Here is a 115,343-nt window from a genome sequence, read left to right as displayed (position 1 = left end):
TAGAACAGGACGAAAACCAGAAAATACAGGGCAAAGACCGTGACGGCATAGGTGAGGCTCAGCATCGATTCCTTCCTTTTGGGGCCTGGCGACAACGAGTCGTTGATCATTGTTTCTCCCACACTTTGGCCCCGACTTCAAGGCGCGGCGAGGCAAGGCGGCCGGGACGTGCCCCGGCCGCCCCCATGGGATGTGTCCTTCGGCTTGCGACACGGCGCGCGCCGCCGCTCTTGCTCGCGCGCCCGCCCGGGTGTAGCCTGCCGCGACCATTTCGGGAGGGACCCTCATGTTTGCACATAACGACCGTTTGGCCCTGCTCGTGTCGGGCCTTGGCCCCCTGGGCCGGATGCCCTATGCCCAGGGCACCTGGGGTTCGGCGGCGGCGGTGCTGATCGCGCCGCTGGTGTTTTTTCCGCTGCCCCTCTGGGCGCGCATCGTGCTCCTCGTGGCGGTCTTTGTCGTCGGAGCCAAGGCGGCCGACCGCACCGAGAAGATTCTTGGCCGCAAGGACCCGGGACATGTGGTCATCGACGAACTGGTCGGCCAGTGGATCACGCTGTTGCCCTTTGCCGCGCCCGGACCCTTTGAACTCATCGCCGGCTTTTTCCTGTTTAGGGCCTTCGACATCTTAAAGCCGCCGCCGGTGCGGGCTTCCGAACATTGGCTGCCGGGCGGCTACGGCGTCATGATCGACGACGTGCTGGCCGGAATCTACGCCGGCCTGTGCTTGGTCATTTTGGCCTGGCTGCGCGGCGCGTAATGCCTAGTATAAAACATCACGACAGTGGTGTTTTATAAATAGACAATCATAGCAGCATGTCATTGGCCATGGAGTTTCGCTTTAACAAGGGAATTGCAATAAGGCCGGGAGGCGGCCTGGGAGTCGCCTCCCGACGCGGCCGGCCCGGGAGAGGGCGCGGTGCTCCGACCGCCCCGGCGTCGGGCGTGTGCCTTTGTCACAAAGTGGATGAAAAAGGGTCGCCCCGGTCCAAGCTTTGACGGCTTGGCCGGGGCGATGACGTTTTTTGCGCGGCGACTTGGCGCGAAGGGAAAAAAACGTACTTGAGGGTTGGCTTGGGCGCGGCCTGAGGTTCGCGCCGTTGTTTTTCGACGAAGTCAATGATTGCGGGAGTCTGGCCTGCGGCAAGCGGAAGGCCGCCCAAAGTCGCCACCCGGTTTCGCGACCGGGTGGCGACTAATGAAACAACAGCCCCCGGTAGATGAAGCGTTCGTACACGGAGCACAGCCGTCTGGCGTTGCGGCGAGCCAGCCCGAAATCCATGAGCCGGCAGTACATGTGCATGGGATTGAGTCGGTGTTGCAGGTAGTTGCGGATGATGTTCATGGCGTTGCCTCGCTTGGGGGCAGTCCTTGACCCCCGTGGAACACAGCGAGTAAGTAGCAATATCCGTTCCAGGGGCGTCCTTGCCCCGGCAGCGGCGGCCTCACCCCTCTTATCGGCGATTACGGCCAAAGCCTTACGGGACGCCGGGCATAAAAAAACCCGCGCCGGCGGACCGGCGCGGGGCGTCCCCAGGGGGGACAGGAAGCGTCAGGATTTGGTGATGGCTTCGGCCGGGCAGGCGTCGATGGCTTCATCCACGCAGTCGGCTTCGGTGTCGGATTCTTTCACGATGGCCTTGTCGCCGTCGCCGTTCATTTCAAAGGCGTCGGGGCAGGTCTCAACGCAAGCTTCGCAACCCATGCAGGCATCATCATCGATAACAATGGCCATGTCTCCGTCCTCCTTGAGTTTAGCCAAGCGTCGCCATGCCCGGATTTTCCGGCTGGAAAACCCCCGCGACAACGCCCGACTTCCGTTAACACGTTGTGCTGTCTCACTGGTGCCCAAAAACCTCAGCCGCTCCAGGGATGCCCGTGCATCCCGGAAAATGCCTTCGCGATCCGCAGCGTGATGGCTGGCGCAGGCCGGACTAGCGTCCGTTTCGCGCCTGGAATTTCCCCCCCGGCGCGGCGTCCGCCCGGGAATTCGTCTATGACGGGGCGCTTTCGAAAAGTCAAGGACGGGAGGAAAAGCCCGAAGTTGACAATTCTTCGGCATTTTCCAATCCTGCAAGACTCTCCCGGCCTCGCCGGCCAGGACCGGGCGGACAGTGGATTTGGGCTTTGACGCCAAGCGGCAAAATCCGTATAATTATCGGACCGGCAGCGGTTTTTCTGTCAAGCCTTTTGCCAAGACGTCGCTGAGGGCCATGTTGCCAGACATCCAGAACCTGCTCGAATCCTTGCCCTCTCATGCCGCCCTGCTCGACGGGGACGGTCGTATCCGCTTCGCCAACGCCTCCTGTCTGGAACTCTTGCGCGACCTCGACCCTTCCGCCGCCGTGGGCAGTCCCTTTGCCGATTCCTGCGTCAAGCTTTTGCCGGAAACGGTTTCCGCCGCCGTGCGCGAGGGCCTGGCTGCCGTGCTGGACGGCCGGTTGCCCCGCTACGAGATGGACCTGCCCTGCGGACCATCGGGCAGCCAGATCTGGCGCGCCTTGTGCTTCACTCCCCTTCGCGGCCCCACGTCCGGGGCCGTGGCCACGTTGACCGACATTTCCCGGCAAAAGCAGCTCGAAGAGCACATTCTCCACGACGCCTTCCATGATACCCTCACCGGGCTTTTCAACCGGGCCCTTTTCATCAACCGTCTGGATCAGGCCATCAAACGCTTGCGGCGAAATCCCGACGCCCTCTACGCGGTCCTCTACCTCGACATGGACCGTTTCAAGCTCGTCAACAAGACCTTCGGCCACGTCACCGGCGACCGGCTGCTCATGGTCATCGCCAACCGGCTGCAAAAGCAGCTGCGCGAACTGGATACCCTGGCCCGCTTCGGCGGCGACGAGTTCGCCATCCTCATCGAGGACATCTCCGGCCTGGACGAGGCCAGCACCATGGCCGAAAATGTGCTGCGTCAGCTGGCCCAGCCGTTTCGCCTCAAAAAACAGGAAATTTTCGTCACCTGCAGCCTCGGCGTGGTGGTGGGGTCGGCCGCCTACGAGCACCCCGACCAAGTGCTGCGCGACGCCGACAACGCCATGTACAGCTCCAAGGAGCACGGCGGCGACCACTACACCGTGTTCGACGCCGGCATGCGCGTGCTGACCCAGCGCCGCATGGAAATGGAGCTGGCCTTGCGCCAGGCCATGGAATCCGGCGAGATCACCGTGCATTATCAGCCCATCGTGTCCCTGGCCACGGGCGATGTCACGGGGCTTGAGGCCCTGGCCCGCTGGCAGCATCCGCGCCAGGGATTCATTCCGCCTTCGGAATTCATCCCCATCGCCGAGGAGTCGGGCCTTATAAACGAGCTTGGGGCGCTGATTCTGCGCCAATCCTGCCGCCGGCTGGTGGAGCTTGGCCGGGAGAACCCCGAGGGCGAAAAACTTTCCGTGTCGGTCAACATTTCCGGCCGCCAGTTCAAACGGCCCGACTTCGTCCAGGAAGTGGCCGGCATCCTGGCCGAAACCGGCATCGACGCCTCCCGGGTCAAACTCGAACTGACCGAATCCGTGCTCATGGACGACGCCGACGAAGCCGTGCGGGCGATAAAAAATCTCAAGGCCCTGGGCGTCAAGGTCGTCATCGACGACTTCGGCACCGGCTATTCGTCCCTATCCTACATCCAGCGCTTCCCTTTCGACAGCCTCAAGGTCGACCGCTCGTTCGTCGGCAATATGAACGAGGCCGAGCAGAACATGGAGATCGTGCGGGCGATCATCGCCATGGCCCACAAGCTGGGTCTGGAGGTGGTGGCCGAGGGCGTGGAGCTGGCCGAGCACAAGGCGGCGCTCTCCGAGCTGCGCTGCGAAAGCGCCCAGGGCTTTTTCTTCTCCCGCGCCGTGCCCGGCGAAGAACTGGGCGAGCTCATGCGCCGCAACTGGAAGCCCGATCCCGGGCCGACGGTTTCGTGAGGGGCGGCTTCCGGCCCACAAAAAAAGAGATTCGCCGTCGGCGCTGGAGGTGCTTATACACCCGGTTCCGAAGCAGTGCTTCGGGAACTCTTCCTAGTACGCCTGGCGAATCTCTGTTCGCGACGCCTCGTTGCGTCCGGTATGGTGATTGGCTGTTATTTCGCCCACCCCTCCGTTTGCGTTGGCGTCATATCTTCAGGGGAACCGCTCCCCTTACGACTTCAAGATAAGCATCCCAAGAGCCTTGTAAAGAGTCTTTCCAGATCTCCCGCGATAACTCTTCCAGGGCCTTACCCCTCGCCCTTTTCCCCAGGCGGGGGGTCTGGGGGCCTCAGGCCCCCAGCCGCCGGAGGCTTCCTCTCTCTTCTCTCTGCCTAATTCCGCCGGTGTTCGTGGCAGGACGTCAGGAACAAGGCGGCCCGCAGGCGCAGCACTTCGCGGGGGGCGCGGTCCATGAGCTCGTGGCCGGGCAGGGTCACCATGGCGGCCAGGGCCGTGGCTTCGCGTTTGCGGCGGTCGTCGAAACCCATGCCGGACAGTTCCCGCAGGGCGGCCAGGACGCCCTGGCGTTCGTTGGCGTAGGCCTCGCCGAGGATGGCGGCCTGTTCGGGGCTGCGCACGTCCAGGACGGGCGGCAGGGTATGCAGCGTAGCGGCGTTTGACGGTTTCATGACGGCCTCCATGCCGGACTTTTCGGCCGTAGCCGCCAGGGCGTTAGGGGAGGCGGCCATTTTTTCCTGGCACGATTGCTGCTTTGTCCCCGGCAAACGCAGGGAAGCGACACCGTGAACAAGAAATCAACACCCTTTGCACCGCGTCTGGCCCCCTGGGCCGTCTGCTGGCTTCTGGCCGCCGCCCTGGTCGGGGTCCTGGCCAGGCCCGCTCCGTCCCCGGCCGTGGAACCGGCCCAGGCCGCCGTGCGCCAGCCCGGCGAACCGGCCAGGACGCCCCGTGAAACGCCCGCGGCACAGCCCTTGTCGGCTGGCGCGTCCGGGGATTTGCGCATCGTGCTCAAAAAAAGCGCTCCGGCAGAAGGCACGCCCCGGGTGGGCGGCGCGGCCTCTTTCGAGGCCAAGGTCTATCGGGGCGAGGCCGAGCTTTCGCCCGACGCCTACGAATGCCGCTGGCGCAGCGACGGCGGGGCCAGATTCCTCGACCCGGCCGGCCCGTTCACCAACACCGCCATTTTCCTGCGCCCGGGCCGCGAACGCGTCTGGGTGGAGGTGGTGCCGCGCTCCGGTCCCTCGGCGGGACTGGCCGCCGTGTCCGAGCCGGTGGCCCTGGACGTGGCCCAGCCCAATTTCGGTCTGGCCGCCTCGCCGGCCGCGCCCCTGGTCGGCGAGGAAACAACCGTCGCCATCCGCGATTTCCCGGTCCACGACGGCGTGGAATTTCGTTGGGACCCCCTGCCCGCCCATGCCAAGCTGGTGCGGGTGGGCGAGCGCAGCCTGACGTTTTACCCCACCGAAGCCAAGCCGGTGGCCGTCAAGGTAGCGGCCATGGCGGCCGGCGGCGGCAAGCAGGCCGCGCCGCTTGGCAAGGCCAACATCGACGTCGTGGCCCGCAGCTATCAGGTTACCGTGGACAACCGGGGCCTGCTCGACACGCCGGCTACGGTCTGGCGCGACGGCGAAGGGCCGGTGGCCGCCTCGGGCGTGGCCGTGGGCCAGCGCGTGGGGCTTCGGGCGGCGGTGACGCCAACGCCGCCCAATCCACCCCTGGCCTATGCCTGGGGCCTGTGTCCGGGAGCCAAGGCGGCCGGCGGCGAGGACACCCGGGAAATAACCGCCTCGCGTCGGGAGACCGGCCCGTGTCAGGCCACCGTCGAAGTGCGCGACGCCCGGGGGCTGCTCCTGGGTCGCGGCAAGGGTGAATTTTCCGTGGATGTTTCCCAGGCCGAACTCGACGCCGCCGCCGAGCGCGCCCGGGAAGTGGACCGGCTCGTGCGCGACGGGGCCAAGGCCTGGGCCGAGGGCGATCCCGACCGGGCCGCTGGCGAAGCCGGACAAGCCGTGCGCTTAAGCCCCAAGGACGCCGCCGCCGTGGCCGCCCTGGACCGCATCGCCCGGGACAAGGGCCGCCTGGACAGCTACCTTGGACGGGCCGCCTCGGCGCTTGCCGCCGACGATTTCGACGAGGCCTCGGCCATGCTCGACGAGGCCGCCAAGGTCAATCCCAAGGCTGCGGCCATCCCGGCCGCCCGCCAGGCCATTGAGGCCCGCAAGGAAACCCTGGGCCGCATTGGTAAGTTCCTGGCCCAGGCGAGGGACAAGTGGGAGGCCGGCGAAGTAGAGGCCGCCCTGGGGCTGGCCGGCCGGGCCCAGGAGCTCGATCCCGGCCACGGCGAGGCCAAGGCCGCCCGGGAACGCTACGTGGCCGCCCGCGACCGCCTTATCGCCGCCCTCAAGCAGTCCGCCGCCTATCTCGCGGCCAAGCGTTTCGACAGCGCCGCCAAGGCCCTGGACGACGCCCGGGCTGTCAGCCCCAAATTCAAGGCCGTGGCCGAAATGGAGGCGGCCATCGCCGCCCGCAAGCAGCGCGCCTGGAGCCTGGACGAACGCCTGGCCCGGGCCCGCGACCAGTGGAACGCCGGCGACGCCGACGCCGCCCTGGCCACGGTCAGCGAAGCCGCCGCCCTGGACCCCGAACACCAGGGCGCGGCCCATGCCCGCAAAAACCTGGCCCTGGCCCGGGACAATCTGGCCAAGGCCGAGGAGCGCGCCGAGACCGCCCTGGGCAAGGGCAAGCTCGACGAGGCCCGGTCCGCCCTGGCCGACGCCGCCAAGATCAACCCGCGCCATCCGCGCATTGCCGAACTGCAAACGTCCGTGGCCCACCGGGCCGGCCGCGACCAGCGTCTGGCCGCCCTGGCCGCCGAAGCGGCCAGGCGAAACGCCGCCGGCGACCTTGACGGCGCGCTTTTGGCCATCAGCGACATGCAGGCCCTGGCCCCGGCCGATCCGGCCGTGGCCGCCGAGCGGGCCAAGCTCGCCCGCGCCCGCGACGCCGTGCAGGACGCGCTGACCCGGACCAGGGACTTCCTGGCCGCCCGGCGCTTCGACCTGGCCCTGGCCGCCCTGGCCGAGGCGGAAAAGGTCAACACCAAACTCCCGACCGTGGCCGAGTGGCGGCAAAAAGTGCTGGCCGAAAAAAACCGGGCAGAGGCCGAACTGACCACTACCCTGGGCCAGGCGGCCAAGCTCGCCGAAGCCAAGGATTTCGACGGCGCGCGCCGCCTCCTGGACGCCGCCCGTGACGCCGGCCCCCTGCCCCCGCCCCTTGCCGCCAAGGCCAAAGAACTGGAACGCCGTGTGGCCGCCGGCCGCCAGACCCAGGAAGCGGCCCGGCGCGAGCAGGACAATCGGGGCAAGGCCACCATCTCCGCCACGGCCGACGCCGACCGTACCGCCCGCTGCCAGGAACTCGGCAAGCAGGCCACGGCCAAACGGGCCGCCGGCGACCACGCCGGAGCCATCCGCGACTACCAGGCCCTGCTCACCCTGTGTCCGGACACCTGCCAGGCCTACAACAATGTCGGCACGTCGCTGTATTCCCTGGGCTACACCGCCGAGTCCCTGCCCTGGTTCGACGAGGCGGTCAAATGCGCCCCCAAGGAAGCCCTTTACCGCGAAAACGCGGCGCTGACCCGCACCCGCTTAGCCGCGCCCCAGCCGCCCAAGCCCGGCGAGGCCGGCCCCAGCTGCGCCGCCGCCTTCGAGACAGCCGAAACCCGGCGCGGCGGCGGCGATCTGGCCGGCGCGGCCGAAGGCTACAAGGCCGTGGTGGCCCGCTGCCCGGATTTCTGCGCCGCCTACAACAACCTCGGCCTGACCCTGCACAAGCAAGGGCGCACCCCCGAAGCCCTGCCTTTTTTCGAGCAGGCCCTGCGTTGCAATCCCCAGGACAACTTGTTCAAGGAAAACTACGAACTCACCGTCAAGCGCCTGCGCACGGCCGAGAAGCGGCCGTAGCGAGGAGTTGCTGCAGCAAAAAATGCCTCCGGCGGCCGGGAGGGGCTCAGCCCCTCCCGGACCCTCCCGAAAAGGGGTAAAGGGGCAGCGCGAGGAAGGACGGATGCGGTAGCATGAGGCCCGGGCAGCGCGAGAGCGTCGTTGCCCGAGCCTTTTGGCATTGCCGTTTGCCCAATGGAGCAACAAAGCTGTTTGCACGAAGGGGTGGCCGGATACTGCAAGAAACGCCGCCAATGACGCGCCGTAAGGTTGACGTCAAAAGGCCAACCATCCGCTGGTCCAGCCGATGGGCATGCAGCCCTGCCCGCCCGGAGTTGGCTCCCATCCGCCTCGTCAGACGCGCCCTGCCCCGGCCGGCCGCTGCCCGCGCCGCACAAAAGCAAAACGGCCGCCCGGTTGCCCGGACGGCCGTTTGTCTGCGCGGGGCAGTCGGTAACTAGTAGGTGGCGCGGAATTCGTCGCGGCGGTTCTTGGCGTAGGCGGCTTCGGAAGTGCCCGGATCAAGCGGACGCTCCTTGCCGTAGCTGACGGTGGACAGGCGGTCGGCGCCGATGCCGAGGTTGACCAGGTACTGGGCCGCAGCCTGGGCACGACGCTCGCCCAGGGCGAGGTTGTACTCGGCCGTGCCGCGCTGGTCGCAGTTGCCTTCGACGATCAGCTTGATCTGCGGGTACTGGCGCAGGATCTCGGCCTTGCGGGTCAGGTTCTGCCGGGCTTCGGCGCTCAGGTTGGAGCTGTCCAGGGCGAAGTGGACCATCTGGGCCAGTTCGTTGGAAGCGGCGCCCAGCTTCTCGCGCAGCAGACGCTCCTGCTCCAGGCGAGCGCGCTCCTGCTCTTCCCAGCTCGTGCCGGAACCGTCGCCAGGACCACCGGCCTTCTTGGCGCAACCAAAACCAGCCAGGGACAGCATCAGCACCAACATGGCCATCAGCAACATTTTCGAACGCATCATTTTTTCCTTCCTCCTCACATTGCCCGCCAGGGCATTGAAAATATCCTCAGGGCTTTGCCCCGGGGCGTTTCCGCGGGCTGGCGAAGCGCCGCCGGAACCGGCCTCCAATTACGCCTCCCGCTATAAATTGCAACAGGCAATTGGCGGGGGTTCCGGGGTGTTGCGCACATTTCGCCAACCCGCTTGCAGCATTGTCCAAGTCGGGCGCGCTGGCTTTTGCCAGCTCCCCGCGCTATTGGGCCAGCGGCCCCCAGCTCGGCATGTAGGCCGCGCCGTCGCCAGTGGGAATCATCACCGGAGGCGCGCCATGGCGCGTGGTCACGAAGATCTTCTTCTGGCCGCTTCGGGTGGACGAGAAGGCGATGAAGTAGCCGTCGGGCGAAAAGGACGGGTTCTCGTCCGAGCCGCCGCCCGAGGTGACCTGGGTCTCCTGCCCGGTGGCCAGATCCATGACGAACACCTTCTGGGCCCCGCCAAGCTGCTTGGTGAACGCGATGAGCTTGCCGTCCGGGCTCATGCTCGGGTTGGTGTTGTAGCCCGAGGTGGTCACCCGCCGGCCCGCGCCGCCGTGCACCGTGGTGACGTAGATGTTGGGGCTGCCGGTGCCGTCGGAAACGTAGGCCATGGCCCCGCCCGAGGCGGCAAAGGTGGGCGAGACCTCGATGCCGCTGCCGGACACCAGGGGCTGGCCCGGCTGGTAGGCGGAATTGAGCAGATAGATGTCGGCCTTGCCGTGCATGGTCAGGCTCACCGCCACCTGGCCGTCGGGCAGGAAGTGGGGGCTGACCACGTTGGTGGACGGCAGGGTATAGACCTGCGGCTTGCCGCCGCCGGACCACACGCCCAGGTAATGGCCGCGCGAGCCGATGAGCGTGAACACGATGCGCCGGCCGTCAAAGGACCAGCTGGGGCTCACGGCCATGCCAAGCTCGTTGTAGTTGGTCACGCGGTTAAGCCCGCGGCCGGTGGGGCGCACGGTCCAGATGTCGGCCCCCTTGCCGGCGCTGGGCTTGACGAAGGCGATCTGGGAATTGAAAAAGCCGCCCTGTCCGGTGAGCGCCTGCATAAGCTCCATGCAGAACCGGTCGGCGATGTCGGGCAGCTGGGCGTCGGTCACCGCATCGTAGCCTTTGCCGACCAGCACCTTCTGGGAATAGACCTCAAAGGCCCGCAGCTCGACGTTGCCGAGGTTGCCGCCGGGGGTCCAGTTGGCCGTCACCAGCACGTCGATCTTGGCCAGGCCAAAGGGCTTGAAGTCGATCTGGTCGGCCGTGGCCCCGGCCACCTGGCCGGGCACGCTGGACTGGGGCACGATCTGCAGGAAGGGCAAAAACTGCAGGTCCTTGTTGATGAGATCCTGGAGCTTTTCGGCCGGAGTCATCTGGCCGCCGCCGGCAAAAGGCCGGGCCTGCACCAGATTCATCTTGGCCTGCCCCGGGCCCTGGATGTCCACGGCCAGGGACGACTGGGCCTGGGCCCGCGTCGCGCCCAGGCACAAAAACGCGGCCACAAGGGCGCACCACATGCCGGTCACCATCATCCGCTTTCGCATGATCATCGCCTGAAATCCCTGAATATCGTTTTGAAGGGTTGGGCGCAGGCCCGGAAAAGGAGAAAGGGGCCGGCGTCAGGGCAGCCGCAGCGGCTTGTCCGGCCGGGGGGCCGGACAGGGACCGCATCCGCGCCCTCATAGCCCGATCCCGCGCCGGGCGCAATCGCGCGGCGCGGGATACGGAAAAACGTCACTGTCCGAGTTCCTGGGAAGAAAACCGCAGCTGCAGGACGTTGAGCCCGGCCGGCGGCGACGGCAGGGTCTCGGTCTCGGCCACGGACTTGACCGTGGAGGCATCGAAATTGGGTTGCCCCGAGGACTGTACCAGCCGGTAATTGAGGATGCGGCCGTCCTTGTCGATGTGCACCTCGACCACGGCGGCAAGCTGCTGCCTGGCCCCGGTCTGGGGGAAGCGCCAGTTCTTCTTGACCTCGCGGTTGACGATCTGGGCGTAGACACCCATGGTCACGCCGCCGCCCCCGCCGGCTCCGGGCGTGCCGCCGGGAACGCCGCCACCGCCGCCGCCGGCCGCCTTGCGGGCCTCGGCCAGGGCCTTGGCCACGGGGTCGCCGCCAGCCGCGCCGGCTCCCGGTCCCGTGCCGGAACCGGAACCGCTGCCGGCCTTGGCCTTGGCATCCTTGAGCGCCTGCTCCAGGGTGCTTTTCTCGGCCGCCTTGGCCGCCTCGGCGGCCTTTTTGGCGTCGTCGGCCGCTTTCTTGGCGTCAGCGGCTTTTTTCGCCTCGTCGGCTTTCTTCTGTTCCTCGGCCTTTTTGGCGTCCTCGGCCTTCTTTTTCGCCTCGTCAGCCTTCTTTTGCTCTTCGGCCTTTTTGGCGTCTTCGGCCTTTTTCTTGGCCTCGTCGATTTTCTTCTGCTCTTCGGCCTTTTTGAGTTCCTCGGCCTTGCGCGTGGCTTCCTCAATCTTCTTGAAATCGGGCTTGGGTTCGAGTTTCGGCTCGGGCTTGGGCTCGGGCTTGGCCTGTTCCGTGGGAATGGGCTTGGCCTCGGGCTTTTTCGGCTCGGGCTTGGGCTCGGGCTTTTTCGGCTCCGGCTCAGGCTCGTGCCGCTTGGGCTGGGGCGGCTCGGGCACGGCGGCCACGGGCTCGGGCGGGATGGGCTTGGCCGGCGTGGCCGGAGCCTCGGCCGGCTCGGGCAGGGTCTCCTTGGCCGCAGCACCTGGGCCGCCTTCGGGTTCGGCCGGGCCAAGCTCGGGCCGCTCGCCCGGTCCCTTGGGGCCAAGGGGCAGACCGACTTCGCCGGGCGGCAGGCCCGGCGGGGCCAGGGACACGAGGTCCACCTCGTAGACCGGCACGTTGAGCTGGAACTTGACCGGCTCGATACTGACGAAGAGCAAGCTCGCCAGCACCACGGTCAGATGCAGAAAGATGGAAAATATCCAGCCAAGGACGCGCATGGTGTTCTCTATCGGTCGCGCTCCGGGAACGGCTCCCGGCCGGGCCTATTTCTTTTTGGCGGCAGCGGCCGCGGCAGCGGCGGCGTTTTTCGCCGACTTCTCGTCCTCGGCCACGACGCCGAGCTTGTCGACGCCGGCCGCCTTGATGATGCCCATGACCTTGACCACCGTGCCGTAGGCCACGGCCTGGTCGGCCCGCAAAAAGAGCTGCTTTTTCTGGTCCGTCACCAGCCGCTTCACCTGGCCCTCAAGGTCGGCGTACTCCACCTGGTACTTGTCCAGGAAAATCGTGCCGTCGGCCTTGACGGTCAGCACCAGGCTCGTGTCTTCCTTGGGCAAAACGCTGACGGCCCGGGTCTGGGGCAGATCCACCTCAAGCCCCTGGGTCATCATGGGCGCGGTGACCATGAAGATGATGAGCAGCACCAGCATCACGTCCACGAAGGGCGTGACGTTGACGTCGGCCAGATACCGGCCTTTGCCGCCGGTCTGCATGCCCATGGCCTAGAACCTCTCGGAAGCGGCCTGCTGCTGGCGGCGCGCGGCGGCCTGGGCGGACGGAGCGGGCTGGGCGGCCTCACGCGGGGTCCAGGTGACCTCGCGCTGGATGCGGTTTAAAAACGCCCCGGCGAAGTTGACCAGCTCGTTTTCGATGCTGGTCACAAAGCCCAGGTAGTAGTTGTAGGCCAGAACCGCCGGGATGGCCACGGCCAGGCCGATGGCCGTGGCGACAAGGGCCTCGGAGATGCCCGGGGCGACGGCGGCCAGGGCGGCGGACTGCTGCAGGCCGATGGAGTGAAACGAGTTCATGATGCCCCAGACCGTGCCGAAAAGGCCGATAAACGGGGTGGCGTTGGCCGTGGTCGCCAGGAAGGCCAGATTCTTGGAGAGCTTGGCCAGCTCCATGGACACGCCCTGGCGCAACACCCGGCGGATGTTGTCCATGGCCACGTGCCCTTTTTCGGCCGGATCGAGATCGGCCTGTTCCATGCGCACCAGCTCTTCAAAGGCCATGCGGCCGACGAAAAAGGCCGGCGAATGCCGGGACTGCCCCAGGGCCTGCATGGCCGCGCGCAAGGTGTCGGCTTCCTGGAACCGTTCGTAGTCCCGGGCCGTGTCGCGCTTGGCGGCGGTCAGCGTGAAAAACTTGACGAAAATGATGCTCCAGCAGCCCAGGGACATGAATGCCAGCACGCACAAGACGAAAATAACCGTCGGCGTGGCGCTGGCCATCATGGCCCACAAGCCGCCATGCGGCGAAAGCGCGTCCATTGCGACCCACCTGTGGGAAAATGCAGCAGGTTAGGAAAGCACGCGTTCCATCAGGGCCGGCAGCACGACTTCCGCCCTTCCCTTAAGGCGTACGTCGGCCAGGCCCTTGTAGGCGCTTTCCGTAAGATTGATTTCCACAACACCCCCGCCCCTGGCCTTGACCTCCCTGGGCAGGAGATTGGCCGGGGCGACCTCCCCCGATGTTCCGGCCACCACGATAACGTCGGCGGCCAAGGCCAATTGACCGCTTTTCGTCAGAGCGTCAAGTGCAATGGCCTCGCCAAAGAACACGATGTCCGGACGTACCACCCCACCGCAGTCTTCGCAACGCCAGGGCAATGCCTGTGGCGACAGCCCTCGCGCCACCGTGCCGTCATGGTCCGCGCCGCAACCCATGCAGAAAAAATGCCGCACGCCGCCGTGGTATTCGACCACATTGACCGATCCGGCCGCCTGATGCAGGCCGTCGATATTCTGGGTGATGACCCCGGCGAGCCTGCCCGCCGCCTCCAGTCTGGCCAGGGCTTTGTGGGCAGGGTTGGGCTCGGCTGCGTCCACCATGGCCAGCACCTCGCGCAAAAACGTCCAGACCCGGGCCGGGTCGCGGGCCAGGGCCTGGGCCGTGGCCACGGCCATGGGGTCGTGGCGCTCCCACACCCCGCCTGGGCTGCGAAAATCCGGGATGCCGCTTGCAACGGATATGCCGGCTCCGGTGAGCGCCACCACCGACCGCGCCCGCCGCAACAGGGCCGCCGCTTCCTCCAGGGCCCGGTCAAGCGCCTCGTCCGCCATGCGATCCTCTTCCGCGTGAAAACGCGTTGTGATTTTTTGCAAAGGCCCTATACTTGCATAATCTGCCGCAGCCAAAGTCTCAACGAGGAGGCAAGACACATGCAATTCCCGTCGCGCGTCGTCGTCGCCCTGGCTGGTCTGGCCCTGGCCGCCGTGCTGGCCGCCCCCCAGGCCCTGCTGGCCCAGGCCCCGCCGCCCCAGAACATGACCACGCCCCCGCCGCCCGGCGGACAACCGCCGCGCCCGCCCAAGGGCCAACCCCCGGCCACGGTCCAGACGCCGACCGCCGTCCAGGCCCCGGCCACGGTCAAAGCCCCGCCCCCCGTCAAGGGGCCGGCCGCCGTCCAGATGCCTGGCCCGGTGGCCCAGGGGCCGGGCATCGTCATCCAGCCGCCGTCGGTGACCATCCAGCCCCCGGCGGTCACCGTCCAGCCGCCCGGCTACTATCCGCCGCCGCCCCCGCAAGGCGGCCGCAAGGCCCGGGCGCTTCTGCGCTGTAATCAGCAACAGGCGGCCTGCGCCCAGAACTGCAACTACCGGACCTATGGTCAAGCACGAAACATGTGCAACAACCAATGCAACGCCATCTTCGTCAACTGCACCGCCCGGGCCAATTCCATGCGCTGACCCGGCACTCCAAGGACAACGCCATGAACAAAAAGATCATCCTGGCCCTGCTCGCGGCGCTTACCTGCGCCGCGCTGCTGGCCCCCCAGTCCGGCCTGACCCAGCCGCCGCCCTGTCCGCCGGGCATGGTCTGGACCCCGGGCGGCTGCCGGCCCGCGCCGCCGCCGCCCCCGGGCTACCCGCCGCCGCGCCCCATGCCGCCGCCGCCGGGCTACGGACCGGGCTACGCCCCGATCCCGCCCTATGACCCCAACATCAAGCAGGTGGCCCGTCGCTACATCACCCTGCACTCCTGCCCGGGCGAAGCCTGCCCGCCGGTCACCTCGCTGTCGCGCGGCACGCCGGTACGCATCCTGGCCTGGGAAGGCCCCTTCGTCTTCGTGCGCGTGCCAGATTCGCGCATCGAAGGCTGGGTCAAGCGCAACCGCCTCACCCCGTAACGCCTCAACCGCCGGTCTGGACGCGGCCTCAGGCCGTGTCCGGACCGGCCGGCCCGGCATCCGCCTTGTTCTTCCGAGGCACTGCCTGACCCCCTGAAAAATACGACAGCCTTTTTTCAATAAAAGTAAATTCTCGTAGTCGGTTAGCTATGAAACGCTTCCGCGCTTTTCGTGGACGCGACACTCGCCGCCCGTCCGGGAGCCTTGCCGGCCGGCCCTTCGCCCGGCAAACGCGGACGATTGGCCGCGAACGCCGGATCGGCCGCGTCCAGCACGGCGAAAAGCGCCCGCAGCTCGCCGTCGGCGTGCAGCATCCGCTGGTTGGCGCGGTAGGCCTGGATGATGTCCGAACCCATGGCGTACAGCCCCGAGCGCAGGTCGCGGCGATACAGCCGCATGGCCTCGGCCGTGTCCCCGACCGGGCCGAAAAGCGTCAGGTACCCGTCCGGGTGGACCTCGAAAATCGCCACCTCGCCAAACCGCTCGGGCAGCGGCACGGCCCGGGCCATGTACTCCCGCTCCTCGCGCGCCGCCCCGCGCCGGGCGACAAACCGCCGCCGGGCATACCCCCGGCGCATGAGCCACACCAGATGATACACCAGCACCCGGTCGTACAACCGCTGGCGCAGGAAATACGCCACGACCGCCCCCAGGCACAGCGCGGCCAAGGGCAGACTCACCCACAACGGCACGGCCGCAAGCTTCGCTCCCAGCGCCTCCAGCCGACCGGCCAGCCCCGCCCCGATCTCCAGGGCCTTGCGCCCGGCCGCGTCCAGCAACTCCGCCAAAACATCCGCCGCCTTGCCCAGAAACGACAGCAAGACGGCATAAAGACGATCCACAATGTCGTCCACAGCCCCCTCCCGCTGATTGCGCCCCGGCCCGTTACGGCAGCCCGGCTTTTCACTCTATCCCGGCTACACCGCCAAGGCCCCCCTGGCAAGCCCGACTCGCCCCTTGCCAAGCCGGCAAACCGGCACTACGAGGTCTCCCCATGCAACGACTGACCAACAACATGCTTTTCAACCTTGCCGTGCTCACCTTCGGCGCGGCCGTCTACAGCTTCGGCATCAAGGACATCGTGGTGGCCAAGGGGTTGATGTCCGGCGGCGTCTCCGGCGTGGCCCTGCTCCTTTTTTACCTCACCGGCGCGCTGGGGCCGGGCGTCTACTACTTCCTGCTCAACCTGCCGCTCATGGTCCTGGGCTGGGTCAGCCTGTCGCGCCGGTTCATCCTCTACACCGTCTACGGCATGGGCATCTTGAGCCTTTTCATGCAGCTCATGCCCGAACGGGCGCTCATTGCCGATCCGCTCCTGGCCGCCGTCTTCGGCGGCGCGGTCATGGGAGCCGGCTCGGGCATCATGCTGCGCACCCTGGGTTCGGCCGGCGGCACCGACATCCTGGCCATCTGGCTCAACCAGAAATACAACCTGCGCATCGGCCAGTTCAATTTCTTCTTCAATCTGGCCGTGTTCGCCGCCGGCATGGCCTTCTACGACCCCACCCTGGCCCTGTATTCCATCATCCTCTCCTACGCCAACTCCAAGGTGATGGATTACGTGCTGGCCCTTTTCAACCAGCGCAAGATGGTCTTTATCATCTCCGACAAGGCCGACGCCATCGCCCGCGACATCATCTCCTCCCTCAAACGCGGCGCGACCTTCCTGCACGGAGCCGGAGCCTACACCGGCAAATCCAAACGCGTCATCCTCACCATCACCAACACCGTGGAAATCAAACGCCTGGAAGAACTCGTCTTCACCCACGACGAAAACGCCTTCTTCGTGGTCGAAAACACCTTCAACGTCCTCGGCGAAGGTTTCTCGCGCAGGAAAGTGTATTGATTATTGGGGAATGCCTCCGGCGGCCGGGAGGGGGTAACCCCCTCCCGGACCCTCCCTGAAGGGGGGGTAAAGGGGGCGGGTGGTTGCCCTGACAGAGGTTGGAAAACCAGAAAGACGAGGAAAGGGCATGGTCCATGGGGCCATACCCTTTCGATATTTCGAAAAAAGTCTTTTTAACCGGCAAGTTGGCCGAGGCTGACGGCCCTGTCGGAGCGCCGGTTACGACCCCGTGGCGGCAAAAACGTCCCGCACCACCAACATGCCGTTGATGGCCGCCGGAAATCCGGCATAGGCCGCCATCTGCATGACCGTCTCCACGATCTGTTCGCGCGAAAGCCCCACCGCCAGTCCGGCCCGCACATGCACGGCCAGCTGCGGCCCCATGGTCCCGCGCGCCGTCGCCGCCGCGATCATGGCGATCTCCTTGGCCCCGGGCGAGAGCACGCCGCGCGAAATCACGTCGCCATACGAGAAATCCAGCAGCCAGCCGCCGAAATCCGGAGCCATGTCGCCCATGGAGGCCAGCACCTTCTTCCCGGCCTCCCGGCTGGTCACCGACAAGGCCGCCAAGCCCCGATCACGCCGGTTCGCCGGCTGTCCGGCATAGGCGTCCGGCGGCGTCACCGTGATCCCCTTGGCCGCGAACACCTCCCGGCACACGCCGATGGCGTTGATGCCCGCCGGAAATCCGGCAAACACCGTGGCCACGTAAACGATCTCCACGATCGCCTCGGCCGAAAGCCCGGCGGCCAGCCCGGCCTCCACATGAAACGCCAGCTGCGGCGCCGCGTTGCCCAGGGCCGTCAAGGCCGCGATGGTCGCCGTCTGGCGCAGCTCCGGTGACAAGCCCGGCCGGGTGAAAATGTCGCCATAGCCGAATTCCACCACAAACCGCCCCAGATCCGGGGCCACGCCGCCCAAAGCCTCCTGCACCGCCCGCGCCTTGTCCGGGGCCAGGGCCATCAGCGCCGCCATGCCGCGATCATACCGTTCACTCGTTTCCATACCGTTTCCTCCTCGCGCCGGATGCGACCCCAGGGCCAAAGCCAGGGCCAGAACCAAAGCCATTGCCGTCGGCATACGCCAATCTCGGATCATGGTCGCCTCCCACGTGGTTTTGACCGACCCTAATCCGCCCGCATCAAGAGGAGAAATACCGATTTACGCCGCAATCAATACGCGCTAGCTATCAATCCATGGAACTGCGCGATTTCCGCTACGTCCTGGCCGTGGCCGAGGAACTGCACTTCGGCCGGGCCGCCGCCCGGCTCCACATGTCCCAGCCACCGCTCAGCCAACGCATCCGCGACATCGAAAATGACCTGGGCACGCCGCTTTTCACCCGAACCAGCCGCCGCGTGGCCCTGACTCCGGCCGGCCAAGCCATGGCCGACAAGGCCCGTCACATCCTGGCCCTGGCCGACGAAGCCGCCGCCCTGGCCAAACGCGTGGGCGCGGGCCTGGCCGGCCGCCTCACCCTTGGGTTCGTCAACCCGGCCATGGACGCCTTCCTCGCCGCCGCCCTGCCCCGCTTCCGACACCAGGCCCCGGACGTGGAACTGCGCCTGAAGGAAATGACCACCCCACAACAAACCGACGCCCTCACCGCCGGCCGCCTCGACCTCGGCTTCATCCGCTACGCCGGCCAGAACACCCCAAGCATCACCATCACCGAAATCCTGCGCGAACCCTACATCCTGGCCCTGCCCGCCAACCACCCTCTGGCCCATAACCCCACACCCACCCTGGCCGATCTCCACAACCAGCCCCTCGTCATCCCCCCGCCCGCCACCCTGCCCGCCCTGGCCCAAGCCATGGCCGCCGCCTTCGCCCAGGCCGGAGCCTCCCCCATCCCCGTCCAGGAGGCGGCCAGCAAATTCACCACCCTTGGCCTCGTGGCCGCCGGCCTGGGCCTCGCTCTCGTCCCGGCCTCGGCCCAGGTCTGGCAACGCCAAAACGTCGTCTTCCGCCCCCTCGCCCAAGGGCTGCCCCCCGTCATCCACGCCGCCGCCATCCCCGAAGGACGAACGTCGGCAGCGGCCGAGAGGCTGGTGGAGTTGGCGCGGCTATGCGCGGAGGGAGAGGAACATGGCGAAAAATAAAGGAAAGAAAAGAATGCCTCCGGCGGCCAAAGGGGCTGAGCCCCTTTGGAAACCCCGCATGGGTACGACGGGGGGCAGGACTGATGGGGTGTGCGCAAGGGCGGGAAGACCCCTTGGGCGCGCGGGAGCGTGGCGGCTGCGCCGCGTGGGGCGTTGAAATTTCCGGGCCGTCGATGCACCCGGCTTGCGCCGGGAGCTCGACGGCCCGGAAATTTCAACGCCCCGGTTCGCCCGGGTTACCCGGCACGGGAAACCGGACAAAGCCTGTTTTCTGGAACGAGGCGGGTCTACACCCAGCACCGAGAGTCTTCGTGGGGTTGTTCGCCGCTCCCCCCTTCCGCCCCATCCTGTTGATCCCGCTCCAACCATGCGAAAACGGGTGATTTTGGCGCGAGGCTTTGATCGCGCCAAAATCACCCGTTTTCGCTGGCGAGTTGGGGGCTGGAATTTCGGATTGTCCGGCCGGGCGGCTTCCGCCTGGCCGGACAACCCGAAATTCCAGCCCCCATCTTCTCGGGCCGCCGCCTGCCGACCACACCTCCACCCGGCCGACTCCCCCCATATCAGGGGTCCGGGGGGCTGAGCCCCCCGGCCGCCGGAGGCATCTTCTCTTTTATCAACAACATATTACCTTACAACCTTACGACCTCACGACCCATCACTTCCCTTCGACCTTGCGCCCTTTCAACCAGCTCACCAGCCCATGGCAGGCGGTGAGCATCATATCGCCGCCGGGGCTGGGGAATTCGACGTCGAAGCCGGCGAAGGAGGCGCGTTTGGGGCCGATGACGAGGGTATCGGGAAAGATGCCGGCGTCGGGCGGCAGGTCGAGGGTCAGGCAGCCGTGGCCGCCGGAGTCGAAGACGGAGGCGTTATCAAGGTCGCCCCGGCGGAAGCGTTCGAGGTCGGCCCAGAGGGCGTCGGGGGTGAGCATCCCGGTGTGGTGTTCGTAGATGCCGTAGATGCGGCGTTTATGGACCAGGGCGGCCACGGTGTGGCTGTTGCCGGCGTTGACGCACAGGACGCCGTGGGAGTCGGTGCGGCTGGCGATGTCGGGATCGGCGAGCATCCCCAGGACGGCGGCGGCGGCGGAGTCGGCCACGGGACCGCCGCCGATGGCGTTTTGGAGCACGGCCAGCCGGGTGAGTTCGGGGGGTGGGGTCAGGTAGACCAGGGCTTCGGGCCGGCCGCCGGCCTGGTGGAGAAAGCGTTCCCAGAGTTTGAAACGGCCCAGGCGGCTGCTTTGGCCGGGGTGCAGGCCGTGGTCTTGGGCGCAGGCCATGACGAGTTCGGGTTCGGGCAGCCCGGCCGCGCCGAGAAAGGCGCGCCAGTAGCCGGGGTCGTAGTCGCCAAGGGGCAGCGGCACGTGTCCGGCCGGCCGGGTGGTGGTGATGACCACGGGCGTGGTGGCGGCCAGGCGTTCGGGGTCATCAGTGAGCGCCCAGACGGCGTCGGGGTGGGCGGCCAGGGGCAGGTCGGCTTTGAGGTGGGCGCGGTAGGCTTTGAAGAAGCCGCCGCCCATGTTGGTGCCGGTGAGGTAGACGGCACGGCCGGCGGCGGTGAGTTCGGCCAGTCGCGCGCCGACTTGCCGGGCCGGGGCCGGCAGCACGAATTTGGGGCAATTTTCCGGCTCCAGGTCCGGGAAATGGTAGAGCACGTCCTGGGTGCCGGAACCGATGTCCAGGCACAGTACGCGACGCTTGGGCATGGCGGGCCTCCTTGGCTTGGAGGTCCGTAGCTACGCCATATCCCGGAGGTTCTCAAGGGCCGGCGCTACCCCTGTTCGGCCAGCAGTCCTTCGATGGCGGCCAGCAACCGGGTGGGGTCGAGGGGTTTGTGGAGCACGGCGTCGGCGCTGCCGGGAGGCGGGGCGTCGTGGCCGGTGATGACGATGACCGGGATGTGGGCCAGGGCCGGATCGCGGCGCAGGGCTTCGATGGCGGCCCGGCCGTCCATACCGGGCATGGCCATGTCCATGGTGATGGCTTGGGGCCGTAGGCGTTCAGCGGCGGACAGGGCCGAGGCGCCGTCGTGGGCGGCGGCCACCCGGTAGCCTTCGCCTTCCAGGAACTGGATGAGGAAGGAAGACACGGCCGGATCGTCGTCGACCACGAGGACAAGCGGCTTGTCGCGGTCGCGGGGACGCGGCGGGGCCGGCGGCTGGCAGGCGACACCGCCGGTTGTGGTCGGCAGTTCGAAGACAAAGGCCGCGCCCCGGGCCGGGGCCGGCTCCACCCAGATATGGCCGCCGTAGTGCTGGACGATCTCGCGACAGATGGCCAGCCCCAGTCCCGTGCCCTTGGATGGGGCCGAGCCTTCGGGATCCAGGCGCACTTGCCGGAACTTGTCGAAAATCAGTTCCCGGTCGGCCGGGGCGATGCCCGGGCCGGTATCGACCACGGCCACCCGGGCTGTGCCGGGCCGGGGTTCGCTGACGGTCACGGTGACCGCGCCCAGGGCCGTGAACTTGGCGGCGTTGCCAAGCAGGTTGATGAGCACTTGTTCCAGGCGATCCGGGTCAGCCAGGACCACGGGCGAGGTTTCGGGCAGGCGCGTTTCGAGATCGATCTCGGGGCGGCCGGAGAACAAGCCGGCCACGGCGGCCACGGCGTTTTGGACCACGTCGGTGAGGCAGGTTTCCCGGTCGCGCCACTGCATCCGGCCGGATTCGATGCGCGAGAGGTCGAGAAAATCGTTTAGCAGCCGGGCCAGACGTTCGCCCTCGTGGGAGAGCACTCGCAGATTGTCCTCGATGCGGGCGGCCCGTTTGGCCAGGACCGGATCTTCGCCGACCAGGGGGGCGAAATGGCGGCTGAAATCACGGGAGATGAGCTTGGAAAACCCGAGCAGCGAAGTCAGCGGCGTGCGCAGCTCGTGGGAGACCGAGGAGAGAAAGGCGCTTTTGATCTCGTCCATGCCGCGCAGGCGTTGGTTGGCTTCTTCCAGTTCCCGGGCCTTGTGGTCCATGTCGCGGGTGCGCTCGACCACGAGGTTTTCGAGGTTGCGGGTGAGCCGGGCCAGGGCGTCCTCGGCCTGCCGGCGTTCGGTCTCGTCCCGGGCCATGAGCACGTAGCCCGAGGGCGCGCCTTCCTTGTCGTAGATGCCGGACACCCGACCGGCGTAGAGCCGGGGCGCGTCGTCGCGGTTCAGGCTGAAGGTGAAGTCGTGGCTGTGAGTCGGGGTGACGGCGGCCAGCCCTTCGCCCAGGCGGGCAAGGGTCACGCCGTGGCGCACGTGGAGTTCGCGCAGGTCGCGCCCGGCCGCGTCCCCGGCCCGGACGCCGAAGATTTGTTCGGCCGCCGGGTTGACGTAGGTGACGCGCCAGGTCTCGTCCACGGCGGCGATGCCCAGTTCGGCGCAGCGTAGCAGGTTGTCGAGAAACATGGTTTTCTCGACCAGGGATTTGCCGACCACGCGCAGGGCCTCGTCCTTTTCGGCCAGGGCGGACTTGAGCGTGCGCACGTACTTGCTTTCCAGCCCCCGCACGATGTCGGACTGGGTGACGAGCCCCATGACCCGCAGGTCGTCGTCGACCACCACCAGCCGGCGCATCCGGCGCTTGCGCATAACCAGCGCCGCCTCGAAGACCGGCCGGTCCGCCTCCACGCAGACGACCGGGCAGCTCATGATGTCGTAGAGCCGCAGCCGGCCGAGGTGGGGGCTTTCGGATAAAAGGCGCACCACGTCGCGTTCGGTGATGATGCCGGCCGGACGGCCGTCGCGGGCGACGATGAGGCAGGAGATGGACCGGTCGGCCATGCGCGTAACGGCCTCGCGCACGGTGATGTTGCCGTCGACGGCGACCACCTCGCGGGTCATGATTTCGCTGACGCGCTTGATCTCGGCCAGGGAATCGTAGCCCAGGCGTTCGATGAGGTCGGACTGGGTGAGCACGCCCTTGGCCGTGCCGGCCTCGTCCACCATGACCAGATGGCGCAGGCGTTTCTGGGCCAGCAGGTGATAGGCCTCGACCAGGGAGGCTTCCTCGCCCACGGTGACCACCGGGGCGCTCATGAGTTCGCTTATGGGGCGCTGGGCGAAGTCGCCGCCGGTATGGGCGGCGGCCCACAGGACGTTGCGTTCGGTGACGATGCCGACGGGTTTGCCGGCCTCGGCCACAACCAGGCAGGAAATGCCGCGCCGGCGCATGATGTCGAGACCAAGGCTGGCCGGCGCGTCGGGCGCGATGAAAATGACGTCGGGGGTGATGATTTCGGCCAGGAGCCTGTCGCCCATGAAACCTCCTCGGGCAGGATCCCTGCGGCTCACGCGGGTTGGGCAGGCCGATGCCCGAAATCCGGGGCGTTGGCAAGGGGCCGCCCGGGCCGAGGGACGACCCGGACGGCGTCTACAGCCCTAATTGTTCGCGCAGGACGGCGAAATCGAGGTTGGCGTTGATGAGCTGCGCGCCCTGGCGGATCTTGATCTCGTCGCGCAGCTTGTGGCGCATGAGCAGCGTTTCCATCTTCTTGGCCACGTTGTAGGTGTCCTCGCGCACGACGATGATGGGGATTTCCAGCACTTCCGAGCGAGTGAGGATGATGTCGTTGGGATAAAGATTGCCGGTGAGCACCAGACACGGGCTGTCGCCTTCCAGGGCCACCAGATGGACGTCGGAGCGGTCGCCGCCGACGATGATGGCGGAATTTTTCTGGCGGCGGAAATGAGTCATGAAGTTTTCCACCTGCATGGTGCCGATGAGAAAGCTCTCCACGATGCGCTCGGACTTGTGGTGGGCGCTTATCACCTTGCCGCCAAGGCGGTCGGCCAGATCGCAGACCTTGATGGCCCCCATGAGCGGGTCCTTGGGGATGACGCCGAGCACCCGGATGCCCCGGTCGCGCAAAAACGGCACGATGAGCTTTCGGGTCTCGTCCATGAAATTCTGGGCCACGTCGTTTAAGATGATGCCGGCCAGATGGTCGCCGAGCTGATCCTTGAGCATGAGCAGGTAGTCGTAATTGAGCTCTTTGGAATAGCGGTCGATGACCACGGCCTTGAGCCCGAGTTCGGTGACCACGCGCACGCCGTCGGCGTTGCAGTAGCGGCCGGTGTGCATGCCGCCCGAGCCGCCGACGATGGTGACGTCCTTGCCGGCGCTGACTTTTTCGTAGGCGTCCTTGACGGCAGACATCACGTCGCCGACCTGGTTGCGGAAGGCCCGCACCTGGAAATCGTGGGTGGCAATGACCGGGGTGAGGGTTTCGGGGGATTCGTTTGTACGCAGGATGCGCTGGACGTGGTAAGCGTCCTCGTCCCACAGCTTGCCGTCGATCTCCTTGGGAACCGCGCCCACGGGCTTGAGGTAGCCCACGGAAAAGCCTTCCTTTTGCAGGCGAAGGCCAAGGCCCATGACCACCATGTTCTTGCCCGAGTATCCGGCCGTCGCGCCCACGTACAGTCCAGCCATGCCCGCCCTCCTGCGGCTTCGCCCAAGCCGCGTTGCCGTCGCCGGCCAGGTGGCGCGGCGGCGTTGTCCGGCCAAAATGCCTTCCCCGGCCAGGATAATCAAGTCTGTTGCGGCCAGGCGGCGCAAAAAGACGCCGGCCGGCGTCGGCGCGGCAAAGGCGGACACCGACGGCAACGGGCTGCAGCCGGCCAAGGCGGCAAGCGCTCAGATCGATGACCCGGCTTTGCGGGCGGGTTGGAATCGTCGCAGGGAAAGGCTAAGGTCCCGCTTCGAGGCCGCCCCGCCACCGGAAAAAGGGGAGGCCGCGCCAAAGCCATCCCAGGGAGTCCCCATGCCCGCATCCCCGACGCCCGACGCCGCTTCTGCCGAAAGTTCCCCCCTCCACCCCCTGGACCTGGGCCACGAATTCGCCACCCCGGCCCTTTTGGCCACGGCGCTGACCCATAGCTCCTGCGCCAACGAACGCGGCGAAGGAACCAGGCACAACGAGCGGCTGGAATTTCTCGGCGACGCGGTGTTGGAACTTTGCGTGTCGGAGGAACTTTTTTCCCTGTTCCCCGAGGCCCCGGAAGGCGAGCTGACGCTTTTGCGTTCCCAGCTCGTCAACGAAGCGAGCCTGGCGGCCATGGCCTTGCGCCTGGGACTGGCCGGCCATGTGCGGCTGGGGCGCGGGGAGGAAAACCAGGGAGGACGGTCGCGGCCATCGCTTTTGAGCGACGTCTTCGAGGCGGTGGTGGGGGCGATTTTTCTCGATGGCGGTTACACCGCTGCCCGGGCCTTTGTGTCGCGGACCTTCGACGGCCAGTGGCCCGAGCGTCCGGCCGCGCCGAAAATCAAGGATTTCAAGAGCCGGCTCCAGGAATTCACCCAGCGCACCCACAAGGCCCGGCCGGTCTACGCCCTGCTTGGCAGCGCCGGTCCGGAGCACGACAAACGCTTCGAGGTGCGCCTGACGCTCCCGTGCGGCCGGGAGATCCTGGCCGTGGAAAAAAGCGTGAAAAAAGCCGAACAGCAAGCCGCCCGCCTGGCCCTGACCGTCCTGGGACAGCTGCCCGAGGCTTAGCGTCCGGAGTGCTCGTGCCGGCAATGTTCGGGAACTGCCGCGTCCATTCGCCCATGCTCCGATGACGATCATCGCGCTGTTCCAAGGGCCGACGCCTGAATGCACCGACGTTTCCGCCCTGCCGCGCTCTTGTCAAAATTCCGTCATTCTGCCCGAGGCTTCGACCTCGGACCAGGGAGGGATCGCACTCCCGCGATCCACGCCTCCCTGGTCCTTGTCTTCATGATGCGCCTTCCCGATCAGGATTAGCCGCTGATGAGCTGCATGGCCATCTTGGGCAGGGAATTGGCCTGGGACAGCATGGCTACGGCCGCCTGGGTCAGGATCTGGTTGCGCACGAATTCGGTCATTTCCGTGGCCACGTCCACGTCGGAAATCTGGGATTCGGCGGACTGGAGGTTCTCGGCCTGGATCTGGAGGTTGGAGATGGTGTTTTCCAACCGGTTCTGGAGCGCGCCGAGGTTGGCCCGGATCTTGTCCTTGGACACGATGGCGGCGGTGATGGCGTCCAGGGCCTGCTGGGCCAGATCCTGGGTGGAAATGCTGCGTCCGCCGGCGCTGGTGGAGGCGGCGCCGAGGCCAAGGCCGAAGGCCGAGGCGGTGGAGGTGCCGATCTGGATGTAGTAGTAGTCCTCGGAGCTGGCGTTGCCGGTGCCGAAGTGGACCTTGAGCTTGCCTTGAGGCGTCAGATTACTGCCGTTGTGCACGCTGGAGGACAGGTTGCCGTTGAGCAGATAGATGCCGTTGAAGTCCGTGGCGCTGGCGATTCGGGTGATTTCCGAGGCCATGGCCTGGTATTCCGAGTCGATGATGAGGCGCTGGTCCGAGGTGTAGGTGCCGGTGGCGGCCTGTTCGGCCAGTTCCTTCATGCGGATGAGCTTTTCGTCGATGACCTGGAGCGCGCCATCCGCCGTCTGGATCATGGAAATGGCGTCGTTGGCGTTGCGCACGCCCTGGTTGAGGGTGGAAATATCCGAGCGCATGAGCTCGCGAATGGCCAGGCCGGCGGCGTCGTCGGCGGCGGTGGTGATGCGCAGACCCGAGGACAGGCGGCGGGTCGAAGTGGCCAGGGCGCCGTAGGAATCGGACAGATTCCGGGCAGCGTTGTTCGCCATCAAGTTATGATTGATAACCATGGACATAAGAAACCTCCTTGTTGCAACCAGACAATCCGTGTTGGTTTTGCCAAGTTAAAGCAGGAGGCGTTCCAAAAGCATTTTTCTTATTATTTTCAAATAATTATAATCGATAAAAGTCGCCCTAGGCAAAAAAATTCTTCCCCATTGCCAAGAAATCCACGCTGGACAGGAGTCGGTTCCGACGCTGCCGTCGCCGTGCCCGGCAAGCTTTTCCCAGGTCCCCAGATCGGGGCTGGCTCCCACTCCCAGACCGGCCGGTCCGCCTCCCCGGGCGATGGCCCCGCGCCCGGCAGGTCATGGGATTTCGTCCGCCAGCACCAGAACAGGACTGACCGTCCCCCTGGCGATCAAGCCAAAAGGCCGCCCCCTGTCGGGAGCGGCCTTTGGCGCGGCACTTGGCTTCGCGGCTAGCGCTTGAGCTGGATGACTTCCGAGAGCATGGAGTCCACGGTGGTGATGGTCTTGCTGTTGGCCTCGAACCCGCGCTGGGTAAGGATCATGCTGACCATTTCCGTGGCCAGGTCCACGTTGGAGGTTTCCAGGGTGTTGCCCGAGATGGAGCCCACGGAACCGGTGTTGGCCCGGTTGGTGGTGCCCTGCCCGGAATCCAGGGTGGCGGCGTAGAGGTTGCTGCCCTGGCGGCTGAGTCCCTGGAGGTTGGTGAAGTTGGCCAGCGCCAGGGCCCACAGCTTCTGGGTCTGGCCGTTGGAGAAGGTGCCGGTCAGGATGCCGTCGCTGTCCACGGACACGCTGGTGAGAAGCCCCGAGGTGTAGCCGTTTTGGGAGCTGAACACCGTGGAGGACGAGGTGGCGTAGCTGGTGGTCACAGTGCTGTTGACCTTGGTCGTGGACGGATTGAAGGACACCAGCTCGTCGGGATCGTGGGCGGCCGCGGCGGAAAGCAGCGTGCCGGTCGCGCCGGGTTGGAACCCGGTCGTGTTGCTGATGCCGACGTTGAAGGCGATGTTGAGCGCGTTTGGCGAGTCAGTGAAGCTGGCGTCGGACACCGACTTGAAGTTGGCGGTGAAAACGGGATAGCCGTTCTTCACGCTGGCCGCCGCCCACTGGGTCGCGTCGAAGGGGCCGCCGGTGGCGTTGCTGGCCTGCAGGGTGTAGGCGCTCATGTTTTCCAGGCTGCCCGAGGAGTCGAAGGTCATGGTGCCGGTCATGAGCAGGCCGGCGGTTTCGGTGCCGGCGATGGGGTTGCCGGCGGAATCGACGCGGCCATCCTCGCTGGGATCGCAGGTGACGCAGTATTCCCAGTAATCCTTGCCGTCTTCGCTGACGACCTTGTCGTAGTAGACGGTCAGGGTATGGGGCGAACCGTTTTCGTCGTAGACCTTGAGGGTGGACTGGTAGCCGTAGGCCGTGGAGGGCATGGCCGGGCTGGCCGTGCCGTCCCACTGCTCGGTCATGGCGTAGTAGTAATTGGTGCCGGCGGTGCGGGTGTTCTGGGTCGTGGTGTCGGAGTCGAGCTGGGTGACCATGGTGACGCTGGAAGTCGCCTTGGCCGGGCTGGTGAACTGGGTCAGGCGGATGTCCTGGATCTCGCCGGTGACCGGCACCTGGCTCAAAACCGTGCCCGAGGCGGAAGCGGCGTCGATGCGGTCCTGATCGACCTTCCAGCCCTGGACGGCCAGGCCTTGCGGCGTGACCAGGTAGCCGTCGGAATCGAAGCTGAAGTCGCCGGCGCGGGTGTAGTAGGTGGTGGTGTTGCCGGTGTTGAGCATCTTGCCGTTGGAACCCACCTGGCTCTTCTGCTTGACCATGAAAAAGCCGTTGCCGCTAATCGCCATGTCCAGGTTTTCACTGGTGGTCTCCAGGCCGCCCTGGGAGTAGTCGGAGACGATGGTGCCCACGCGCACGCCGCGGCCGATCTGCTTGACGCCGGCGGCCGTGCCGACGTTGGCGCTCATGAGGTCCATGAAGTCCGTGCGCGCGCCCTTGAAGCCGTAGGTATTGACGTTGGCCAGGTTGTTGCCGATGGTGCCCATCTTCGTCGAGTTGGCTAAAAGACCCGACACGCCCGACCACATGGATGTTCCTAATCCGACTCCCATAACGTCCTCCTTTCCTTATGTCCTCCCCGCGTCGGGTCAGGAATTCTCTTCAGTGGTGGTGGTTTCGTTGACCACGTTGGTGATGTCGGTGAAGGCCACGTAGCGGCCGCCGCCGATGTCGAGGTAATAGCTGCCGCTGACCTGCTGGATGCCTTCGACGGTGCCGGTCATGGTGCTGGTGACGGTCATGACTTCGCCGTCGGCGTTGGTGGCGGTTACGGCAACCTGGTACTGGCCGTCGTCCACGGCGTTGCCGTCGTAATCCTTGCCGTCCCACTCAAATTCCACCTGGCCGGCGGTGGTGGCCCCGAGGTCCACGGTGCGCACGATGTTGCCCGAGCTGTCGAGCACGTTGACCAGGCAGGTGGCGGCGTCTTCCGGCAGGGTGAAGGTCACCGAGGTGGCCGCGCCGTCCTCGACGTTGACCGCCGTGCCGTTGGCCTCGATGGTCTTGCCGATGAAATTCACGGCCCCGATCATCTGCTGCTCCTGGGTGAGCGTGGACAGGCCTTCGATGCCGGAGTTGATTTCGGTGAGCTGTTCAAGGCTCGAAAATTGCGCCAGTTCGGCCACGAATTCCTTGTCGTCCATGGGATCGAGGGGATCCTGGTACTGCAACTGGGTGACGAGGAGCTGCAGGAAGGCGTCCATGCCCAGGCCGGAGGTCGACGAGCTCGTGGTCGAGCTGGCGGAGCTGCCGGAGGTGGCGGAAAGAAGGCTGTCAACGTAACTCATGGCCTGCTCCCTGTGTTAAGCGAAAAGGTCGAGCCCGGAGGCGCGGGCGGTCATCGGTTCGGGGATGACCAGGGATTCGCCCTGGCCGGCCGCCGCGTCCCTGGCCAGGCGCACCGAGGAGCGGATGCGCTCCAGGGCTTCGCGCTGCTCGCGGGCTTCGTTGTGGCGCTCGGGGCTGTCCCAGGCGGCGGTCTGATTGTCCTGGGAGAGTTGGCTGCGCACCTCGACCTCGGACACCTTGAACCCCTGCTCTTCCAGGGACTGCTTGATCTTGGCGGCGTGTTCCTGGAGCATGGCCGTGGTGTCGGCGTTGTCGGCGGAAATAACGGCCCGGACTTCCTTGTCCTTGACGGTCAGGGTCACCTGGACCTTGCCGAGCTCGTCCGGGGTCAGGGTCAGGGTGAGCTGCTTGGCTTCCTGTCCCGCGCCCTTTAAAATCCCGCTTTCCACCTGCCTGGCCACCCGGGCGGCCAGGGCCGGATCGATAGTCTTGGCTTGCTGGCCGGACGGGGAACTCTTCAGCGCATCCATGGCCGCCAGGGTCGGGCTGGTTTCGGCGGGCTGGCTCGTGGCCGTACGGCCGGCGAAGCGGATCTTGCCCAAGAGTTCGGCCATGGACTCGTCGTGTCCGCTCTGCCCGTTCTGCCCGTTCTGGCCGAATCCGAACGCATTGCCGCCGGCCGCGCCCTGCTGGCCGGAGCCGGTCTGTTGGTGGACTTCGGCGTTCTGGACCGGAGTCGAGGCGGCCTGTTCCTTGGCCTGGGGCGCGACTTCCGGCTGCCCTTGGGCCTTGGCCGAAGCATCGGCGGCAGTGCCGGCAAGGCCGGCCTGTTCGGTGGCCACGGCCCCGGCCTTGGCGGCCAGTTCGGCATGGGCGCCGGCCTTGGGTTCGACGGCCTTGCCGGCCGGGGCTGCATCCGTGGCGGTCTGGGCGGCGGCCGGAGATTCCTGTCCCTCGGCGGCCTTGCCGGCCTGGGGCACGTCGGCCAGGGCGTCAAGCCCGTTGGCGTCGGCCTTGGCCTCGCCTTCCTCGCTGCTCATGGCCACGATCTGACCGGCCTTGCGGGCCACGTCGTCCTGATGCAGGTCCGATGAGCGGCCGGTGGTGTCGCGCTGCCAGGCGTTTTGCAGCACGTCGGAGGCGGCCTCCCGGAATTCGGCCATCTTCTGATTTTCCTGGCCGAGCTGGGCCAGCAGTTCATTTTTGACCAGCGACATGGCGGAGACGATGCCCTGGCCGGTCTGGCCGGAGGATTCGCCCATGAGGCTGGACAGACGGGACTGGGCCTGTTCGGAAAGATTGAGCGCGCGGCCCAGGGCGGTCATTTCCGACGCCCCGACTTGGACCTCGTTTTCGCTCGACATGCCGGCCAACTTTTCGTCGATGGCGGCCATGACCGACTGGGTTTCGCCCCGGGACAGGGCCTCGACCATCTGCTGGGACTGGTCGGCGGTGAAGCCGAGCTTGCCCAGAAGGCCGAGAATCTGGACCTGATCGTCGTTGCCGATGGCCTTCTTCTCGCCCTTGCCGGCGGAGGAGACCTTCTTTTCGACTTCATCCATGAGTTCGCCCCAGGTCATGCCCTTGCCGTCGCCGGCCTTGGCTTCCATGGCGTCGAGTTCTTCGTCGGAAAAGCCTTGGTCCTTGAGTTCGCTGCGCAGGGCGGCAATATCTTCCCGGGTCACGGGCAGGGTCTTGATGTCCTCTTCGGAGGGGGAGGCGGCGGCGGAGACGACCTCGGCGGCGGCGGCCTTGCCGGACAGATCGGCCACGGCGGCGCTGGGCGTGGAATCGGCCCGGGCGTTGTCGAGGAGGCTGGCGAAAAGCGCCGACTGGCGGCTGCCGAGGCTCGAACCGCCGGTGGCGGCGGCGTCGGCCATCACGCTTTGGGTGCGTCGCTGGATAAGGGGAAGAATTTGCATACCGGGCCTCCTGCGCCCACAATTCTTCAAGACCCGTTCCAAATACAAAAAGCGCGTTCCGACAAGGGGTTGCCGAAACGCGCCAGCGGCACGAGGGAGTTTTTTTCCGTTTGCTACCCGGCGAAAAGCGCGGCGGCGCGCGCATACAGGGCCAGGGCGGCCAATCGGGCCGGCCGGGAGCCGTCGCCGTTTTGGAGCAGGCGCTCGATGTAGCCGGCCAGTGGCCCCACGCCCGGGGCGAAAGCTTGTGCAAAGGCGGCGTCGGGCACGGCGCCACGCCGGGTGTCCCGGGCCAGGGCCGCGCCCAGGCGGCTCAGTGTTTTGCCAAGGGCGGCATGGAGGGCCGGCTGGCCCTGGGCCAGGGCTGCGGCGGCCAGCCGTGGCGCAGCTTCGGGAAGCAGGCCGAAGGCGTGGCCGAAGACGGCCCGCCAGAAGTCTCCCACGAGTTCCCGTCCCGCCGACGGGACCAGCCCGGGCGGGACGGAGACCGGTTCCAAAACGCGCAGGCCATACGCGTCCACGGCCGTGCGCAAGAGTTCGAAAGCCGGGATCACGGCCCCGGCCAGACGGTCGTCCTCGCCCCGGGCCAGCCGGGCCGCCACGTAGCCCACCCGCACCGGGTCCAGGCGGTCGCGGCAGACCACCGCCTCCCGGAAACATTCCCAGCAGCCCCGGCAGGACAGGCGCGGACGCAGCACATAATGCCCGGGCTGGTACGGCCCGGTCTCATGGGGACTGACCGGCCCCACCGACAGGTTGAGCACCCGCCAGCCGGTCCAGGCGGCCAAATGCATGGGGCCGGTGTCCGGGCTGACGAGAAGCGCCATCTCCTGGCCAAAAAGCGCCAGTTCCTTGAGGCCAAGCTTGCCGCACAGGTTGGACAGCGGGATGCCGGCAAGCCTTGCCGCCTCGTCCCCGAGCCCGGCCTCGCCCGGGCCGCCCAGGAGCACCGGCACCAAGCCCCGACGGACGAGCTCCCGGGCCAGGGCGGCGAAAAAGGCCGGACCAGGGCGTTTTTCCGGCTGGCTGGCCCCGAGGAACAGCCCAACCTTGCGACGTCCCGGCCCGCCCCGGCGCGGCGCCGGCCAGGATGTCCCGGCCAGCAAGGCCGGCGGCACGATGTCCAAGGCGTTCAGTTCAGCCCAGTGGTAGCGGCCGTGGCGGTTTAGGTGGACCACCGAGGCCCGGTAGAGCTGCCAGTCGCCGCCGATACGGGTTGCTCCGTCGGGGCCGATGGCCGGCCCCAGGCATCGCGCGGCCGGTATGGCTCCGGCCAGCCGGGCCGCCTGGGGCACGATGCCCAGATTGATCACCAGCTCGTGCTCGCGACCGGGCAGGGTAGCGGCGGCTTGTTCCAGACTCAGGAAATGCGCCGGGGGGCCTATGGGCAAAAGCGGCCGGGCAAAGGCGGGATCGGCCACCACGGTGACGGGCCGGCCGGGATGGCTACGGGCCAGCCACAGCAGCAGCGGAAAGGTGAGGAGCAAATCCCCCATGCGCTGGGTCTGGATGACGGCGATGGGCGCGGGTTCAGCCACGGCCGCCCTCCCCGGCCCCGGGGTCCAGGCGGGCCGCCTTTTCCTGCCGGTCGGCGGCCAGGGCGGCAAAGGCCGCGTCCGAGGCGACGGCCAGGGCATCGTCCTCGTACTTGCCGTGGAGCTTCACCTGATTGGCGAAACCGTTTCCCCAGGCTGACCCGCCGGGCTGGCCGGCCGCGCCCGTGGTCTTGGCGTGGACCACGGTCAGATGGCCCCAATACTGCGGGACCTCACGCCGCAGCAGCAGGCGCAGGTCGTGGTCGAGGTCGTCGTACTGGGTGGGCGAAAAGCGGATGTCGAAGCCGCCCACGACGTCCAGCGTCGGCCGGGCGAACAGGTGGCAGCAGCCCGTGACCGAGGCGCAAGGCCGGGAAAGGCGAAACTGCCCCCAGTCCGGCGCGGCCAGCCAGGGCCGGGCCAGCTCGAAGCCCCGGCCGAACGTCCCTTCGGCTCGCGGGGTGGGGAGCAGATGGGCGTCGCCGCACTGGACAAAGCGCGGCGCCTCCTTGGCCACGACCCGACAGCCCCAGACCCCGGCCCCGGGGGTGGCGGCGACCGCCGCGCCAAAGCGGCCCAACCAGTCCGGCGGCACGAAGGCGTCGTCGTCGAGGTAGGCGACAAAATCGCGCTCCCGGACCTCGGGCAGGGCGGCCAGCCAGTTGCGCGCGGCCGGCGCGCCCACGTTGACCGGCAGGCGCACGGTGGTCAACCGGCCGCCCAAGCCCTCGGTCCGGGCGGCGGCCACGGCCGAGACGACGCCGTCCGGGCTGCCGTTGTCCAGGACGACCACCCGGGCCTGGGGCGCATACCGCCAGTCCGATGCGGCCAGGGCGTCCAAGGCCTGGGCCAAAAGATCAGGGGAATTCCAGCAGTAGATCAAAACAGCCAGGCGGCCAGGCAGCCGGGCCAGGGCCATGTCGCGCCCGGCGGCCACGTCGGCGGCCCGGCCGGCCAGCAGCCTGTCCCAGGGACGAAAGTCCCGGGCAGCGGCGTAGGCGGCCTGGGTCTCCCCGCGCCGGCCCTGGGCGAGCAGCGCCTCGGCCAGCCGAAACCATGCCGCGCTGGTCGGGAGCTGCGCAAGCGCCCGGCGCAAATGGGCCTCGGCCGCCTCGGCCCGACCGGCCAACAGCGCCAGTTCGCCGGCGGCCATGGCCCCGGGCACGGCAAGCAACCCCGGCGCGGCGGCAAGCTGGCCCTCGGCCTCGGCCAGATCGTCGCCAGCCGGCAGCATGGGCGCGATCCGGGCCAGCCGGGCCAGCCAGGTCGGCTCGCCCGGCTCCTTGCGGCAGCGCTCCAGCAGATAAGCGGCCATGCGCCCGGTGTCGCGCCGCCCGGCCAGACGTTCGTAGTACGGTTCCGGCCCGGCTGACTTGGCGGCGACGGCCACAGCGGCGGCGGCCCGGGTCTGGGGCGAATCCCCGCCCAGGCGGGCGGCAACAGCGGCGGCAGCCGGGTCCAGAGGCGTTTCCGCCCAAGCGGCCAGGGCCAGGGCAGACGTGAGGGCGGCCTGGGCCGGACCGGCAGCCAAGGCGGCGTCGCGCAAAGGGATGAGTCCGGCCCCGCTGCCGCCGACGGCCAGGAGTCGGCAGAGCGGCCCTGGCAGGCCGGCGCACGGATCGGTCATGGCCGGTCCCTGGGGCCGAAGGTGTCGCGCATGACGGCAAAAAGCTGCTGCATACGGGTGGGATAGGTATGCTCGGCCAGCAGGCGTTTGCGTCCGGCGGCGGCGATGCGCTGCCTGGCCGGGGCGTCGGCCAGATAACGGGCCACCAGTTCGGGGATCTCGGCCGGATCGGCGTAGACCGCCACTTCCTTTCCCGGCTCGAACAGGGCGTCGAGCTGGCGGCGGGCGTCGGTCAAGAGAAAGGCCTGGCAGGCCGGCACGTCGAACACCCGCTGGTTGACCGCGCCCTTCATCTGCTGGCTGGTGGCGTTGAAATTGATCTCGGAGAGCGGATAAAAGTCGGGCAGTTGATCATAGTAGGCCAGCTCGGACTGATAGCGCCAAGCCTGGCCTTCATCCGAAAAGGTCTCGCGCCAGCCCGGATCGCCGACGACAAGGGGCCGCCAGGGCAGGAGCTTTTCCACGCAACGGTTGCGGTAGCGCCGGGTCGCCTCCCAGATGACGGCGGTCTCGAAGGCCAGCCGCCGTTCGGGTGGCAGCCCGGCAAAGGCCGCGACCAGCCCCGGCCAGGCCTCGGCCAGATGGGCGGCCACGGTGCGCGCCCGGCAAGCGCCAAACGATTCGGCCAGCGCCCCAAAGGCCCGGGCCAGTTTTGGCGGCGGCGCGCTGGCGGCCAGGCGCAAGGCGGTCTTTCGCACCATGGAATTGCCGACAAAGGATACCCTGGCCCGCCAGGGATGGTCGGCGGCCAACGGCGGGCGCGGGCAAAAACGCGTCTCGTCGGCGGCCAGCGGCAAGTAGTGGACATGGGGAAAGCCGGCGGCCGTCAGCGGCGCGAGGCTGTCGGCGTCCCAGGTGAAAAGCACCGTCTCCCGGTTGGCCGCCGGCCGGTAGAGCGGCAGGATGAGTTCCGGGCTGTCCACGAACCACGAGGCCAGGGGCAGGTCCAGGGAATCCAGCAGTTCCAGCAACACGCCCTGCTTGTCCACGCCCAGGTGGTTGACGGTAAAGACGAAATCGGGCCGAAATTCCGCCACGGCCCCGCGCACCAAGGCCACGAAGGCGCCGCGGTCCAGGCTGTCGCCGATTTCGACATAGCGGCACGGCGCGCCCAGGCGGGCGCAGGCGGCCACGGCCTCGCCGACCAGAAACAGCTTGCTCGTCAGGCACAATACGCGCGGCAACGCCGAGGCAAAGCGCGCCGCCGCCGGCGGCCCGGACAGGGCCTGGGCCAAGGCGACGACGTAGGCGGCATGGAGCCGGCGCTGGACGGGATGGGGCGAAAAATGCAGGGCGGACAAGCCCCGGGACTGGGCAAAGGTTCGCACGGCCTCGGCGGCCCGAACCGGGTCGGCCGCGTCGATCCAGGCCACCTCCGGGTCGTCGGCAAATCGCGCCGCCGTGCCGGCCAGCCCGGCCACGTCGGGGTCGCGGTCCACCACGGCGACCGGCCGGCCGGCCTGTCGGCAATGAGCGATTTCAACGCCCAGGCCGGCCCCGAAAAAAACCGGCAACGCGCCCGTGGCCAGGGCGGCTTCGGCCCGGGCCAGGGAAGCGGCCTCGCCGGCGCGGCCGCACAGCGTCCAGGTCTTGCCCTGGTGGCGCAGCCGGACGTCGATCAGCCGGCCCTCGGCGTCGGTCACCGCCTCGGCGCGGCCAGGGACGGCAGGCTCCGACGGCGCGTCCGGGTTATTCACACACCCCGGTCAAGGCCGTTTCGTCGGGCAGGACGCTGAAAAACCCGAGCAGTTGCACGAGGCCCAGGGTTTTCTCCACGGCCGGACTCAGTTGATACAGATAAAAGGCCTTGCCCGAGCTTTTCATGCGCGTGTTGCACGAGACCAGAAAGCCGATGCCCGAAGAATCCATGAAGGGCACCGCCGACAGGTCAATGACCACGGCGCGCACTTGCCCTTCGCCCTCGCCGAGTTCGGCTTCCAGGCGGCGCTTGAGATCGGCCGTCATCTCCAGGGTGATTTCCCCGGCGTACTTGAGCAGCAGCGCCCCGCCAAGACGTTTGATCGTCAGGTTTTCCACCGCGGCGCACCTATGTCCTTGTGAATGAAGACCACGTTTTCGCCGTTATGCCGGCGCACCTGGCAGTCGTTTGCCAACATGCGCATGATATAAAGCCCCCGTCCGCCCTCGGCGTCGGGACCGGGATTTTCAAAGCGCACGTCATCGCCAAAGCCCTTGCCCCAGTCCACGATCTCCAGCTCGATCCACGAGCCGGGACTCACCGCCAACCGCACTTCCAGCGGCCCGGGCTGGCCGCCGTAAGCATGGCGGCAGACGTTGGCGCAGGCTTCAGTGAGGATGATGTCGAGATCGTGGAGCACGTCGCCATCGGCCAGAAACGCGGCGAGATAATCGACCACGTCCTTGGCCAGCCGTCGGCTGTCCCCGGGATGGGATTCGGTTCGAAACACCTTGCGGGTCACCGCGCGCTCCATGGCCTTGCTCCACGGCCGGCCCGGCGACCACCGCCCGACCAAGCCACGCCCCAGGTTTGCTCCGAAAGCCCGGGCCGCGTCAAGTGGCCCCGCCCAGATCGGCGCTGTCGAGCAGGATGGTCACCGGCCCCCAGTTGACCAGGGAAACGTCCATGTCCGCACCGAAAACGCCGCTGCCGACCCGCCCGGGCAGGGCCTGCCCAGCCATCTCCACCAAGGCGTTGTAAAGCCCCAGGGCAACCTGCGGCGGCGCGGCCTCGGAAAACGACGGCCGCCGCCCCTTGCGGCAAGAGGCGTAAAGCGTGAACTGCGACACCAGAAGCAAGCCCCCGCCGGTCTCGCGCAGGCTCAGGTTGAGCTTGCCCGCCTCGTCGGGAAAAATCCGCAGATCAAGGAGCTTTTCCAGCGTCGCCCGGCAAGGCTTGCCGGCGGCGAAATCCGATCCATCGGCCGCGCCGAAGCCGACCAGGACCAACAGGCCCGCCTCAATGGACGCCACCGCCTGCCCATCGACCGCCACAGAAGCCTCACGCACCCGTTGCACGACCAGTCGCACGCCGCCCCCTATTCTTCCATATACGTGGCTTTGCTGGAGTCCTTCTCCGAGACCGACACGCAAACCAGCCGCACCGGCTGGCCGGCCAGAGCTGCTTCCAACTGGCGGTAGACAAAGCGCGCCAGATTTTCCGACGACGGATTTTCCAGCGAAAAAGCCGGCAGGTCGTTTAAGTGTCGATGGTCCAGGCCGGCCAGAATCTCGCGCAGCCGGCCGCGCAGCACTTTGAAATCGACCAGATATTCCACCTTGGGGTCCAGGCGCTCGCCCTCGACCACGGCCTCGACGCCGAAATTGTGGCCGTGCAGGTTCTCGCACGGGCCTTCGTAGCCGCGCAAACAATGCGAGGCGCAAAACCCCTCGCTCACGGTCAGCCGCCATTTGCCTTTTTTCGTTTCCATGCATCCTTCTCCGGGCGGCTTCAGCGGCCCTGGCGTTTGCCGTCCTCTTGGGCGGCCAGGACCGGCTCAAGCTTGCGCCCGACCTTGGCCACGCCTTCCATGAAACGGGCATACTCGGGATTTTCCGAGAAGCTCACCCGCACCCCGTCCAGCGTCGCGTCGTACTTGCGGGGCATGAACAGCTCGCGCAATCCTTTTGCATACAGTAACTCGTTGAGCCGGCGCATACGTTGGGCTTCCTGCCGGTTTTTGTCGTTGCGCAACTCGTTGATGCCGCCCGTTTCGTAGGGCGTATGCTCGTGACGGACGTACTTGCCCCACTTGTCCACATAGCCGGCCGTCAAGCCGGCCCTGGCCAGGCGAAAGCCGAAATCCTTGTCCTCTTCGCCGTAGAGTCCGTAGTCCTCGCACCAAAACCCGAGCTTCTCATGTACGTCGCGCCGGGACATGCAGCAGGCCCCGGTGGTAAAGCTCCGAGCAATAAACACGTCGCCGTCGCCCAGCCCGGCAAGCGTCTCGGCCGGACAGTTGTCCCAGACGTGGAAACCGGCCGTGCCCACCTCGCGCTGGCGCGTCAACACGTCCATAAGGACCTTGGCCCAGGCGGCGTCCTGGATGATGATGTCATTGTCCAGACGCACAAAAAACGGTTCCCGCGACACGGACAAAGCAAAATTGTAGCCGCAAGCCACGCCCATGTTGTGGTCAAACAAATACAGGTCGTCGATCTTCTTCTTGTTGTGCAGGCGCAGCAGATAGGCGACCGTGTCCCTTTCGCTGCCGTTGTCCACCACCGTCAGCCGGTAGTCCGCGTCGGTCCGGGACAGAATCGACTCCAGGCACTTCACCGTGGAGGCAAGCCGATTGTACGTCACCACGGCAATGTGCAGCGTTGGGGACATGTTCCCTTCCATCCTTGGCTTCCCTTGAGTCGGCAAGGCCGTTCCTGCGGCCTCAAGCCTGCTGTCGCCCAAGGACGCCTTGCTCGAAGGCGTCGAGTTCGCGGCGCAGTTCGGGGCAGCGCTTGACGCCGTAGTGGTGGCCCAGGCGCAACCGGCACACGGCCTTGGGCAGATTCATGATGAGATGGACGGAATTCTCGCCGGGATAGCGTTTGAGGATTTCCCCAAGGGGCCCCAAGCCCACGGGCTGCTCATCCTTGCAGGCCACGAAGATTTCGATGGGCTCGTCGCTGCCGCTGACGATGTTGACCAGGGGATCAAGCCGCACGGCTTGCAGCTTGATGATCTTTTTGCCTTCGCCCTCGCCCTGGTCGACGTTGCCGATCTTGGCGGTGAGATACAGCGGCACGTCAGCGTCGAGGTGTTCGCGGCAGGCGGCGTAGACATCGGAAAAGACCACGGCCTCGGCCTCGCCGCCCAGATGGTCCTCGAGCTTGCAAAAGGCCATCTTCTGGCCTTTCTTGGTGATGATCTCCTTGGTGGAGACGCAGATGCAGGCCAGCTTCACCTCGACGCCGGGCTCCATGCCGTCGCACTGGGCGATGGTGGTCAGGCGCATGGCCCGCAGATCGCGTTCGTAGGCCAGAAGCGGATGGCTGGTGAGGTAAAAGCCCAGGGCCTCTTTTTCAAAAGCCATCATCTCTTCGTGGTGCCACTCGGGCAGTTCGGCCTCGGCGCAGGAAAGGCCCAGGCCCACGGTGGGCTTGGGCTTTTCGGGCATAAGCGTCATGAGCGAGAGCCGGCCGTCGTTTTTCTCGGCGGCGCGCCGCTGGCCGATGGCGGCGGCCTGGTCCAGGCCGGCCGCCAGCCCGGCCCGCGTACAGCCGAAGCTGTCGCAGGCCCCGCATTTGATGAGGTATTCGATGACCCGCTTGGTGATCTTGCGCATGTTGACGCGCGAGGTGAAATCCAGAAGCGAGGTGAAGGGGCCGCCCTCTTCCCGGGCGGCCACGATCTCGGCCACGGCGTCGCGGCCGACGTTTTTCACGGCGGCCAGGCCGTAGAGGATCTTGTTGTCCTTGACCGAAAAGTGCGGATAGCCGGCGTTGACGTCAGGCGGCAAGAGCGTCAGGTCGTTGTCGCGGCAGGCGGCGATGTACTGCAGCAACTTGTCCTGGTTTTCCATGTCCGAGGTCATGAGCGCGGCCATGAAGGCGACCGGATAGTGGGCCTTCAAATACGCTGTATGATAGGAAATGAGCGCGTAGGCGGCGCTGTGGGACTTGTTGAAGCCGTACTCCGCGAACTTCTCCATCAAGTCAAAGATTTCGTTGGCTTTCTTCTCGGGGATGTCGTTTTGGGCGCAGCCTTCGACGAAAAAGCCGCGCTGCTTGCCCATCTCCTCGGCGTTTTTCTTGCCCATGGCCCGGCGCAGCAGGTCGCCCGCGCCAAGGGAAAAGTTGGCCAGCACCTGGGCGATCTTCATGACCTGTTCCTGGTAGACGATGACGCCGTAGGTGGGTTTCAGCGTCTCTTCCAGGAGCGGATGCGGGTACTCGACCGGGTCTTCGCCGTGCTTGCGGCGGATGAAAAGCTCGACCATGCCCGACCCCAGCGGCCCCGGGCGATACAGCGCCAGCATGGCGATGATGTCCTCGAAGCAGTTGGGCTTGAGCATCCGCAAATACTTACGCATGCCCTGGCTTTCCACCTGGAAGATGCCGTCGGTGTCGCCCTTGGCGAAAAGCTCGTAGGTGGCTTCGTCGGTAAAGGGCAGGGTGTCGAGGTCGGGCGGCTCCTCGCCCATCTCGCGGATGATTTGGAGCGTGTCGTCGATGACCGTCATGGTCTTGAGGCCCAGGAAGTCGAACTTCACCAGTCCGGCCTTCTCCACGCGCTTCATGTCCCACTGGGTCACGGTTTCGTTGTTCTTGCCCTTGTACAGCGGCACATACTCGGTCATGGCCGTGTCGGACACGACCACGCCGGCGGCGTGGGTGGAGGCGTGGCGGGCCAGACCCTCCAGACGGCGCGAGACGTCGATGAGCTTGGCCACCCGGCCGTCCTGGGCCATGAGGGTTTTCAGCTCCGGCTCCTGGGCCAGGGCCTTGTCGATGGTCATTTTCAGGTCTTCGGGGATGAGCTTGGCGATGCGGTCGGTCTCGCCAAAGCTCATGCCCAAGGCCCGGCCCACGTCGCGCACCACGGCCTTGGCCTTCATGGTGCCAAAGGTGGTGATCTGGGCCACGGCCTCTTCACCATAATGCTCGGTGACGTAGCGGATGACCTCGTGGCGGCGGCGTTCGCAAAAATCCACGTCGATATCGGGCATGCTCACGCGCTCGATATTAAGAAACCGCTCGAAGAGCAGATCGTAGGGCAAGGGATCAAGGTTGGTGATGCGAAGGGCGTAGGCGACCAGCGACCCGGCCGCCGAGCCGCGCCCGGGGCCGACGGGGATGCCGTGGTTCTTGGCCCAGTTGATGAAGTCCTGGACGATGAGGAAATAGCCCGGGAAGCCCATCTGCTTGATGACGTCGAGTTCCAGCTCCAGCCGGTCCCAGTAGCGTTTGGGGTCGGCGCCTTGCATCTTGGACAGGCGTTCGGTCAGGCCCTTGCGGGCCAAATCGGCCATAACCTCGTCCAGGGACTTGCCGGGCGGGGATTTGTAGACCGGAAAATGGTAGTCCCCGAATTTGAGCTGGAGATTGATGCGCTCGGCGATCTCGCAGGAATTGGCGATGGCCTGGGGCACATGGGCAAAGGCAGCGGCCATCTCGTCCGGGGAGCGGTAATAAAGATCCTGGGTGGTGAAGCGCATCCGCTTAACGTCGTCCACGCAGGCGGCGGTCTGGATGCACAACAGCACGTCGTGGGCTTCGGCGTCGTCGGCGCGCAGATAGTGGCAGTCGTTGGTGGCCACCAGGGGCAGGCCCATGTCGTCGGACAAATCGATCAAAAAATCGTTGATGATGGCCTGTTCGGGAATCTCGTTGGCCTGGATTTCGAGATAAAAACGGTCCGGGAAAAGGCTGGCGTACTCTTTCGCCATGGCCCGGGCCTGGTCCTTGCCTTCCTTGAGCAGCTTCTGGTTGATCTCGCCCTTGATACAGGCCGAAAGGGCAATAAGCCCCTCGCCGTATTGGCCAAGCAGCTCCTTGTCCACGCGGGGCTTGTAGTACATGCCCTCGGTGTGGCCCAGCGTGGCCAGCTTGAGCAGGTTTTTGTAGCCCGTCATGTTCTGGGCCAGAAGCACCAGATGGTAGCGCGGCGTGCGCGGATCGCGGTCGCGGCGCGAGGTCGGCGAAACGTAGACCTCGCAGCCGATGATGGGCTTTAATTCGGCCTTCTTGGCCGCGTCGTAGAAGATGAGCGCGCCGTGGAGGTTGCCGTGGTCGGTGATGGCGGCGGCCGGCGAATTGAAGCTTTTGGCGGTCTTGACCAGATCGCCGATGCGGATGGCTCCGTCGAGGAGGCTGTACTCGGTATGGCAGTGCAGGTGCACGAAATCGGGCATGGGGGTGCGCTCTTGGGAAGAAAAAAGTCCCGGGCGGGATCGCCCGTCCGGGACGGTATAGCGCTAAACGCCGCCGCTGGAAACGCCCCTAGGCCGGCCTGGTCTTTTTCCAGTAGGGATGGGCGATGTCCTCGAAGGCCGACAGGGCCGCGGTGGAGCCGTCGCCCACGGCGTTGACGATCTGCTGGGAACCGCCGGTGACGTCGCCGGCGGCGTAGATGCGCGGGATGGAGGTGCGCTTGGCCCGGTCGGCGACGATATAGCCGTTGGCGTCGAGATTCAGCCCCAGTTCCTGGGCAATTTCGGTGTTGGGATTAAGCCCGATGGCCACGAACACGGCGTCGGCGGCGATCTCCTGCTCCTTGCCGTCGGCCCCAAGCAACCGCACGCCTGTCACCTTGGCCTCGTCGCCCAGGATTTCCACCACATTGGCCCCCAGTATGGTGGGGATGCCCGAGGCGGCCAGGGCGTCCTGCAAGTGCTTCTCGGCCCGAAACTCGGTGCGGCGGTGCACCAGGGTCACGTCCACGCCCAGGTTTTTGAGGTGCAGGGCGTCGGTGAGCGCCGTGTTGCCGCCGCCGACCACCACGGCCTTTTTCTCGCGGTAGAGGTAGCCGTCGCAGGTGGAGCAGTAGCTCACGCCAAAGCCGAAGTAGCGGTCTTCCCCAGGCGCGCCGAGCTTGCGCCAGGACGCGCCCGTGGCCAGGATCAAGGCCTTGGCCACATAGACCGACTTGTCGGTGTAGACCTCGACATGCTTGCCGACCTTGACCTCGTCGATGCCCTCGCCTTCGTGGATGTCGGCGTAGCCGCGGGCCTGCTCGGCGATCATCTCCATGAGCCGCTTGCCCGGCACACTGGCGAATCCCGGGTAGTTCTCGACCACCGGCGTCACGGCCACCTGGCCGCCGATGACGTTTTTCTCCAGTACCACGGCGGAAAGCCCGCTGCGCACGGCGTAGACGGCGGCGGTCAGCCCGGCCGGGCCGGCCCCGGCGATGACCACGTCCACCTCCTTGACCGGATAACCGCCGGGCGTCTGCACCCCAGCGGCGGCGCGCTGCTCGGCCATAAGCTCTTCGGCGGGCCGCAAGGTCACCAGTTCCACCACGAACCGCTCCTCGGGCAAAAGCCCCAAGGTGGAAAAGGTCTCGTTTATCACCGTATGCGGCACGCTGCCGACATGGTAGCGATCGGCGAGCTTGGGATGCTGGGAGGAATCCACGCACCAGGCCGAGACAAGATCCGGCCGCTCCACGGCGGCCCGAAAGGCGTTGCCCACCTGGCCCGGACAATAGGGGCACGAGGGATTGACGAACACCTGGACGTGGCGCTTGTCCTCAAGCTCCTGCAACAGCTGGCGGGAAATCTGGGACAGGCCGCTCTTGCCGGCCGACAGGCGCATGATGGTCTCGACCAGGGTGCGGGCCTCCTCGCCCAGGGGCGCGCCAAGGTAGCGAATCCGGCAGCGGTCCGGGGCGAGAAGCAACGTCGGGGAAAAATCCACCTCGTAGAGCTTGGCCTCGGGGCTGTCCAAGCCCAGAAACCGGGCCGTGATCTTGTCGGCGATCTCGGCCAGCTCCCGGCACAGGGATTCCATGAAGGCGTTGTAGGGCGTGTTCTGGCGCGGGTCGGTGAAAACCACCAACTCCACCGATTCCTGCATTCCGTCAAAGAACTTCCGCAGTTCCGGCAGGCTGTCCTCGGGGATCAGCCGCTTGGGCGCAGCCGGCTCCTGGGGTTTCTGATCCGCCGCTTTCTTTTTCTTGTCGTTGCCGAAAAGGGCCATCGTGCCCCTCCTTGCTCGTTTCCTGAAGGTCTTGGCTCATTGTGTAGCCAATGCGCGGCAAAGAGGCAAACAGTTGCAAGGCTGGAGACGTTTTTTCCTTGCGGGCCGGCGCAAAAAGCCTAGAACGAAACCAGGGAATCAGGGAGTCCGGTCCGGGGGGACCGGAATAAGCACACTGGGGGATGAGGCCATGAAAGATACGCTCATCGCGGCCGCGATGGTCTTTTTTGCGGCCATCATGTCGTTTTTCCCGTCAGCCTGGGAACCGGTCAGCGAAGCCGAAGCCCGCGATTTATTGGGGAATGACGCGGGGGAGAATTAGGGGAGCAAAGAGAAGAGAAGAGGCCTCCGGCGGCTGGGGGCCTGAGGCCCCCAGACCCCCCGAATGAAGAAAAGGGGTAAAGGGGGGCGGCACGGATCGGTGCTCTGGCGAACGCCGGGAACGGCGACGCTTTCGTTCGTCTTATGCGCAGGCGATTTTCAACGCCGCGCCCAGCCTAACTTTTCCCCTTGCAGGGGTCCGGGGATCATTCCCCCGGCGGTGCTACGGAGTTTCCCGTCAAGCGCCATCCCCGATCTTTTGGCTTTCCAGCCGACAAAGCGCCAATCCCCACATTCCCCCCTATAAACCTTTCTCCAGGTGGGGGGTCTGGGGGCCTCAGGCCCCCAGCCGCCGGAGGCATTCTTCCCTCTTCCCTCTACCCTCTACCCTCTACCCTCTTCCTTCCTCTTCCGGCTCGCTCACTTCCCGTTCGGGCAGGCGATGTCGGCTTCGGCGCGGCAGGCTTCCTGGCGGAAGGCGTTGATGCGATGGGAGATGACGGACAGGCCGGTGAAGGGGAAGCGGGCCATGGCCGCCTTGTAGGGCGCGGGATCGGCCAGGAGCCGGTTGAGCTTGGCCCGGATGGTGTCCGGGGAGAGTTCGTCCCAGGGCAGAAATTCGATCAGGCCCTGGCGGCTGAGGACTTCGGCCCGGATGCGTTGTTCCAGGCGCGGCACTTCGCGGGGCACGACCAGGGACGGTTTGGCCTGGGACAGGATTTCGCAGGTGGTGTTGTAGCCGCCCATGGTGACGATGGCGTCGGCCAGTCCCATGAGCGTCTCCATGCGGCGGTAGAAGTGGTAGAACCGCGCCTTGACGGCGGCGGCGCGACGGGCCACGGCCTCGCGTTCGGGCCGGGGCATGAACGGGCCGGAGACGAAGATGACCCGATGGCGTGGGCCGCCGCCCTGCTCCAACATGCGCAGATAGGCGTCCATGAGGGGATAGCCGTCGCCGCCGCCGCCGGTGGTCACCACCACGAGCTTGTCCTCGGGGGCGATCTTTTCCTCACGGCGGATGGGGTTCATGGCGTTGGGCAGCGGCACCCGGCGCGGGATATAGCCGGTGAAGACCATCTTGCGGCTGATGTGTTCGGGAATGGCGTATTCGGCGATGGGATCGTAGAATTCGCGGTTACCGTAGACCCATATTTCGGAATAGTACTGGTCGAGGACTTCGTAGACGCCTTTTTCCCGCCATTCGCGGCTGGTGGAGGCGGCGTCGTCCATGATGTCGCGAAGCCCGAGGATGGTGCGGGTGCGCGGCATCCGGCGCTTGAGCCACTTGAGCGTGGGGATGACCTCGCGACGCAGTCCCATGGGGGCCTTGTCCACGATGAACACGTGGGGCTGGAAGGCCTTGGCCGTGGCCACGATGATGTTGCGGCGGATGTTTAAGGCGTGGCGGGCGTTGATCTTGATGGAAAGGGGCAGGTATTCCTCATTGGTCTTCTTGATCATGCCGGGGATGCGCACGAAATCCACGCCTTCGGGGGTCTCGTAGCGTCCGGCCAGGGGCGAGCCGGTGAGAATGAGGATATTGACGCCCCGATGCCGCAGGTGCTCGGCAATGGCCATGGTGCGCCGCAGATGTCCCAGACCGTAGGTGTCGTGGGAATACATCAGGATGTTGAAAGTGCCGGGCGCTGCCATGGATCAGGGAACGTCGATGCCGAGCTTGCGGTATTCGTTTAATTTGTTGCGCAGCGTGCGTACGGAGATGCCCAGCAGCTGGGCGGCCTGGGTGCGGTTGCCCTCGGTGCGGTCCAGGCTTTTGATGATCATGTGGCGTTCCATGATGTCCAGGGGCACCACCTCGCCGGGCGCGCCGCCGGGCGCTTCGCCGAGGTTGGCCACGGCCGCGCCGGCCTCGAAGGGATCGGCCGGGGCGTCATCGCCCAGGCCCTCGGCGTCCTCGGCCATGGCTAGGTCGTCGTCCGCGCCCTCCCCTTCTTCGCCGGGCCAGACGTCGGGATCGAGCAGGAAATGCGATTTGCGGATGGGGCCGTCGCCGGCCAGGAGCACGGCGCGTTCCATGAGGTTTTGCAGTTCGCGCACGTTGCCGGGCCAGTCGTAGGCGACAAGCCACTCCTTGGCGTCGGCGGAAAAGGCCAGGGGCGGCAGGCCGTAGGCCTTGCGGAACTTCTCCACGAAAAACTGGGCCAGGCGCGGGATGTCGTCGCCGCGCTCGCGCAGGGGCGGGAGCTTGAGCGGGATGACGTTTAAGCGGTAATAGAGGTCCTGTCGGAACTTGCCCTCGGCCACGGCTTCTTCCATGCGGCGGTTGGTGGTGGCCAACACCCGCACATCGACATGGACGGTCTCGGAGCCGCCCACCCGGTCGAATTCGCTTTCCTGAAGCACGCGCAGGAGCTTGGCCTGAAGGCCAATGTCCATCTCGGAAATTTCGTCAAGAAGGATGGTGCCGCCGCTGGCCATTTCGAATTTGCCGAGCTTGCGGGCGATGGCTCCGGTAAAGGAGCCTTTTTCGTGGCCAAACAGTTCGGATTCCAGCAGATGCTCGGGCAAGGCGGCGCAGTTGATGGCGACGAAGGGGCCGTCGGCCCGGTCCGAGGAGGCGTGGAGGTAGCGGGCGAACATTTCCTTGCCGGTGCCGGATTCGCCGGAAATGAGCACCGTGGCCTTGGAGCGGGCCACCTGCCGGGCCAGGGCCAGGACGCGGCGGATAGCAGGATGCTGGCCGACCACGGCGAAGCCCTTGCCCGAGGCTTCGGGCTGACTGGCCGGCCGGGACGCGCTGGCGGTGACGGGGCTTGCGGCCAGGGGAACGGCTACGGACCGGGCCGGGGACTCGCCCGGCAGCATGGCCTGGATCTTTTCCCAGGACAGCGGTTCGAGCCAATAGTCCTTGGCTCCCAGCTCCAGGCAGCGGGCGGCCTCGGCGGCCGTGCCCCGGTCGGTGAAAACCACGACCGGCGGGAACTGTTCGTCGTTCTTGCCTTCGGCCAGCAGACTCTCGGCGGTGTAGACGCCCATCTTGGCCTGGGAGAAAATCAGCGTCGGCGGCGCCTTGCGAATGGCGGCCAGAGCCGAGGCCAGGGAGTCGGCGATGCCGGCGGCGATCCCGGCTTCTTTGAAGTCCGGGAAAAATTGGGTCACCGCCTGGGCCGGGGCGACAAAAAGTATTGTCTTTTCCGCCATCGGCGCAGTTCTAGCCCGAAGCCCAGCGGGTTTCAACCGGTTGGCGACACAATCCGGCGGTTGTTTGCAAATTCCTTGCCCGGCAGCGCGCAATCAGGCCAAACCGCACTGCCGCAACAGCCCGGCCAGCACCTTGTCGCTGTCAAAAAACTCCTCGGCAATGGCCCGGGCCGCCCGGCCGGCCCGGAGCGGATCGGCCTCCACCTGGGCGATGGCCGCCATGGCCGCCTCTGGTCCCTCGAAGGGGAAAAGGCCTTCCCCGGTCGGCAGATAGGCCCCAAAGCCGGTGTCTTCCACCACGGCCGGCCGGCCGGCGGCCAAAAAGGCGGCGGTGCGGTCGGAAAACCAGCCGCTTTTGAGCACCACGTTCTGGTCCTTGGCGATGGTGAATTCGCCCCGGCTGGCCCGGATGTAGTCACGGTAGCGGTCGGGATCGCGGGAAATCTCCAGGGCGTCGCGCACGTCCCAGCCGGCGGCGCGGTAGCGGTCGGCGTTTTCCTTCATGCCGCTCATGGCCATGCCCAGGGCCACGCCGGGCAGCCTGCCGGGCAGATCGAGGATGGCCTCGTACTTGACGTTCTTGCGCCAGGACAGATGGCGGCCGGCCACTTCCACGTCGCGGTCCTTGGCTTCCCAGGTGCCGATGGTGGTGTAGCCTGCGCCGGGTCCCTCCCCCACCGGCCAGCAGTCGAGGATGACCGGCGGCAAAAGCGGCTTCCAGTCGATGTTGGACAGGGGCACGCCGGTGGTCCCGGCCGGCAGGTTATAGCCGTAGGTGAAGCAGGTCTGGTGGGCGGCGAAATAGTCGTGGCTCCAGGCCTCGGAGGCGACCTTGACCTGGGTGAAGACCGGATCGGTGTCGATGACGGCCCGCACCGGAATGCGCGTATATTCCTCGCGCAGGGGAATCACGCCGGAGATGTTGAGGAAAAAATCAGCCTCGGCCAGCTTGCGGTCCAGGCTGGCCTGGTCCAGGCCGTAGAGGCGGCCTTCGATGTCGCTGCGGTAGGCCCAGCGCCCGGCCAGGCCGTGGGCGGCGAAAAGCTTGTCCACGATGGCCCGGCCCCGGGTGGAATCCGTGCCGGCGTAGCCCAGGACCGGATCGAAGGGGTAGGCCCAGTCGGCGGTTTCTTCGAGAAACAGCACGTCATGGCCCAGCCGGGCCAGTCCGGCGGCGAAATGGAGCATCATCCAGACCTGGCCGCCCAGGGGGAACCCCACGGCATAGCCGGCCACCACAATGCGAAGCGGTTTCGTCATGTTCTCCCCATACCGTCGCCGGGAGGCCAGAGCCGCCAAGACCGGGACAGGCCTCGCCCTGGTCGGCCCGAGCCGCGCGGACAGCGCCCAGGCAACGGACGCGCCAGGACAATGCCGAAGATTATTCGATATTTCTAAAGGATGTCGGCAGGTTTTTCAAGGGGGAGCAAGGCGCTCGGCCGCACGGTCAACAAGTCCGCGGACTTGTCCCGGCTGCCGGGACCGTGGGCGGACAAAGGCCACGCGGTCAGACGCCGGGCTTGCCCTTGCCCTCGACCCACAGCTTGACGCCCTTGTCGAGGGTGACCACGGGGATGGCCTTTTTCTTGAGGAAATCGGCCAGCTGGCCGAGCTTGGCCGCGTCCCAGGGCTCCCAGCCGAGGTCGGAGCCGATGCCGTGCAGGCAAAAGATCACCCAGCCGTCCTCGCGCATGGCGTGTTCCTTGATGAGCCCGATGATGGCCTCGGCCGGGTCATTGGCGTGCACCACGAAACGCTTGAGCCAGTAACGGTCGGTGGACCCCTTGCGGTTAAAGTCGTCGCCGCCGTTGGCCACCTGGGCGTAGAAGCGCTTGGACAGCTCGCTCATCTCCGGCGTCCAGTAGTTGTGGGGCGTGACGTAGGTGCTGACCTTAAAGCCCCGCTCTTCCAGCTCCTCCTTGGAGGCCTGCATCTCGCGCTCGTAGGAGATGGCCACGATCTGCTGCTTCTCGGCGCTGGCGGCTTCGAAGGGATGGACGATGACCTCGCCGATGAGTTCGTCGAAGTAGTAGCTGCCGGGCTCGTTTTTCACCATCTTGCCGCTGGCCCGCTCGCGCAGGACCTTGCCGTTTTCCATGAGGCCGGAAAGTTCCTCGTACTTGTATTTGGCCTCGTACAGCGGCCGGTGGCCGGCCACGGGCTTGAGCAGCAGGCACTTTTCCTCGGCGATGAACTTGGGGATGTCGATGGGCCGCTTGTGGGTGAGGCTGTGGGAGGCGATCTCCCAGCCGGCGGTCTGCAACTCCTTGAGCTGCTTTTCGTCCATGAAGTCGGGGTCGCCGGAGTCCACCCGGTCGGCGATGACGGCGGTGGTGGCCACCAGCCCGTACTTGGCCAGCACCGGGTAGGCGTACTGGTAGACGCTGGACAGGCCGTCGTCGAAGACCAGGGTCACCATGCCGGCCCGACACGGTCCGGCCGAGGCGGCAGAAACCAAGACCAGGGCGGCCAAAAGGGCCAAGGCACGGAATAAAACACGCAAGCCGTAAGCCTTTTTCATGAGTCTTCCGCAGGCATGGAAGCCGCTTGAGGTTGGGTCCGCAATTCCTACAAGACCAGGGCGAAAAGTCAACGGCCGCAGCCCGGAAACGCGGCAAAAAACGGGGCCGCCGAAGCGGCCCCCAAGCGGTGCTCAACAACAACACGACGGTAAGGAGGGATACGTCCGGCCGCCCCGGAGCCGTGGCGACGCAGCGGCCTTCCCCCAGAAAATAAGCATTCCCGACCGGCCGGCAAGGCCCCCCGGCCGCCACGTTGACGGCCCGGGAAAAAGTGGTATGTGGCCCTTGCCGACCGGAGAAGTCTTGCCGGACGGCCATTCACGGAGAAGCCATGCACCAACGCCATGCCGCCTTAAGCGCCCTGTGCCTGCTTTTGGCCCTGACCGCCGCCACCGAGGCCATGGGAGCCGCCAAACACTTCCGGGCCACGGCCGAGCATTTCAACGAATACGCCACCAAGGCCGCCGACCTCTATTTCAAGACCGAGAGCGCCCCCGAGAAAAACATCCTGTCGCATCTCACCGCCATGTGCGCCATCTACGCCGAAAAGGCCAACGGCCTGGCCCGCATGGCCGACGTGGCCGAACACATGACGGCCAAGCGCGACGCGGTCTACGTGGCCGAGCGGCTGCGCGAAATGCGCGCCTCGGTGCTGGCCTCCCTGCCCCAGGACACCAAGCTTTTGGCCGAACTCGTGGAAAATCAGGAAAACCAAGGGCTGCGCCAACTTGGCGCGCTGGTGGTGACCGAACTGCGGGTCTTCGAGCGAAACACCCAGAACCTCTAAGGTTCGTCGCCTCTTTCAACTTCCCGGCCGCCAGCCCCGCTCGGGGTCGGGGGCACTTCCCGCGCCTCTTGTCCGGCCCGGACCGCCACCGCCACCGCCAGCAGCCTGGGGTCGGGCGCGCCGTTTTGGGCCATGGGCACAAACGCCGTCTCGGGCATGACAAAGATCGTCCTGGCCCGGCCGTCGCCGGCGTCGGGCAGCCGGTAACGCCGCGTGGCCGGCTCGCCGCCCAGGCGCAGCTTGTCCAGGGGGCCGGCGTCGGACACCAGCAGCACGTCCTGGGGCACGGGCGAAAAAAGCGTCAGCTCCACCTCACCCGGCGCGACCAGCACGGCAGCGTTGCCCGCGCTCCAACGCATCTCCCGCCCGTCCATCCTCTCCGGCGGATAAAACCCCTCATAGACCACCTCGCCGGCTCGCCACTGGGCCAGGGACAGGCGTTCCCGGGTGCGGGACAGCCCGAAATCAGCGGCATAGGCGACCAGCCCGGCCAGGGCCAAGACCCAGGCCATGCCCCCGGCCAACCGCGCCAGGCGGCCGGGACGGGTCCGGCCTTCCAGGGCCATGGCCCGGGCCAGGGGCGGGGCCAGCAGGAACAGCACCGCCGGCACGTAGAACATCTCCTGAAAAAACGCATAGACATGGAAGGCGACCAGGGACAGCAGCAAGGCCAGGTCGAGACTTGAAGCCGTGTCCCGGACGGCGCGCCACAACAGCAACCCGGCCCGGCCGGCCATGACCAACCACAACGCCAACCCCGCCAGCCCCAGGCCCGAGACGATCTGGATGTACATGTTGTGCGAAGTCTCGAAGACCTCGGCGTTCTTGTCGCCGTAGCGGCCAAGCCAGGCGGCCGGCGTGGCCAGGAGCACCGGATAATGCCGGGCGTAGCTTTCGTAGCCCAGGCCAAAGACCGGGCTTTCGGCGGCGATGAGCAGGCCCGAACGGAACAGCGTCGGCCGGGGCGAATCCGTAAAATTGCCCACCCGCTCTTTCAGCAGGGCGTTTATCGGCCGGCTGACGGCGGCCAACTCCTTGCCCGAGGCCCAAAACGACACCCCGACCACCAACGCCCCGCCAACGGCCAGGGCCGGCAGATGCCCCCAGGGCCGGCGCAGGCGCAGCATGGGCCCGCCCTGGAAATACAGCCATACGGCGGCGGCGAAGGTCAGGCCGCCGGCGATCCAGCCGGCCCGGGCCAGGGTCAGGACCAGGGAACCGGCCACAAGGGCCAGGCAGGCCGCGCCGAAACACCGGGACAGCTTGGAGGGGCGCGCCAGGGCGATAAGGGCGAAAGGCGCGGCCACGGCCAGGTATTCGGCGTACCAGCCCGGATTGGCGAAGACCGAGGTGAAGCGGTAATGGAGCAGATAGTGGTCGCCGCGAAAATGCAGGGCCAGGCCGTAGACGATGGAGACGACAAGACCGGCCAGGATGCCCGAGGCCAGGGTCTCGAAGCGCCCGGGCCAGGGGTTTCGAGCCAGCTCGCGGACAAACACGGCAAATACGGCCAGCCGCGCCGCCGCGCCCAGGACGTAAGCCGGGGCGTCGGCCGGGGAAAAGGCCACGGCGGCGAAAAAGGCGGTGGGCCCGAAAAAGGCCAGCTGGGCGGCCAGACGGTCCCAGGGCAAAAGGAGCGTGGACCCCAGGGCCAAAACGGCCAGCGCGCCGAGACACGCGCCGCACGGGCCGGCGCCGGCTTGGGACTCGGCCTCGGCTTGGCCGAGATTGCGCCAGCCCAGGGCCAGGGCGGCCATGTCCAGGATCAGGCCGAAGGCGGCCGAAGGATAGACGTAGGCCTGCCAGCCGAAGAGAAAAAGTGTGGCTCCCAGCAGAAAAAGGCCCATGGACAGCCCCCGGCGCGACACGGCCAGGGACAGGCCCCAGACCGCGACCAGGGCCACGAAGGCCTGGGCCGGCCGCCCAAGCCCAACCAGCACGGCCGCCGAAAGCAGGCCATGGCCGGCGGCCAGGGCCAGTCCGCCGGCCCGCAGCGTGCCGGCAAGAAACTGGATCAGGGCCTCGCTCATGGCGAGGTCCGCTCCCGCGTCGTCCAAGCGGACGCCGCCATGAAATCGTGGGGTTGCATCATGGTTTATTCTTAAAAAAATACGGCGGTATTTTTTAAGCCGCGACCCTAGGGCCGCTCCTTATCCGTGGGGCAAAAGGCGTTGGGCACGGCCACAACAATGTCGTCGGCGTCGCCGAACAGGCCGTTTTGGCCGGCCGAAACCGCGGCATCGGGCAGGCAGGGGAAATCCGGGCTCTCGCCCTCGTTTTCGTTGAGCAGATACGGCGACCCCCAGGGATCGCGGGCCAGGCGCTCCAGGGTCCGGGGCGAGGCCTTGGCCGCCGCGCCCAGACGCTCCCGGGCGGCCTCCCACTGGCGGCGGCAGACGTCGCCCTGGGGAACCAGCCGCAAATCGCGACCCTCGCAACCGCAGCTCGTGCAGTTTTGGCCCGTCACCGCAAATAAGGGCTTGCCCGTGGCCTTCTTGGCGGCCAAGGCCAGCTCGGCCAGGGCGTCCAGGGCGTTCTGGGCCTCGGTGCGCTCATGAAGCAGCGCCACCATGGCGGCGAAATCCCGGCGTTTTTTGGCCAGGGTGTCGCCAAGGAGCAGCGAGGCGGCAAGCAGGCCCACGCAGACGATGAGCGCCGTGCGCACCCGCCACAAGGCCCGGGCCTCGTAGCGGTCCACGGCCAGCCGCCAGTCACCGGCCTTGCGCTCGGCCAGTTTCCTTTCCAGGGCGTCCAGCCGCGCCTGGGCTCGGCGGGCAAAGCCGGCCAAGATCTCGGCACCTGGCATTGGGCCAAGTCCAGCTCGGACTTCGGTCAGGATCTCGCCGCCCGCCCCAAGCTGTCCGGCCAGGGCGTCGAGGTCCTCGGCCAACAGCGCGGCCACAAGCCCGGCGTCCCGGGCGTCGGCGGCGGCCAGCAGGGCAAACAGGCCGTCCAGGCGGCCGGTAGCCCGGCCGAGCAGTTCCTCGGCCCGGGCCCGGGCGGCCCTGACGGCGGCATCGGCCGCGCGCGGCGCTGGCCGGCGTTCGCCCGGCATGAAAAACGACAGGAAATCCAAGAGCTATTCCGTCCCGGCAGCGGGTTTGGCGACATTCGCGCGGGGCAGCGGCCCAGGCGGCAACCGAATGTCCATGGCGGTCACGGCCTCGCCCCGGGCCTTGGCCGCGTCCACTTTGAGGGACAGCACATGGCCGCCGCGCCGCTTGTCGTTGCTCAAATAGTGGAAATGCCAGCCCGGCGGGGACAAGGCCGGCAAGCCCGACGGCGTGTAAAAGCCGACCAGGGTCCCCTGCTCGTCGGCCAGGGGGAACGTGGCCTGCCGGCTGATCGCCTCGGCCAGGGGCGGCCAGGGCTTGGCCTGGGCCGGAACGCTGCGCACGGTCAGCTCGCCGAAGCGGCCGTCCACACGCACGGCGCACATCTTGGAGGGATCGGGCAGCCGGGCGGCCAGGGCAGCGGTCAGGCCCGGCAGATCCAGGCCATCCACCCGGCCGAGATCAATGCTCCCGCCAAAACGCGCCACTTGGGCAAAGGGCGCGGTCTGGCCCGGCTTGGCCTTGTGCACCACGCCGTCAACAGTAATTTGGTACACCACGCCGTCGAGCACCACCATCTCGCCGTTTAGGGCGTCAAAGGTGCCCAGGCCGAAATCGCCCTGCCCGGCCAGGGCCGGCATGGCGATCTGGCCGGCATAGTCGCCGGCCGAGAGCGCCTCAATGGTTCCGGTCTGGTGCAGCGTGGCGGCCGGAAGCTGGCCCGCCAAGCCGAAAAGCAAACAGAGGACACAGGCGAGAACCCGTCCCGAAAACCCTCGCGGCATGGTTGCCCTCCCCGACGCGCACCTGGCGGCGCGCTCTGGAAATGTGTTCATCGAAGTGGCGAGACAAGGCCTAAAGCCGGTCCTTTTTCACGGACGCGGCGTCTGGCTTGCATCCCAAGGATAAAATAAGTCCGCCCGACCGCAGGAATGAAAAAGTGCTGCCAGCCCGTGGCCGGCAATGCCTGGCGAGGCCGACACCCAGGGACGCGAGGCTAGTCCCGGCCGTCGCCCTCGTCGCTGTCCGGCTCGGGTTCGCCGGCCAAAAAGCGCTGCACGGCCGGATCGTCGCAGTCGCTGATGTCCTGGGGCAACCCCTGCCAGAGGATGCGGCCGGCGTCGAGCATGGCCACGTGGCCGGCGATGCCGAAGACGTCGGGGATGTCGTGGCTGACCAAGACCGCCGTGAAGCCGAATTGGCGGCGCGACTGGTCGATAAGCGCCAACACCGAGGCCTTGCGGATGGGATCAAGGCCGGTGGTCGGCTCGTCGAAAAGCACCACCCCCGGCTCCGTAACCAAGGCCCGGGCCAGGGCGACGCGCTTTTGCATGCCGCCGGATATCTGGGACGGGTATTTGTGCAGGATGCCCGTCAGTTCCAGGCGCTCGGCCATGGCCCCCACCCGGGCATCCGCCTCGGCCTCGCTCAGGCGCAGGGTCTCGCGCAGAGGTAGGGCGATATTTTGCGACACCGTCATGGAGTCAAAAAGCGCCATGTTTTGAAACATATAACTGCACCGGCGGCGAAAGGCCCGGCGCTCGTCGCGGCTCATGGCCGACAGCGGCTGGCCCTGAAACAGGATGTCGCCGGAGTCCTGGGCCATAAGCCCAATGATGTGCTTGAGCAAAACGCTCTTGCCCTCGCCGGACTTGCCGATAACAGCCGTGACCATGCCCTCGGGCACGACCATGTCCACGCCGCGCAGCACCGGCTGTCCCTGGAAGGCCTTGGTGAGGCCGCGTATCTCGATCATGGGCTGGGTCATGACGCCTCGTCCGGTAAGAAATTGAGCCGGGCCACTTTGACCGCATTCGGCCCCGATGGCAAGGCTGGCCGCCCGGGCCGGCTATGGCTCCCCCGTCCGGCCCGCTCTGGGGCATGGTCGCCAATAGCCTTGAATGGATACATTTTCCACCATGACATAGGCCGATTGTTTCCCGCCGGCCGGGGGAGGCGGCACATGGTTTGCAACTCCGCCTGAAGCCGGCAAAATCAGCCCGCCTCCTGGGACGGCCTTGTATCCGCCCGCGATCAGGGCTAAAATGAAACGGTCGGCCCCACGAGGCCTTTCGGAGAACACCACCCCATGCCCACCGCCCCGATCATCCGCCTGCGCAGCGGCCATGCCGTCGGCCCGGGTTGCCCGGCCCTGCTCGTTGCCGAAATCGGCAACAACCACCAAGGCAGCCTGGAGACCGCCCGGCGCATGGTGCGCGCCGCCGCCGCAAGCGGCGCCGACGCCGTCAAATTTCAAAAGCGCGACATGGGGGCGCTTTTCACCCGGGCCGGCCTGGACGCGCCCTACGGCGGCCCCAACAGCTTCGGCGACACCTACGGCCGCCACCGAGCCGCCCTGGAATTGCCGGGCCAGGCCCTAGCCGAACTCAAGGCCCTGGCCGAATCCCTGGGCCTGACCTTTTTCGCCTCGGCCTGGGACGCCCCGAGCCTGCGCCTTTTGACCGACCTTGGCGTGGAACTGCTGAAAATCCCCTCGGCCGATCTGGTCAACCTGCCGCTGTTGCGCCAGGCCGGCGCAACCGGCCTGCCGGTGGTCATCTCCACCGGCATGAGCCAGCTTGCCGACATCGACGCCGCCGTGGCCACGCTCAAGCAAACCACCGACCGCATCATCATCCTGCACTGCAACAGTACCTACCCCTGCCCGGACGAGCAGGTGGGGCTGCCGGTGATGGATCTGCTGCGCCGCCGCTACGGGCTGCCGGTGGGCTATTCCGGCCACGAGCAGGGCCTTGGCCCCACCGTCGCCGCGACGGCCTTTGCTCCGGTCATCATTGAGCGGCATTTCACCCTGGACCGCGAGCTGCCCGGCACGGACCACAAGGCCTCGCTCACGCCCGACGCCTTTGCCGCCATGGCCGCCATGGTGCGCCAGGCCGAGGCGGCCATGCGGGTTACGCGCAAGCAGGTGTTTGCCGGCGAAGCGGCGGCGGCGGCCAAGCTGCGCAAGTCCCTGGTCTACGCCCGGGATCTGCCGGCCGGCCATGTGCTGGGCCCCGAGGACGTGGCCTGCAAGTGTCCGGGCGACGGGCTGTCGCCGGTGGCCTACGATCTGGTGGTCGGCGGGCGGCTTCTCGCCAAGGTCCGCCAGGACGAGGCTGTGCGGTTCGACGTCCTGGCCCTGCCCGAGCGGCCCAAGCCCGAAGACGATGCCCAAACGGCCAAAGCCATTTCCGGTTTCTAGTGTCGCGTCCGCGAAAACGTATATGGTGTTTTGTAGTCAACGAGCTAAAACCATTTATTTTTCTTAAAAAATACTATCGTATTTTTTAAGGGACGCGACTCTAATCGCACCCTCGACCAGAAGAAGCAGGCGCGATTTTTGCTGGCAACAGACAAAACCCACTAATTTTACTTAAAGCACTTCGTATTTTTTAGTTGGGGGGTCCGGGGGCCTCAGGCCCCCGGCCGCCGGAGGCATTCTTCCTTTTCCTCCCACCCACACTGTAGGTCACCATGGCCCTGGCAACCATCGTCATTCCGACTTTCAATCAGGCCGCCTATCTGCCGGCCTGCGTGGACCGCTGCCTGTTCCAGACCCATGAGGCGCTGGAGCTTATTATAGTCGACGGCGGCTCGGACGACGGCACCAAGGATTTTCTCGACGCCCTGCCCGGTCGCATCGGCGGCGCATATGCCGAGCCGGTGGTCTGCATGGACGCCAGCGGCAACGTCGTGCGCGAGCGCGTGCTGACCTATCCCCAAAACCGGCGGGTGGAGATCGTGCGCTTCGAGCACGACATCGGCCCGACGCGTACCTACAACGAGGGGCTGGCCCGGGCGCGAGGGGAATACTGCACCTATGTGCCGGGCGACGATCTGCCCTATCCGCACATGATCGAGGAGCTGGCCGGGGCTCTGGAGCGCACGGGCGCGGACTTCGCCTACGCCGACCAGGATGTGGTGGAGGACGACGGCCGGGTGTACCGCCGCATGACCTTCCCGGAATTCGACTTCAAGGCCTGCCTGGCCGACTGGTACCACCTGGGCGTGTGCAGGCTCTACCGCACCCGTCTCCATGAGACGGTGGGGCTCATGGACGAAGCGTTTGGCAGCGCCAACGACTACGACCATTACTTGCGCTTCGCCATGGCCGGGGCGCGGTTCGTCCATGTGCCGCGCGTGCTCTACGGCGTGCGCCGCCACGGGCCGGCGCGGCCCACGGGGCAGCACACGCCCTCGCGTTACGCCAATCTTCTGGCCGAGTCCTGCCGGCTGGCCCAGCGGGCCAGGGATTTCCTGGACTGCCAGGGCGCGGACCGGCCATGAGCGCCGACTGGGTCCGGCTGGCCCCGGACACGCCGGCCGCCCACGCGGCCCTCAAGGCGGCCCGGGAACTGACCCGGGCCGGAGAGTACGCCCTAGCCCTGGACGTGCTGGCCGGGCCGGCGGTGCGGGAGACGCCCCTTGGCCGGCTGCTTGGGGCCGATCTGCTCCTGGCCCTGGGCCGGGCCGAGGCGGCCTTGGCGGCGACCGAGGCCGTGGCCCGGGAGCACGGCGACACCGGCCAGGGACTGCTTTGCGCCGGCCAGGCCCGGCTGGCCCTGGGCGACCGGACGGGCGCGGCCGAGGCCTTTGCCCGGGCGGGCGCGGCCGATCCCGGACGCATCGCCGCCCGGGTCAACGCCGTGGCCCTGGCCGGGCCGCCCGCGCCCCTTGCCCCGTCGTCGCGGCGGGCCGTGGCCGTCACCAGCCTGCCGCCCACGGCCGGGCGACGCTGCCGGTTGGCGCTTGCTTCCTGGAGAGCGGCCGGATTTTCGACCATCGTGTCGGTCAACGCGGCCGAGGAGATCGCCACCCTGGCCGAGCGTTTCCCGGATGTGGCCTATGTCGCGGGCCGGGAGACGGCCCTGGCCGATTACGAGCGGGCCTGCCCGGCCGTGGGCGAACTACTCGCCGCCGGGGCGGCGGTCGGCGCGCCGGCCGTGGCCGTGCTCAACGCCGACATCGTGCTGGCCGCCGGGGCGGATTTCGCCGTCCGGCTGGCCACGGCCGCGCGCGGCGGGCTGGTGGCCGCTTGCCGGGTGGACGTGGAGCCGGACGCGCCGGGGGAACCCCGGCCGGCGTTTTCCTATTACTATGATGTCGGTTTCGATCTGTGCGCCGTGGACACGGCTTATGCCCAGCGCCCGGAGCTGGAAGGCTTCTGGCTGGGCCTGCCCTGGTGGGACTACGCCCTGCCCCTGGCCGTGGCCCGGGCCGGGGGGACGCCGCGCTTTTGCGCCGCGCCCGTCCTTGTCCATGCCGCCCATGGCGCGGCCTGGTCCCACCGGGCCTTTCTGGCCCTGGGGCGGCGTTTTGCCGACCGGTTCTGGCCGGGCCTGGCCGAGGAACTGCTGGGCGGCGGCCTGGTGGCCGACGCCGGCCCGGAAGCCTGTCTGGCCGCCCTGGGCGGGCGGGTGGCCGGCCTCATACGGCGCGCCCCGGACGCCGGCCTGTGGGACCGGGTCGGCTTTTGCCCCCACGATCCGGCCTATGCCGCGTCCGCCCCGGCGCTCACCCAAATCATTCCCGACGCTAACCCACCTCGTTAACTCACGCCCCAACCCCCTTAAATACTATCTCCATTCGGGGGGGCTGGGGGCCTCAGGCCCCCAGCCGCCGGAGGCATCCTCTCCTCCTTCTCCCCCACTCCCTCTCCACCCACACGCCGTTCGCTGGGGTCGCCGGGCAGGCCCAGGGGGTTGCGGCGGTCACGCACCAGGGAGTTGCCCTGACGCGATTTGGCGAATTTCTTGACGGCAGCCGCGCGCTGGCCGAGCTCGTCCATGGTGACGGCCACGGCAAAAGCGCAGTCGATGACGCCCATGGAGACGGTGAGCAGGCCAAAGCGTCCCAATCGGCCGTCTCGGCCCTGGCCTTCGATGTAGCCGCGCTCCCGGTCCTCGGGACCGTAGAGGGCCGGCGAAGCGGCGGCGAAGGCGTCGATGGCCGCCCGGCAGACCGGCTCCACGGTGTCGCAGGAGCACAAGAGCACGAAGTCGTCGCCCCCGACGTGGCCCAGAAAATCGTCCTCGCCGCCCTTGGAGGCCAGGGCTTCGGCCAGGATACGGGCGGTCATGAGGATGGCCTTGTCGCCGTTCTGGAAGCCGTAGACGTCGTTGAAGACCTTGAAGTTGTCCAGATCGACGTAGACCAGGCAGGCGGGCGTGCCGACCACGGCGCGCCGGGCGATCTCACGCTCGATGGCCACGTTGCCGGGCAGCCCGGTCAGCGGATTGGCCCCCTTGGCCATTTCGACCTGGACGCAAGCCAGGGCGTCGAGGATTTTTTGCACCGACACGATGCCCGAGAGCCGGCCCCGGCAGGTGACCAGGATGGGGTCATAGAGCTTGTCGCGGTCCCGGGCCATGGCCGCCTGGGCGGCCACTTCCACGGGGGTGTCCCATTCCACGGCCAGGCATTGGGGGTCCATGATGCGGCTGACGTCGCGGCGGGAAAACAGGGCCAGCCCATACTGGGAACTCAACAGTCGGTCGAGGTGGTGGCTCATGATGAGGCCCTCGGGGCGGCCGTCGCGCACCACCACCACGGCCTGGGCCGCTTCATCGGCGTCGAAAAAGCGTTTGACCTCGCCGACCTGGGCGTCGTGGGGAACCTGGTTCGGCCGTTCGGCCAGATCGCTTATGGGCGAGGCGCACTTGAGGCCGTCCACGGCCTGGTTGGAGCCGGACACGATGGCCAGGCGCACATCCTCGGCCGGCGTGGCCGGAGGCGTGGCCGGCCGGCCGAGGAAATAGCCCTGGCCGAAATGCGCGCCCAGGCGGATGAGGCAGGCCAGCTCGGATTCGGTCTCGATGCCCTCGGCCACGATGCGGCAGCCGATTTTCTCGGCAAAGGCCAGCATGGTTTCCAAAAGCGCCCGCTTGACCGGGTTGGCGTCGATGCCGCGCACCAGGGACATGTCGATCTTCATGAAATCGGGCTTGATCTCGGCGATGGAGGCCAGGCCGGAATAGCCGGTGCCCACATCGTCCACGGCCACGCCGTAGCCGGCGTCGCGGTAATGGGCCAGGGTGCGGTGGAAGAGGTTGAAGTCCTTGACGCTGTGGCGTTCGGTGATCTCCAGCACCACGTCGCGCGGCTCCATGCCGTACTTGTCCAGGAGCTTTCGGGTCTCGCCCGGGGTGAAGGCCGGGTCGAGCATGGTGCGGGGATGGATGTTGCAAAAAAGCCTGGCCCCTTCCTGGCGGGCCGAAAACCCGCCGATGGCCGCCTCGCGACAGGCCTTTTCCAGGGCGAACACCGAGGCGGATTCCTCGGCGAAATCGAACAGCATGGCCGGCGAGGCAAAGACGCTGTCGGCCGGCCCCCGGGCCAGGGCCTCCCAGGCGAACACCGTGCCGCTTCGCAGATTGACGATGGGCTGGTAGACCGCCCGGACCCGGCCGAGTTCGAGGATCTCGCGGAACTCGCGCTGCATGGGCGAGGCGCATTTGCCGGCCTCGCTACGGGCCAGCCGGGAGGCCTCGGCCAGGGCCGAGGCCAGGGCCATGTCCAGGCCGGCCACGCCGCCGCCAAGCACCAGGGCCGCACCGCCGCGCAGCTCCATCTCCTGGCCGGTCAAGCGCATGGCCTCGGCCCGAAGCCTGCCCCGAACCTCCAGGCGCAGTCCCGCCGTGGTACGCTCCAGGGCGTCCAGCGCCGCCCCGTTGCCGCCGACCACGAGGAGCGCCCGGCCGGGGTCCAGGCGTTCGACCAGACAGACCGGCAGCGCCGACAATCGGGCCACGGCCACGGCCCGCACTTCGCGCTCCAGGGCTTCGCCCAAGGCCTCGGCCACCTCCGGGCGCACGAGTCGTCGCAAGAGTGAAAAATCCTGTATTTCAAGCAGAATGACCCCGAGGGCTCCGCCAAGGCCCATATGGCCGGCCACCTGGGTCCGGCGTTTGCCCCGCAGCAGTTGCGGGGCCTGGGCAACGGGAGCGGCCGCCCCCTCGGGGATGAAACGCTGTTCGAAGCGCGGCGAAAACTGCATAAACGTCCTGAGCATGGGCTGCCTCGATGTTGGCCCGGCCACGGCTGGCCGAACGCCCTGCTCTATCCTGGCCGCCGCCGTGGGCTGGCCGCGTCCGGCCGACGTTTTGGCGACGATTACGTGACGCGCGCTCCCAAAAAAAGCTCAGTCACGGCGTAATCATGACATAAGCTTGCCACTCCCCCGGCCCTCGCCTAGACTTCCGCCCATGTGCGCCTCCCCTGCCCCCGGCTTCGCCCTGCCCCCGCCGCTGCGCCTGGCCTGGACCCTTCGCGACGACATCCGGGCCAATCTCCGCCTGGCCGGCCTAGCTGGGGAAACCGATTTCGCCGTCTGGTGGCTGTGCTGCGGGCACGAAGCATTTCCCGCCGCCGCCGCCAACGTGGACATCGACCGGGAGCGGCTGCTGCACGAGGTCGTGTGCCCCGGAAAAACGCCGGACAGCCCGCCGATCACGCGGCTTATGGATTTCGTCTGGCGCTTCCGGGCCAGCGAGACGGCCCCATTCAATCGCGACAGCACCGCCGGACGCGCGGCCTTCACGGCCTGGTTTTTTTCCAGCGCCGTGCCGGAGATGGCGCTTTGGGACTTGCTCTCCCCGGGGCAGCAGGCCTGGCTCCACGAGGCGACCACGCCGCCCCTGGCTCCGGTCGGCTTGCCCCTGCCGCGCCTGGCCCGACTGTGTTGGGCCGCCAGACACGATATTCGAGAAGCCTTCAATCCCGACACGCCCGAGGGCACGCTGGGTCTGCTCGCCTGGTATGTGCTCTATGGCGCGGCCGAAATGGGGCACTCTGGAGACCTGGCCTGGCGGCCGCCCCTGCCCCTGGACGCGCCGGCTCCGAAACTGGGCGGTCTGTCCCGCCGGGCCGTACTGGCCTGGACGGCCGATGACGCCGCCCGGAAAAACCTTGATCCGGCCAGGCCCGAGCATCGTCCGGCCATCATGGCCCTTGTCCGGCCCGCCGCGCCCGAGGAGTCTGGCCCGCCGCGCCGGAAAAACGCCCCTGCCGTCTGTCTGGTGCGCTCAGGCCCGCCGCGTCATGTTTTTGGCGTCAACATCATCGGCTACGCCCGGGGGGAGCTTGGCATCGGCGAGGATTCGCGCATGTTCGCCCAATCCCTGGCTGCGGCCGACGTCCCCTTCGCCGTGGTCAACGTGCCGGCCGGCGCGGCCGTACGCCAGACCGATGCTTGGCTCGACGCCTGTCTCGTCAGTGAACTCCCCTATCCGGTCAGTGTTTTTTGCCTCACGGGCCTGGACACGGCCCGGCTGTGGCTGGAGCACGGCGACGCGCTTTTCGCCGGACGCCACAACATCGGCTACTGGCCCTGGGAGCTGCCGGCCTGGCCGGCCTGTCTGGCCGACGCTTACGGCCTGGTGGACGAACTCTGGTTGTCCTCGACCTATACCCGCGACGCCTTTGCCGCCTCCTCGCCCGTGCCGACCTTCCTGGCGCCCATGGCCGTGTCCGTGGATCGCCTGACCCCGGTCCCCCGGGCGCGTTTCGGTCTGCCCGAGGACCGCTTCCTTTTTCTCTACGTCTTCGACTGGAACTCCTACCCGGCCCGCAAGAACCCCCAAGCTGCCATCGACGCCTTCCGCCAGGCCTTTCCCACCGGACGCGAACCGGTGGGGCTGGTGCTCAAGACCATGAGCGCCCGCCCCGAGGACCCCAGGTGGCAACTGCTCCAGGCTGCGGCCGCCGCCGACCGCCGCATCGCCGTGCTGGCCGAAACCCTGGACCGGGGCGAGGCGCTGGGGCTTTTCGCCGCCTGCGACGCCTACGTCTCCCCCCACCGGGCCGAGGGCTTCGGCCGCACCATGGCCGAGGCCATGCTTCTTGGCCGGCCGGTCATCGCCACGGCCCATTCCGGCAACGCCGACTTCCTGACCCCGGACACCGGCTTTCCCGTGGCCTACCGCCTTGTCCCGGTCGGCCAGGGCGACTATCCTTTCGGCGAAGGCCTTCTGTGGGCGGAGCCGGCTCTGGAGAGTCTGGCGGCAAACATGCGTCTGGTGGCAAACCAACCGACCCTGGCCCGACGTCGGGCCCTGGCCGGGCGCGAACTCATCGCTGCCAGGCACGCTCCACACAGCGTCGGCACAGCCTATCGGCGGCGCTTGCAGGAGATTGCCAACCTTGGGACGGGGCGGCCAGCTACCGCGTCTATCCCTACAACCTGATTGACAATACAACCGTGTTTTGGCCATGAAGGAGCGTCAAGTCGGACATTTTTTGGCCCGACTCTGGCTGCGGTTGATTCACAGTCTACCGATGGCGACGCCGACCAAGCCTACGCACAGGATCTATGTTACAAAAATTTCTTCCCAAGAAAGATGCCGTACCCATTCCCCGGGAAGTGATTGAATTTCATCCTGACGCGGAAGAGCTGGAACTCACGCCGCTGCCACGGGCAACCAGGCTCGTGTTGCATTCCATTCTCGGCCTCTTGGCTTTTCTACTGCTTTGGGCCTGCTTCGCGGAAACGGACAAGGTCATCGCGACTTCCGGGAAAATCGTTTCCTCCGAAAAAAACATCATTATCGCACCCTTGCAGGACTCCATCATCCGCTCCATCAACGTCCGCCTGGGTTCCGTTGTCAAGAAAGGCGATATCCTGATGCGCCTCGATCCCACCTTTTCCAATGCCGACGCTTCCCGCATCCAGGTCGATGAAACCTATCAAAAGCTCTTGATCGCCCGTCTGGAGAGCGAACTCTCCGGCCTGCCCCTGTCGCCGCCAGCCGGGGCCACGCCCCAGGAGGTCGAAAGCCAGGTCAAATTGCTGGCCGGCCGCCTGGAAGAGTTCACGGCCAAGCTGCGCAGCATCAACACCAAGATCGCCGAAGTGCAGCAGAGCATTGTGGCCGGCCAGCGCCAATACACCCAGATGGACAAGCAGGTGCAGGTGGCCCAGGAACTGGTGGGCATGCGCAAGAAGGTCTACGAGCAGGGGTCGGATTCCCGCCTGTCCATGCTGGAGGCGGAAAACCACTTGGCCCAGACCAACGTCTCCATGGAACAACTCAAGGGTTCCCAGGAAGCCAAACGCCACAATCTGGCCCAGGCCCTGGCCGAAAAGGAAGGCTTTATCGAGAATTGGCGCAATGTCGTCGCCAACCAACTCAGCGAAGCCCGCAAGACGCTCCAAACCCTCCAGGAAGACGCGTCCAAAGCCAAACGTCTGCACGAATTGTCCGTCATCGCCGCTCCCAGCGACGCCGTGGTCTTGGACATCGTCAATTTCAACCCCGGCACGGTCATCAAGAGCGGCGAAACCATGATGGCTCTCGTCCCGCTGGATTCCCCCCTGGAAGCCGCCGTCTTCATCGGCACCGACGACATCGGTTACATCCGCCCAAACGACATCGCCACGCTCAAGCTCGACACCTATCCCTTCCAAAAGTTCGGCTACCTGGACGGTGAATTGCGCACCCTCGCCGAAGACGCCCAGTACCTCGACACACCAAGCGGCCGCCGCCTCGTCTACGAGGGACGCATCCGCATCACCGGCATGGAACACATGCGCAGCCTGCCCAAGGACTTCCGCCTGGTGCCCGGCATGACGCTTTCCGCCGACATCAAGGTCGGCTCCCGCACCGTCATCACCTACATCACCTGGCCGCTGATCCGCGTTTTCGGCGAATCCATCCGAGAACCTTAAGCGTCTCGACAAGGAGCCCCAATGCACGCACAACAACAAAGCCAACGCCTGGAGACCATGCTGGCCAGCGAGGCCACCTTGGCGCCGTTTCCTCCCGGCGAATACACCATCGTCGTCGGCGGCATGGAACATCCCACCGTCAATCTGGCCAACTCGACCTTTCCCAGCATCCGCGTCGACGTTCTGCCCGGCAGCGCCGGGACCTGCCGCCTGGCCTCGCCCGACGGCCACTCGGCCTGGCTGTCCAGGACAGGCGAAAGTGTCGCCCTCACCGTGGCCCAGCCCGGCGGCCTGCTCCTTTTCACCACCTACCGGCCAAGCGAATACGCCACCACCGGCATTCGCATGGACATCAAGCGCCATAACCCGGCCCAACCCCAGGCGACGATGCCCCAGCAGCCGCCCATGCAGCCCCAGCAGCCGCCCATGCAGCCCCAGCAGCCACCCGTGCAGCCTTTTGGCGTCGGCGGACTATCCTATTCCCCCCACGGCGGGCAGCCCGCGTTTGGCGGCTACCCCGGCCGGCCTCAGGCCATGCCCGCCTTCGGCGGCCCCCAGGGCTTTGCCCAGCCGCAGCCGGGATTTGCCCAACCCGCGCCGGCCTTCGGCCAACCCGCGCCGAGCTTCGGCCAACCGGCTGCGGGCTTCGGCCAACCGGCTGCGGCCGCGCCCCAACCGCCTCGGACGTTTACCCCGCCAAGCGCCCCCGCCGGCCCCATGCCGGTGGTGCGCATGGCCGGCCACCTGGAAGGCGAAGGCGACGTGGCCTTCGACCCCGGGCAGGGCGCCGGCCGGCCCGGCTCCAAACGACGCCTGGAAGCCGTGGCCCTTTATGTGGAAGGCGTGGCCTTGCAGGATCTGCAATACGCCGCCATCGGCCCCAACGGGCAGCCCATGCCCTGGGTGAGTCCGCCCCAATTTACCGGTTCCCGGGGAACCGGCGCGCCCATGCTCGGCTTTGCCGCCAAGCTTGGCGGCGAGGCGGCCGGACGCTATACCATCGCCTACGCCGGGACCTTCCTGGGCGCCGGCCCCGTGCCCGCCGCGCGCAACGGCGAATTCCTGCGCTCCCCTGTGCCCGGCGACGCCCTGGAATCCCTGGCCGTTATCCTGGAACCCAAGGTCTAGAACGCGAAACCCTCCCTGTCCGACCGTGCACTCCGCCCCAGGCGGATGCCCGGCCGGGCAAGCCCAGACGGGGCCGGGCACAATCCTCGGCCCCGCCCAAAAACGGGTGACAAACCCGCCGGCCCGGCCAGGGCACAAGGCCCGTCATGGCCAATCCCCAGCGCACCATCCTGTTTGTCCACCGCGACTTCCCAGCCCAGTTCCAGAGCTTGGCCGAGCATTTATTACGGCAACCGGCCACCCGCGTGTGTGCCATCCGGGAGGCCGGCCGCCAAGTTCCCCTGCCCGGCGTCGTCGATGCCCCCTACCACGACATCGGCCAGGCCCCTCCCCAGCTCCAGGCCCTGGCCCGCAACCTCGAAGAACAGATTCGACGCGGCGCGGCCGTACTGGAAACGGCCCGCAACCTGTGCCGGGACGGGTTGGTCCCGGACCTGGTCTACGCCCACCCCGGCTGGGGCGAAGCCCTGTTTTTAAAGGACATCTTTCCCGAAGCGCGCCATATCTGCTACTGCGAGCACCACTACGACCCCGAGGGAGCCGAAGCCACCTTTGATCCCGAGTATCCCCTGGCCCAGTTTCAATGGCCCACGGTGCGGCTGCAAAAAACCGCCGGACTCCTTGCCCTGGAGGCCTGCCATCGCGGGATTTCGCCCACGGCCTGGCAACGCCAGGGCTATCCGGCCGGCTTTCGCGGAAAAATCGAGATCATCCACGAAGGCGTGGACACGGCCGTCGTGCGCCCCGATCCGGCCGCCCGGCTGCGTCTGCCCGAGCACGGCCTCGTCCTGGCCCCGGGCGACGAAGTGGTCACCTATGTGGCCCGCGACCTGGAGCCCTACCGGGGCTTTCATACCTTCATGCGCGCCCTGCCGCGCCTGCTGCGCCTACGGCCGAACTGCCGGGTGCTCGTCATCGGCGGCGACGACGTGAGCTACGGCCTGCGCCTGCCGGGCGGCCAGACCTACCGGGAACGCTACCTGGCCGAGTGCCCGGTGGACCCGGGGCGGGTCCATTTCTTGGGCAAGCTCGCCTATCCCGATTATCTGGCCGCCCTGGCCGTGTCGGCCTGCCACGTCTACCTCACCTATCCCTTCGTGCTGTCCTGGTCGTGCCTGGAAGCCATGGCCGCCGGCTGCCTGCTTGTGGCCTCGGACACCGAACCGGTGCGCGAGGTGGTGGCCCACGGCTTAAACGGCCTGCTCGTGGATTTTTTCGATGCCGAAGCCCTGGCTCAACAAATAGCCGAAGCCCTGGCCTGGGGCCGGGAACTTTCCCCCCTGCGCGCCCTGGCCCGGGAAACCATCGCCACCCGCTACGACCGGGGCCGTATCTGCCTGCCGGCCCAGGTCCGGCTGATCGAGCAAACCCTGGCCGGAGACTTCGATGCCGACGCCTGACGCCCTCCTGCCCCCGCCCACGCCGGCCGCCCGGCGCGCCATGGAAGCCGCCCGCTCCCTGGCCGGAAGCGATCCGGCCCAGGCCAGGCGTCTGGCCCTGCCCCTGCTCGGCCAGCCGGCCCTGCACGTGGAAGCCCTGGCCATGGTCATCGAGCTGTCCCGGCGTCTGAGCGACGGCCCTACCGCCGCCGCTTTCGCCCGCCGGGCCGCCCGGCTCGCCCCCAAAAGCGCCCTGGCCCGCGTCCTGGCGGCAACCGCCCTCATGGACGCCGGTTTTCCCGACGAGGCGCTCAACCAAGCCCTGGCCGCCGAGGCGCTTTGCCCCAAGGACGCCGGAGCCCGTCTGGCCGTCGTCCGGGCCGCACTGGCAGCCAACCGGCCGGCCGCCGGACTGCCGGCCGCCTTGGCGCTGCTGCGCGCCCCGGATTCCCTCGAAACCTTTCGTCTGGCCGCCGGACTGATCGACGCGGGATGCGGCGGCAAGGCCTGGGGCGCAGCCTGGCGCGACGGGTCGAGCGTTGCGGGCTGCCTGCGCCGACTCTCGCCCACGCCCCCGGAAGTCCTTGTCCTGGCCGGCGGCCTGCCCGTGGGCCGCGCCTTTGCCGACGCGCCCCTGGCCGGCCTACCGGCCCTTGGCGGCTTCCGTATGGACCTGCCGCCAAACCTCGACGCCGCCGTGCTCGACGTCGTGCGGGCCGACGACGGCCTGCCCCTTTTCGGCTCGCCCCTGGCCGCCGGCCCGGCCGAGGTCGGCCATGCATAATCCGCCCGCCGTCGTCGATGTAGTGGTCCCGGTCTACAAGGGCCTGGCCGAAACCCGGGCCTGCCTGCAATCGGTCCTGCGCGCCGCCGGGCAGGCGCGGCCTCGGCTCATCATGGTCAACGACGCCTCGCCCGACCCCTGCCTCTCCGACTGGCTGCGCGAGCTGTCCGGGGCCGGAAGCGCCGTCCTGCTCGAAAACCCGACCAACCTCGGCTTTCCGGCATCGGCCAACCGGGGTATGGCCTACGGTCCGGCCCACGACGTGGTGCTGCTCAACAGCGACGCCCTGGTTTTCGACGGCTGGCTCGACCGTCTGGCCGCCGCCGCCTACAGCGCCCCGGGCATCGCCACGGCCACGCCCTTTTCCAACAACGCCACCATCTGCTCCTATCCGGCGTTCAACGCCGACAATCCCCTGCCCGGCGACATCGCCCCGGCTGCCCTGGACGCGCTTTTGGCTCGGATAAACGCCGGCCGGACCTGCGACATCCCCACGGGGGTCGGGTTTTGCCTCTACATCCGCCGCGACGCCCTGGCCGCCGTGGGCGATTTCGACGCCGCCGCCTTTGGCCGAGGCTACGGCGAGGAAAACGATTTCTGCCGCCGGGCCGCTGCGTCAGGCTGGCGCAATGTGCTGTGTGCCGACGCCTACGTTGTCCACACCGGCGGGGCCTCCTTCGGCGCGACGAAAGAGGACGCCCTGGCCCGCAATCTGGCCGTCCTGGCCGCGCGCCATCCCGACTACCTGGACCTTGTGGCCGATTTTACCTGGCGTGATCCGGCCCTGCCCCTGCGCCGGGCGGCGGACATGGCCCGCCTTGCCCGTACGGCCCGCGCGCCGCTGATCCTTCGCCTGTGCCACGGCCTGGTCGGCGGCACGGCCCGGCGGCTGGCCGAGGAAGCGGCCGAACTGGCGGATCTCGGCTACGACGCCGGCCTGCTTGTCCCGGCCGGCCACGGCGCGTCGCCTGAGCCGTCCGAGCCGGACAACCGGGTGCGCCTGACCCTGACCGGCGGGCCGGACACGCCAAACCTCGTCTACGCCTTGCCCCACGATTGGCCGGCGCTTATGGCCGACCTGCACACCCTGGGCACGGCCGGGATTGTTATCCACCACTTCCTCGATCTGCCCGAGCTCGTCCTGTCCCTGCCCGAAGCCTTGGGCGTCCCTTACGAGGCCCGCGTCCACGACTACGCCTGGTTTTGCCCACGCATCACGCTTCTTGACGACACCGGCCTGCCCTGCGACGAGCCCGGACCCGAGGGTTGCCTGCGCTGCGTGGCGGCGGGCGTGCCCCTGGAAAACGATCTGCCGCCCGCGCCGGAGCTTGTCGCCCGCTCGGCCCGGCTCCTGGCCGGGGCCGGCCGGGTGCTGGCCCCCTCCCGGGACGCGGGCTACCGCCTGGCCCGCCATTTCCCGGACGCGCCCCTTGTGGTCGCGCCCCATCCCGAACCGGCCTTCGCCCCGCCGCCCCCCCCTGCGGTTTTCCCTTGGGACGGCCGTACGCCCCTGCGGTTGGCGCTTATCGGGGCCATCGGCTCCCACAAGGGCTACGAGGTGCTCTTGGCCATGGCCCGGGACGCGGCCCGACGCGAGCTGCCGCTGTCCTTTGCCGTGGCCGGCTTCACCAAGGACGATTTCGCGCTGTTCGGCACGGGCCGGGTGTTCGTCACCGGCCGCTACGAGGAAGGCGAGGCCGAGAGCGTGGTGCGGGAACTCGGTTGCCAGGCGGCGCTGTGTCTGTCGGTATGGCCGGAAACCTGGTGCTACGCCCTGACCGAAGCCTGGCGGGCCGGGCTGTGGACCGTGGGCTTCGACATCGGGGCCGTGGGCGAGCGCATCGCCGAAACAGGCTTCGGCTGGCGGCTGCCCCTTACGCTGTCCGGCCGGGAGGTCAACGACCGGCTGCTGGCCCTATTTGCCCGGCCGCCGGCGCCGGGAGGACTGGCGGGGTAGGCCGCTGCCGGGTCTTCAAATCAAGCGCCAAGTCGAGGTAGGCCTTCCGCGCCAGAAAAAGCAACAGGGCGCAACGGATGCCTCTACCGTTGCGCCCTGCGCTCACGCAGCCTGAAAGAACCGTCAAGCGGCCTGTATATTTTTACATGAACTACTGGCAAACCCTGGCAACGTCTAAATGATGTTCGCACGGTCGAGGTGGCTGCGCATTCCAACTCGCTTCAATACTCGGCGACTCCTTGCAGAGCACTCCCTCAAGCAAAGCTTTTCTTCCATCCTGATCGCACAGCAAAAAGACTGCATAGGGTTTACCGCTGACATTGGCCGTGTATCCCGAATAGGAGAACCCGGAGAACTTCCCGGCCGACGGATGATGACCGGCTAAACCAGCCGTGACAAACTCCGGCCCTCTTACTTGCTGACCAACTTGTCCGCTCATGACGGAACCCTGCAGGACAGTTATGGCGGCATTGTACACAAAAGTGATACCATCAATATCTTTTTGCGTTATATTTTGGGCCTGAACGAATGATGCTTGGACCACCCAGCAGAGAATGACCGCAAGAAGAGACTTCACAATCTTCATAGTTGCCTCCAAAATTGGGATATTTCCTCGGTCTTTTCGCCCGTGTCCAGATTCCAGCCGGCAAACCAATTCGGGTTATACGGTTCGATGCCGATCACAGCTCTGGTGACCTTGCGCCAATGGTCATTGACCAGGGAGCGGGCATGATCGAACAGTGCATCGTAAGTACGGAGGTGCGACAGGGGAGTGTTTTCGGGTACTGGCAAATTCTCCAGAAACTCTTGATTGCGTTGAGCTGCGGCCGGGTAGACAAGATGCCAATTCACATGGCGACCGATGCCGGAGAGGATGGAGTTTCCTTCCTGAATTTGCATTTTTGAAACAAAACTGGCAAACCAACCATCAATATCAGGCACATTATCGGCATACAGATCACTGTCTGCCGTGCGTAACATTTCGTCAAAAACAGACCGTACATCTTGATCCATGGCACACTTGTCACATGAAGCATGAAGCGTTTTAATAACAGCCTCGACAATCTTTGCGTTGGAAATGTCAGTTATTAAACACTCTCTCATCAATATATAAACATCCTGATTCATTTCGCACCACTGATGACGACCCTTCGTCTCATCGCTATACGCCCCACCGGCAATATTATTAACCACAGGATGCATGAATACGTCGAAGATGATATGCTCAACAAACCCCAGCAGCCACGCCAGACATTTATTCTGAACGTCCCCTTCCAAATTACTTACTGCGGCAACTCCCGCGCCTATTCGCTCCGATACGTTTTTCCAGTGCATACGGTCAGCCCAGGCTATAGCCTGCTTATTAGTTCCCAAGCCAACAAGATAAGGCATGTCTGGACTGATCGCTCCAAGCTGGAAATACCCTACCTGTTGCATGAGCTTGCCGACGGTTTCCGTGTCAAGCTCCAAACTGCCTAGCACACTCGGATTGACGCAACGAGATGCCAATGTGATATGGGCATACGCTCCGGGCATGGCCGCCTCCTGGCCCGGACCATGGCCGGGCGATTGGGATGTACATATTCCAATACCCAGACACATAAAATTGTCAATCTCCACTATAAACGAACAATTCCTACACCCCTCGCCAACTCGTCCGTGATGCGCGAACCGGTTGCAATTCATCCGGTTGCGGGTATGGTGGGAGGCAATCGGACCCTCCGGTCCGGGCGACGCCAACGCCGACAAGCGAGGCCCCATGCCCCAGCCCCTGGCCTATGTCCCCCTGGACGCGCCCTTTTCCCCCTGGAACCCCGGGGCGCTGCCCCTTGTCGTCTATGTCGGCATCGTCTGCGGCGTCATGGCCGTCATCCTTTTCCTCTCCGGCTTCCTGACCCGCCGCCGGCCAAGCCCCGCCAAACAACAGCCCTACGAGTGCGGCATCATCCCCACCGGACCGGGCCGGTTCCGCTATCCCGTGCCCTTTTTCCTCGTGGCCGTGCTGTTTCTGCTTTTTGACGTCGAAACCGCCTACATCATCGCCTACGCCGCAGCCTGGCCGGAACTCGGGCTTTCCGGCTACCTGCGCATGGCCGTCTTCATCGTCATCCTGGGCCTCGGGCTGGCCTACGCCTGGTCCAAGGGGGCTCTTGACTGGGACGAGGAGGAAGGCCTGTGACCTCGACCGCCGACCAGCTCTTCCGCCCGGCCGACGCCGTCATCAACTGGGCCCGCAAAAACAGCCTCTGGCCCTTTTTCTTCGGGCTTTCCTGCTGCTTCGTCGAGGAAGCCACGGCCTGGGGACCGCGCTACGACATCGCCCGCTTCGGCTCGGAGGTCTTCCGGGGTTCGCCCCGGCAGGCCGACGTGCTCATCGTCTCGGGCACGATGTTTAAAAAGATCGCCCCGGTGGCCTTGCAGCTTTACGAGCAGATGAGCGACCCCAAATGGGTCATTTCCATGGGTTCGTGCAGCAATTCCGGCGGCATGTACGACGTCTATTCCGTCGTTCAAGGCTCGGACCAGATTTTGCCCATCGACGTCTACATCCCGGGCTGCCCGCCCCGGCCCGAGGCGGTTTTCGAGGGGCTCATGCTCCTGCAAAAAAAGATCGACGCCAGCGAGCGGCCGACGCGGCCGGTGCTGCATCTGCCCGGCGGCTCCCAGGGCGGGCGCGAGGATTTTCTCGTTGATGGCCGCACCAAAGCCCGCGACACGCGCGGCCCGGGCTACGCCGCCATCCCCATCCGGGGCACGGCCGCCACCGAACCGCGCTTTGCCGGCTCCCGGGCCGAGGTCCTGTGGACCCCGCCGGCCCCGGGACTGACGCTCACCCGCGAACAGGAAGTGCTGGCCGCCGATCTGGCCGCCGTCTACGGCGACGACGCCCGGCTGCTCGCCGGAGCCGGCGCGCCCGGCGACATGCCGACCTTCGAGGTTCCCCCGGCCCGGGTGGCCGAAGTGCTCGACCACCTCAAGCGCAAGGCCCCCACCCGCTTCGAGCGGCTGGAAGACCTGACCGCCATCGACGAGACCGCCCGCAAAACCCCGGCCGGCCACGAGGCCACGGCCGTCTATACCCTGACCTCGCTGTCCCGGGCGACCATGGTGCGGCTGGTCTGTCCGCTGCAAAGCCGCGACGCCACGCTGCCCACGGCCACGGGCGTATGGAGCGCGGCCAACTGGTACGAGCGCGAGGCGGCCGAGATGTTCGGCCTGCGTTTTGACGGCCATCCCGACCCCAGGCGACTGCTCACCCACCGCGACTGGATCGGCCATCCCCTGCGCAAGGACTACGAGGGCCGGGCCACCAACATGCCGGCCTTCACCCGCGACGACTGCCAGCGTCTGGCTCCTGTGGACGCCGCCGAAATCCTTGGGGACCGGGCCAAGGACGGCGACTATCTCCTCAATTTCGGCCCCCACCACTACGCCACCCACGGCATCATCCGCTTCGTCATGGCCCTTCGCGGCGAGCGCATCAAAGCCATGGGCATCGACATCGGCTACCACCACCGGGGCGTGGAAAAAATCGGCGAGCGCCAGACTTGGCACCAGTTCATCCCCTACACCGACCGGGTGGACTACCTGTCCGGCATCGCCAACAACCTGTCCTACGTGACGGCCGTGGAGAAACTGGCCGGCATCGAGGTTCCGCCCCGGGCGGCCTATGCCCGGGTCATGCTCTCGGAGCTGTTCCGGCTGTCCAACCACCTCATGTATTTCGGCACGTTCCTGCAGGATCTCGGCATGATGAGCCCCATCTTCTACGCCCTGCGGGAGCGCGAGATGGTGCTCGACATCATCGAGACCGTAACCGGCGGCCGGCTGCATCCTTCCTGGCTGCGTCTGGGCGGCCTGGCCGCCGACCTGCCCGAGGGCTGGAAGGAGCAGGTCGAGGCGTTCATTACAATCTTCCCGGGCCGGCTCAAGGAATACCACGCCGGGGTGACGAATAATCCCATCGTCAAGGCCCGGACCAGGGGCGTGGGCGGCATCACGGCCGCCGAGGCCGTGGACCGGGGCGTCACCGGCCCCAACCTGCGCGCCGCCGGGGTGGCCTGGGACCGGCGCAAGGCCATGCCCTACGGCGCTTACGCTGACTTCGACTTCGACGTGCCCACCCGCCAAAACGGCGACTGCTACGACCGCTACCTCGTGCGCATGGACGAGATGCGCGAGAGCCTGCGCATCATCGAGCAGGCGGCCGCGAAAATGCCCGACGGGCGCTACCTCTCGGCCGACTCCCGCTACTGTCTGCCCCAGAAGGAAGCGGCGCTCAAAGACATTGAGAGCCTCATCCACCATTTCGTCAATGTGACGCGCGGCCCGCGCCTGCCCTCGGGCATGGCCTACGCCGCAACCGAAGCGCCGCGCGGCGAGCAGGGCTATTTCGTGGTCTCCGACGGCGGCTGCCACGCCTACCGGATGCGCATCCGCACTCCGGGATTCGCCAATGTCCAGGCCCTGCCGCACATCATCGAAGGCCTTTCCATCGCCGACTGCGTGGCCGTGCTGGCCTCCTACGACTACATCCTGCCGGACATCGACCGGTAAGCCGCCATGCCCACGCCCGCCATCCCACGCCACAACCGCCGCGCGCCAGCCAGACCGCGGCAACGCCCGGAGGCCTGACGCCCCATGTCGCCCCTGCCGCCCGAACTTCAAGCTGACCTGCGCCGCCTGGTGACCGCCGTGGACAATCCCCGCGAGGCCGCCGTGGACGTCATGTACGCCCTGCAGCACCACTACGGCTATCTGTGCGACGAAGCCATGCACCGGGCCGCCGAGGTCCTCGGCATGACCACCCTGGAACTCGAATCCCTGGCCACCTTCTACGACTACCTCTACCGCCGGCCCGTGGGGCGCTACGTCATCCACGTCTGCGACTCGGTGGTCTGCTGGATGTTCCACCAGGATTCCATCTTCGACTACCTCTGCCGCACCCTGGGCGTGCCGCCCGGCGGCACCACCGAGGACGGCCTTTTTACCGTGCTGCCGGCGGCCTGCGTCGGCAACTGCCACAACGCCCCGACCATGCTCATAAACGGCCGCTTCTACGACCGCCTCACCCCCGAGGCCGTGGACGCCGTCATCGCCGAACTGCGGGCGGGAACCGAGGAGCCGGTGCGATGCAAGTAGACATCCCGCAAGTGCTTTTCAAAAACCGCCACCTGGGCCGGCCGGCCACCATCGACGAATACCTGGCCGGCGGCGGCTACGAGGCCCTTCGCGCCACCATCGGCCAGCGCACCCCGGCCGAAGTGCTCCAGCTCGTGCTCGACGCCGACCTGCGCGGCCGGGGCGGAGCCGGCTTTCCGGCCGGCCGCAAATGGCAGGGCATCCCGGCCGACCACGTGGGCACCCGCTATGTGGTGATAAATACCGATGAGATGGAGCCCGGCACCTTCAAGGACCGCATCCTGGTCAACGTCGATCCCCACCTCGTCATCGAGGGCATCATCCTGTGCGCCTACGCCGTGGGAGCCTGCGAAGGCGTCTTTTTCATCCGCCCCTCCTATGAAGGCGACGCCAAGCTCATCGAGCAGGAAACCCAGGTGGCCCGGGAGCGCGGGTATCTCGGCAAGAACATCCTGGGCACGGATTTTTGCTTCGACGTCCACGTCCACCGAAGTGCCGGCCGCTACATCTGCGGCGAGGCCTCGGCCCAGATCAAGGCCATCTCGGGGCTGCGCCCCAATCCCCGCAAGGGCGGCCCGCGCACCAGCGTCAAGGGTTTGTGGGACTGCCCGACCATCGTCAACAACCTGGAAACCCTGGCCAATCTGCCCGGCATCGTGCGCAACGGCCCAGCCTGGTTCAAGTCCCTGGCCCGCTCGGAATCCGGATCGGGCACCAAGCTCTACAGCGTCTCGGGCCAGGTGGCCCGGCCCGGCTGCTACGAGCTGCCCATCGGCGTCACCATCCGCGACATCATCTTCACCCACGCCGGCGGCATGGCTCCGGGCAAGACATTTAAAACCGTCATCCCCGGCGGCGCGTCCACGCCCTATCTGCCCGAGGCCCTGCTCGACCTGGAAATGGACTTCGATCCCATGCGCAAGGCCGGCCAGCGCTTCGGCACCGCCTCGCTCATGGTCTTCGACCAGGACACCTGTCTGGTCGGGGCCACCTTGTCGCTCATGGAATTTTTCGCCCGGGAATCCTGCGGCTGGTGCACGCCCTGCCGCGAGGGCATCCCCTACGTGCGCGAACTGCTGCGCCGCATCGAAGGCGGCGAGGGGACCGAGGAACACGTCGGGATGCTGCAGGAGATGCTGCCGGTGCTCGATCTCGCCTACTGCGCCTTCGCCCCGGGCGCGGCCGAGCCGCTGCGGGGCCTGCTCACCCATTTCATGGACGAGGTCCAGGCGCACATCACCGAGAAGCGCTGTCCCTTCGGCAACCCGCCGCCGCACGTGCGCGGCAAGGCCTGCGGCACCCGGCCGCCCCAGTTCGGCCCCACCCCCTGTCCGGAGGACCAATGCCCGATCTGATCATCGACGGTCGCCCCGTTACCGTGGACAAGGGCGTTTCGGTCATCGAGGCCGCCGAGCGGGCGGGCATCATGATCCCGCGCTTTTGCTGGCACAAATCCCTGGGCGCGGCCGGAGCCTGCCGGCTGTGCGCCGTGATGTTCGTCGAGGGGCCGGTCAAGGGCCTGGAGATGAGCTGCATGACCCCGGCCGCCGACGGCATGGTGGTGGAGACCGGCCACCCCAAGGCCGTGGCCTTTCGCCGCCAGATCATCGAACTGCTCATGGCCAACCACCCCCACGACTGCCCGGTCTGCGACGAGGGCGGCCACTGCCTGCTCCAGGACGAGACCATTTCCGGCGGCCATAGCCTGCGCCGCTTCCCGGGCCGCAAGCGCACCTACCAGGACCAGAACCTGGGGCCGTTTATCCAGCACGAGATGAACCGCTGCATCCACTGCTACCGCTGCGCCCGGTTCTATCAGGAGTATTGCGGCTACCGCGATTTCGGCCCCATGCAAAACGCCAACCGCGTCTATTTCGGCCGGTTCGAGGATGGTCCCCTGGATAATCCCTTTGCCGGCAATCTGGCCGACCTGTGCCCCACCGGCACGCTGACCGACAAGCCCGGCCGGTTCGTGGCCCGGCGTTGGGACTGCCAGCGTGCTCCGTCAGTGTGCCTGCATTGTTCGCTCGGCTGCAACGTCACGGTACTGTCGCGCTACCGCCGGGTGGCCCGTATCGAGGCCCGGGACAACGCCGCCATAAACGGCGCGTTTATCTGCGACCGGGGGCGTTACGGCTTTGGCTACCAGTCCGCCCAGGACCGGCCCCGCGCGCCCCTGGCCGCCGGCCGGCCGGCCTCGGTGGATGAGGCCCTGCGGGCCGCCGCCGGACTGCTGGCTGCGGCGGCCAAACGCCACGGCCCGGCTGCCGTGGCCGTCGTCGGCGGCCAGCGTTCCGCCATGGAGACCCAGGCCGCGCTCACCGCCCTGGCCCGGGCGGCCGGCTGGCGCCCGCCGGCCTTTTTCGCCGCCGCCAAGGCGCAGGAACAAGCCCGGCAGGCGCTGTATGCCCTGACCCCGCCCCGGGCCCGATCCCTGGCCGATCTCACCAAGGCCGACGCCGTGCTGGTGGTGGGCGTTTCGCCCCTTGCCGACGCGCCCATGCTGACGCTCGCCCTGCGCCAGGCCGCCCGGGCCGGAGCCGCGGTCTTCCTGGCCGATCCCCGGCCCCTGGCCCTGCCCCTGGACCATGTCCACCTGCCCCTGGCCCCGCGCCAGTTGGCGGCGGTCCTGGCCGTGGCCGGAGCCGACGCGGACGCCTCGGGGCTTATCCAGCAAAAATTCCCTCTGGCTCCCGAGCTGTGGCCGCGTCTGGAAGCCCTGGCCAAGGCCATGGCCGGGGCCAAGCGCCCGGCCATCGTGTACGCCCCGGCCCTGGCCGCCCACTTGCCGGGCGACGACCGTTTCGGGCTGCTGCCGGTGCTGACGGCGGCCGGCACGGCCGGCGCGGCCTTGCTGGCCCCGGCCGACGCCCCGGGCCTGGACGAGCTGGCCGAAGACGTGGCCGCCGGCCGGATCAAGGCCGTGGTGGCCGTGGAAACCGACCTCTTTACCGCCGCCCCGGCCCTGGCCGCTCGCCTCCCCGCCCTGGAGGCCCTGATCGTCCTTGATCATCTGCCCACGCCCACCGTGGCCGCCGCCCAGGTGTTCTTGCCTACCGCCGCCCTGTTCGAGACCGGCGGGACCCTGGCCGCCAGCGACGGCCGGCTGCAGCGCGCCGAACCGGTCCAGGCCCCGAGCCTGTCCGTGCTGGCCGACGGCGCGGGCGACCATCCGCCCCGGGACTACGCCCGGCCGCTCCCTGGCACGGACCCGGCCCCGGCCGCCTTCTGGTGCGACCGCCTGGGCCGCGCCCTGAATTTGGAGCTGCCGCGCCATCCCCTGGCCGAGGCCCTGGCCGCCCATCCCGTCCTGGCCGGCCTGGACCCGGCGACGCTTCCCGACGAAGGCCAGCGTCCGGCCTACCCCGGCCGGGAGCCGGCCGCGCCCGAATCACCTCCGGCCCAGCCGGCCGAAGGCCTGGCCGTGGTCCTGGAAACGCCGTTTTTCGGCGGCGACGAGCTGTCCCGCTACGCGCCGCTCACCGCCGACAAGACCGGCCCGGCCGTGGTCCTGCTCCATCCTGACGACGCGGCGGGGCTGAACCTCGCCGACGGCGCGACGGTCGCCCTGGACTGCGGCGACGCGCCGGCCACGGCCGCCGTACGCCTGCATCGCGGCGTGGCCCTTGGCGTGGTGGTCGTGCCCCGGCTGCCGCAATTCGCCGCCCTGCCCCCGACGATTGGACCAGACGACTTGGGCCGGAGGAAAACGTCATGACCGCGGAACTGCTCATCGGCGTCGGCGTCATGCTCGTCAAAATGGCCGTGGCCCTGGCTGTGGCCCTGGGGCTGGCCGCCTACATGATTCTCCTGGAGCGAAAGCTCCTCGGGCGCTTCCAGGTCCGCTACGGCCCCAACCGGGTCGGCTACTTCGGCCTGCTCCAGCCCCTGGCCGACGGCCTCAAGATGCTGCTGAAAGAAGACATCATCCCCGACGGCGTGGACCGCCGCATCTTCCTCGTGGCCCCGGCCGTGGTCGCCGGCATGGCGCTACTTGCCTTCATGCTGGTGCCCTTTGGCGAGACGCTCACCATCCTGGGGCACGCCGTGCCCCAGGTCATCGTGCGCACCAACGTCGGGCTGCTGCTGGTCCTGGCCCTGTCGTCCCTGGCCGTCTACGGCCTGGCCCTGGGGGCTTGGACCTCGGACAACAAGTACAGCCTGCTTGGCGGCATTCGCGGCGCGGCCCAGATGATCAGCTACGAGCTGGCCCTGGGGCTGTCGCTTGTGCCCGTGGTCATGCGGGCGCGCTCGCTCGACCTCTCCGACATCGTGGCCGCCCAGTCCGGGCTGCCCTTTGCCGTCACCGAACCCTTTGCCTTCATCCTCTTCATCATCGCCGCCCTGGCCGAAACCAAGCGCATCCCCTTCGACCTGCCCGAGGCCGAAAACGAGCTGCAGGCCGGCTTCCACACCGAATATTCCGGCATGCGTTTCGCGCTCTTCTTCGTCGGCGAATACGTCAACATGGTGCTTCTGGGCGCGCTTATCGCCGTCTTTTTCCTGGGCGGCTGGCACGGCCCCATCCTGCCGCCCATTGTCTGGCTTGGGATCAAGGTCCTGGCCGTGCCGGTCTTTCTCATCTGGACCCGGGCCTCGCTGCCGCGCCTGCGCTACGACCAGCTCATGGCCCTGGGCTGGAAGGTTCTCGTGCCCCTGGCCCTTGTAAATGTCCTTCTAACCGGCGCGATTCTCGTGGCCGCCGCCTGAGGCAATCCATGGCCGACGAAAAACAAAGCCTGCTCGGGGCGGTCATCGAAGGCGCGGCCGGCCTGGCCGGCTCGTATGCCGCCACGCTGACGCACCTGTTCCGCAAGCCCGTCACCGAGCAGTACCCGGAATACAAGCGGCCCATGCCCGCGCGCACGCGCGGCCGCATCATCCTCACCCGCTCCCCGGACGGCAACGAACGCTGCGTGGCCTGCTACCTCTGCTCCGGGGCCTGCCCGGTCAACTGCATCTCCATGCAGTCCGAGGAAGGCGAAAACGGCCGCCGCCGCGCCGCCTGGTTTCGCATCAACTTCGCCCGCTGCATCTACTGCGGCCTGTGCGAGGAGGCCTGCCCCACCCTGGCCCTGCAGCTCACGCCCGAATTCGCCTTCTGCAAGGACGACATCGCCGACTTCGTCTACGAAAAGGAGCAATTGCTCGTGGACCACGGCGGCAAGCATCCCGACTACGACTTCTACGCCCACGCCGGCGTCGCCGCCGGCACGCCCAAGGGCAGCCATATCGACGAGGACGAACCGGTGGATGTGAAGAGCATCATGCCTTGATGGAGAAAAGAAAAGAGCCTCCGGCGGCCGGGGGCCTGAGGCCCCCGGACCCCCCAAATGGGGTAAAAAGAAAGCGAGGCTGGGTGTGAGAAGTATCCGGCAATGCCGCGTGAGGAGCATAAAATGACACCGCTTGGCGCGCTGTTTTATCTGTTCGCCGCCCTGGGCCTGGGCGCGGCCGTGCTCACCGCCACCCGGCGCAATCCCGTCCATGCCGTGTGCTGCGCCGTGGCCGTGTTTCTGTCGGTGGGAGCCATGCTGGCCGTGCTCGGCGCGCCGCTGCCGAGCGTGCTGACCGTCGTGGTCTACGCCGGAGCCATCATGGTGCTCTTTCTCTTCGTCATCATGCTGCTTGGCCTGCCGGCCGGCGACGGAACCCTGCCCCCGGGCCGGTTCCTCGTCCCGGCCACCCTGGCCGCCGCCACCCTGGTGGCCCTGTTCGCCCTGATCGGGGCCGATCCCACGGCCAAGACCCTGCTGCCGGCGGCCATGGCCGGCCCGGCCGCCGTGGGGACCATCCTGTTCGACAAATACTGGCTGGCCGTGGAGGCCGTCTCCATCCTGCTGTTTGCCGCCCTGGCCGCCGTCATGCTCCTGGGCCGGGGCAAAACCGGCCGCAAAATCGCCGCCGGAGGTCGGGCCGCATGATCGTGCCCCTTTCCCATGTCCTGGCCGTGGCCGCCCTGCTCTTCGCCGTCGGCGGCGTCATGGCCGCTGCCCGGCGCTCGATTCTCCTCATCCTCATCGGCGTGGAATTCATGCTGGCCGCCGCCGGACTGGCCTTTGCCGGCGCGGGGCTCGCCTGGAACAACCTCGACGGCCAGGCTGCCGTCATCATTATCATGGGCCTGGCTTCCGCCGAAGCCGGCCTGGGTCTGGCGCTGCTCGTCCACGGCCGTCGCGGCGGCGGCACCGACCGCGCCGACAGCTACGACCGCCTCGGGGAGGAGTCATGACCACCGCCCTCGCCTGCCTGCTCGCCTTCCCTCTGGCCGGGGCCGTGCTCCAGGCCGCCCTGCGCCCAAAACTCTCCCGGGCCGCCTCCGGGGGGCTCGCCGCCCTGGCCATGGCCGCCGCCCTGGCCGCCGCCCTGGCCGGCGTCTGGAACCTTGGCCCCCAGCCTGTGACCGTCTCCTTCGGCCAGTGGATCGCCTTCGACGGATTTTCCGCCGAATTCTCCCTGCTCTACAACCGGCTGGCCGGGCTCATGTGCGTCACCGTCGCCTTCGTCGCCCTGCTCATCCATCTCTATTCCGCCGTCTACATGCGCGAAGACAAATCCTTCGCCCGGTATTTCTGCTACTTGAATCTCTTCGTCTTCTTCATGCTGGTCATCGCCCTGGCCGACGACCTCGTGTTGCTCTTCCTGGGCTGGGAAGGCGTGGGCTTTTGCTCCTTCGCGCTCATCGGCTTCTGGCACGAGGAGCTGCCCAACGTGGACGCCGGCCGCAAGGCCTTCCTCATGACCCGCATCGGCGATCTCGGCTACGTGGCCGCCCTGGGACTTATCATCGCCGCCTCCGGCTCGGCCTCGCTGACCGGCATAGCGGCAAATGCCGCCACCATGTCGCCGGAAACGGCCACCCTGCTCGGGCTGCTCTTCCTCTTCGCCGCCTGCGGCAAATCCGCCCAGCTGCCGCTTTCGGCCTGGCTACCCGACGCCATGGCCGGCCCCACCCCTGTTTCGGCCCTCATCCATGCCGCCACCATGGTCACGGCCGGCGTGTATCTGCTCATGCGTCTGGCCCCCATGCTGGCCATGGCCCCGGTGGTCGGGGCCGCCGCCGCCTTTGTCGGCGCGGCCACGGCCCTGTACGGCGCGGCCTGCGCCCTGGCCCAGCGCGACGTCAAACGCATCCTGGCCTATTCCACCATCAGCCAGGTCGGCTACATGTTCCTGGCCGCCGGCTGCGGCGACGACGGCGGCGCGTTCTTCCACTTGCAGGCCCATGCCTTTTTCAAGTCGCTGCTGTTCATGACCGCCGGCGTCATGATCCAGGCCTTCCACGAGGAACACGACATCTTCCGCATGGGCGCGCGCCTGCGAAAAGCCCTGCCCGGGCTATTTATCCTCTTCGCCTGCGGCGCGGCCGCTCTGGCCGCCCTGCCCCTGACCTCAGGCTATTTCAGCAAGGGCCGCGCCCTGGCCGACGCCCTGGCCCACCCCGGCCCCATCTTCCTGCTGTCCTTCGTCATGGGCGCGGCCGCCGCGTTTCTCACCGCCCTCTACGTCTTCCGCATGCTCTTCGTGGCCTTCTTCAGCGACCCGGCCGATCCGGCCAAGCTCGTGTCCGAGCCGGCGCTGAGGCGCATGGAACGCCCGCTATGGCCCCTGGCCATCCTGGCCGTGGTCTACGGCTTCGCCAATCCGCCCCATTTCCTGGGCATCCCGGCCCTGCTCGACAGCTACTTGGCCGGCACCGTCGCGCCCCTGCCGCCCGAAACCGAACATGCCGAACTGTTCGTGGAAATCCTCGACGCGCTGATTGCGCTGGCCGGCCTGTGGCTGGCCTGGGTGTTCTACAAGCCCGCCCGCCATCCCGCGCCCGCCCCGGCTGGAGCGCTCACAGCCGGCCTGGGCCTCGACGCCTTTGGCCTCAGCGCCATCGCCCGGCCCTACCTGCGGCTGGCCGCCTGGCTGTGGCGCGGCCTGGACGAGGACGTCCTGGACGGCGCGGCCACGGCCACGGCCTCGGGCGTGGGCCGCCTGTCCCGGGCCGCCGCCCGCCTGGGTTCGGCCCGCCCGGCCACCACCATGGCCACGTTGCTCGGCGCTTGCGCGATTTTACTGGTCTGGTTGGCGGCGCGTTTGGGGTAGTGGGGGAAGGGAAGAGACGAAGAAAGAAGATGCCTCCGGCGGCCGGGGGCCTGAGGCCCCCGGACCCCCCATATGGGGAAAGGGGGATAACGTAGAGAATGGAGCCATCATGCGGCAATTGCCCTGGCTGTCCCTGATCATCTTCTGGCCCCTGGTCGCGGCCTGCGTCATGCCCGCCTTGCGCGGCGACGCCGCCGCCTGCCGCCGGTTCGCCGTGCTGGCCGCCCTTGGCGAACTGGCCCTGTGCGCCCTGATCGCCGGCCTGTTCGCGGCCGGCTCCTTCGGCCCGGAGCTGGTCGAGGACGCCGCCTGGATTCCGTCCTTCGGCATCCGCTACAGCCTGTCCCTGGACGGCCTGAGCCTCATTTTCGTGGTCCTGACCGCGCTTATCGGCCTGTGCTGCATGTTGGCCTCGCGCCATGACGACCGGGAGCGCCCGGCCCTCTACCACGGCCTCATCCTGGCTTCGCTCACCACCGTCCAGGGCATCTTCCTGGCCTCGGACGTCTTTCTCTTCGCCCTTTTCTGGGAAGCCCAGCTCATCCCGGTCTTTTTCCTCATCGGCGTCTTCGGCCACGGCGACAAACTGCGCGTGGCCATGAAATTCTTCCTGTTCTCGGCCACCGGCGGCCTGCTCATGTTCCTGGCCGTCATCGCCCTGGGCGTGCTCTCGGCTAACGCCCCGGACGGCCCGAACTTCGCCCTGGAGGCGCTGACCCGTCTGGACATCCCCCAAAACGTCGGCCGCTGGCTTTTCGCCGCCTTCGTGCTGTCGTTCGCCATCAAGATTCCCCTGGTGCCGGTCCACATGTGGCTGCCCGACGCCCACACCGAAGCGCCCACCGCCGGCAGCCTCATCCTGGCCGGCCTGCTCCTCAAGACCGGCGGCTATGCGCTGATTCGCTTCGCTTTGCCCCTTTTCCCCGAGGCCGCCCACGCCTTTGCCCCGGCGCTCACCGTCCTTGGGCTGGTCGGACTGTTCTACGCCTCGGCCGTGGCCGTGGCCCAGGAAGACGTCAAACGGCTCATCGCCTATTCGAGCATTGGCCACATGGGCCTGGCCGTGGCCGCCATGGTTTCGGGCAGCCGGCTGGCCCTGGGCGGCGCGGTGCTGCTCATGGTCAGCCATGCGCTGACCTCCGGCGGACTGTTCTCCCTGGCCGGAGCCATCGGCGAACGCCTGGGCAGCCGACGCTTCGACATCCTCGGCGGCATCTGGAACAAGGCCCCGCATTTCGGCGCGGCGTTTCTTTTCTGCGTGCTGGCCTCGGCCGCCTTGCCGGGGCTGTCCGGGTTCGTGGGCGAAGCCATGATCGTTTTCGGGCTTTTCAAGGTGAACGTCCTGGCCGCCGGCCTGGCCGTGGCCGGCATGGCCGCGACCTTGGTCTACTTGCTGCGCCTGGCCCGGGACGTGCTCTACGGCCCGCCGCGCTCGGCCGTCCCCTTCCCCGACCTGGACGCCAGGGAGGCGGTGCTGCTGTCCCTTTTGGCCGTCGGCATCGTCTGGCTGGGCCTGTTCCCCGGGCCGGTGCTGGGGCTGGCCGCCGAGCCGCTTAACGCCATTGCCGCCCGCGTCTGGCCGGGCCTCTAAGCGAGGAACGTCATGAGCGCCTTTGTCGTCGCCTATTTCCCCCACCTCTGCCTGGCTTTCGGCGGACTCCTCGTGCTGTGTCTCTCCATGGCCCGGTCCGTGCCGGCCGGCTTTTACCCCGCCACCGCCGCCCTGTTCGCCGCCCTGCCCGGGCTGTGGGCCGTGGCCGGCCCCCAAGGCGGCAGCCCCATCGCCTGCTTCTACGCCGGCCTGCTCTCGGTCATCGCCCTGGCCACCATCGCCCTGCTGGCCCGCTATGCCGAGCGCCGGGGCTTTGCTGGCGACGCCCTCTACGGCCTGCTCCTGTGGTCGGCCCTGGGGATGCTGCTTCTGGCCGACGCCGACGACTGGATCATGCTGGCCGTGGGGTTGGAGCTGGCCTCGCTGTGCCTCTACGCCCTCATCGCCGCCCGCCTGGACGACAACCTCGGCACCGAAGCGGCGCTCAAGTATTTCCTGCCCGGAGCCATGGCCCTGGCCGTGCTGCTTTTCGGCATGGCGCTGATTTATGCCGCCTCCGGCTCCATGGAGATCGCCGCCTCCCTGGCCGCGCCCGGCCCCCTGACCGCCGCCGGGCTGGCCCTGGTCCTGGTCGGCGTGGGATTCAAGCTGTCCCTGGCCCCGGTGCATCTCTGGACGCCCGACGTCTACCAGGGCGCGCCGGCCCCGGTGGCCGCCTTCCTGTCGTCGGGGTCCAAGGCCGCCGCCGCCGCCGCCCTGCTCCATGTCTGTTCGGAAGTCTCGCCCGAGGCCCGGGAACTGCTCTGGCCGGCCCTGGCCGTAGGGGCCGGCCTGACCATGGCCGTGGGCAACCTCGGGGCCGTGGCCCAGGCCAGCGTCAAGCGCCTGCTCGCCTATTCCTCCATCGCCCAGATGGGCTACATCCTCATGGCCGCCATGGCCGTCAACGACGGCGGCGGCGAGGCGGCGCTGTTCTATCTGGCCGCCTTTGCGCTCATGGATCTGGCCGCCTTCGGCGCGGTGGGCGCGCTGTCGGCCCAGATCGGCGACCGCGACGACATCGCCGCCTACCGGGGCCTGGGCTACGTCCATCCCTGGCGGGCCGGCGTTTTGGCCATCGGTCTGGCCTCCCTGGCCGGCCTGCCGCCCACGGCCGGCTTTGTCGGCAAGTTCCTGGTCTTTGGCGCGGCCCTGTCGGCCGGCTATGTCGGTCTGGCGGCGTTCGGCATCATCACGGCCGTGGTCGGCGTGTTCTATGCCCTGCGCTTGCTTGCCGCGCTCTACATGCGGGAGTCGCTCATCGCCCATCCGGCCGCCGTCTACGCGGCCGGCCCGGCCGGAACCCTGGCCCTTGGCGTCATGGCCGCGGGCTTGGTGGGCCTGGGGCTGTTCCCCCAGACGCTGCTCGGAGCCATCGCCGCCCTTTTCGGCGGGGCCTAGGGCCGCGCGGCCTTGCGCCCCCCAAGTCGCCCCCAAGACGCCCCCCAAGTTGGCAACAAAAAGGCCTGCGAATGTCTCGCAGGCCCTTGTCTCACGCCGCTTGCCGGGGCAAGCGCCCCTCCCTATTCCCCTTCCAGCGCTTCCTCGATGTAGGGCGGGATGGGCACGCCGGCCTTCTTGAGGTTGTCGCGGGCAAAGCGCACCCGATCGAAGGCTATGCCGTGCTCACGCCAGTAGGCGGCCGGGTCGTCCACAAAGGCGGCCATGATGGCGTAGCCTTCCTCGTAGGCCCGCACCTCGTGGCAGCAGTTGGCCACCCAACGCGGCCCAAGCGGGCCAAGGGTCTGGCCGCCGCCGGCCAGGTCGCTGGTGAGCGTTTCGAACTGGCGCAGGGTCTCGCGCCAGAACGGCTCCCCGCCGCGCCCCAGGCCCACCGGGTCGATGAAGATGTAGGGCGCGGGCAGGCACTGGCCGATCTTTAAAAAGGTCAGCGCCATGTTCACTTCGTAGCTCGTGCCGAAGCCGCCGAGGTTGAAGATCTTGAACAGCGACCTCCGGTCCAGGATGTCCTGCCGGGTGTTCATGGCCAGGTTGGTGAACTGGGCCACGGCCTCGGGGGCGAAATTGGGCGTCTGGCCGATCTCCTCGGCATCGATGCCCACGCCCATGCGGAAAATCCCCAGTTCCGCCGCTGCGTCGTCCACGATGCGCATGACCCCCGGCCCCGAGCCGTGGGCCACGGCAAACCCCTCGCCCAGGCGAGGATGGTCGCGCATCTTTTGCAGGAACACGGCGATGGGTTCGGTCAGGACCGGCCCCAGCACGTCGCAGGCCGACCCGAACATGGCCATGGTGGTGTGGATGCGCGGCAGCCGCTCCCGGCCCTCATGGGTCACCCACAGCCCCCGGAAGAACTCCCGCACCTGGGCCTGGCCGTTCACCTCCAGGAGCATGTAAAACCGCATCCCCTCGCCTTCCAGGCGCACCAGCTCCTCGTAGAGCGTCTGGTCCATGCGGAAATGCGGCGGCCGGCAGGCCTTGCCCGGCTCGCAGCCCATGCCCCGCGAGGCGGCCACGCCGATGCCGTTGCGCTTGAGCACCCGCAAGGTGTCGGCCGGCGGCAAGGCATCGGAGACGAACACCTTGGACAGGTTCTGCTCGCCGCCCACGTACTTGAGGTCGTCGAGAAACGGCCGCATCCGCTTGGGAATCTCCTCGCCGGTCAGCACCCCCTCGGGCACGTTACCCCGGGCGTATTCATAGACCAGCCGCCACTGGAATTCCCGCAGCCACACGCCCTCCTCCTGCTCCCAGGGAATGGCGATCATCTTGCCGGGCATGAGGATGCGGCCGTAAATGCCGCCCTGGCCCGGATCGACGGTGACTTCGTCGAAAAGCGTGCGGGCTACCGAAGGCGTGAAGACGTCGGTCAAGTCCGCGAAATCGACGCCGGAAGCCAGCACCTCGCGGCTGCGGCCCGGGGTGAGCACCCGCTCGGCCAGCTTGGCCACCCGCACGTCGGGCGGATAGAGCCGCAAGCGCACGGCCAAGCCGTCGGTCTCGGCCGCTTCCTCGCCGCCGTTGTAGAGCTCCACCTGGCGCGGCGTGGCGATGCCCGAGGTGCGGATACCGTCCAGAAGCCGCGAGGCCAGATGGAACACCCCGGCCCGGTTGGTCGGGCGCTCCAGAAAGGCGGTGAAAGGCCCCAGGGCGATATGCACCGCGCCGACCATGAATTCCTTGGCCGCCAGCAGGGGCGGCAGCCCGCCAGGGGAGACGCTCTGGAAAATCCCCAGGCCGTGCTTGCCCTTGACCACCATCTCGGCGAAATTGCGCCCCACCCCCAGAAGCCGTGAGGACAGCACGTAACGCAGGTTTTCCAGCACGATCTCCACCACGCCGTCCTCGGCCACGCTGTGCTTTCGCGGCAACAGCAGCCAACCGCGCTCCATGGCCTCGGCAATGGCCTCGCGCGAAACAGCCGGCCCGCGCGGAATAAACAGCCGGCCGAAGTCCACGCCGCCGTCGGCGCAAAGCCCGCGCAAATCGGCCAGGGACTCGGCCAGCACGGCATTGAGGGCCGTGACGGCCACGGGCAGCTCCACCGTGCGCCCGGCGTCGGACACTTGCGGCGCTTCGCCGGTCAGGTGGATGTCCAGGCCAATGCGGGAATGGCCGCTGCGGCCGCTGACGTCCATGAAGTCGGTGAGCGGCCTGCCTTCGCGGGCGGCCCGGTCGCGCAGGTCGCGCACCAAGCCGCGCAGCGCGTCGCTGGTGTGGGAAAACCGCATGACGCCGTAAGCCTGGGGCGCGGCAAGCTCGTCGTTATAACGCACGTCGCCGATGTCCACGAGTTGGCCGTCGCCGGTAATGAGCGGGGATATGGTCATATCGCCTCCGGATGGCCCTTATAGGCCAAGCCGGCCGGCTGGGGAACCCCGAAACGGTCGACCCCTGCCCCTTGCCGCCAAGGCCCGGCGCTGGTAAGGCGTGGCAAAGGCAGACTTTCCCCGGGATCGGCCCGGAGCGCACTTCCGCCGCCGGCCGCCGCCGGCACAAGGGACGGCCCATGCCCACCATTCCCTTCGCACAAATCCGGGCCGGCATGGTGCTGGCCGCCGAGATCGAAAGCCCCGACGGCCGCTACCGCCTGCCGGCCGGCACGGTGCTGGCCGAGAGCCACCTCAAATGGCTGCGCGGCTGGCGCATCCGCGACATCGAAGCCACGGCCGAGTCCGCCGCCAAGACCACGCCCGATGCGGCCCCCAATCCGCCCGGCTCGCCCGAGGAGGCCGCCCGCCGCCGGCTGGCCCACCTGCCCGCCGACGCGCCCCTGGCCGCGGCCCTGGCCGAACTGGCCCTGGCCCGGGCCGAGGCCCTGGCCGCCTCGCGCCCGACCCGGCCGCCGGCCTGCGGCCGTGAAGGTATCGACAAGATTCCCACCCCCGAGGCCATCCTGGCCTCCGACCCGGTGCTCGTCTCCCTGCCCGAAGTCTTCATGCGCATCCGCGAGGTTCTAAGCGACCCCGGCTCCACCGTGGAAGAGGCCGCCGCCGTCATCAGCAAGGACCCGAGCCTCACGGCCAAGCTCTTAAAGCTCGTCAACAGCGCCTTTTACGCCCGCACCCTGCGCGTCTCGGGCGGGCTGCCGCCAGGGCCGGTTGACACCCTGTCCCGGGCGGTCATGCTCCTTGGCCTCAATCAGCTCTCCACCCTGGCCATGGGCGTGTCGGTCATGCCGCTTTTCAAGGACATCCCGGCCGGCTGCATCGACATGCGCCAGTTCTGGCGCCATTCCATCGGCGTGGGGCTGGTGGCCAAGCTTCTGGCCGTGCGCCTGTCCGACCCCAGCCCGGAACGGTTCTTCGTGGCCGGCCTGCTCCACGACATCGGCCGGCTGGTGCTGTTCAAGCAAACACCGGAGGCGGCCGGTGCGGCCATGGCCGCGGCGGCGGCCTCCGGCAAGCACCTCGTGGCCGTTGAACGCGAAATCCTCGGCTTCGACCACGCCGAACTCGGCGGGATGCTCCTGCGCAAATGGCGGTTCCCAGAAAGCCTGGAACAGGCCGTCTGGCGGCACCACGCCCCAGCCACGGCCGAAGCGCCCCTGGAAGCGGCCATCGTGTGCGTGGCCGACGCCGTAGCCGGGGCGACCCTGCCGGGCTGCAGCGGCGAACGGCTGGTCCCGCGCTACGACCACGCCGCCTGGGAAGCCGTGCGCCTGACCCCGGCCGACCTGCCGGAGCTGGTGGAAACGGCCGAGGCCCACTTCGAGGTTATTTGCGCCATGTTTTCGTAATTAGGGGAGAAGATGCCTCCGGCGGCCGGGGGCCTGAGGCCCCCGGACCCCCCATATGGCAAGCCCCCGAATCCCGCAGGGGCGGGATTCGGGGGCTTGCCGTTGAAAGGGTGCGGCCGGAGCGGACGAGGCGGCGTCAGGAAAACAGGCCGGCCACGATCTGAAAAAGGTTGAGCACCGCCAACCCGAACTGGCCGACGGCGGCGGCCGCCACGGCCGCGATGAGGCTGGCCATGAGGGCGTACTCGACAGACGTCGCGCCGTCCTCGTGACGGCGGTGAAACGGGATATGCGGCATGGCTCGCCCCCTGGCTGGGGATCGCCTGTCCGCCGCAGCCGGCGGGCCGATGGAAAGTCGGCGGCCGAACGGGCCATGGGCAGCGGCAATCCCTGGTTTGGCCTGGACGCGACCAATGGGCGGCGACGTGGCGGGACAGGCCCGGCGTCCGCAAGGGCCGGACGGCGGGCGGCGCGGCAGCGGGCCAAGCTCTCGGCGTCCCCGGAAATGCCCGGCATTTCCCAGGGCGCGGGGGCCTAGTTGTCCCGGCGCTTGTCCCGGCGGTAGGCGGCGGCCTTTTCCTGCATGGCCTGACGTCGGCGTTCCTCGACAGCGGCCAGCCGGCGGCAGGCCTCGGCGGCGGCGTCAACGCCGTCCGCGCCGGCCGGCAACTCGCAGGCGGCCAGATCCTCGGCGATCTGCTTTTCCATGCGCGCCGACTCCAGGAACATGACGTAAGCCAGGGCCAGGGCGGCCTCGTTTTCCGCCGTACCGTCGCACAATTCGGCGATCTGCACGTGGGGCACGGTCTCTAAAAGCCGGTCCACGAACAAGCCCACCCATTTCTCGGTGAGCTTGGGCAAAAGGCGCGGCGCGGTCTCGGCCACAATAGCCGCGGCGTCCGGCCCAAGGTCGGGCCTGGCCAGCCCCACAAAGGCGGTCAGGGCTTCGGCCCGGCCGGCGTCCTCGGTGCGGGCCACGCGGGCCAGCAGGATCTCCCGGGCTTTCTGGCCCAGAGCGTCGGCGTCGGTCATGGCGCGTCCTTGTCGGCGTCGGACTCCCCGGGGGGGAGCACGTCAATGACGCGCCCGGGGAGAACATTGCCGTGTTCGCCGATGGTGCGGCCATCGGCGGCAATGTGCTTGCGGTTGTCCACGATGACGATTCCCGTTCGCTCGAGCACCTCGCGGCGGAAGGCGAATTCCTCATGCATGCGGCGGGTCTTGTACATGAACCACATCCGCACCAGATAGGACACGCACCATGCCGCCACCAGTCCGGCCATGACCCACGGGGCAATGACCTCAACATGATCGCCTATGCGCAAGATCGCCTGGATAACGGCGTCCAGGTAGTACAGCGCGGCTCCTACAAGAATCATGCCCCCCAGTAAAATAATGGAGGGCAGGCCCCGGGACAGGGCGATGAGCCGGCGCAGGCGCTCGGGCATGTAGCGCATCTGCTCCTCGTCCATGGCCGGATCGCCCTTGAAAATGCGGGTGAAACCCAGGCCGATGATGTTGACCACGAGCATGATGGCCACCGGCGCGACGATGACGGCCACGCCGTAGGGTATCCACGGAAACTGGAATTCGATGGTTCCGTCCGGCAGCTTGGTGGATTTGATGATCCCATAGCAGACGGCGGCAATGGTGACGGCAAACTCCACCAGGATGATCCCGATGGAGAGAAACGTCATGAGGTTCTTTTTTTCCCTGTCGGAAAACGACAGGCCCAGACTGCCCAAGGCTTCGGAGGCCTTGCCGGCGCCAGGGTTCTCGGTGCCTTCTTTATTGTCCATAGCAGATCCGCGCCGCCTTTGGTCGCGAAATCCGGCCAGCCGCATCGCCGCCGGGCAGGCAGGGCAGGCCTGCCGCGCCGGGACGCCGGGGCGTGACGGAGACGAGGTTTCGGGGAAGGCCCGGGAGAGGACGGCCATGTGGAAAACCGGCCGCCAGCAAGCGAGGCGCCTTGAACGGCGTCATCAACGGCGTCGCCCAGCGACGCCCGTAAGCGGCGACATATCCCATTCGTTTTCCGACATCCCGAGCACGTCATGAGGTAAGGCCAAACGGGCCATAAGGCAAGCCCCATCGCGCATTCCGGGGGCCGTCGCGCCGCCCCTCGGGAGTTTGAGCCGACATTGTCAGGCCCAGACCTTTGCCCTATACAAATAGCCGGGAAGCGTCGCGGCCATGACCGCGACGGATCCAACCTCCGAAGTAAGGATCAAGGATGTCTAACACGCTTGCGCAGCTGCTTTCGGCGGTCGTCTGCCTGCTGCCGAATCTGCTTTTTGCCGCTGCCCAGCCTGCGCCGCCGCCTGCCAGGACAGACGACCATCATGCCAGCTCCCCTATCACTGAGCTGGGCGACACCCTGGTCAGCATCGCCCGCCGGCTCGGCCTGACCTCCCAGCCACTGGACAAGGCCAATGCCCCGGAACAAACGGACAAGGCTGTCGCCGGCAACATGCTGCGCCTGCCCGTGACGCCGCCTGAAACGAACCGAACAGCCCCGGCTCCGGCCGCAACACCGCCTGCGGCGGCCCAATCCGCCGCGCCGCTCCAGCCCAAGCCCCCTGTACCGTTGCCGACGCTGGTCCAGCCTCCTGCCAAGGCCGACGCAGCGACTGATACCAATGCCGCAAAGCCCGGCATCGTGCCGCCGCCCGCCACGGCCGAGCCGGCCCCGGCCAAGGCCGCCGACGCAACCGGGGACGCCGCGCGGCTGGCCGTTGGAGCTTACGCCAATCCCACCCTCGGTGTCCTGCGCGTGACGCAGGCCCCCACCGGCATCGCCGTTGGCCGGGACAACCGGACCATTGTCATGCGCCATCTGCTCTACGGCGTGTTCGATGGGACCGACGCGACCGGCGACATCCAGGGATTGCGCCTGCAATTCGACGACGACGGCCAAGTGCGCGCCCTGCTGTACAGTTCGTCTTCGGGCAAGGACATCCCTTTTACCCGGATGAAGAAATAACCGCCGCCTTCTCCCGCTGCCGCGCCCCTGCGCCGCCCCGGCCTCAACCGACCGCAACCGCCGCGAGGAATGCCCATGACCGTAACCCTGGTGCTGCTGACAGCCAACGACGGCGCCCCGGCTCTGTTGCAAATGCTTGCCGCCCACGGCCGAGACCTGGAACTGCGCCATGTCGTGGACCTCCCCGGCCTTCGTGCCCTGCTCCCGACGCTTGGCCCCAAGGCGCGTCTGCTTTCCTATCTGTCCAATGTCATCGTGCCGGCCGACTGCCTGGCGGCCTTTGGGCTTGGCGCATACAATATCCACCCCGGCTCGCCGGCCTATCCCGGCGTCGCCCCCGAGGCCTGGGCCGCCTACGAACAGGCCGCCGCTTTTGGCGTGACCCTGCACGTCATGGAGCCCGTGGTGGACTCCGGAACCATCATCGACGCCGAAGTACTGCCCGTGCCCGGCCCCAAAGCCCGGCCGACCATGGCCCAGGCGGCCCGACAAGCCCTGCCCATGCTCCTTTTGCGTCAAGCCGCCGCCCTGACCCGCGAGGAACCGCTTATCCCGAACAAAACTCTGGCCTGGGGCGGCACACGGCGCACGGTGGGGGATTATGAGCGCATGTGCCGTTTCGGAGCAGACATCAGCCAGGAGGAGATGGAGCGCCGGCTGGTGAGCTTCGGCCCTCCCGGGCCGGTGCAATTCACCTTGGCATTCCACGGCCGCACCTTCATTTTGGAGACGCCGGGCGGCATCATGGGCCATCTTGATCCGCCCCAGCCCGATCGCGTGCTTGGCTGGGTCTGCGACACCGCCGCCAAGGGGGGGCCCCTGGAGGTCAAGCTGACCGTGGACGGCCAGGACTTTCTGCTTTGGGCCGGCGAACACCGGCCCGACGTGGCCGCCGCCGGTTTCGGCGACGGCTATTCCGGCTTTGTGTGGGAAGCGCCGGCGCACTTCCGCGACAGCCGTCCCCACCGCGTCGAGGCCACGTGCAAGGGCAAACCCCTGCCGGGCAGCCCGAGACTGGTCACCTTTGCCCGGCTGGAGGCGTCCCAGGGCTGAAGCCGCCCACGGCTTGTCCGCCCCCGTCCGGCTGGCCGCCCAACACCACCTATAAAACTTCTTTTATTGCAGGGGTCCGGGGGGATCATCCCCCCGGCCGCCGGAGGCATTCCCCCTGTTCTCTCTGCCTCCCCTCAAAGCGCCAGGCGCAAATTGCGCTGGGCCGGGACGTAGTCGAGAAGCGCAAAATCCCGGCGCACGGTGGCGGGCGATTCGCCGCGCTGTTCGATGCGCGCCGCCCGAATGGTCCCCAGGCGGCCGTCGGCGGCTTGCAGGTAGCTCACGTTGGCGGGATCGATGCCCATGACCCGGCAGGCCGTGGCATCCACGGCCACGGCGCTGCGGCCCATGACGACCACGCCGGCCGCCACCGGGTCGCCCATGATGGGACCGTCGCCGTCCATGCCGACGATGCCGTCGATGATGGCGAAGTGCGGCCGTACGGTGGCGTTGATGTCCAGGATCGACGGTTCGATGCCGGCGAAATGCAGGACGTTTTTGGGCCAGCCGTAGACGACGCCGGGCATGACGCCGAACAGGTTTTTCATGGCCAGCGTCACGCCGGCCCAGTGGTGGGTCTTCATCTTGGCCAGGGACACGACGATGTCGGCGGCCAGGAGCCGGCCCGGCAGCCACAGGTCGCCAAGTTTGCTGAAGCCGCCGGCATTGGGCCGACGGGCCACCGGGCCGCTGTTCAAATCGTAAAACGCCAGCCGGTCCTCGGCCAACACCTCGGCCAATCCCGATTCCTCCAGCACCAGATAGGCGTCGCGGCGATGACCGGCCCCCTCGCCCACCACCACCGATCCCGCGCCCAGAGCCAAAAAGGCCTCGGCCACGGCCCGTACCATGAGCGGATGGACGTTGATGTGGCCGGCCCCGGCATGGGGTTCGACCAGATTGGGTTTGACCAGCACCTGCTTGCCGGCGATCTCGGCCGGCGTCACCCCAAGCTCGGCCAGTCCCCGGCGCACCACGTCGGCCAGATCGGCGTCGTAACCGGCCGCCTTGGCGATGAAGACTTCGGCCTCGGGCTGCCCACGCCAAAGGCTCGTCGCGGCCAGCCCCCCAACAGCGGCGAGACCGGCGGCGGCGGCGGCCAATTTGACGGCTTGGCGGCGAGTCAGGCCCTGGGCGTGCTTATCGGCATCGGAAACGCTCACGAAAGACCTCCGATCAGGACGGCAAACCGGCCCTGGCTGACGGCGGCGGCCAGACATTGGGCCAGTTGCGGCGTGTCGTAGGGACCGTAACGCGACTGGCGCTCCAGGGCGGCCCGGCACAGGGCCTCTTCGTCCTGCCCGGCCAGCCCCCAGGCCCCGAGGCCAAAGGCCCGCCAGGCGGCGGCCAGGGGGGTGGCCACGGCGCACTGCGTCCCCTGGAGATAGGCCAGGCTTGGGGCGACATCGCCTGCCGCGGCCCGGCCGGCCAGGGCGGCCAGGGCATGGCCGGTGGACTCGGGCACAGGCAGCAGGGTATTTCGAAAGACGCGGGTGTTGCCGTAGTTCCAGCCGCCGTCCGGCAGTTGGCGGTCCAAAAGCAGACGGGCCGCCTCGGCCAGGGCTTCGGCCGGCGGCGTGGCCATGGCCCCGAGGGCCAGCATGGCCAGGGCGGTCGGCTCCACCCAGGAGTGGGTGCCGTCGATCCAGTTCCAGCCGCGAAGGCTCGTGTCATGGCCGATGACGGCCTGTTCCTCGGCGTTTTTGGGCCAATGGCTGCCGGGATGGGCCATGAGCCAGGCCGCTGCCCGGGAGACGTTCTCGGCCCGGGCCGGGTCCGGCAGCCAGGCCAGAAGGGCCAGGGCGGTGGGCCAGGCGGCCTCGGGGCGCTCAGGCAAAAGCGCCACCCGACCATCGGGAGACTGGGCGGCAGCCAGGGCGGCCCGGGCGGCGGCGACCAGCTCCAGGGCCAGGTTGGCGGCGAAAAGGGCCATGGCCGCCCAGGCCGTGGCGTCGGGACGGCTTCCCGCGCCCTCGGCCACGGCAAAGCTGCCGTCGGGCGCGGCCCGGCGGATCAGGGCATCGTAATGCGTTTGGAGAATGGTTCCCGTCATGGCCGGACTCCCTCCTTCTCTGCAGGTAGCCATCCCCGGAGACAAAAGCAAACACACGAGTCTAATCCACTAAAAATAGACCAACTCCGAGAGCAAATTTGTCAGGTCCGCCACGCCATGCTAGGAAAGCCGCGTTGTTATGGAAATGGCTGGCCCCAGGCCGGCGCATTGCGGGAAGGGTGTCGTATGGATGATTCGAATCCGCTTCCGATTCTGCCGCAGCTGACCGTCCTCGTCGTTGACGACAATGACGTCAACCGGATGTACATGCTCCATCTGCTGCGAAAAAGCGGGCACAAGCCCCTGGCCGCCGCCGACGGGGGGCAGGCCCTGGCCCTGGCCGCCTCCCAGGCCGTGGACTGCATTCTCATGGACGTGCAACTGCCCGATATGGACGGCCTAGCCGTCACCCGGGCCATCCGCGACGGCCAGTGCACCCCGGCCAATCCGCCTGACGTGCCCATTCTCGCCCTGACCGCCTTTGCCCTGCAGGGTGACCGGGAGCGCTGCCTGGCCGCCGGCATGGACGACCATGTGGCCAAGCCGGTTCGCGGCCGAGATCTGCTGTTGGCCATGGCCCGGGTCACCGAGGGGCGGGCGGGCCGGCCGGCCCAGCCGGCCCAATCTCCCGCGGTTTTGGACCTGTCGGAATTTTCCCGTAAGGGAAACCTGGAGTTTGCCGCCGAACTGCTCGCCCTGTTCGTGGAACTGGCCGAACCCAAGGGCCGGGAGCTGGCCGAGGCCGCCCAACGCGGCGACGTCGCCGCCGCCTCGGGCCTGGCCCACGATCTGGCCGGCATGGCCGGACCGCTACGGGCCGAGGCCCTGGGCCAGGCCATGCGCGACCTGCTGGCCGCCTGCCAGACCGGCGACGTGATGGCCTGCCGCCAAAGCCATGCCCAGGCCGAGACCGCCCTGGCCGCCGTGCTGGCCGCCGCCCGCGTCCACCCCTTGCGAAACGCCTGATTCGCTTTTTCTTCCCTAGCCGGCTTTTGGGCCATCGACGAAGCCGCCCTTTTTCCGGTAAGGTTCCATAGTGCTCCGTCCGGCGCATTCCGACGCGGCCCGCCGCCGTCGCCCGCACGGAGCCAGGGAGTGCCGCCATGCTCGACAAAAAAACCGTCGCAGCCATCCTCGTCGTCTGTATCGTCTGCATCGCCTGGGGCCTGGGCGTCGCCCTGACCGCCGCCGCCGCGCCCCCGGCCGCCAAGGAGGCCACCATGGAGACCCAAGCCCCCAATCTCGCCCTGGCCACCCTGGCCGGCGGCTGTTTCTGGTGCGTGGAAGCGGATCTGGAAAAACTGGCCGGCGTGGCCTCGGTGGTTTCCGGCTACACCGGCGGCAAAGAGTCCAACCCCACCTACGAGCAGGTCTCGAACGGCCGCACCGGCCACTACGAGGCCGTGGAGGTCCGATTCGACCCGGCCAAGGTCAGCTACCGCCAGGTGCTGGACGCCTTCCTGCGCCACATCGACCCCACCGACGCCGGCGGCCAGTTCGCCGACAGGGGCCGGCAATACCGGCCGGCCATCTTTGTCCACGACGAGGCCCAGCGGGCCGAGGCCAGGTCCGCCCTGGACGCCCTGGCCGCCTCGGGACGGTTCACCCGCCCCATCGTCGTGGACATCCTGCCGGCCGGCCCCTTCACCCCGGCCGAGGACTACCATCAAGACTACTGGCGCACCCATGCCGGCCCGTACAAGGCCTACCGCACCGGCTCGGGCCGCGACCAGTTCCTGGCCCGAACCTGGGGCGGCCAGCCGGCCGCGGCCAAACCGGCCGGAGAAGCGGCCAGCTCGGGCAAGGCCCCGGCCTGGCGCGCCTTCACCCGACCCTCGGACGCCGCGCTGCGGGCCACGCTCACCCCCCTGGCCTTCGAGGTCACCCGCCAAGACGGCACCGAACGGCCCTTCGACAACGCCTACTGGGACTTGAAGGCCCGGGGCATCTACGTGGACATCGTCTCCGGGGAACCCCTTTTCAGTTCCCGCGACAAGTACGATTCCGGCACGGGCTGGCCGAGCTTCACCCGGCCCATCCGCCCGGACGCCGTGACCGAGCGGCCCGACAACAGTCTGTTTTCACGCCGCACCGAAGTGCGAAGCCGGATCGCCGATTCCCACCTCGGCCACGTCTTCCCGGACGGCCCGGCCCCGACCGGCCAGCGCTACTGCATGAACTCCGCCGCCCTGCGCTTCGTGCCGGCCGAGGCCATGGAAGCGGCCGGTTACGGCGAGTTTCTGCCCGGTCTGGGCCAGTAGCCTCGCCTGCGCGACAAGCGCCTCTCCCAAGGGACGCCTCGCCGTGGCCCATCCTCGCTTCACACCGCCGCCGACCCCGGAACAACGCCCTTCCAGGGCCGGCGGCGGACTCCAAAAGCCAGGCGGCCCGGCGCAGGGACACAACTTCTTGCCCCGGCTACTTGTGAAACTATGAACAATATTCTGGCATCCTCTTGCCGTTTGGGCTAAAAAAAGACCCATCCCGCCGGACGAGCCGTCCCGGCGGCCGCTACCGCCACCGATAACGGCAACTGCCCCAGGGAGACGGTCGTGAGCACAACCAGGGTCCGCCCATGGCCTTAAGCGTCAAGGGCAAGCTGCAAGCGCTGTGCGCCGTCATCGTGGCCGGCTTCGCCTTGGTGTTTGTCGTGGACATCCTGGAGAGCCGCTACACCGAGCGTACCCTGGCCCTGGAGCGTCTGGCCGTGACCGCCCGCATCGAAGCGCTGGAAATGCGCCGCCAGGAAAAAAACTTCTTTCTGCGCCACGATCCCGAAGCCCTGGCCGCCGTGCGCCGCCACCAAGAGGCCGCCATGGCCGCCATCGAGGCCATCCGCGCCGACGATCCGGACCACGACCCCTTGTCCGACGCCGCCCTGGCCCGCCTGCGCGCCTACCACGACGGTTTCGAGGCCATCGCCGGGGTCTCGGGCGATCCCGAAGCCGCCGATCCCACCGCCCGGTACCTGGACAGTTCCCAGGCCTTGGAGCGACTGGCCGACAGCCAACCCGAACTGGCCGGCGCCGTGGCCCGATTGGCCCGGCTGGAAAAACGCTGGCTGGCCTCGGGCACGGCAGACAACCTCCGGCGGCTGACCCGCGAGGCCGAACGTCTGCGCGACGGCGGGCCGGCCGGTCCGCCGTCCGGCGACGCCGCGCGCGTTTTAGGCGACTATCTGGCCGCTCTTGGCGACTACGCCAGCCGCCTGGAAGACGCCGGTTCGGCCACGGCCGGCTTCGTGTCCGCCGCCAGAGCCCTGGAGCCCGTCACCGAGGCCTTGCGCGCCGCCTACGAAGCCCGGCGAAACGCCATCGCCCGGGTCACGGACCTGCTCGATTTCGGCATCCAGGCCGCCGTCCTGGTCCTGGTCGCCCTGGCCGCCTGGGGACTGTTCCGGGCCGTGGCCACGCCCCTGGAGCGTCTGCGCCGCCATGCCCGGCGGCTTGTCCGGGGCGCGGGGGCCGACCTTGATCCGACCGAGTATTCCGGTGAATTCAGGGATCTGGCCGCCGACATCGCGGCCATGGAAAGCCATCTGCTGGCCACCATCCGCGAACTGGCCGCCAAGGAACGCGAAGCCGCCGAGCAGGCCGCCAAGGCCGAGGCCGCCCGGCAGCAGGCCGAGGAACTGGGCCGGGTCAAGACCGACTTTTTAAGCCTCGTCTCCCACGAGTTCAAAACCCCGCTGACCTCCATGGTCGGCTTCGCCCAGGTCATGCGCAAGCGCCTGGAACGCGGGCCGTTGGCCGAGGCCGGCCACTCCCTGGAAATTGTCGCCGAGGTCGAACGCCTGCGCCACAATCTGGCCATCATGCTGGAGGAAGGGCGAAAGCTCGCCGGGCTTATCGACAACGTCCTGGAACTGGCCGCCCTGGACGCCGACGACCTGCCGCTGGTCCAAACGCCCCTGGCCGTAGCCGAGATCGTCGACCGGGCGGCCGCCCCCTATCTGGCGGCCATAAACGCCAAGGGCCTGGCTTTCGTGCGCGACATCCCCGGCGACCTGCCGCCCCTTCGCGGCGACCGGGACCGGCTGGTCTTCGTCTTCGACCAGCTCCTGTCCAACGCCGTGAAATTCACCAAGGACGGGCATATCGCCTGCCGGGCCGGCCTGCGGGACGGCATGGCCGTCATCGCCGTGGAAGACACCGGCCCGGGCATCCCCGCCGACATGGGCGAAGCGGTCTTTGAGAAATTTTTCCAGCTCGGCGACGTCACCACCGGCAAGATGCCGGGCCTGGGCATCGGCCTGGCCGCCGCCCGAGCCGTGGTCAAGCGCCACGGCGGCGCCATCACGGCCCACGGCCTGCCCGGCCGGGGCGCCCGCGTCGAGGTTGCCCTGCCCCTTTTCGAGGCCGCCCCATGACCCTTTGCATTGCGAACTCCCTGGGCTATCGTGCCCCATGCGTCCCCATTCCCGCGAGGCCACTGCCATGATTCAGGACGAACTCAGCCGGCTGCGCTTAAAGCTCATCGCCGTCACCCTGGCCTTTTCCTTTATTCCGCTGTTAAGCCTGGGCCTTGGACTCTACGCCAAGTTCTACGACACCTACACCGAGAAGATCTACGGTAACCTGCGCAATCTGGCCGACAACAAGAAAGTCACCATCGACCTGTTTCTGACCGAACGCGTGGCCCAGCTTTCCAACCTGGCCCTGACCGAATCCTACGCCGATCTGGCCGGCGACGCGTATCTCGAACGCATTTTCGGCGTGCTCCAGCTGCACAGCAAGTCTTTCCTCGACCTGCAGGTCATCGACCAGAACGGTATCTGCGTCTCCTACGTCGGCCCCTACCAGTTGCGCGGCATCGACTACAGCCGCGAGGACTGGTTCCGCACGGTCATGGCCAAGGGCATCCACATCAGCGACGTGTTCATGGGCTTTCGCAAATACCCGCATTTCAATATCGCCGTCAGCCGCCGCGAGGGCGACAAAACCTGGGTCCTGCGCGCCGCCATCGACTCCGACATCTTCGATTCCCTGGTGCGCACGGTGCAGCTCGGCAAGTCCGGCGACGCCTTCCTGTTAAACGCCCAGCACGTGCTCCAGACCAAGCCGCGCTTTGGCCACGACATGTTCGACACCGTGCCCTTCCCGGACATCCCCCGGTTTTCCGGCACCCGGGTGGACGAGCTGACCATCGGCGGCGAGGTGTCGCTGTACGCCATGACCTGGCTTAATCTCAAAGACTGGCTGCTGGTCATCAAGGACGATCCGGGCGAGGAGCTGCTACCCTTGTACCGGGCGCGCTGGCTCCTTATTTTGCTGCTGTGCGGCGGCGGCACGCTTATCGTCATCGGCGCGGTGTTCATCGCCAACGGCACCGTGCGCGAACTCATCCGGGCCGAGCGGGAAAAAGCCACCCTGGACGCCTCGCTCACCCAGTCGAGCAAGATGGCCGCCCTGGGTAAGCTGGCCGCCGGCGTGGCCCACGAGGTCAACAATCCCCTGGCCATCATCATGGAAAAGGCCGGCTGGATGCGCGATCTCTTAAGCGAGGAGGACATCAAGGCCTCCCCCAACTTCCAAGAATTCGCCGACGCCGTGGCCAAGATCGAGTTCCACGTGCGCCGGGCCAAGGACGTCACCCACCGGCTGCTCGGGTTCGCCCGGCGCATGGAGCCCACCCAGGAGAACCTCGACGTCAATCTGCTTCTGGAACAGACCCGGTCGTTTCTGGAAAACGAGGCCAACTTCCGGGGCATCGCCTTTGTGCGCGACTACCAAGCCGACCTGCCCCACATCGAATCCGACGCCTCCCAGCTCCAGCAGGTCTTCCTCAACATCCTCGACAACGCCATCGACGCCATCGACAAGAACGGCTCCATCACCATCGCCACGCGCAAGCTGCCCGACACGCCGGAAGTGGAAATTGCCATCGCCGACACCGGCAACGGCATCCCGCGCGAAACCCTGGAGAAGATCTTCGATCCCTTCTTCACCACCAAAAAGGTCGGCGAAGGCACCGGCCTTGGGCTGACCATCAGCTACAGCATCATTGAAAAGCTTGGCGGCCGCATCCAGGTCGCCAGCGAGGAAGGCAAGGGCACCACGTTCCGCATCACCCTGCCCGTGGCCTCCTGAGTTTTGCGCCCCGGAGCCGGGGTCCGCGCCGCGACGCACGCGGCGCGGACCTCGGCCTGGCCTCCGCCGGACCGCAAGGTCGGGCGGCGGATGACCCCGACAAACCGAAACCGACCGGATCACCCATGCAACAGACAGGCAGCCCGACGCCGGGTTGGCAACACCCGAACGCCTGGAGAGAGGTACTGATGGGACTTCGCGTCTTGGCCGTGGATGACGAGGCCGACTTCATCGAAACCCTGGTCAAACGGTTCACCTACCGCCAGATTCCCGTGACCGCCGCCGGCAACGGGCCCGACGCCCTGGCGCTCCTGGAACGCGAACCCTTTGACGTGGTCATCCTGGACATGCGCATGCCCGGCATGGACGGGTTGGCCGTGCTCCAGGAAATCAAGAAGCGCCACCCCCTGGTCGAGGTCATCATCCTCACCGGACACGCCTCGGTGGAATCCGGCATGCAGGGCATGTCCCTTGGAGCCTACGACTACGTGCTCAAACCCGTGGACTTCGGGGAATTGCTGGAAAAGGCCAAGAAGGCCTATGAGCGCAAAAAGCTCAATGAATCCCGGGCCGACGCCTGACGCTCCCGGGCTGCTGCCCGGGGACCACGCGCCGCCCTTGTGGCCCCATACCCTGCTCGCCCCGGGGCTGGCCGGCGCGGCCGTGCTCTCGGCCCTGGCCGCCCCGCCCCTGGTCGGCGTGGGGCTGGCCCTTTTCGCCGGAGCCATCTGCATCGGCTCGGCTCTGACCCTGGCCCGGCGGGTGCGGCGTGGCGAACGCGAGCTCCACGAGCTCGACATCAGGCTGCTGCACTCCCAAAAGCTGGCCGCCATCGGCGAACTGTCCTCGGGCATTGCCCACGAGATCAATAACCCGCTGGCCATCATCACCCAGGAAATCGACCTGGCCCGGGAACTCTATGGCCAGGACGCCTGCCCGGCCCCGGAGGATCTGGCCGAAATCAAGGATTGCCTGGACCAGGTCGGCAAGCAGGTAGCCCGCTGCCGCCAGATCACCCACAAGCTCCTCAATTTCGCCCGCAAGATGGAACCCGTGCTCCAGGAGGAAGCCCTGGAGCGGGTCATCGAGGACATGGCTGTTCTGGTCGAGCGCGAGGCCGCCGGGCGCGGCGTGGCCATCCGGCGCGACTACGACCAGTCCCTGCCGCCTGTTCGCACCGACGTGCCGCTGTTGCGTCAGGTCATCCTCAATCTCCTCACCAACGCCCTGCACGCCACTCCCGAAGGCGGGACCATCACCCTGGCCACCGGCCGCCAAAACGGCCGGGCCGTCATCGAGGTGCGCGACACCGGCTGCGGCATTCCCCCGGAAAACCTGCCCAAGGTCTTCGATCCCTTTTTCACCACCAAGGACCCCGGCAAGGGCACGGGCCTTGGCCTGTCCCTGTCCCACGGCATCGTCGCCCGCCTGGGCGGCAATCTCACGGCCCAAAGCGCCGTCGGCCAAGGCTCGGTTTTCACCGTCAGCCTTCCGCTGTGACCAACCCCAATTCGCCACGGAGAACCCCATGGCCGACCCCATCCGCGTCCTTATTGTCGATGACGAGGAACGGTTCCGCGAAACCCTGGCCAAGCTGCTTGGCCGCCACGGCTTTGTCGTGCGCGAGGCCGGCAGCGGCCCGGCCGCCCTGGAGCTTTTGGGCCAAGCCCCCTGCGACGTCATCGTGCTGGACGTCAAAATGCCCGGCATGACCGGGGCCGACGCGTTACCGCTTTTGCGCGCCGCCTGCCCCGAAGCCGAGGTGCTGGTGCTCACCGGCCACGCCTCGGTGGACATCGCCTCGACCATGATCGCCGGCGGCGCGGCCGATTACCTGCTCAAGCCCTGCCCCACCGAGGAACTCGAAGGGGCCATCCGCGCCGTCTACGACCGCCGGCAAGCCACCCGGCCCCGCTGACGGGAACGCCAGGGCCCAACGCTCCTGGCGTAGGCCAGGGGCGGCCCGCGCCGCGTCGGCGAGGCCTTGGCGACGCGGTGCGCCGACGCCTGGAACACCACCTTGCCGTCCCCGGCGGCCCCCGCCTGATCCACAAGAACCACCGGCCGCCCGTCCCCGGCTTGCTACGGCAAACCAGGGGCCGGGCGGTTTGTCGTTTGGGTCATCCCGTCGGGCTACGCCTTGTCGCCGGTCTCGCACGACGTCTGTCCCGTTTGGCGGTCCGCCCCCTGCCTTGTGTTGTCCGAAGCAGACAGTCCCTGTTTCGTGGCAGGCCGTCCCTGCGCCAGGGAGCATCCCGAACCGCCAAGGCCTGCTCGGGGCCGTCGTGAGGCCAGCCCTGCGTCAGCTGCCTCGTGAAGAACCCGCAAAAATTGGCGTGAGCCACTCATTACGGTGACCTCTCAAGCCCGGGCTGTCCCGCGACTGAGCGTCCTGAAGGCCACCATCTCCTGCCGGGCAAGGGCGCGCGCCGCCCCGCGACAACATCCCTTGACCGTCAACATTTGCTGACAAAGGCAGTATGAATTAAAAATCAAATATTACCAGCCGATTAGCAGCAAACCCCAGACTTGCGACAAGTTTTGTTGCTCCAGCCCCCACCGGCCGAGCACCCCCGCCCGCCTCCCCGAAATCCGACAAATCCTTCGAAATCAGCCCATTACAGGGAAAACGCCAAGTTGGACCAGCCCTTGCTTTGGAGGCGGTCAGGTTACGCGGCCGCAACCGACGCGCCGCGACCCTGCCCAACCAACAACTCCTCAAAGCGAGGCAATGATGAAAAAGCTGTTGATCCTTGGCTCGGGCGCCGGCGGCGTCATGGTGGCCACCCAGCTCCGCAAGAAGCTCGATCCCCGGGAATGGAAGATCACCATCATCGACCGCACCTGGCAGCACCACTATCAGCCGGGCTGGCTCTTCGTGCCGTTTGGCATCTACGACATCAAGGACTGCATCAAGCCGCAGACCGACTTCATTCCCTCGGGCGTCGATTTCGTCCAGGACGAGATCACCAACGTCGATCCGGTCAAGAAGGTCGTCACCTGCAAGGGCGGCTCCCACTCCTATGACTGGATCGTGGTCGCCACCGGCTGCCGCATCATGCCCGACGAGATCGACGGCATGCTCGACGGCTGGGGACAGGACGTCCACAACTTCTACACCCCGGACGGCTCCATCGCCCTGGCGAAAAAGCTCAAGCACTTCAAGAAAGGCAAGCTCGTGCTCAACATCGCCGAGATGCCCATCAAGTGCCCGGTGGCTCCCCTGGAGTTCGTGTTCCTGGCCGACTGGTTCTTCATGACCCAGGACAGCCGCTGCAACATCGAGATCGAGCTGGTGACCCCGCTGACCGGCGCCTTCACCAAGCCCGTGGCCGCCGAGATCCTGGGCCGGATGTGCGAAGAGAAAAACATCAAGATCGTGCCCAACTTCGAGATCGCCCAGGTCAACGCCGACAAGAAGACCATCGAGTCCCACAAGGGCGAGGAACTCGATTACGACCTGCTCATCTCCATCCCGCCCAACTTCGGCTCCCAGGTCATCATCGACAGCGACATCGGCGATCCCATGGGCTACATGGACACCGACCACCACACGCTGAAGTCCAAGAAATACGAGAACATGTACATCATCGGCGACGCCACCAACGTCCCGACCTCCAAGGCCGGCTCGGTGGCCCACTTCGAGTCCGAGATCGTGGTGGGGAACATCCTGCGCGAGATCGACGGTCTGGAGCCCCTGCCGGAATTCGACGGCCATTCCAACTGCTTCATCGTCTCGGGCTACGAAAAGGCCGTGCTCATCGACTTCAACTACAAGATCGAGCCGCTGCCGGGCAAATTCCCGTTCCCGGGCATCGGGCCGCTGTCGCTTTTGGAAGAATCCTTCCTCAACTACTGCGGCAAGATGATGTTCAAGTGGGTGTATTTCAACCTGATGCTCAAGGGCAAGGAACTGCCGCTGGAGCCCCAGATGTTCATGGCCGGCAAAAAGCGCATGGGCGCTTGCGCGCTGTAGGGAGGTGCGTCCAATGACCACCGAGGAACGCATTCTTGAACGCCTTGAGTCCATCGAGGCGGAGCTGAAAGAACAGCGGGTCGCCCGTCTGGAACGCAATGAGATGTTCCATGACATGAACCCGCTCATGAAGTCGGGATTCAAGATTCTGCTCAAGGAACTGGGGTCCGTGGAAGCCGGCTTCCAGCTCGAAGACCTCTTCATGCTGATCAAGCGCTTCCTGCGCAACATCGGCAACCTGGCCTACGCCCTGGAGCAGCTCGAAAACATTATTGAGCTGTGGCACACCATGGAGCCCCTGGCCAAGTCCATGGTCCACACCGGCATCAGAAGCCTTGGGGAACTGGAACAGCGTGGCGTGTTCCGCACCTACGCCGCCATGATGGACGTGCGCGCCAAGGTCGCCGCCCACTACGGCCCCGACGACATCGCCGCCATGGGCGACAGCTTCGTGGCGCTCATTGGCCTGCTCAAGAAGATGTCCGATCCCAAGATGCTGGAGCTGCTCGACAAGCTCACCGACCTGCCGGCCGGCCTGGATCTCGCCAAGGCCGAACCCGTCGGCCCTCTGGGCATGGTCAAGGCGCTTGGCGATCCCGACCTCAAGCGCGGCATCGGCGTCGCCCTGGAACTGGCCAAGGGCCTGGGCAAATTAAGCGAAGCCGCCCCCCGTTAAAGACCACCAAAACGAGGATGCCATCATGGCCAAGAAGATACTCATCATCGACGACGATCCCGAAGTCGTCAGCTACTTAAAGGACCTCTTCGACGGCGAAGGCTTCACCACCTTCACCGCCACCGACGGCGTGGCCGGCCTGGAACAGGCCCAGGTCCACAATCCGGACCTCATCACCCTGGACATGGACATGCCCGCCCGCGGCGGCACCCTGTTCTACGTGAAGCTGCGCAAGGAACCCGGCCTGGCCGAGATTCCGGTCGTCGTGATAAGCGGCGTCGGCCCCCGGCCGCCGGCGCTGGGCAACAACGTGCCGGTCATCAGCAAGCCTGTGGACCGGGTCAAGACCTTGCGCCTTGTCAAGGAGATGCTTGGGGAATAAGCCTGAGGACGACTTCGGGAAGCCGCCGACTTCGACCCTCGGCTTCGCCCTTCCCCGGTCCCCGCTTGGGCACATACCCCCGCCGGCTCACGCGGCGCGGCCTTCCATGGACACTTGCGTCGGCCGACCGCCCATCGGCCGCCATGGAGGCCGCGCCGCCAGCCGGCGGTTATTATTCACCGTCCGCCGTCGCGACCCTGCGACGGCCAAGCCTTTCGGAGAGGGCGCATGAACGAGAAGGTGCTGCTGGTTGACGACGACGAGGCCATCCGCGAAGTCCTCAGCCTCTCCATCGCCGACCTGGGCTACGACGTGGAAACCGCCCCCGGCGGCCGCGAAGCCCTGGAGCTGTGCGCCACCTTCAAACCGTCCATCGTGCTCACCGACATCAAGATGCCCGGCATGGACGGCATCGAACTGCTCTCGCGCGTCAAAGCCCTCGATCCCGAGATCGAGGTCATCATGATTTCCGGCCATGGCGACATGGAACTGGCCATCGAGAGCCTCAAGCGCCAGGCCCTGGATTTCCTCACCAAGCCCGTGCGCGACGAACTGCTCACAGCCTCCCTCCACCGGGCCGCCGACCGCGTGTCCATGCGCCGCCAGATCACCGAACACACCCGCAATCTCGAACGGCTGGTGCGCGAAAAATCCGCCCGCCTGGTCGAGATGGAGCGCCGCATGGCCGTGGGGCAGGCCGTGGAGGGCGTGGCCAGCGCCATCGAGGGGCTCATTGCCTCCTTCGACCAGGGACCCAGCTATTTCAACCAGATGCCCTGCTGCATCGTCATCCACAACCGCTACCTCGAAATCGTGGCCGTAAACACCCTGGGCCGGCAGCGCCTGGGCGAGGTGGTGGGCAAGATGAGCTGGGAACTCTACGCCGACCGTCAGGGCAGCGGCAACGCCTGCCCGGTCTGGCGCACCGTGGAACAAGGCCAGGGCCAGCGCGGCCGCGAGACCTTCCGCGACAAGGACGGCCGCGAGATTCCGGTGCTGATCCATACCGCCCCGGTCTTCGGCACGGACGGCCAGGTGGAGCTGGTCATCGAGATCGCCGCCGACGTGGCCGAGGTGGGCCGGCTCCAGGAAGAGCTGCGGGCCGTGCGCGAGAAATTCCAGCGCCTGTTCGACGCCGTGCCCTGCGCCATCGCCGTGCTGGACCAGGACTTCACCGTGGTCGAAGCCAACCGCCAATGGCGCGCCGACTTCGGCGAGGCCGAAACCGGCCCCTGCCACAAACTGTTTGCCCACCGCGACGACCCCTGCGAACACTGCCCGGCCGAAAGCTCCTTCCACGACGGCGCGCCCCACGAAGGCGAAACTGTCGTGTCCACCCGCTGCGGCGCGGCCAAAAACATGTGGCTTCGCACCGCCCCCATCCCCGACGCCACAGGCGAAACCAGCCAGGTCATCGAAATCGCCGCCGACATCACCCCCATCCGGGCCCTGCAAGACCACCTCGCATCGCTTGGGCTCATGCTCGGCTCCATGTCCCACGGCGTCAAAGGCCTGCTCACCTCCCTCGACGGCGGCATGTTCAAGGTCGAAACCGGACTGTCCCGCGAGGACTGGACCCGCGTGCGCGACGGTTGGGGCGTGGTGTCCGACAAGATCGGACGCATCCGCAACATGGTGCTCGACATCCTGTGGTACGCCAAATCGCGCGAACCCGAGCTCTCCCCCGTCTCCATCGAAACCTTCGCCCGCGATCTGGCCGGCATCGTCGAACCCAAGGCCCAAAGCCGCGACGTGGCCTTCATCCTGCGCCTGGGCGAGGCCGCAGGCACGCTGCCCATGGACGAGACGGCGCTCACCTCGGCCATGGTCAACCTGCTCGAAAACGCCGTGGATGCCTGCGCCGAGGACAAGGCCAAGGCCTTCCACGAAGTGACCCTGACCGTGGAAGCCACGGCCGAGGCCGTGACCTTCGTGGTCGCCGACAACGGCGTCGGCATGGACCAGTCCACCCGGGAACGCATGTTTACGCTCTTTTTCTCCTCCAAAGGCTCGCGCGGCACCGGACTGGGGCTTTTCATCGCCAACCAGATCGTGGCCCAGCACGGAGGCTCCATCGCCGTGACCTCCGAACCCGGCGTCGGCAGCGCCATCGCCGTGCGCCTGCCGCGCGGCGCTAGCGTTTGCAGTTAGGGGAAGAGGGAAGAGTAAAAGAGGGAAAATGCCTCCGGCGGCCAGGAGAGGCGCTGCCTCTCCTGGACCTCTCCGCCGGGGGCCTGAGGCCCCCGGACCCCCCACATGGAAAAGGGGTTGAGGGGGTTGTGGCGTGAGTGGGCGCTCTGGACGGTTGGGAAGCCAAGAGGGTCGGCAATCGGCCTTGGGAGAAAAAGCATGGTTCCGGCGACAGGAATGAACGCTGCCGCTGTCCTGCTCCCTGCGTCGGGTGCCGAATGCCCCCCGTTAGGGGCACTGGCGGCAACGACGCCGATACGGCGGACGGGATATGCCCTGGGAGCCGAGGGCAGCCGTATAATCCTTCCCGACGGCCTGGTTACGCCGGGGCGCAGCTCCGAAAAAATCGCCCTGGTTCTCTCCCTGTTTTCAGACTGATTTGATCGTATTATACGTCTTCGACGCATCCACGCCGGACGCCGCGCAACCGTCCGACCCCTTACCCCCCTTCCAGGGGGTCCGGGGGGATGATCCCCCCGGCCGCCGGAGGCTTCTTCAATCATGTCCCCTTTGCTCACTTTCATACGCAGCCATCTGAGCATCAAGATCGGCATCCCGTTGGCCGTGGTGCTTTTTGGCTGCATTTTTGTCTGGGCCGGTTTCCAGGTCGCCCGCGAGGAGCGCTTTGTCCAAAACGCCGGCGTCAAGGAAGCCGACCGGGTCCTGGCCACGGCCCGGCTGGGCCTGGATTACGCCATGCTGCTCAATTCCCGCGAGGACATCCGGGCCATTGTCGCCAACCTTGGCCGGCTGCCCGAGATTCGGGAAATCCGCATCATCAACAAGGCCGGCCAGGTGATGTTCACGAGCAAGGGCGAGGCTCCGGGCTCGCGCCTGGACACCTCGGCCGCGCCCTGCCAGGTCTGCCACCAGCTCACGCCGCCGGCCGTGTCGCCCACCCTGGAGCATCGGCTGTATGCCCGGGAGACCGTGGGCGGCGAGCAGATTTTGCGCATCGTCGGGCCCATCGCCAACGAGCCGGGCTGCACCGAGCCGGCCGGCTGCCATTTCCACAAGGACAGCGAGCAGATTCTCGGGGTCCTCGACATCGCCTTTTCCCTGCGCGAGAGCCAGTCGCTGATCGAGGAATTCAAGGAGAACACCGTCTATCTGGCCGCCCTGGTATTCGGCGCGGCCATCCTGACCTTGTTCTTGGTCATTTTCGTGCTCATAAAGCGCCCGCTGTCGCGCATCGAGGGCGAGGCCCAAGCCTGGGCCAAGGGCAAGAAGCCGGTCAGCATCGACGAGGACCGCCTCGACGAGATCGGCCAGCTCTCCCGGGCCATCCATCAGATGGGCAGCGACCTCATCGCCAAGAACAGCCAGATCGAGCTGCAAAAGGATCTGTATCAGGACCTTTTCGAGGGCGTGCCGTGTCTGGTGACCGTGCAGGATCGCAACTTGCGCCTGCTGCGCTTCAACCGGTCCTTTGCCGAGAAGTTCAATGCCTCGGTGGGCGAATACTGCTTCAAGGCCTACAAGAATCTGGACGCGCCGTGTCCGTCCTGTCCGGTCAAAAAGACCTTCGAGACCGGCCGCTCCCACACCACCGAGGAGACCGGCTGCTACCGGGACGGCACGCGGGCCGACTGGATCGTCACCACCTCGCCGGTTTACGACTCCGAGGGCAACCTCGTGGCGGCCATGGAGATGTGCCTGGACATCACCTCGCGCAAGGATCTGGAGCTGGCGCTGAGGCGGTCGGAAAAGAAGTATTTCGATGTGTTCAACAACGTGCCCGGCGCGGTGTTCGTCATCGACCGCGACGATCTGTCGGTGCTGGACTGCAACCGGGGGGCGGTGGCCATGTACGAGCTGCCGCGCGGCGAGCTGACCAAGCGCTCGCTGCACGACCTGTTTTACGACGAACGCCGCGACGCGGCCATGGCCGCGGTCATCGACGGCCAGGACGTGGAGCAGGCCCGCCATGTCACGGGCGACGGCCGGCCGTTTTTCGTATCCATGCACACCTCGTTTTCCGAATACGCCGGCCGGCGAGTGCTCTTGGTCACCGTGGCCGACATCACCAAACGCCTGGAGGCCGAACAGCAGCTCATCCAGGCCGGCAAGATGGCGACTTTGGGCGAAATGGCCACGGGCGTGGCCCACGAGATCAACCAGCCCCTGTGCGTCATCCAGACCAGCGTCGATCTGGTGCGCCGCCACCTTGGCCGGGGCGAGGCCCCGCCGTTGCCGCTGCTCACACGCTTAACCGACCTCATCGGCAACCAGGTGGACCGGGCGGCCCGGATCATCGGGCATATGCGGGAATTTGGGCGCATCTCCGACCACGAGGCGGAGCTGGTGGACGTGGGGGGCATTGCCCGGCGGTCGGTGGAATTTTTCGCCGAGCAGCTGGCCCTTCGCGGCATTGAGACGGAGTTTGCCCTGGCCGAGAACCTGCCGCCGGTGCGCATCGACCCCAACCGGCTGGAGCAGGTGATGATCAACCTGCTGGTCAACGCCCGGGACGCCATCGAGGAGCGGGCCAAGCGGGAGCCGGCTTGCCCCCGGCGCATCGTCATCAAGGCCACGGCCAACCACGACGCGGTCAAGGTGCGGCTCTCGGACACGGGCGCGGGCTTTCCCAAGGAGCTGGCGGCCAAGATCTTCGAGCCGTTTTTCACCACCAAGGAGATCGGCAAGGGCACGGGCCTGGGGCTTTCCATCAGTTACGGCATCATCAAGGACGCCGGCGGCGACATCGTGGCCGCGAAAAACGCCGAGGGCGGCGCGACCTTCTACATCCGGCTGCCGGTAGCCCGGGAGGGGTAGAGTCCCCTCAGCGCGCCAGCACGACGAAGGAATCCTGTTGCTCCCCGGCGCGGGAGAGCTTGAGCGTGGTAAAGGCCAGAGCCAGGCGACGCCCGTCGTCGGGCGCAAACGTGCTCCCCGGCGCGGCCGGCTCCTGATGGTTGTACGTCCCGTAACGTAGCGTCACCGTATTGTCCCCGGCTTTTCCAACGAAGTCCAAACGCACGGGCGTGGTCTGCGCCAGCCAGGGTTGGACCGCCATCGGCCCGACTTTGGCCAGGACAACGCCGTTGACCAGGATCTCCATGGTCTGGCCGGGGATGGGATTGTTGCAGGCCATCTCCAGCCGCATCGGCTCCAGACGCTCCAGATGAAACCGCATGGCGCTTTGCGGCCCAAAACCCCAGCGGAAGCGGCCCTCCGGCACGGTTTCGATCTCGCCGATCTGTTCCATGTCCACGGCAACGTCCGCATCCAGGGCCCCATCGGGCTCGGAAACGGCCAAATCCATTTTCTCGAAGCGAATGCTGTCGCTTAGGCCGTAAAAGGAAACATTGCTTTCCGGATCGGCCATGGCCACCGTCACGGAGAGATGCTGAAAAGGCTTGCGCCGCTGCAAACGGATGCGCGCCGTATCCGCGGTCCAATCCGGCGGCAGGTCGAACACCAGCCGGGGCTCCTCGTCGTCATAGGCGCAAAAAACCTGAAAGACATGCCCCTTCCCGGAGCGGCGCAGCACCGTGTCCAAGGCCATCTCACTGACCGTGGCCCGGGTTTTGTTCTCGAACCGCACGGTAAAGCGTCCCGGCTGGTCGTAGGCGGCCGGAGCGATGGTGTGGGCCAGGGGAGACAAGAGAATCTGCAGGTTTTCAGCCTGGAACACCGTGCGCAGGAAATCCGGAGCATAGGCGGTAAACGAGCCTTTATAGGGCAGCGCATCGATGACGGTCCCGGGCCGGCGGGCAATGTCCCAGGCGGTGATGGTCGCGCAGGACAGCGCATCGATGGCAGCTGGCGCGCCGCAGTCGGTGAGCAGCTTATCCGCGGCCTGGCGAACCGCCTCGGGGTGGTCCTGGTCGCTGTAGATCGGCCCATCGGCCACGAGGGCCGTCGTAACAACGGAGTCCGTCGGCAGGATGCGATTGCGGGCGAGATCGGTGGTGGTGAACTGCCGCAGATACCAGTTGACGAAGTTGCGCTCGAAACTCTCATTGAACATGACGGCCGAAGGCGATTTGAGAAACGGCTGTAGATGGATGGCCATCTTCTTGTAGCACTCTTCGTAACCGAAGATGGAAGAATTCATGGCGTAAAGAGTTTCGCGCTGAACCGTAAAGAACAACACGGCCGCCAGGCACGGAACCACCGCCGCCGCAAGCTGGGCTGCGCCCTGGCGCGGCAGGAGCGCGCTCGCCCCTCTGGCGCAAAAAAGCAGCAAGGCCGGAATAATGAAGGCAATATGCCAGGGCTCGTAGAACAGACCGTACTTGGCCAGAACCAGCACGCCAAGGGGCAGGACGATAAACGCCCCGAGATACAGCGCGGCCAGACGGCGGGTGCGAACCAGGGAGGCCACGCCGACGGCAAAAAGCGCCCAACCGGCGATGTTCACCCAGGGCAAGGGGAAAAGCGCCAGCATCTTGTCGAGGTTGACCACGCTTCGGGTCAGGGTCCAGGCCATGGACAAATTGAGGTCAAAACCGGGAAATTTGCCCAGGCGCAAAAGCAGCAAGGGCAGGTCCAGCAGGAGCGAAAGCCCGGTGATCCCCAAAAACGGCAGATAACGCCCCAAGACGGCCTTGCGGGAGGCAAAAGGCAGGACCGCGAGGAGGCAGGCCGCTTCCGTGCCGACAATCAGCAGCGTGTTGAAATGAAACAGTAGCAAGGCGGCATTGAGCACGGCCAGCCGGATCAGGTTGCGGCGGCTGGGGTCGCGGATAAAATCCAGGAGCCAGGCCATGGCCAAAATGGTCAGGCAGACGATGAACGGATGGGGGCGCAGCAGCCGCGACATCTGCAGATGCAGCGGATAGGCGGCCAGCAGGGCGGCCGCGATGAGGGACGTGCCCGGATCGAACAGACGCCGGCCCAGGCGAAAGAGCAGATAGACGGACAGCGTACCGGCCGCGGCCGGAAAAAGGCGCAAGGCGAAGTCCGAGTGCCCCATGAACAGCAGCGCCTTGACGATATAATAAAAATACGGCGGATGCGCGTCCGTGGTCAGCGCCCGCAGCCAGATATAGAGCGGACCGTGCTCGGCGGCGACCAGCACCAGAGCCTCGTCGCGAATCAAGCCGGGCGTGCCGAGCTCCGCGAAACGCAGCACGAACCCCACGGTCACGATCAAACCAAGAAGCAACAGGTCGCGCGACGATTCGCGCCCGGACCCGATCAACGGATTGTC

General features: G+C 67.0%; 93 protein-coding genes (2 of these 93 cut by a window edge). 46 read left to right on the top strand and 47 right to left on the bottom strand.

Annotated elements, in window-relative coordinates:
- On the bottom strand, positions 1-65 hold the 5' end (the start) of the coding sequence (locus DMR_RS06465; protein WP_006921294.1) for a hypothetical protein. 229 nt of this gene lie to the left of the window's left edge; the window shows 65 of its 294 coding nt (coding positions 1-65); the start codon lies at positions 63-65; its stop codon lies off the left edge, out of view.
- A gap of 221 nt (positions 66-286) precedes the next feature.
- Here DMR_RS06465 and DMR_RS06460 point away from each other — a divergent pair, with 221 nt between their 5' ends.
- Positions 287-760 (top strand): phosphatidylglycerophosphatase A family protein, encoded by a 474-nt coding sequence (locus DMR_RS06460; RefSeq protein WP_015860100.1) that lies wholly within the window; start codon positions 287-289, stop codon positions 758-760.
- Between the two features lie 435 nt (positions 761-1,195).
- On the opposite strand, the gene DMR_RS25020 is transcribed toward DMR_RS06460, so the two are convergent.
- Together DMR_RS25020 and DMR_RS06455 are read right to left on the bottom strand one after the other, a co-directional pair.
- Positions 1,196-1,345, bottom strand: a complete 150-nt coding sequence (locus DMR_RS25020; RefSeq protein ID WP_006921296.1) for a hypothetical protein — start codon at positions 1,343-1,345, stop codon at positions 1,196-1,198.
- Positions 1,346-1,552: 207 nt separating this feature from the next.
- The gene (locus tag DMR_RS06455; protein WP_015860098.1) at positions 1,553-1,735 is read right to left on the bottom strand and encodes a ferredoxin; all 183 of its coding nucleotides are present in this window, start codon (positions 1,733-1,735) and stop codon (positions 1,553-1,555) included.
- Positions 1,736-2,213: 478 nt separating this feature from the next.
- On the opposite strand from DMR_RS06455, the gene DMR_RS06450 reads away from it, so the two are divergent.
- On the top strand, positions 2,214-3,920 hold the full coding sequence (locus DMR_RS06450; RefSeq protein ID WP_043601545.1) for a putative bifunctional diguanylate cyclase/phosphodiesterase: 1,707 nt from the start codon (positions 2,214-2,216) through the stop codon (positions 3,918-3,920).
- Between the two features lie 374 nt (positions 3,921-4,294).
- Here the strand turns inward: DMR_RS06450 and DMR_RS06445 are convergent, their stop codons facing one another.
- Positions 4,295-4,651, bottom strand: coding sequence for a hypothetical protein (locus tag DMR_RS06445; RefSeq protein ID WP_015860096.1), 357 nt, complete (start codon positions 4,649-4,651; stop codon positions 4,295-4,297).
- A gap of 54 nt (positions 4,652-4,705) precedes the next feature.
- Here DMR_RS06445 and DMR_RS06440 point away from each other — a divergent pair, with 54 nt between their 5' ends.
- Positions 4,706-7,891, top strand: a complete 3,186-nt coding sequence (locus DMR_RS06440; protein WP_148208373.1) for a tetratricopeptide repeat protein — start codon at positions 4,706-4,708, stop codon at positions 7,889-7,891.
- Positions 7,892-8,327: 436 nt separating this feature from the next.
- Here the strand turns inward: DMR_RS06440 and pal are convergent, their stop codons facing one another.
- From pal to DMR_RS06410, 6 genes are all read right to left on the bottom strand, one after another.
- Positions 8,328-8,843, bottom strand: coding sequence for a peptidoglycan-associated lipoprotein Pal (gene pal, locus DMR_RS06435; RefSeq protein WP_015860094.1), 516 nt, complete (start codon positions 8,841-8,843; stop codon positions 8,328-8,330).
- A gap of 232 nt (positions 8,844-9,075) precedes the next feature.
- Entirely contained in the window at positions 9,076-10,395 is a 1,320-nt protein-coding gene (locus tag DMR_RS06430) for a translocation protein TolB (RefSeq protein ID WP_232502885.1), read from the bottom strand.
- 190 nt (positions 10,396-10,585) lie between these two features.
- Positions 10,586-11,806: a cell envelope integrity protein TolA gene (tolA, locus tag DMR_RS06425; protein WP_015860092.1), complete on the bottom strand. Its 1,221-nt coding sequence runs from the start codon at positions 11,804-11,806 to the stop codon at positions 10,586-10,588.
- Positions 11,807-11,851: 45 nt separating this feature from the next.
- Positions 11,852-12,307: a protein TolR gene (gene tolR, locus DMR_RS06420; RefSeq protein WP_015860091.1), complete on the bottom strand. Its 456-nt coding sequence runs from the start codon at positions 12,305-12,307 to the stop codon at positions 11,852-11,854.
- A 3-nt stretch (positions 12,308-12,310) separates the two neighbouring features.
- The gene (locus tag DMR_RS06415) at positions 12,311-13,078 is read right to left on the bottom strand and encodes a MotA/TolQ/ExbB proton channel family protein (RefSeq protein WP_015860090.1); all 768 of its coding nucleotides are present in this window, start codon (positions 13,076-13,078) and stop codon (positions 12,311-12,313) included.
- Between the two features lie 30 nt (positions 13,079-13,108).
- Entirely contained in the window at positions 13,109-13,870 is a 762-nt protein-coding gene (locus tag DMR_RS06410; protein WP_015860089.1) for an SIR2 family NAD-dependent protein deacylase, read from the bottom strand.
- 99 nt (positions 13,871-13,969) lie between these two features.
- On the opposite strand from DMR_RS06410, the gene DMR_RS06405 reads away from it, so the two are divergent.
- Both DMR_RS06405 and DMR_RS06400 read left to right on the top strand, forming a co-directional pair.
- Positions 13,970-14,497, top strand: a complete 528-nt coding sequence (locus DMR_RS06405) for a hypothetical protein (RefSeq protein WP_148208372.1) — start codon at positions 13,970-13,972, stop codon at positions 14,495-14,497.
- A 23-nt stretch (positions 14,498-14,520) separates the two neighbouring features.
- A complete protein-coding gene (locus DMR_RS06400) occupies positions 14,521-14,937 on the top strand; it encodes an SH3 domain-containing protein (protein WP_015860087.1) in 417 nt (138 codons plus the stop codon).
- A 143-nt stretch (positions 14,938-15,080) separates the two neighbouring features.
- Here the strand turns inward: DMR_RS06400 and DMR_RS06395 are convergent, their stop codons facing one another.
- Complete coding sequence (locus DMR_RS06395) at positions 15,081-15,791, bottom strand: hypothetical protein (protein WP_015860086.1); 711 nt, start codon at positions 15,789-15,791, stop codon at positions 15,081-15,083.
- 140 nt (positions 15,792-15,931) lie between these two features.
- Here DMR_RS06395 and DMR_RS06390 point away from each other — a divergent pair, with 140 nt between their 5' ends.
- Positions 15,932-16,783: a YitT family protein gene (locus DMR_RS06390; protein WP_015860085.1), complete on the top strand. Its 852-nt coding sequence runs from the start codon at positions 15,932-15,934 to the stop codon at positions 16,781-16,783.
- 219 nt (positions 16,784-17,002) lie between these two features.
- Here DMR_RS06390 and DMR_RS06385 read toward each other — a convergent pair whose 3' ends face one another.
- Entirely contained in the window at positions 17,003-17,788 is a 786-nt protein-coding gene (locus DMR_RS06385) for a carboxymuconolactone decarboxylase family protein (protein ID WP_043600189.1), read from the bottom strand.
- A 191-nt stretch (positions 17,789-17,979) separates the two neighbouring features.
- Between DMR_RS06385 and DMR_RS06380 the strand changes: the two genes are divergently transcribed.
- The gene (locus tag DMR_RS06380) at positions 17,980-18,885 is read left to right on the top strand and encodes a LysR substrate-binding domain-containing protein (RefSeq protein ID WP_015860083.1); all 906 of its coding nucleotides are present in this window, start codon (positions 17,980-17,982) and stop codon (positions 18,883-18,885) included.
- Between the two features lie 658 nt (positions 18,886-19,543).
- On the opposite strand, the gene DMR_RS06375 is transcribed toward DMR_RS06380, so the two are convergent.
- The 3 genes from DMR_RS06375 to DMR_RS06365 form a co-directional block, all read right to left on the bottom strand.
- Positions 19,544-20,593, bottom strand: a complete 1,050-nt coding sequence (locus DMR_RS06375) for a DUF1786 domain-containing protein (protein WP_015860082.1) — start codon at positions 20,591-20,593, stop codon at positions 19,544-19,546.
- Positions 20,594-20,658: 65 nt separating this feature from the next.
- Complete coding sequence (locus tag DMR_RS06370) at positions 20,659-23,121, bottom strand: CBS domain-containing protein (protein ID WP_015860081.1); 2,463 nt, start codon at positions 23,119-23,121, stop codon at positions 20,659-20,661.
- 112 nt (positions 23,122-23,233) lie between these two features.
- Positions 23,234-24,295: a phosphotransacetylase family protein gene (locus DMR_RS06365; protein ID WP_015860080.1), complete on the bottom strand. Its 1,062-nt coding sequence runs from the start codon at positions 24,293-24,295 to the stop codon at positions 23,234-23,236.
- Positions 24,296-24,626: 331 nt separating this feature from the next.
- Here DMR_RS06365 and rnc point away from each other — a divergent pair, with 331 nt between their 5' ends.
- Positions 24,627-25,358, top strand: coding sequence for a ribonuclease III (rnc, locus tag DMR_RS06360; protein ID WP_015860079.1), 732 nt, complete (start codon positions 24,627-24,629; stop codon positions 25,356-25,358).
- Between the two features lie 245 nt (positions 25,359-25,603).
- On the opposite strand, the gene DMR_RS06355 is transcribed toward rnc, so the two are convergent.
- The 14 genes from DMR_RS06355 to DMR_RS06290 all read right to left on the bottom strand — a co-directional run bounded on the left by DMR_RS06355 (position 25,604) and on the right by DMR_RS06290 (position 43,995).
- Entirely contained in the window at positions 25,604-26,500 is an 897-nt protein-coding gene (locus tag DMR_RS06355) for a flagellin (RefSeq protein ID WP_015860078.1), read from the bottom strand.
- 404 nt (positions 26,501-26,904) lie between these two features.
- The gene (locus DMR_RS06350) at positions 26,905-28,557 is read right to left on the bottom strand and encodes a flagellar hook protein FlgE (protein ID WP_015860076.1); all 1,653 of its coding nucleotides are present in this window, start codon (positions 28,555-28,557) and stop codon (positions 26,905-26,907) included.
- A gap of 36 nt (positions 28,558-28,593) precedes the next feature.
- On the bottom strand, positions 28,594-29,292 hold the full coding sequence (locus tag DMR_RS06345; protein ID WP_015860075.1) for a flagellar hook assembly protein FlgD: 699 nt from the start codon (positions 29,290-29,292) through the stop codon (positions 28,594-28,596).
- A 15-nt stretch (positions 29,293-29,307) separates the two neighbouring features.
- Positions 29,308-31,215, bottom strand: a complete 1,908-nt coding sequence (locus tag DMR_RS06340; RefSeq protein ID WP_015860074.1) for a flagellar hook-length control protein FliK — start codon at positions 31,213-31,215, stop codon at positions 29,308-29,310.
- A 113-nt stretch (positions 31,216-31,328) separates the two neighbouring features.
- Positions 31,329-32,753: a glycosyltransferase family 9 protein gene (locus DMR_RS06335; RefSeq protein WP_015860073.1), complete on the bottom strand. Its 1,425-nt coding sequence runs from the start codon at positions 32,751-32,753 to the stop codon at positions 31,329-31,331.
- Positions 32,746-34,377: a glycosyltransferase gene (locus tag DMR_RS06330; protein WP_015860072.1), complete on the bottom strand. Its 1,632-nt coding sequence runs from the start codon at positions 34,375-34,377 to the stop codon at positions 32,746-32,748. The genes DMR_RS06335 and DMR_RS06330 overlap by 8 nt, the downstream gene beginning before the upstream one ends.
- Positions 34,374-36,074 carry a CgeB family protein gene (locus tag DMR_RS06325; protein ID WP_015860071.1) on the bottom strand — a complete coding sequence of 567 codons (1,701 nt, stop codon included), beginning with the start codon at positions 36,072-36,074 and terminating at the stop codon, positions 34,374-34,376. The genes DMR_RS06330 and DMR_RS06325 overlap by 4 nt, the downstream gene beginning before the upstream one ends.
- Complete coding sequence (locus tag DMR_RS06320) at positions 36,067-36,414, bottom strand: STAS domain-containing protein (protein WP_015860070.1); 348 nt, start codon at positions 36,412-36,414, stop codon at positions 36,067-36,069. The genes DMR_RS06325 and DMR_RS06320 overlap by 8 nt, the downstream gene beginning before the upstream one ends.
- Entirely contained in the window at positions 36,402-36,830 is a 429-nt protein-coding gene (locus DMR_RS06315; protein ID WP_015860069.1) for an ATP-binding protein, read from the bottom strand. Before DMR_RS06315 ends, DMR_RS06320 begins: the two co-directional genes overlap by 13 nt.
- Positions 36,831-36,909: 79 nt before the next feature.
- Positions 36,910-37,386 carry a D-aminoacyl-tRNA deacylase gene (gene dtd / locus DMR_RS06310; RefSeq protein ID WP_015860068.1) on the bottom strand — a complete coding sequence of 159 codons (477 nt, stop codon included), beginning with the start codon at positions 37,384-37,386 and terminating at the stop codon, positions 36,910-36,912.
- Positions 37,387-37,394: 8 nt separating this feature from the next.
- Positions 37,395-37,787, bottom strand: coding sequence for a 6-pyruvoyl trahydropterin synthase family protein (locus tag DMR_RS06305; protein WP_015860067.1), 393 nt, complete (start codon positions 37,785-37,787; stop codon positions 37,395-37,397).
- A 20-nt stretch (positions 37,788-37,807) separates the two neighbouring features.
- Positions 37,808-38,689 carry a glycosyltransferase gene (locus tag DMR_RS06300; protein ID WP_232502884.1) on the bottom strand — a complete coding sequence of 294 codons (882 nt, stop codon included), beginning with the start codon at positions 38,687-38,689 and terminating at the stop codon, positions 37,808-37,810.
- 52 nt (positions 38,690-38,741) lie between these two features.
- The gene (gene dnaE, locus DMR_RS06295; protein WP_015860065.1) at positions 38,742-42,206 is read right to left on the bottom strand and encodes a DNA polymerase III subunit alpha; all 3,465 of its coding nucleotides are present in this window, start codon (positions 42,204-42,206) and stop codon (positions 38,742-38,744) included.
- 88 nt (positions 42,207-42,294) lie between these two features.
- Complete coding sequence (locus tag DMR_RS06290) at positions 42,295-43,995, bottom strand: FAD-dependent oxidoreductase (protein ID WP_015860064.1); 1,701 nt, start codon at positions 43,993-43,995, stop codon at positions 42,295-42,297.
- 190 nt (positions 43,996-44,185) lie between these two features.
- On the opposite strand from DMR_RS06290, the gene DMR_RS25570 reads away from it, so the two are divergent.
- Positions 44,186-44,317, top strand: a complete 132-nt coding sequence (locus tag DMR_RS25570) for a hypothetical protein (RefSeq protein ID WP_268741122.1) — start codon at positions 44,186-44,188, stop codon at positions 44,315-44,317.
- A gap of 419 nt (positions 44,318-44,736) precedes the next feature.
- On the opposite strand, the gene DMR_RS06285 is transcribed toward DMR_RS25570, so the two are convergent.
- The 4 genes from DMR_RS06285 to DMR_RS06270 all read right to left on the bottom strand — a co-directional run bounded on the left by DMR_RS06285 (position 44,737) and on the right by DMR_RS06270 (position 49,999).
- The gene (locus tag DMR_RS06285) at positions 44,737-45,969 is read right to left on the bottom strand and encodes a glycosyltransferase family protein (RefSeq protein ID WP_015860063.1); all 1,233 of its coding nucleotides are present in this window, start codon (positions 45,967-45,969) and stop codon (positions 44,737-44,739) included.
- Positions 45,970-45,972: 3 nt separating this feature from the next.
- Positions 45,973-47,478, bottom strand: a complete 1,506-nt coding sequence (locus tag DMR_RS06280; protein ID WP_015860062.1) for a sigma-54 dependent transcriptional regulator — start codon at positions 47,476-47,478, stop codon at positions 45,973-45,975.
- A gap of 93 nt (positions 47,479-47,571) precedes the next feature.
- On the bottom strand, positions 47,572-48,738 hold the full coding sequence (locus DMR_RS06275) for a hypothetical protein (protein ID WP_015860061.1): 1,167 nt from the start codon (positions 48,736-48,738) through the stop codon (positions 47,572-47,574).
- A gap of 247 nt (positions 48,739-48,985) precedes the next feature.
- On the bottom strand, positions 48,986-49,999 hold the full coding sequence (locus DMR_RS06270) for a polysaccharide deacetylase family protein (protein WP_043600184.1): 1,014 nt from the start codon (positions 49,997-49,999) through the stop codon (positions 48,986-48,988).
- Positions 50,000-50,331: 332 nt separating this feature from the next.
- Between DMR_RS06270 and DMR_RS06265 the strand changes: the two genes are divergently transcribed.
- Positions 50,332-50,787 carry a hypothetical protein gene (locus DMR_RS06265; RefSeq protein ID WP_015860059.1) on the top strand — a complete coding sequence of 152 codons (456 nt, stop codon included), beginning with the start codon at positions 50,332-50,334 and terminating at the stop codon, positions 50,785-50,787.
- On the opposite strand, the gene DMR_RS06260 is transcribed toward DMR_RS06265, so the two are convergent.
- The 4 genes from DMR_RS06260 to DMR_RS06245 all read right to left on the bottom strand — a co-directional run bounded on the left by DMR_RS06260 (position 50,784) and on the right by DMR_RS06245 (position 55,608).
- Positions 50,784-52,817 carry an O-antigen ligase family protein gene (locus DMR_RS06260; protein ID WP_015860058.1) on the bottom strand — a complete coding sequence of 678 codons (2,034 nt, stop codon included), beginning with the start codon at positions 52,815-52,817 and terminating at the stop codon, positions 50,784-50,786. The genes DMR_RS06265 and DMR_RS06260 overlap by 4 nt on opposite strands.
- Positions 52,818-52,924: 107 nt before the next feature.
- Positions 52,925-53,863 carry a hypothetical protein gene (locus DMR_RS06255; RefSeq protein ID WP_015860057.1) on the bottom strand — a complete coding sequence of 313 codons (939 nt, stop codon included), beginning with the start codon at positions 53,861-53,863 and terminating at the stop codon, positions 52,925-52,927.
- Positions 53,864-53,866: 3 nt separating this feature from the next.
- Entirely contained in the window at positions 53,867-54,625 is a 759-nt protein-coding gene (locus tag DMR_RS06250; protein ID WP_043600182.1) for an acetolactate decarboxylase, read from the bottom strand.
- A gap of 212 nt (positions 54,626-54,837) precedes the next feature.
- Complete coding sequence (locus tag DMR_RS06245; RefSeq protein WP_015860055.1) at positions 54,838-55,608, bottom strand: ABC transporter ATP-binding protein; 771 nt, start codon at positions 55,606-55,608, stop codon at positions 54,838-54,840.
- A 321-nt stretch (positions 55,609-55,929) separates the two neighbouring features.
- Here DMR_RS06245 and DMR_RS06240 point away from each other — a divergent pair, with 321 nt between their 5' ends.
- From DMR_RS06240 to DMR_RS06230, 3 genes are all read left to right on the top strand, one after another.
- Positions 55,930-57,045, top strand: a complete 1,116-nt coding sequence (locus tag DMR_RS06240) for an N-acetylneuraminate synthase family protein (RefSeq protein ID WP_015860054.1) — start codon at positions 55,930-55,932, stop codon at positions 57,043-57,045.
- 272 nt (positions 57,046-57,317) lie between these two features.
- A complete protein-coding gene (locus tag DMR_RS06235; RefSeq protein ID WP_015860053.1) occupies positions 57,318-58,130 on the top strand; it encodes a glycosyltransferase in 813 nt (270 codons plus the stop codon).
- The gene (locus DMR_RS06230; RefSeq protein ID WP_015860052.1) at positions 58,127-59,395 is read left to right on the top strand and encodes a hypothetical protein; all 1,269 of its coding nucleotides are present in this window, start codon (positions 58,127-58,129) and stop codon (positions 59,393-59,395) included. The genes DMR_RS06235 and DMR_RS06230 overlap by 4 nt, the downstream gene beginning before the upstream one ends.
- A gap of 17 nt (positions 59,396-59,412) precedes the next feature.
- Here the strand turns inward: DMR_RS06230 and DMR_RS06225 are convergent, their stop codons facing one another.
- Positions 59,413-61,854, bottom strand: a complete 2,442-nt coding sequence (locus DMR_RS06225) for a bifunctional diguanylate cyclase/phosphodiesterase (RefSeq protein ID WP_043600179.1) — start codon at positions 61,852-61,854, stop codon at positions 59,413-59,415.
- 193 nt (positions 61,855-62,047) lie between these two features.
- On the opposite strand from DMR_RS06225, the gene DMR_RS06220 reads away from it, so the two are divergent.
- From DMR_RS06220 to DMR_RS06195, 6 genes are all read left to right on the top strand, one after another.
- Positions 62,048-64,027 (top strand): glycosyltransferase family 4 protein, encoded by a 1,980-nt coding sequence (locus tag DMR_RS06220; RefSeq protein WP_015860050.1) that lies wholly within the window; start codon positions 62,048-62,050, stop codon positions 64,025-64,027.
- A gap of 125 nt (positions 64,028-64,152) precedes the next feature.
- Entirely contained in the window at positions 64,153-65,508 is a 1,356-nt protein-coding gene (locus DMR_RS06215; RefSeq protein ID WP_015860049.1) for an HlyD family type I secretion periplasmic adaptor subunit, read from the top strand.
- Positions 65,509-65,529: 21 nt separating this feature from the next.
- Entirely contained in the window at positions 65,530-66,636 is a 1,107-nt protein-coding gene (locus tag DMR_RS06210; protein ID WP_015860048.1) for a hypothetical protein, read from the top strand.
- Positions 66,637-66,782: 146 nt separating this feature from the next.
- Positions 66,783-68,036: a glycosyltransferase gene (locus DMR_RS06205; RefSeq protein WP_015860047.1), complete on the top strand. Its 1,254-nt coding sequence runs from the start codon at positions 66,783-66,785 to the stop codon at positions 68,034-68,036.
- Positions 68,023-68,799: a hypothetical protein gene (locus tag DMR_RS06200; protein WP_015860046.1), complete on the top strand. Its 777-nt coding sequence runs from the start codon at positions 68,023-68,025 to the stop codon at positions 68,797-68,799. Before DMR_RS06205 ends, DMR_RS06200 begins: the two co-directional genes overlap by 14 nt.
- Positions 68,792-70,756, top strand: coding sequence for a glycosyltransferase (locus tag DMR_RS06195; RefSeq protein ID WP_015860045.1), 1,965 nt, complete (start codon positions 68,792-68,794; stop codon positions 70,754-70,756). Before DMR_RS06200 ends, DMR_RS06195 begins: the two co-directional genes overlap by 8 nt.
- 151 nt (positions 70,757-70,907) lie before the next feature.
- Here DMR_RS06195 and DMR_RS24330 read toward each other — a convergent pair whose 3' ends face one another.
- Both DMR_RS24330 and DMR_RS06190 read right to left on the bottom strand, forming a co-directional pair.
- Entirely contained in the window at positions 70,908-71,342 is a 435-nt protein-coding gene (locus DMR_RS24330; RefSeq protein WP_148208371.1) for a hypothetical protein, read from the bottom strand.
- Positions 71,339-72,292, bottom strand: coding sequence for a zinc dependent phospholipase C family protein (locus DMR_RS06190; protein ID WP_043600176.1), 954 nt, complete (start codon positions 72,290-72,292; stop codon positions 71,339-71,341). Before DMR_RS06190 ends, DMR_RS24330 begins: the two co-directional genes overlap by 4 nt.
- A gap of 223 nt (positions 72,293-72,515) precedes the next feature.
- Here DMR_RS06190 and DMR_RS06185 point away from each other — a divergent pair, with 223 nt between their 5' ends.
- From DMR_RS06185 to DMR_RS06130, 12 genes are all read left to right on the top strand, one after another.
- Positions 72,516-72,935, top strand: a complete 420-nt coding sequence (locus tag DMR_RS06185) for an NADH-quinone oxidoreductase subunit A (protein WP_015860043.1) — start codon at positions 72,516-72,518, stop codon at positions 72,933-72,935.
- On the top strand, positions 72,932-75,313 hold the full coding sequence (locus DMR_RS06180; RefSeq protein WP_015860042.1) for an NADH-quinone oxidoreductase subunit B/C/D: 2,382 nt from the start codon (positions 72,932-72,934) through the stop codon (positions 75,311-75,313). The genes DMR_RS06185 and DMR_RS06180 overlap by 4 nt, the downstream gene beginning before the upstream one ends.
- A gap of 84 nt (positions 75,314-75,397) precedes the next feature.
- Entirely contained in the window at positions 75,398-75,898 is a 501-nt protein-coding gene (nuoE, locus tag DMR_RS06175) for an NADH-quinone oxidoreductase subunit NuoE (protein WP_015860041.1), read from the top strand.
- A complete protein-coding gene (locus DMR_RS06170) occupies positions 75,889-77,253 on the top strand; it encodes a complex I 51 kDa subunit family protein (RefSeq protein WP_015860040.1) in 1,365 nt (454 codons plus the stop codon). The genes nuoE and DMR_RS06170 overlap by 10 nt, the downstream gene beginning before the upstream one ends.
- Positions 77,241-79,616 carry an NADH-quinone oxidoreductase subunit NuoG gene (nuoG, locus tag DMR_RS06165; RefSeq protein ID WP_015860039.1) on the top strand — a complete coding sequence of 792 codons (2,376 nt, stop codon included), beginning with the start codon at positions 77,241-77,243 and terminating at the stop codon, positions 79,614-79,616. Before DMR_RS06170 ends, nuoG begins: the two co-directional genes overlap by 13 nt.
- Complete coding sequence (nuoH, locus tag DMR_RS06160; protein WP_015860038.1) at positions 79,613-80,608, top strand: NADH-quinone oxidoreductase subunit NuoH; 996 nt, start codon at positions 79,613-79,615, stop codon at positions 80,606-80,608. The genes nuoG and nuoH overlap by 4 nt, the downstream gene beginning before the upstream one ends.
- 8 nt (positions 80,609-80,616) lie before the next feature.
- The gene (gene nuoI / locus DMR_RS06155) at positions 80,617-81,174 is read left to right on the top strand and encodes an NADH-quinone oxidoreductase subunit NuoI (RefSeq protein WP_015860037.1); all 558 of its coding nucleotides are present in this window, start codon (positions 80,617-80,619) and stop codon (positions 81,172-81,174) included.
- A 123-nt stretch (positions 81,175-81,297) separates the two neighbouring features.
- Positions 81,298-81,822, top strand: coding sequence for an NADH-quinone oxidoreductase subunit J family protein (locus DMR_RS06150; RefSeq protein WP_015860036.1), 525 nt, complete (start codon positions 81,298-81,300; stop codon positions 81,820-81,822).
- On the top strand, positions 81,819-82,130 hold the full coding sequence (locus DMR_RS06145; RefSeq protein ID WP_015860035.1) for an NADH-quinone oxidoreductase subunit NuoK: 312 nt from the start codon (positions 81,819-81,821) through the stop codon (positions 82,128-82,130). The genes DMR_RS06150 and DMR_RS06145 overlap by 4 nt, the downstream gene beginning before the upstream one ends.
- On the top strand, positions 82,127-83,992 hold the full coding sequence (locus DMR_RS06140; RefSeq protein ID WP_015860034.1) for an NADH-quinone oxidoreductase subunit L: 1,866 nt from the start codon (positions 82,127-82,129) through the stop codon (positions 83,990-83,992). The genes DMR_RS06145 and DMR_RS06140 overlap by 4 nt, the downstream gene beginning before the upstream one ends.
- 109 nt (positions 83,993-84,101) lie before the next feature.
- Entirely contained in the window at positions 84,102-85,583 is a 1,482-nt protein-coding gene (locus DMR_RS06135) for a complex I subunit 4 family protein (protein WP_015860033.1), read from the top strand.
- A gap of 12 nt (positions 85,584-85,595) precedes the next feature.
- Complete coding sequence (locus DMR_RS06130; RefSeq protein ID WP_015860032.1) at positions 85,596-86,984, top strand: NADH-quinone oxidoreductase subunit N; 1,389 nt, start codon at positions 85,596-85,598, stop codon at positions 86,982-86,984.
- A gap of 122 nt (positions 86,985-87,106) precedes the next feature.
- On the opposite strand, the gene DMR_RS06125 is transcribed toward DMR_RS06130, so the two are convergent.
- Positions 87,107-89,374 (bottom strand): hypothetical protein, encoded by a 2,268-nt coding sequence (locus DMR_RS06125; protein WP_015860031.1) that lies wholly within the window; start codon positions 89,372-89,374, stop codon positions 87,107-87,109.
- Between the two features lie 179 nt (positions 89,375-89,553).
- Here DMR_RS06125 and DMR_RS06120 point away from each other — a divergent pair, with 179 nt between their 5' ends.
- Positions 89,554-90,783 carry an HDOD domain-containing protein gene (locus DMR_RS06120; RefSeq protein ID WP_173362474.1) on the top strand — a complete coding sequence of 410 codons (1,230 nt, stop codon included), beginning with the start codon at positions 89,554-89,556 and terminating at the stop codon, positions 90,781-90,783.
- Between the two features lie 136 nt (positions 90,784-90,919).
- Here the strand turns inward: DMR_RS06120 and DMR_RS06115 are convergent, their stop codons facing one another.
- The 3 genes from DMR_RS06115 to DMR_RS06105 form a co-directional block, all read right to left on the bottom strand.
- A complete protein-coding gene (locus DMR_RS06115; protein ID WP_015860029.1) occupies positions 90,920-91,081 on the bottom strand; it encodes a Flp family type IVb pilin in 162 nt (53 codons plus the stop codon).
- 236 nt (positions 91,082-91,317) lie between these two features.
- Positions 91,318-91,815, bottom strand: a complete 498-nt coding sequence (locus tag DMR_RS06110) for a hypothetical protein (RefSeq protein ID WP_015860028.1) — start codon at positions 91,813-91,815, stop codon at positions 91,318-91,320.
- A complete protein-coding gene (locus tag DMR_RS06105) occupies positions 91,812-92,582 on the bottom strand; it encodes a hypothetical protein (RefSeq protein ID WP_043600174.1) in 771 nt (256 codons plus the stop codon). Before DMR_RS06105 ends, DMR_RS06110 begins: the two co-directional genes overlap by 4 nt.
- Before the next feature lie 434 nt (positions 92,583-93,016).
- Here DMR_RS06105 and DMR_RS06100 point away from each other — a divergent pair, with 434 nt between their 5' ends.
- On the top strand, positions 93,017-93,766 hold the full coding sequence (locus DMR_RS06100; protein WP_015860026.1) for a hypothetical protein: 750 nt from the start codon (positions 93,017-93,019) through the stop codon (positions 93,764-93,766).
- 75 nt (positions 93,767-93,841) lie between these two features.
- Complete coding sequence (locus DMR_RS06095; protein WP_043600173.1) at positions 93,842-94,819, top strand: formyltransferase family protein; 978 nt, start codon at positions 93,842-93,844, stop codon at positions 94,817-94,819.
- 134 nt (positions 94,820-94,953) lie between these two features.
- Here DMR_RS06095 and DMR_RS06090 read toward each other — a convergent pair whose 3' ends face one another.
- On the bottom strand, positions 94,954-95,982 hold the full coding sequence (locus DMR_RS06090) for a DUF362 domain-containing protein (RefSeq protein ID WP_015860024.1): 1,029 nt from the start codon (positions 95,980-95,982) through the stop codon (positions 94,954-94,956).
- A complete protein-coding gene (locus tag DMR_RS06085; RefSeq protein ID WP_015860023.1) occupies positions 95,979-96,872 on the bottom strand; it encodes a hypothetical protein in 894 nt (297 codons plus the stop codon). The genes DMR_RS06090 and DMR_RS06085 overlap by 4 nt, the downstream gene beginning before the upstream one ends.
- Positions 96,873-97,058: 186 nt before the next feature.
- Between DMR_RS06085 and DMR_RS06080 the strand changes: the two genes are divergently transcribed.
- The 12 genes from DMR_RS06080 to DMR_RS06020 all read left to right on the top strand — a co-directional run bounded on the left by DMR_RS06080 (position 97,059) and on the right by DMR_RS06020 (position 112,960).
- Positions 97,059-97,838: a response regulator gene (locus tag DMR_RS06080; RefSeq protein WP_015860022.1), complete on the top strand. Its 780-nt coding sequence runs from the start codon at positions 97,059-97,061 to the stop codon at positions 97,836-97,838.
- Between the two features lie 137 nt (positions 97,839-97,975).
- Entirely contained in the window at positions 97,976-99,133 is a 1,158-nt protein-coding gene (msrB, locus tag DMR_RS06075; protein WP_015860021.1) for a peptide-methionine (R)-S-oxide reductase MsrB, read from the top strand.
- Between the two features lie 314 nt (positions 99,134-99,447).
- Positions 99,448-101,241: a sensor histidine kinase gene (locus tag DMR_RS06070; RefSeq protein WP_015860020.1), complete on the top strand. Its 1,794-nt coding sequence runs from the start codon at positions 99,448-99,450 to the stop codon at positions 101,239-101,241.
- Between the two features lie 67 nt (positions 101,242-101,308).
- Positions 101,309-102,961 carry a sensor histidine kinase gene (locus DMR_RS06065; protein ID WP_043600171.1) on the top strand — a complete coding sequence of 551 codons (1,653 nt, stop codon included), beginning with the start codon at positions 101,309-101,311 and terminating at the stop codon, positions 102,959-102,961.
- A gap of 188 nt (positions 102,962-103,149) precedes the next feature.
- A complete protein-coding gene (locus DMR_RS06060) occupies positions 103,150-103,542 on the top strand; it encodes a response regulator (RefSeq protein WP_043600169.1) in 393 nt (130 codons plus the stop codon).
- Complete coding sequence (locus DMR_RS06055) at positions 103,502-104,461, top strand: sensor histidine kinase (RefSeq protein ID WP_015860017.1); 960 nt, start codon at positions 103,502-103,504, stop codon at positions 104,459-104,461. The genes DMR_RS06060 and DMR_RS06055 overlap by 41 nt, the downstream gene beginning before the upstream one ends.
- 28 nt (positions 104,462-104,489) lie before the next feature.
- Entirely contained in the window at positions 104,490-104,879 is a 390-nt protein-coding gene (locus DMR_RS06050) for a response regulator (RefSeq protein ID WP_006920199.1), read from the top strand.
- Positions 104,880-105,695: 816 nt separating this feature from the next.
- Entirely contained in the window at positions 105,696-106,937 is a 1,242-nt protein-coding gene (locus DMR_RS06045; RefSeq protein ID WP_043600168.1) for a type III sulfide quinone reductase, selenoprotein subtype, read from the top strand.
- A 13-nt stretch (positions 106,938-106,950) separates the two neighbouring features.
- Positions 106,951-107,613 carry a DUF1641 domain-containing protein gene (locus DMR_RS06040; RefSeq protein WP_043600166.1) on the top strand — a complete coding sequence of 221 codons (663 nt, stop codon included), beginning with the start codon at positions 106,951-106,953 and terminating at the stop codon, positions 107,611-107,613.
- A 25-nt stretch (positions 107,614-107,638) separates the two neighbouring features.
- On the top strand, positions 107,639-107,995 hold the full coding sequence (locus tag DMR_RS06035; RefSeq protein WP_015860014.1) for a response regulator: 357 nt from the start codon (positions 107,639-107,641) through the stop codon (positions 107,993-107,995).
- A gap of 228 nt (positions 107,996-108,223) precedes the next feature.
- Positions 108,224-110,146, top strand: coding sequence for a hybrid sensor histidine kinase/response regulator (locus DMR_RS06030; protein ID WP_015860013.1), 1,923 nt, complete (start codon positions 108,224-108,226; stop codon positions 110,144-110,146).
- 540 nt (positions 110,147-110,686) lie between these two features.
- Positions 110,687-112,960, top strand: coding sequence for a PAS domain-containing sensor histidine kinase (locus tag DMR_RS06020; RefSeq protein WP_015860012.1), 2,274 nt, complete (start codon positions 110,687-110,689; stop codon positions 112,958-112,960).
- 7 nt (positions 112,961-112,967) lie between these two features.
- Here DMR_RS06020 and DMR_RS06015 read toward each other — a convergent pair whose 3' ends face one another.
- Positions 112,968-115,343, bottom strand: the 3' portion of a protein-coding gene (locus tag DMR_RS06015) for a glycosyltransferase family 39 protein (protein ID WP_148208370.1). It continues 3 nt past the right edge of the window; the window shows 2,376 of its 2,379 coding nt (coding positions 4-2,379); its start codon lies beyond the right edge, outside the window — the gene reads right to left on this strand; the stop codon is at positions 112,968-112,970.

The sequence above is a fragment of the Solidesulfovibrio magneticus RS-1 genome (genome assembly GCF_000010665.1).
In the GTDB taxonomy this organism is placed as follows: domain Bacteria; phylum Desulfobacterota; class Desulfovibrionia; order Desulfovibrionales; family Desulfovibrionaceae; genus Solidesulfovibrio; species Solidesulfovibrio magneticus.
This window is presented reverse-complemented; position numbering and strand designations above follow the sequence as displayed.

What these genes read in the sequence shown, in the direction of transcription:
- DMR_RS06460 (WP_015860100.1), top strand. Translation starts at nt 287, where the DNA reads ATGTTTGCACATAACGACCGTTTGGCCCTGCTCGTGTCGGGCCTTGGC.
- DMR_RS25020 (WP_006921296.1), bottom strand. Translation starts at nt 1,345, where the DNA reads ATGAACATCATCCGCAACTACCTGCAACACCGACTCAATCCCATGCAC.
- DMR_RS06455 (WP_015860098.1), bottom strand. Translation starts at nt 1,735, where the DNA reads ATGGCCATTGTTATCGATGATGATGCCTGCATGGGTTGCGAAGCTTGC.
- DMR_RS06450 (WP_043601545.1), top strand. Translation starts at nt 2,214, where the DNA reads ATGTTGCCAGACATCCAGAACCTGCTCGAATCCTTGCCCTCTCATGCC.
- DMR_RS06445 (WP_015860096.1), bottom strand. Translation starts at nt 4,651, where the DNA reads ATGGCCGCCTCCCCTAACGCCCTGGCGGCTACGGCCGAAAAGTCCGGC.
- pal (WP_015860094.1), bottom strand. Translation starts at nt 8,843, where the DNA reads ATGATGCGTTCGAAAATGTTGCTGATGGCCATGTTGGTGCTGATGCTG.
- DMR_RS06430 (WP_232502885.1), bottom strand. Translation starts at nt 10,395, where the DNA reads ATGCGAAAGCGGATGATGGTGACCGGCATGTGGTGCGCCCTTGTGGCC.
- tolA (WP_015860092.1), bottom strand. Translation starts at nt 11,806, where the DNA reads ATGCGCGTCCTTGGCTGGATATTTTCCATCTTTCTGCATCTGACCGTG.
- tolR (WP_015860091.1), bottom strand. Translation starts at nt 12,307, where the DNA reads ATGGGCATGCAGACCGGCGGCAAAGGCCGGTATCTGGCCGACGTCAAC.
- DMR_RS06415 (WP_015860090.1), bottom strand. Translation starts at nt 13,078, where the DNA reads ATGGACGCGCTTTCGCCGCATGGCGGCTTGTGGGCCATGATGGCCAGC.
- DMR_RS06410 (WP_015860089.1), bottom strand. Translation starts at nt 13,870, where the DNA reads ATGGCGGACGAGGCGCTTGACCGGGCCCTGGAGGAAGCGGCGGCCCTG.
- DMR_RS06405 (WP_148208372.1), top strand. Translation starts at nt 13,970, where the DNA reads ATGCAATTCCCGTCGCGCGTCGTCGTCGCCCTGGCTGGTCTGGCCCTG.
- DMR_RS06400 (WP_015860087.1), top strand. Translation starts at nt 14,521, where the DNA reads ATGAACAAAAAGATCATCCTGGCCCTGCTCGCGGCGCTTACCTGCGCC.
- DMR_RS06390 (WP_015860085.1), top strand. Translation starts at nt 15,932, where the DNA reads ATGCAACGACTGACCAACAACATGCTTTTCAACCTTGCCGTGCTCACC.
- DMR_RS06385 (WP_043600189.1), bottom strand. Translation starts at nt 17,788, where the DNA reads ATGGAAACGAGTGAACGGTATGATCGCGGCATGGCGGCGCTGATGGCC.
- DMR_RS06380 (WP_015860083.1), top strand. Translation starts at nt 17,980, where the DNA reads ATGGAACTGCGCGATTTCCGCTACGTCCTGGCCGTGGCCGAGGAACTG.
- DMR_RS06375 (WP_015860082.1), bottom strand. Translation starts at nt 20,593, where the DNA reads ATGCCCAAGCGTCGCGTACTGTGCCTGGACATCGGTTCCGGCACCCAG.
- DMR_RS06370 (WP_015860081.1), bottom strand. Translation starts at nt 23,121, where the DNA reads ATGGGCGACAGGCTCCTGGCCGAAATCATCACCCCCGACGTCATTTTC.
- DMR_RS06365 (WP_015860080.1), bottom strand. Translation starts at nt 24,295, where the DNA reads ATGGCTGGACTGTACGTGGGCGCGACGGCCGGATACTCGGGCAAGAAC.
- rnc (WP_015860079.1), top strand. Translation starts at nt 24,627, where the DNA reads ATGCCCGCATCCCCGACGCCCGACGCCGCTTCTGCCGAAAGTTCCCCC.
- DMR_RS06355 (WP_015860078.1), bottom strand. Translation starts at nt 26,500, where the DNA reads ATGTCCATGGTTATCAATCATAACTTGATGGCGAACAACGCTGCCCGG.
- DMR_RS06350 (WP_015860076.1), bottom strand. Translation starts at nt 28,557, where the DNA reads ATGGGAGTCGGATTAGGAACATCCATGTGGTCGGGCGTGTCGGGTCTT.
- DMR_RS06345 (WP_015860075.1), bottom strand. Translation starts at nt 29,292, where the DNA reads ATGAGTTACGTTGACAGCCTTCTTTCCGCCACCTCCGGCAGCTCCGCC.
- DMR_RS06340 (WP_015860074.1), bottom strand. Translation starts at nt 31,215, where the DNA reads ATGCAAATTCTTCCCCTTATCCAGCGACGCACCCAAAGCGTGATGGCC.
- DMR_RS06330 (WP_015860072.1), bottom strand. Translation starts at nt 34,377, where the DNA reads ATGACCGATCCGTGCGCCGGCCTGCCAGGGCCGCTCTGCCGACTCCTG.
- DMR_RS06315 (WP_015860069.1), bottom strand. Translation starts at nt 36,830, where the DNA reads ATGGAGCGCGCGGTGACCCGCAAGGTGTTTCGAACCGAATCCCATCCC.
- DMR_RS06305 (WP_015860067.1), bottom strand. Translation starts at nt 37,787, where the DNA reads ATGGAAACGAAAAAAGGCAAATGGCGGCTGACCGTGAGCGAGGGGTTT.
- DMR_RS06300 (WP_232502884.1), bottom strand. Translation starts at nt 38,689, where the DNA reads ATGTCCCCAACGCTGCACATTGCCGTGGTGACGTACAATCGGCTTGCC.
- dnaE (WP_015860065.1), bottom strand. Translation starts at nt 42,206, where the DNA reads ATGCCCGATTTCGTGCACCTGCACTGCCATACCGAGTACAGCCTCCTC.
- DMR_RS06290 (WP_015860064.1), bottom strand. Translation starts at nt 43,995, where the DNA reads ATGGCCCTTTTCGGCAACGACAAGAAAAAGAAAGCGGCGGATCAGAAA.
- DMR_RS25570 (WP_268741122.1), top strand. Translation starts at nt 44,186, where the DNA reads ATGAAAGATACGCTCATCGCGGCCGCGATGGTCTTTTTTGCGGCCATC.
- DMR_RS06285 (WP_015860063.1), bottom strand. Translation starts at nt 45,969, where the DNA reads ATGGCAGCGCCCGGCACTTTCAACATCCTGATGTATTCCCACGACACC.
- DMR_RS06280 (WP_015860062.1), bottom strand. Translation starts at nt 47,478, where the DNA reads ATGGCGGAAAAGACAATACTTTTTGTCGCCCCGGCCCAGGCGGTGACC.
- DMR_RS06275 (WP_015860061.1), bottom strand. Translation starts at nt 48,738, where the DNA reads ATGACGAAACCGCTTCGCATTGTGGTGGCCGGCTATGCCGTGGGGTTC.
- DMR_RS06270 (WP_043600184.1), bottom strand. Translation starts at nt 49,999, where the DNA reads ATGAAAAAGGCTTACGGCTTGCGTGTTTTATTCCGTGCCTTGGCCCTT.
- DMR_RS06265 (WP_015860059.1), top strand. Translation starts at nt 50,332, where the DNA reads ATGCACCAACGCCATGCCGCCTTAAGCGCCCTGTGCCTGCTTTTGGCC.
- DMR_RS06260 (WP_015860058.1), bottom strand. Translation starts at nt 52,817, where the DNA reads ATGAGCGAGGCCCTGATCCAGTTTCTTGCCGGCACGCTGCGGGCCGGC.
- DMR_RS06250 (WP_043600182.1), bottom strand. Translation starts at nt 54,625, where the DNA reads ATGCCGCGAGGGTTTTCGGGACGGGTTCTCGCCTGTGTCCTCTGTTTG.
- DMR_RS06245 (WP_015860055.1), bottom strand. Translation starts at nt 55,608, where the DNA reads ATGACCCAGCCCATGATCGAGATACGCGGCCTCACCAAGGCCTTCCAG.
- DMR_RS06240 (WP_015860054.1), top strand. Translation starts at nt 55,930, where the DNA reads ATGCCCACCGCCCCGATCATCCGCCTGCGCAGCGGCCATGCCGTCGGC.
- DMR_RS06235 (WP_015860053.1), top strand. Translation starts at nt 57,318, where the DNA reads ATGGCCCTGGCAACCATCGTCATTCCGACTTTCAATCAGGCCGCCTAT.
- DMR_RS06230 (WP_015860052.1), top strand. Translation starts at nt 58,127, where the DNA reads ATGAGCGCCGACTGGGTCCGGCTGGCCCCGGACACGCCGGCCGCCCAC.
- DMR_RS06225 (WP_043600179.1), bottom strand. Translation starts at nt 61,854, where the DNA reads ATGCTCAGGACGTTTATGCAGTTTTCGCCGCGCTTCGAACAGCGTTTC.
- DMR_RS06220 (WP_015860050.1), top strand. Translation starts at nt 62,048, where the DNA reads ATGTGCGCCTCCCCTGCCCCCGGCTTCGCCCTGCCCCCGCCGCTGCGC.
- DMR_RS06215 (WP_015860049.1), top strand. Translation starts at nt 64,153, where the DNA reads ATGTTACAAAAATTTCTTCCCAAGAAAGATGCCGTACCCATTCCCCGG.
- DMR_RS06210 (WP_015860048.1), top strand. Translation starts at nt 65,530, where the DNA reads ATGCACGCACAACAACAAAGCCAACGCCTGGAGACCATGCTGGCCAGC.
- DMR_RS06205 (WP_015860047.1), top strand. Translation starts at nt 66,783, where the DNA reads ATGGCCAATCCCCAGCGCACCATCCTGTTTGTCCACCGCGACTTCCCA.
- DMR_RS06200 (WP_015860046.1), top strand. Translation starts at nt 68,023, where the DNA reads ATGCCGACGCCTGACGCCCTCCTGCCCCCGCCCACGCCGGCCGCCCGG.
- DMR_RS06195 (WP_015860045.1), top strand. Translation starts at nt 68,792, where the DNA reads ATGCATAATCCGCCCGCCGTCGTCGATGTAGTGGTCCCGGTCTACAAG.
- DMR_RS24330 (WP_148208371.1), bottom strand. Translation starts at nt 71,342, where the DNA reads ATGAAGATTGTGAAGTCTCTTCTTGCGGTCATTCTCTGCTGGGTGGTC.
- DMR_RS06190 (WP_043600176.1), bottom strand. Translation starts at nt 72,292, where the DNA reads ATGCCCGGAGCGTATGCCCATATCACATTGGCATCTCGTTGCGTCAAT.
- DMR_RS06185 (WP_015860043.1), top strand. Translation starts at nt 72,516, where the DNA reads ATGCCCCAGCCCCTGGCCTATGTCCCCCTGGACGCGCCCTTTTCCCCC.
- nuoE (WP_015860041.1), top strand. Translation starts at nt 75,398, where the DNA reads ATGTCGCCCCTGCCGCCCGAACTTCAAGCTGACCTGCGCCGCCTGGTG.
- DMR_RS06170 (WP_015860040.1), top strand. Translation starts at nt 75,889, where the DNA reads ATGCAAGTAGACATCCCGCAAGTGCTTTTCAAAAACCGCCACCTGGGC.
- nuoG (WP_015860039.1), top strand. Translation starts at nt 77,241, where the DNA reads ATGCCCGATCTGATCATCGACGGTCGCCCCGTTACCGTGGACAAGGGC.
- nuoH (WP_015860038.1), top strand. Translation starts at nt 79,613, where the DNA reads ATGACCGCGGAACTGCTCATCGGCGTCGGCGTCATGCTCGTCAAAATG.
- nuoI (WP_015860037.1), top strand. Translation starts at nt 80,617, where the DNA reads ATGGCCGACGAAAAACAAAGCCTGCTCGGGGCGGTCATCGAAGGCGCG.
- DMR_RS06150 (WP_015860036.1), top strand. Translation starts at nt 81,298, where the DNA reads ATGACACCGCTTGGCGCGCTGTTTTATCTGTTCGCCGCCCTGGGCCTG.
- DMR_RS06145 (WP_015860035.1), top strand. Translation starts at nt 81,819, where the DNA reads ATGATCGTGCCCCTTTCCCATGTCCTGGCCGTGGCCGCCCTGCTCTTC.
- DMR_RS06140 (WP_015860034.1), top strand. Translation starts at nt 82,127, where the DNA reads ATGACCACCGCCCTCGCCTGCCTGCTCGCCTTCCCTCTGGCCGGGGCC.
- DMR_RS06135 (WP_015860033.1), top strand. Translation starts at nt 84,102, where the DNA reads ATGCGGCAATTGCCCTGGCTGTCCCTGATCATCTTCTGGCCCCTGGTC.
- DMR_RS06130 (WP_015860032.1), top strand. Translation starts at nt 85,596, where the DNA reads ATGAGCGCCTTTGTCGTCGCCTATTTCCCCCACCTCTGCCTGGCTTTC.
- DMR_RS06125 (WP_015860031.1), bottom strand. Translation starts at nt 89,374, where the DNA reads ATGACCATATCCCCGCTCATTACCGGCGACGGCCAACTCGTGGACATC.
- DMR_RS06120 (WP_173362474.1), top strand. Translation starts at nt 89,554, where the DNA reads ATGCCCACCATTCCCTTCGCACAAATCCGGGCCGGCATGGTGCTGGCC.
- DMR_RS06115 (WP_015860029.1), bottom strand. Translation starts at nt 91,081, where the DNA reads ATGCCGCATATCCCGTTTCACCGCCGTCACGAGGACGGCGCGACGTCT.
- DMR_RS06110 (WP_015860028.1), bottom strand. Translation starts at nt 91,815, where the DNA reads ATGACCGACGCCGACGCTCTGGGCCAGAAAGCCCGGGAGATCCTGCTG.
- DMR_RS06105 (WP_043600174.1), bottom strand. Translation starts at nt 92,582, where the DNA reads ATGGACAATAAAGAAGGCACCGAGAACCCTGGCGCCGGCAAGGCCTCC.
- DMR_RS06100 (WP_015860026.1), top strand. Translation starts at nt 93,017, where the DNA reads ATGTCTAACACGCTTGCGCAGCTGCTTTCGGCGGTCGTCTGCCTGCTG.
- DMR_RS06095 (WP_043600173.1), top strand. Translation starts at nt 93,842, where the DNA reads ATGACCGTAACCCTGGTGCTGCTGACAGCCAACGACGGCGCCCCGGCT.
- DMR_RS06085 (WP_015860023.1), bottom strand. Translation starts at nt 96,872, where the DNA reads ATGACGGGAACCATTCTCCAAACGCATTACGATGCCCTGATCCGCCGG.
- DMR_RS06080 (WP_015860022.1), top strand. Translation starts at nt 97,059, where the DNA reads ATGGATGATTCGAATCCGCTTCCGATTCTGCCGCAGCTGACCGTCCTC.
- msrB (WP_015860021.1), top strand. Translation starts at nt 97,976, where the DNA reads ATGCTCGACAAAAAAACCGTCGCAGCCATCCTCGTCGTCTGTATCGTC.
- DMR_RS06070 (WP_015860020.1), top strand. Translation starts at nt 99,448, where the DNA reads ATGGCCTTAAGCGTCAAGGGCAAGCTGCAAGCGCTGTGCGCCGTCATC.
- DMR_RS06065 (WP_043600171.1), top strand. Translation starts at nt 101,309, where the DNA reads ATGATTCAGGACGAACTCAGCCGGCTGCGCTTAAAGCTCATCGCCGTC.
- DMR_RS06060 (WP_043600169.1), top strand. Translation starts at nt 103,150, where the DNA reads ATGGGACTTCGCGTCTTGGCCGTGGATGACGAGGCCGACTTCATCGAA.
- DMR_RS06055 (WP_015860017.1), top strand. Translation starts at nt 103,502, where the DNA reads ATGAGCGCAAAAAGCTCAATGAATCCCGGGCCGACGCCTGACGCTCCC.
- DMR_RS06050 (WP_006920199.1), top strand. Translation starts at nt 104,490, where the DNA reads ATGGCCGACCCCATCCGCGTCCTTATTGTCGATGACGAGGAACGGTTC.
- DMR_RS06045 (WP_043600168.1), top strand. Translation starts at nt 105,696, where the DNA reads ATGAAAAAGCTGTTGATCCTTGGCTCGGGCGCCGGCGGCGTCATGGTG.
- DMR_RS06040 (WP_043600166.1), top strand. Translation starts at nt 106,951, where the DNA reads ATGACCACCGAGGAACGCATTCTTGAACGCCTTGAGTCCATCGAGGCG.
- DMR_RS06035 (WP_015860014.1), top strand. Translation starts at nt 107,639, where the DNA reads ATGGCCAAGAAGATACTCATCATCGACGACGATCCCGAAGTCGTCAGC.
- DMR_RS06030 (WP_015860013.1), top strand. Translation starts at nt 108,224, where the DNA reads ATGAACGAGAAGGTGCTGCTGGTTGACGACGACGAGGCCATCCGCGAA.
- DMR_RS06020 (WP_015860012.1), top strand. Translation starts at nt 110,687, where the DNA reads ATGTCCCCTTTGCTCACTTTCATACGCAGCCATCTGAGCATCAAGATC.